The following is a 115,343-nucleotide window of genomic DNA, read 5'->3' on the forward strand; positions in this document are numbered from 1 at the left end:
AGAAGAGTTACATCGTTCACGTAACTTTGGTCCAGCAATGCATAAATTCGGTTTATGGATGGGTGGTGCATTTAACTTTATCGATCAAAATATCTTTAAAGTGCCATTTACCTTACATGACCTTGCACCTGACTTTAGTGCATTAAAAACTGTAGATGCTGCGACATTTAAACCTACTTATCCAAAGCCAGACGGTAAATTGACCTTTGACCGTTTATCTTCTGTATTTGTATCGAATACTGTACATGAAGAAAATCAGCCAGCTCACTTAAAGCTGACCGATGCTTCGATTCCAGTCAATGTCAACTTACCAAAATGGGATGAGCCTGCTCAACGCTACTGCCCTGCTGGTGTTTATGAAATTATGGAAAATGATGATGGTTCTAAGCGCTTCCAGATTAATGCTGCGAACTGTGTTCACTGTAAGACCTGTGATATCAAAGATCCATCTCAAAACATCACTTGGGTAACACCGGAAGGTGGTGGTGGGCCTAACTATCCAAATATGTAAGCTGGATACTTAGGACGATACTTTAATGCTGCTCACCACTAAACATGCGAGTGTTTAGATAATTTTGTGTAGTATTAACAGCGTCTTTTACCCCAATTTGTCGAGTGATATAAGCTCTTCATTTTCATTATTTAGGTAAGTTTAGTTCCCTAGGGAGCTAAACTTGAAAGAAAAATAGAATAAGTCTTGGCTCAAATTAAGTTGACTACAACTTAATTTTTCACTTTAATTTTACTGATTAAAAGACACAAATGATTGAAAAATGATAAAACTAAAAATTAAAAAACGGTTATACCCTCTGATTATAGTTATATTTTTCCCCACTACACTTGTATTTGCAGAAAGTTTTGAAAAGCTACTCGAAAAAGCCAACAATGGAGATGTAAAAGCACAATACCAAGTGGGTTAGCTTTATAGTAATGGCAATTAGGGTGTATCCTTCGATGAAGAAAAAGGTGTTTTTTGGTTTAAAAAGGCCGCAGAAGCGGGTGATTCAGAATCTCAACTCAGTTTGGCAATGAGTTATTTATGGGGATCAGGTATCCGCCAAAATACCCGTAAAGGTATTGAGTGGCTAACCAAATCTGCAAATCAGAACAATGCGATGGCGCAATACAATTTATCAGAAGAATATTCAGATGGGAAGAATATCAAATAGGATCAAAATCTTGCACATTATTAGTATCTTAAAGCGGCTAAAAATGGCGATGTATCAGCACAATTTAAATTGGGAACTCTATACTTAGATGGAAATTTAAGCCTGCCTCAAGATATCAATAAAGCGAAAGCATGGTTAAAAAAAGCCGCAGACCAAGGCTATGAATTGGCTCAACAGCAATTGGCTGTATTATAATAGAGCCAACTAAATATACGTTTCTTTAAGCAAATGATATAAATTATTTTTCTTAATATTATCTGTTTCAACTAATCTTTTTTTAAATAAGTGATTTTATAATATTAAACACCTCATGACTTTTAACACTTAAACAAATACATTGGTCAAAGGTTGCTTTTGAATTCTGTATAAACTCATCTTCCATAACATCTAAATGTAAATGGCTTTCTTTTTGAACTTTTTTGTATAAGTCAAACAAATCATGCTTGTAACTCGATTTACAATTTAGAATGAAATCATTAAGTTCTTGATCAAGCTCTAAACGCATATTTTCAATGAAATGCTGACGTGAAGCTTTATTATTTTCAGCATAAAATAAGCGTGTTTTTTCATAAGTTCCTTTATGAAATATCATTTCATAAATTTTCATCGTAGATAATTACCTATAGATTCATCTTATGATTCTTAAAAAGTAGAATTCATACATATGTACTATTTCTTAAAATTTATATGTGCTCATATTGAGATGAGCACTTTTCAGTCTTTTATAAACGTATTTATCTGTTGCTTTTAGCTAATCTTAAAAACCCCTATTTCCCTTGGGGAAGGGAAATAGGATCAAGGCATCAAGAATCTTAAAAAAGATCCCCCTCTAATTCTGTAGAATTTATCACATTAATATTCATTTAATCAATACACCATCAACAAAAAAACAGACAGTTCTGTATTCTTTTGATCAATTATTAAGCACCCACAATTCAAGCTATTTTCCCTCAAAATTGAGTCGACATGTGTAATAAACATCTAACACCAATACGAATAAGCAAGCGCAGTTAAGACATGTTTACAAGCCGTTGTCCTCCCATCCATAATATAAGTATTTTTAACGCCATGGTATAACGTGATAATTATCATCCTTTTAAATTTTTAAATTATTTTTTATTTTAATTATCCACTGACTAAATATCTTCTTTCAAATAATTTCCACATTCATTTGGGTGAATGTTTGAGGCTTTGCTTTTTTTAAGATTAACAATCAAATTTTAATTATTTTTAGCTTAAAAATTAACACTCTAAACTTAACCTAATTTTTTAGAAAACTCAGTCGACACGTATGTCTCATAAAAACCTTTTCACAACACTTTCTATTGCATTATTCAGTCTTTCAATTTCTGCATGTAATAATAATGATTCAGATCACTCAAATACGGTAGTTGAAACCAAAAAACAACCAAATATTTTATTTATTATGGCAGATGATTTAGGTTATTCAGACTTGGGAGCATTTGGTGGTGAAATTCGAACCCCAAATATTGATGCACTCACCAAAGAAGGTCGGATTTTAACGGACTACCATACTGCCCCGACCTGCTCACCAACGCGTTCACAATTAATTTCGGGGACAGACCATCACTTAGCGGGCATTGGGGCTATGGCTGAGCTCACCCCTGCTCACTTAAAAGGCCAGCCGGGTTATGAGGGCTACTTAAATGAGCGCTCACTCTCAATTGCAGAAGTGCTCAAAGATAATGGCTACCGAACCTATATCAGCGGAAAATGGCACCTCGGTTTAACCGCTGAAACCAACGCACATGTAAAAGGCTTCGATCATTCATTTACGCTATTACAAGGTCTAGATTTACACTTTAAAAAAGCGCCTAGTGCCTACAAACGGAATGCCACCTATACGGAGGATGGTCAAGTTGTTCCAATTTCAGCATTACCTGATGATTTCTTCTCAACCAATTATTTCACCGATAAATTAATTAGCTATTTAGAGTCAGGAAAAAATTCAGGCAAACCATTCTTTGCCTATGCTGCTTACACAGCTCCCCATTGGCCCTTACAAGCCCCAACTGAATATCGTGACCGTTATCGTGGCGTTTACGATGCTGGTTATGATGTGATCCGCAATGGTCGTATTGCCCGTCAAAAACAACTTGGTCTGATTCCAGCCAACTTTACTGCAGCCGAACCGATTGCAACACAAAATGCACCCCAAAAATATGGCAAATGGAATGAGCTATCCACTGAGCAAAAAGCCTTAGAAGCACGTAGAATGGAAATCTATGCAGGTATGGTCGAAAACCTTGATGCTAATATTGGACGGGTGATTGAGTATTTAAAACGCAATAATTTATACGAAAATACTTTAATTTTCTTTGTTTCAGATAATGGGGCTGAAGGCTTTATTCGCGGTAGTTATGGAGCTGAATCAGGTTTTGATAATCGGGTGAATAATGTCGGTACATCCAGTTCTTATCATTATGTCGGTCCGCGTTGGGCTGAAGTCAGTGCTGCGCCTTTCCACTTATGGAAAGATACTGCAGGTGAAGGTGCAACCACAGCACCAGCCATTGTTAAACTTCCTCATCAAAACAAAGCGCAAGCAACCTATCATGGTTTTGCTTCAGTGCTCGATGTTTTTCCAACTGTTTTAGATTATGCCAATATTGCCGTCCCACAAGGTCAATATAAAGGCCGTCAGATTAATACTCCAAGTGGTTACTCTTGGAGATCAGTGCTTGAAAATAAAGCGCAGACGATTCGCCCTGTAAACTTTAGTTTTGCTGATGAATTGCATGGCAGTAAATATGCGCGTCAAGGCGATTGGAAAATTGCTTTGCAAGGTAAAGCAGAGCTTGGAACGGGAACTTGGGAATTATATAACTTAAAAAATGACCGTGGTGAAACCCAAAACATTGCAGAAAATAACCCAGCAAAACTACAAGAACTGCTTGATGTGTATAACAAATATACCCAAAAAAATGGAGTCAAGGAATACAACATTCAATGAAGTTTAACCCCCTTTTAATTTCACTGTGCAGCCTGTTCCTTGTAACAGGCTGCAATAAGGTTACGCCCGACTCGCATCATTCTCCCAAACAAACCAGCAAAGTTTCTGCACAGCTTGGTTCATTGCAGCAATGCGAACACTATTCAGGTTTACCTAATGCATGGCAAAAAAAGCCAACAGCGGGGATGGTTTGGATTGCCAAAGGCTCATTTCAGCTCGGCTCCGATAAAGCCTATCCCGATGAACTTAATTTTGGGCAAAAACAACGCCAAGTTGAGGGTTTCTGGATCGATCAAACCGAAGTGACTGTAGCGCAGTTTAGTAGTTTTGTAAAAGCAACCGGCTATGTAACCGACGCAGAGCAACAGAAACAGGCAGCTGTATTTTCACCAGATGCCAATAAGCCTAATCAGTGGTGGCAACTCAAGTCTGATTACACTTGGAAAACGCCCAATGGCGCTTCGGGTCAAGCTCCACGCCCTGCTGAACCTGTTCGCTATGTGACCAAAAATGATGCTGAACATTACGCAGTTTGGTTAGGAAGAGATTTACCTACCGAACAAGAATGGGAATATGCTGCAAAGGCGGGCTCAAAAACCGATACGCCACTGCATCAAGCGCCTCAGGATGCCCATCAACATCCACAAGCCAATTATTGGCAAGGTGAATTTCCACTGCATAATTCTGTTGAAGACCATTTTGCAGGTGTGGCACCTGTCGGCTGCTATCCTGCCAATGCGTTCCAATTGTTCGATATGATTGGGAATGTCTGGGAGTGGACCTCTTCTGTATATCAAGGCGCGCATGATCAACATATGGGAAATTATACGGATCTGCGTCAGCAAAGCATCGCAGCAACCCAATATGTGATTAAAGGTGGTTCTTTCTTATGCGCTTCGAGTTATTGCTCTCGTTATCGAAATAGTAGTCGATATCCGCAAGAGTTTGATTTGGCTGCAACGCATGTGGGGTTTAGAACAGTATTACGAACTCACCCATGAGACAAGGATGGGTTAAAATCTAGAGATCTGTCGAATTTATACACTTAAATATGAATTCGCCTGCTTTAAAAAAGAAGGGTTGAATAGAACAAAGCAACACTTAACCACTTTCGCTACAAATCAGCACTTATACACGTTTACGTTTTTCAATCATCTTGCCAAATACCAATCCCAATTCAAACAACATCCACATTGGAATTGCCAACATGATCATCGAAATAGCATCTGGTGGTGTGACAAACATCGCAATAAAAAAACAGCCCACAATAATAAAGCGTCTTTTTTCCACCAATGTTTGAGTGCTGACCAAACCGATTAAAATCAGTACCAGTGTAATAATTGGAATTTCAAAAGTGACCCCAAACACCAAAAAGAGTTTTAAACAAAAACTTAAGTAACTGTTAATGTCCGTCATTGGCGCAACGGTATCAGGTGAAACACTGATAAAAAAATGCAGAATCGAAGGCAAGGCAATAAAATAGGCAAAGGCAATCCCTGAATAAAACAAGCAAATACTGCTCAATAACAATGGGAATGCCAGACTCTTTTCTTTTTCATACAACGCAGGTTTAATGAATGCCCAAATCTGATAAATAATAAAAGGCATCGCCAGCATCAGCGCAATAAAGAAATTCAGTTTAAAAGGTGCCATAAATGTTGCAGTTACATCTGTAGCAATCATAGTCGAACTGGCAGGTAATTGGGCACGTAGTGGTTCAGATAACATTGAATAAGTTCTGTTTGCAAATGGCAACAAACAGAAAAAAAGCACAATCAATACCCCGATAATTTTAAACAGATGCTGACGCAACACCATCAAATGTCGGGTGATCGGCATTGCTTCAAGCTGAGTCGCTTCTTCAGAAGCTTGCTCTTGTAGCTGCGGTATCATTGAGGTCATACGGCCACCTTCAATTGCGATATTGATTTGGAATGAACAGGAACAATGCTGAGTTTGTCATCATTAGATTTAGCTTGTTTTAGCCAAATACTTGGCAAATAGACAGTAGGAATAGCACGTGAGACAGGTTGATAAATCTGCTTCACTCTCAGCTGGGCTATTTGCTGTTCTTTTAATTGCGGTTGCACTAATTGCTGTTTCTCTAATCGTGCTGGCGCTTGCTCTTGCTGTATAGTATCTTCAGGCATAGCCGATAATTGCTGTAGCTCATGCATCTGCGCCTGCATTTTTTGCTCTAACTCTTGAATACGCTGCATCTCATTCTGCATCTGTTCGCGCAATTCAGATAAGCGTAATTCACGGTCAATATCGTTCTGAACATTGCTGATGAGACGTTTCAATTTACTGTACCATTTCGCAACAAAACGCGCAGCTTCAGGGAGTTTATCAGGTCCTAACACCAACAGCGCAATAATCCCAAAAACCAATAATTCAGAAAATCCGACATCAAGCATGTGTTAGTTCTCCAGTTTTAGTGCTTTACCGTAGAGTTCACATCAGCATTGCTATTTTGATGTTCCTGTGTTCTTGGTTCATTCAGTGCAGCAGTGGTTGTTTCATCATCTTGAATTGATTTTTTAAAATCCTTCACCGCACCACCGACATCTTTACCTAAATTTTTTAATTTAGATGTGCCAAAAAGTAAGATCACCACAATTGCAAAAATAAGTACGTGCCAAATCGATAATCCAGCCATGGTTTTTTACTCCTGATATTCTTGTGTTATTTCAATCATTATGTGTACAAAGACAGTTTAGCCATGTACTACTAAAGAAATGATGCGATAGCAATAGCATCAAAATCTTCTTCAGTAGTCAGGCGATATAAAATTAAATAGTCTTTTGTTAAGCAGTTTTCTTAATCGAGCGGGCATTGACCAATTGATTATTCAACACCACTTGATGCCCACGTTTTGTATCCACAGTATATTGCGGCTCTTTAATGGTATCGACATAGATCCAGTCCGCTTGAACCTGCGTTGCAGTAAAGCTGACATTCAGATAACCACGTTGATTTAGGTTGGTATAATCCAATTCATCAATCAGTGTGGTAAACGCCATTTCAAACTGCTGTAACTGTTCCACTGGAATATTGAGATACTTTTCAATTCCCGGCGATGACACTGAACTTGTCGCCAGCTCAACACCGACAAAATCACCCGCCTGACTATACAACTCTGATGACCATGCATTATGGGTATCACCTGCCAGCACTACGACCTTCTTGTTCAATGCTTTTAAGGTACCATACAGAATTTCACGTTCAGCATAATAACCATCCCAAGCATCTAAATTATAAGGTGCGACAGTGGTTAAACGTGCCTTTTCAATTGCTGTCAATGTTGGATCGCCCTGTAGCACACGCATTTTCAGTTGCACTAACTCCATGATCATCGTATTGATTTGATTTAAAACCTCTTGAGTTGCGTTTCCACTCAGAACTGCACTCAACGGTACCAGTAATTCAGCAGGGATTAATATCTTACCCATCAACACTTGCTGACCCAATACATTCCACGTTGCCTTGGATTGAGCCAACTTTTGCTGTAACCATTCACGTTGGGTATACCCCATCAAGGTTCGATTCTGATTGGTTAAGTCAGTCTGAAAACGTTGAAAATCCATACCAGAAGCGGTGATATAATCGGTATATTCCAGTTGCTTATCTCTGGCAAGGATACGGGTATCTAACATGGTCAATTGCACCAGTGAACCAAAGTCAAACTGGCGATAAATATTGAGATGATCATTTGCGGAAATAGGACGAATCGGCATCCATTCAAAGTATGCTTGTAATGCAGCAAGTTTACGATCGAAGAAAGCCCCTTCATTGGCTTGGTGATTTTCAGCGCCTTCTCGCCATGTATCATTTGCCAGCTCGTGATCATCCCAAATCACAATAAATGGATGACGGTGATGCAATGTTTGTAAATCTTTGTCTTTACGATATAACGCATAGCGTTTGCGATAATCATCTAACTTGATAATTTCTTGATTATTGTCCGCAGCCAAAGTACGTCCCAACTTCACTGCATCTTCTGTTGCATAACCACCTTGACCATATTCATAAATATAGTCACCCAAATGAATTACCACATCAACATCTTGCTTGGCCATTTCACGATAAACATAGAAATACCCTGCTGGATAGTTCGCGCAAGAACATACCGCAAAACTGACTTTGCTGGGGTTGATTGGTAGCGTTTTGGTTTGTCCAACTGGTGAAACTTTATTGCCAAAGCTAAAACGATAGAAATAGCGTTGATCTGGTTTTAAGTTTGTGGCATCAACTTTCACCGTGAAGTCTTGTGCTTTTGCTGTGGTGACTTTGTCTGTTTTAATGATTTGCTTGAATTGATCATCTAAAGCAATTTCCCAAGTCACTTGCAAACGTGCGCTGCTATCATTGGGCGTCAAGCGTGTCCATAAAATCACGCGATCTTGTAAAGGGTCTCCACTGGCAACCCCATGTTCAAAATTGACTTGTAGTGTTGTTGATTCTCGATCTGAACTGTCATTACATCCCGTAAAACCCGCAGATAAAGACAGTGCACCAAAACCGAATAGGCTTTTTTGAATAAGTTCTCGTCGTGTAATTTTGGCTGTCATACTTTACTCCTTAAACTATGGCTAGATTACAAAAAATTATTTATCTAAATATTGGATAAAACTTAAAATTATTTATTATCAATGATCCCATTAGTTAGATTAATTCACTGAATGAATACAGATTAATTGAGGATTGTATTTCTAGTTTTTTCTAAAAAAATATTTATCTTTGTATTCCTCTCCTTTTCAATCTCATCTATCAATTTCTATAGATTCTTTAGTTTTTAGATCAGTTAATTCTATTCATTTCAATAGATTGTAAAAAATTTTCCATTTTTTAACTAACAAATATTCCTAACTTTTCCTAAAATATAGAATCTAAAAATTTGAGTATTGACATTTCCCCGATAATTCATTGACATATTACGACAGTTCTATAAATTTATGTTTTCAAATTATTTGATTTTCCTCAACGAAGATATTTCAGAGGTGTAATTTATTTTTATTTTAAAAATTAATGCTAATAAATTTTTTAAACTAATTAATCTCGCTTTAAATATGTAATATAAAACAATTTGATGCACTAGATAAAAAGAGCTATAGATTAATGTGCAATAAAACTCTCTTTAAATTTACAGGTATGGTTCATACAGACCGTTTCAATCATGTGATCTCTAAATCTTTTTTAACTGCTGTTTTGAATACGTTTATTCGATAATCAAATTTAATAGTAAAGCTTAATTAGTCATTATTGCTTTCAAAATTCAGCAAAATGGCATGCTCATCAATGAGCATGCCATGCAACATTATGCAATTTTAATAATCGGTTTGAGTGTAATACCCTTATGACTATCTATCGCAGCTTGATTGATTTCATCAAATGCATAGAATTTTACAAGTTGGTCAAATGGAAATTTCCCTTGTTGATATAGACGGACTAACTCAGGGATAAATTTCTTGGGCGAACCACTCCCCTCAACGACACCTAAAATAGTTTTCCCACCCAATAACAGATCATTTACATCAAATTGTGCAGTCGTGCCTAATTGAGGTGCACCTACTACGGCGATTTTACCTAAAATCCCCAGCGCATCAACACCTTGTTTTAATATCTCAGGTCGCCCAGTAGATTCCAATGCAAAGTTGGCTCCACCATCGGTAATCTCTTTAATCACCGCCACAGGATCTTGAGTTTTACTATTGATCACATGGGTTGCACCCAATTTTTTTGCCAGCTCCAAACGAGATTCAACAATATCAACAGCGATAATGATCGAAGCGCCACACACTTTTGCCGCAAGTAAAGCACTCAGACCAACAGCGCCAGCACCCCAAGTCACAAAACTACTGGCGGGTGTCACTTTTAAAGCATTTATACATGCACCCGCACCTGTTTGAATGCCACAACCTAATGGTCCTAATAGTTCGATTGGTACATCTTTGGTCACTTTAACCGTGTTATTTTCACGGCTTAAAGCATAGGTTGCAAAGGAGGATTGGGCAAAAAAATGATCATTAACCACGCCATGATCATGGGTACAAAGTGCATGATTCCCTTCTGAATCTGCCCCACTAAAATTTCGTCCAAAAACTCTGAACAATAGGCAGGATTTCCAGTATTACATTGGCTACATTTTCCACAATACCCGTAACTTAAAACCACATGATCGCCCACTTGAAGCTCGGTTACATTAGGACCGATCGCCTCGATAATTCCTGACCCTTCATGTCCAAGAACAGCAGGCAGCGGAACCGGGTAATATTGATCACGTACAATCAAATCGGTGTGACACATTCCTGTAGCAACTACTTTTACCAATACTTCATCATCTTGAGGCTGACGTATTTTTAAAGTTTGCAGCTCAAAGTCAGCACCTTTACATGGGGTCACTGCGGCAATAATATCTTTTAATTCACTCATGGTTTAACGTCCTGTAATAATTTATTTAATTGTTTAAAAAGGATAATGTGGCGCTTGAGCCTGTACAGTAATCCATTGCCACTGGGTAAATTCATCGGCATTGGCAGGGCCGCCAATACGCGTACCATTACCTGATGAACCAAAACCACCAAATGGATTGACCGTTTCATCATTTACGGTTTGATCGTTGATATGTAGCAAGCCCACTTTAAGCTTCGCTCCGAGTTGCATACCACGTCCTACATTGGAGGTAATAATGCCTGCTGAAAGCCCATAATCGCCATCATTGGCTAATTCAATGACCTGTTCATCTGAGCTAAACGGGATCAACACCGCAACAGGACCAAAAATCTCCTCACTAAAAATCGGATTATTTGCAGTCACATCGGTCAGTACAGTCGGTTGAAAAAATACCCCATCGGCATGTCCACCGATTTCCAATGTTGCGCCTTCATTAACCGCAGCACTGACCAATTGTTCTACACGTTGTGCTTGTTTGGCATTGATCAATGGCCCAATGGTGACATTCTTGTCACAAGGATTCCCCACCACAAAATTCTGCACTTTTTCAATTACACGCTGTTTGACCTGTTGATAAATTTTTTGGTGAATCAAAATCTTACCTGAGGTCATACAAATTTGCCCCGAATGTAAAAATGCACCCCATGCAATATTTTCTGCAGCCAACTCAATATCCGCATCATCCAAAATAATCAATGAGTTCTTGCCACCCAGTTCTAGGGAAACTTTCTTTAAGGTCTTTGCCGCATTCGCCCCTACAATCCGTCCAACTTGAGTTGATCCTGTAAATTGAATACTGGCAATATTTTTATCCAAAGTCAGTGCTTCACCAACTTCTGCCCCACCTGGCAATACATGTAGTAGTCCCTTGGGCAATCCTGCAAGTTCAAAAATCCGTGCAATCACATAGCCACTGCACACTGCTGTACGCTCATCAGGTTTTAACACCACCGCATTACCAAAGGCCAAAGCAGGAGCCACAGCACGTAAAGCTAAGTACAGTGGAAAGTTAAATGGAGAAATGACCCCAACAACACCTAAGGGCAAGCGTTTCGCTATACTTAATTTGCCATTTTGCGTAGGTAATAATGTGCCCTGTTCAGTTGCAGGTGACGCGATACAATGCTTAAGCACTTGAATCGCTATGCTTACTTCAAAGCCCGCTTTCAGTTGTAACGAGCCACTTTCCTTAACCAGCCACTCAATCACTTCCGCTTGATTTTCTGTCAGTAAAACAGTAGCTCGCTCAAACACTGCCTGACGCTCTTGATAGTTTAAAGCCCACCATTGTTGTTGGGCGGCTTTGGCTTGTTGTGCAGCACTCACCACATCAGCGGCAGTCGCATAACCGATTTCACCAAGCACTTGACCTGTTGCAACCTCAATCACACTGTAGCTATCTTGGGCAGACTGCCATGAACCGTTAAATAATTTTTTATCCCAAAGCTGTTTTGTGAATATAGACATGATGACCTCTTCAAAATTTATTTAGACAATTGCTTTACTGTTCTAACTGCATCCTTGTAAAAATGACGCAATCAATGTTTTACACCTGCTTTAAATTAAAAAATGTAAAAAACACGAAAATTCAGACCGTAATCCTTCCTAAATCCGCTTTCCGTTCGTGTGTCTGAAAGCAACTGCGCACTTAATTGAGTTTTTGCATTCAGCATTTGCTGAAACTCCAATCGCACTTGTTGCTTTTCCATGTTCTGATCCAGTTTGATTCCATCCAATTGTTGTTCACCCCCATAATTTGCGGCATAACCGAGGGCGATTCTCTGTTTAGAATTCAAGTCATAACGTAAGTTAAATTGAGTTTGATAGCTGGTCGCTTGTGAAAGTGTTTGATCGCCCTTTCCCGCTTCATCGTTGTCTCCATACCAAATCACATCTTGATAAAGTTCAAAAGCAAGCTTGCCATATAGTGGCTGTACCCATGCCAGTTGAAGATCATACTTAAATCGATTTTCGCCTAAATTCACCGCATCATTTCGATCATATTGCCCAACTGGCAGATAAATAAATGGGGTAAATGCCAGATAACGACCCGATGAACCTTGTTCAGGTTGATTAATTAGCCAAAATGCAGAAGCAATTACTGGATCTGCAAAACCTGAGGCATTGTTTAAATCAGTATCGCCAATTTGCGTATGCCGTACTGTTCCAAACGGTAAAATTATTTGAGGCGTTGCACGTAAACCAGCGATGTCGGTGTAATGAATTAAGCGCGCGATACCGATATCCGATTTAGATTCAGCTCTGGTTTTTTCACCATTTTGGTAATAACCCTCCATTTGACTATGTTGATAATAGAACACACCTGCATTGGTGCCTTTTGGCAACGCGGTATAATCCCCCACGTTTACGTCAATCGCATGGCTATACTGTACAAACATGCCACTCAACATAAGAAGCAGGCTATTTTTATTGCTAAAACACATCATCTGTTCCCTTTAGTTTCAAGCATCCTTTTCACTACTCATTGCACTTGTTTAAATTTTGAATCAAAAATCAATCGATTTATCCATGACGAATCGACCATCTACTACACTTAATAAATCGATTGATAGATTTGTTTTAATCAAATATGAGCCATAGAATATTTGCAGTTAGCGTGCCAATATTTTTATAATTAATAATCATATACTTAAAATAATGTTACCTTTCCAATGTCCAATAAATGGACAGCATTGAGAATACACTGTCCAATCAATGGACAATCACTGGAAGCCTAAAACAAGGATGAGGGTTAGCGATGTTGACGAGTAGATGAAATATTCTCTAAACAATTAAATATGGCGTTTGTTGAACTGGCCGTGAACGATAAAGCGAAATTATGTTAATAAGACAAAAATTAAAATATAAGTTATTAAAAACATAATATATGACTAATCCTTAAATTTACTATTTTAATAAATCGTAAGATCAGAACATGAAAGCTATAACGAAGACTGCCATGAATTTGAGTAAATATATCCAAATTATTAAATATAATTAAAAATTCAATTAAGTTTATATTAATATAAGGTTTTATGTTTTAATCTCTATGTTCTTCATTCAATAACAATAATTGGACTCAGTATGACGAAACCTAAATTTTTACATGAATTACCAATTGAACAGTTAAAACAGATGTCTCAACAAGACATAAAGCAAACAATAAAAGCAGAACAGCATTATTTTCGGCATAGGCCTAAAAAGATCTATTACCTTGCGGTAAATGGAGCTAAAAGCAAAAATGGTGGATTAGTTAAAGCGAGTGCATTGGTAGGAAGCTACTTAGAGAATGGTGATGAGATTATCGATGGCCCTAACAACTCTGTAGTTATAAATATCTTTATCGGTGATAAGGCTCCTGAAGGCTTTTTGTGCCAAGAAGGTGTTAATCATGGCTAAAGGTTTTGCAATCCATAACTCTATGACAAATCATGGAGGAATCATTCAAGCAACTCAACAGCGAACATCTCAAATGGGAAATCTATTTCTACGTGCAGGGGATGGTCACTTTTGTCCTAAGTGTAAATGTTGGTCGACAATACAACCGAGTCATAACCATATTATTATGGACGGAAAACCAGTCGCTTACGTTGACGATCTATTAAGTTGTGGAGCTAAAATTTTACCTAAACAAGATCATGTTGTTGGAACAAGTCAAGGGGAAAACTATAGTAAGAATACAAACTCATCAAGCTTTTTAGCTCAAGGCTTAACTCTATATTCAGGTCAATATCAGTTAGTAAATAATTCAAATAATCAACCCTATAGCAATGTAAAATACATTGTTACCTATGCTGATGGTCGTACTATTGAAGGTGTCACTGATGAAAATGGCATGACAGAAAAACTAGAATTTACAGAAAAAGCAGAAGATATTGAAATTAAACTTTTTGAGGCTGATTCATGGTAGATCAACATCAGACTACAACAACTAAAATTGCAAAAGTAGAAATTGTAAAATTAAAATCACCTACCCGCCTTATTATTTATGGTGGATCAAGGAAATCAAGTGATAATTCAGCATTTTTACATGCATCTAAAAACGTAATTAAAGATTATAAAAATGATTTACCTGTCAAAAGCTTTTTTATAAATAATGGTTCTAGGTCGGTGATTAGTGCATTAGAAACTCAAGAAAATAATACTGTTCAATCTCTTGATCTGTTTTGTCATGGCGATTCTGATGGACTTTACTATATTCTAGGCGCATCTTTAGATAAGACGATAACTCGCGAAGGGGTATTCAAGGGGAAGTTAGCGGCCAATATTTATAAAACTGTAATGATGGCTATTTGGCGAGGCTATGACTTTGGTGGTAATCGAATTAAAAATCAAGCTGCTATTTCGAGCCTAAAACTTAACGTATTTACAGAGCAGTCTAAAATTGAAATTCATGGCTGTAATACAGGTCGTGGCGACGATTGCTTTGCTTCTGAGCTATCATCCCAGCTATATAAGGCTGGGAAAAAACAAGGTGTTGTTATAGCACATGCTACATCGGCTAATCCAAATATTGATGGCACAACTACAGCCTCAAAGCAAGATTATCGACATGGTTCTCGAATTATCTATTACAGAGGTAAAGCAGTTAAAACTGTAACAAATTCGGGGCGTATCACTGCAAATACTATAAAGGAAGCATTAGGTGGATAAATGTTAGGTTTAGAACTATCAGAAGTTCAATATTGGATTAATGTTTATGGCATTATTTTTTCTATATTAGTTATATCTCTGTCAATTAATTTTACCTTTTTTATTAAAGATAAAATCAATAGATTTCTCTCAATCTTGATCTGTACTGCAATTATCACTCGTATCATAAATAGAGTCTTTGCTATTTCCTATATAGGTTTGATGGAACAAGAGCCATTATTGACTTTTATTTTTAAAGGAACAGATAAAAATATTTTTTCTGGAATGATTCCATTTGGTATCTCTTTAATTGCCTTAATCATCTTAATTGGACGATTAATCTATAACAGAAGAAAGAATATTTAACCTAACAAAAAACAATAGGGAGGCTAAATGGAAAGTTACGATTATTATATTACTGTTTATTCTGTAATTCTCACATTATTCATCGCTTCATTAAGTCTTAACTCTATTTTCTTTATAAAAGATAAAATTAATAAAGTACTCTCTTTTTTTGTCTTTACAGGTGTATATTCTTTAATTTTAAGTTACTTTTTTGAAAAATCTTCAATTGGTTATACACAACAAGAACTTTTACCAACGTTTATTTATAAAGGATATAATTCTCATATATTCCAAGGGAATACATATTTATTAATAACTTTAGTCCTTTTCATTCTATTAATTATAAGACTATTAATTAATAGAAAAACCCACATGGACAAGTAAAGGATTGATCATCTTGAATTTTTCAGGCTCTCTTTCAACTGAATTTATAAAAAAAGCTTTAGTATGGTGAAGTCGTGGAAAATTATGAATACTGGATTAACGTTTATTCTGCTGTTTTTTCAATATTAATTATATCTTTAAGCTTAAATTCTATTTTTTTATAAAAGATAAAATTAATAAAGTTCTCTCTTTTTTTGTCTTTACAGGTCTATATTCTTTAATTTTAAGTTACTTTTTTGAAAAATCTTCAATTGGTTATACACAACAAGAGCTTTTACCAACGTTTATTTATATAAGGATATAATTCTCATATATTCCAAGGGAATACATATTTATTAATAACTTTAGTCCTTTTCATTCTATTAATTATAAGACTATTAATTAATAGAAAAAACTTACATCGACAAGTAAAGGATAGAGCGTCTTGAATTTTTCAGGCTGTATTTCAGCTGAATCTATAAAAAATGCATTAGAGGGCTGAATAAAAAATTACAATTAATTACCAATATATTTATATATCGTTGTTCTTGAAATGTTTAGGCGTTTCGCTGTCCTTGCGATATTGCCATTTTCTTCTTGTAACACCTGCACAATCATTTGCTTGGTCAAGCTATTTAAGTTTTTATTTTCATCTAATATCAGTTGCTTACTTTGCTCCTGAATCGCCAAATCAGCTTCAGGTAAATATAAATGATTTAAAATTTCACTGTCTTTAAATGCTGCGGATAGCTTCACCACATGAATTAATTCACGAATATTTCCTTCCCATGTGTGCCTATTGAATTGTTGTTCTACATGGCTCGACCATTGTGCTATACCAAATTGATCCAGAACGTGATGTAAAATGAACTGTTTATCTTGACGTAAGCGTAAGGGTTGTAAATGTACCTGAAAACCGCAAATACGATAATATAAATCACGGCGGAATAACTGCTGTTGTATTTTACTTTTTAAATCCTGATGTGTTGCACATAACAGTTTAAATGCTGACTTGATCGGTTTACGTCCTCCAACCCGATAGAACTGCTGATCTTGTAACACTCTTAAAATTTTCACTTGTAAATGTAAAGGCAAATCACCAATCTCATCGAGAAAGAGTATGCCTTGATCTGCCAGTTCAATTAAACCTTGTTCACCTTGCCGTTTAGCACCTGTAAAAGCGCCGCCTTCATAACCAAATAATTCTGCTTCAAGCAAATGATCTGGTATTGCACCGCAATTAATCGAAATAAAAGGTAAATCTACATCGAGCTTCTGATGTAACTGCTGAGCAAAATGATCCTTACCTGTGCCGGTTTCTCCGGTAATCAATACAGGAATATCGGCTTTTAATGCTTTCAGCGCCTGATCAAGCAAATGCTGTGTCGTGATTTTGCTTGTTTTATTCTGCAACTGCCCATTCACACTACGTAGCTGGGCATAAAAAAATGCATGGTCAAAACTCTGAATTAAAAAACAATCACTCGAATTTAATGGATTCAAATGCTCAGTGAGTAAAAAATGATCCATTGGTTGCTGCAACAATTGCTCAATAGAACAATTCAGCAGTTTCAACGCCATTTGGTTGGCTTTGAGGATTTTTCCTGATTGATCCAGTACGATCATGCCCGTATAGGCATTGTCCAACAAATCTTTAGAATGTTGAAAATAAAGGACCCGTTGATCAGGTTGTAGTGCTGCCTGAATAATCTTATTTTCCAAAATATAACTTTGGTAAAGTAAGTGACGCAACCAATTGCTCGCCAAAAGCCCTTGTGGTGAAGTGATATCTAAAGCACCGAGTACATCACCACAGCCATTGAATATCGGAACCGATGCACAAGAATAATTTGAAAACTCATCTAGATAATGTTGATGCCCTGTCATGATCATAGGCTGTTTAGACATCACACTACATGTCGGTGCAATCGCACCAAACACAGAGGGCTCAATAATACGACCCGTGCATAAATAATGATATTGGTCATCTAAATCAGGATTGTGACGTTCAGCAATAATTTTAAGCTGATGATTAATTAAGAAAACGATAACATCCTGTTGCCCAAATAAGCGCCAGACATCATTTAATACACCTTCAGCCAATGCAGCTAATTTTATATCACCCTGTGAAAGGTCAGCGACAGGAAACTCGTCTAAGTCAGTGATTTTGGAGAAAGGACTTAAGCCTGAATTTTTCGCACTTTCCCAAAGCTGTAAGATGGGTGAATCTCGTTGCACAATCTCTGGCAGTTCTCCAGTATTGTAAAAGTTATATTTAATATTTTGCCAAGAAAATTCAGATAACCCATCCATAAGCCTATTCCAAATCCAGCAGTTGCTTTCGATCATCCCTTTGATGATCCTAATATAAAATCACCCTCTCTAGAATATGACAAGGGCTAAATACAATTAAATATGTAGCGCAAAATCTGCACCATCACAAAATCCCACACTGAGGTTTAAAATAAATATTGATGTAAATCACTTACGTTACACATTGCATACTGTCTTTAAATGCAGTCTAGACTTCATTCTTAAATGTTATTTTTCAATCTAAATAAAATGAAATCAAACAATATGTTTAATCAATGAAATCATAAATGGCGCAAATAACACCATGATAACCCCGGAAATAATCATGGATAGACTGGCAATCACCCCTTCCAACTCATGACGTTGTCTTGCTCGCGCAATCCCCATCGCATGAGCAGCATTTCCTAAAGCAGCGCCTTGTGCAATACGATTTTTATAACGCATCCATAACAGTAAAAAATCACCAAATAACATCCCCACTAAGCCTGTTATGACCGTAAACAAGGGAATTAAACTGATTGAGCCGCCAATCTTTTCAGTCAACTCCAAAGCAAATGGAATAGAAATCGAACGTGCCAAAAGACTATTTTTCAAAATTTCGTCAAAATTGAATATACTTGCCAATAGCCAGCTACTTAAGATCCCCACCAGCATAGACACACTAGAACTGAAGATTAAAACGAAAAAATACTGTTTGACGATCGCTCTATAACGAAATACAGGAATCGCAAATGCCACTGTAATTGGTCCTAACATGGCAACCAAATATTGGGTGTATAGGTAATAGTCTTGAAAGCGATGCTGAAATATAAAGATCAAAATAATACTGAGACTCGGTACCACAATAATCGGAGAAAAATATATTTTCTGGGTAAAAACAAATAAGTGCTTTGCCACGAAGTAACACAGTACCGTCCACAGCAAGTAAAAAATCCCCCATAACTCCGTCATTCCACATCATCCTGTTGCAAGAATATTTTCACCATCAACACAGAGCTTGCCATCACCAAAGCGGTACTGAGTAAAATCACCAGAAATATTTTCCAACCACTGATCAAAAGCAATTGCTGATACTGAATCACACCGACCACTGGCGGAATAAAAAACAGTAACAGCTCACCTAACAGAATATCTGCACCTAGACTCACCTTTTCCAAATTGAGCCATTGCATTTGCAATAAAATTAGCAATATAAAAAAACCTAAAACACCTGACGCAATGGGTAAATTCAACAGTTTTTGCAACATATATGCAAAACCCCAAATCGCTATAATCAAGCTGATTTGGTAGCTCGCGCGCTTGATGGTGGTTAACTCAGATATTGTATAAAACACTGTTATTTACATCCGTATATTCATCATGACTCAAGGTAAATTTAACGGTACATACCTTTTTCAACTTAAAATTGAGTGATATATCCGTAGTTTGCAGTGCATTAAAGAAAAAAAATAGCTACAAAAGCAGCCGATAAAAATATAACAGTTTAGCCATTTTTTAAAAATCTGTTATATTTTTTCTCCTCATTTTCTGTACCTACAGCCAATCTAAATTATGGTGCAAGATCATAGGGTCTGTTGAAAGGTCGGCGATAATTGCGACAACGCATGCCATTTATGAAATATCAACAAACCCTAACCATTATTTCTAAGTAGGTAGTTTTTATGGAACGATCTATTGTTTTTTCCAAACTTAATCATGACGGTCATGGGTCTATAGCGATCCAATGCCTCAAGCAACGATGGGGCATGCAATGAGTCTCGGATTAACTGCACTAGAACTGGCAAGAATTCAGTTTGCTTTCACTGTGTCTTTTCACATTATTTTCCCTGCAACCTCTATTGGTTTAGCCTGTTTCCTTGCACTGCTGGAATGGAAATGGTTGCGTACACAAAACCCTGTTTACAAAGACCTATTCAAATACTGGATTAAGATTTTTGCTGTTGCATTTGCTATGGGTGTTGTTTCAGGCATTGTCATGGCCTACCAGTTTGGTACCAACTGGAGTGAGTTCTCGCGTATCTCAGGGAGTGTGACGGGGCCATTACTCACCTATGAGGTTTTAAGCGCATTTTTCTTAGAAGCTGGCTTCTTAGGAATTATGCTTTTTGGTTGGGGCCGAGTCACCGCAAAAGCACATTTTTTTGCCACACTCATGGTCGCTATTGGAACCTGTATTTCAATGTTCTGGATTTTATCCTCCAACAGTTGGATGCAAACACCACAAGGTTTTGCAATTGAAAATGGCATCATTGTCCCGACGGACTGGTGGGCAATTGTATTTAACCCATCATTCCCCTATCGCTTTGCACATATGGCAACTGCTGCATTTTTAGTTTCCTCATTATTGGTTGTAGGCACAGCTGGCTGGCATCTGCTTAAAGGACGCCGTGATGAATTAATTAAAAAATCATTTTCTATGGGTTTATGGATGGTGTTGGTAACCTCTTGTTTACAAGTGGTTATTGGCGACAACCATGGTTTAAACACCTTGAAACACCAACCTGCGAAATTGGCAGCAATTGAAGGACACTGGGAAACCAACCGTGATCACGCGATGCCACTTTTGCTGTTTGCAACACCAGACATGCAACAAGAAAAAAATACGACTGAATTCGGTATTCCCTATTTAGGTAGTTTGATTCTAACCCACTCATTAGATGGCGAAGTTACTGGATTAAAGGATTTTTCAGCTGAAGATCGCCCAAATGTAGCTATCGTATTTTGGAGTTTCCGTGTCATGGTAGGTCTTGGCATGTTAATGGTATTGCTATCCTTAACAGCCTTATGGCTACGCAAAAAGAATCGGCTATACGAGTCTACATGGTTTCATAAATTCGCCATTGTGATGGGTCCAACGGGTTATATCGCTTTACTCGCAGGTTGGGTTACTACGGAAGTGGGAAGACAGCCTTGGGTGGTTTATGGCGTGTTGCGTACCAAAGATGCGTTATCACATACAGTAACAGCAGACCAAGTGGGACTCAGTCTGATCATTTTTGTACTGGTGTATACCGTTGTATTTGGTGCTGGGATTTATTATATGTTCAGACTCATGAAATCTGGACCTGAGTTTTTAACGCGTTTAGATCATGAAATAACCGGTTTAGGGCATTTTAAAACCCCATTACGACCACTCAGTGCTGTGGATGATCCAATCGATGGACAACAAGCGCCGCTAGATCAAAATAAGGAGAAACATCATGATTGATCTCGCTTTAATATGGGTCGGCATTATCGGTTTAGGTGTACTGATTTATGTGGTGATGGATGGCTTTGATTTAGGTATTGGAATTCTCTTTCCATTTATTCCAGAACGGCAAGAGCGTGATGTCATGATGAATACGGTCGCCCCTGTCTGGGATGGTAACGAAACATGGATGGTGCTTGGCGGTGCGGGATTATTTGCAGCCTTTCCGCTGGTCTATTCTACGGTACTCTCTGCTTTATACCTTCCCATTATCTTTATGGTGGTCGCATTGATTTTCCGTGGTGTTGCCTTCGAGTTCCGCTTTAAAGCAACTCGAACCAAATACTTATGGGATCAAGCCTTTATTTGGGGATCAATCTTATCTAGCTTTTTCCAAGGGGTTATCCTTGGTGCATATATCCAAGGTATTCAAACCACTGCGGGTATTTATAGTGGCGGTGTATGGGATTGGTTTACCCCTTTTTCACTTTTCACTGGTTTAGGTGTTGTGGTCATGTATGCCACTTTAGGTTGTGGCTGGTTGATTTTAAAAACGGAAGCGCGTTTACAAGACATCATGTATACGCTAATGCCAAAGCTGTTAATCACGTTAATGATTATTTTTGCTGCCGTCAGTATCTATACCCCGATCACACATCCTGAAATTGCCCAGCGCTGGTTTGCATCACCAAACCTTATCTATTTCAGCCCTGTGCCTATTTTAGTTGTACTCTTTTCTGGTTTAATTTTACATGCCTGTAAGCAACGACATGAGATCAAACCTTTTGTTTATACGCTGGCATTGGTGTTTCTGGCATTTACTGGATTTGTAATTAGTTTATGGCCAAACATCATTCCACCTTCAGTTTCAATTTGGCAAGCCGCTGCACCAGAATCAAGTCTTAAATTTACCTTGGTCGGTGCGGCAATTCTGATCCCAATTATTATCGCTTATACCTTCTTGTCTTATTGGGTTTTCCGAGACAAAGTCCGTATTGGTGATGAAGGCTATCATTGATCAAGGAGTTTTAGATGAACAAATACATCAAACAACTCAACCCTGCAACATGGTTTATTTTGTTGTGGTGTTTCGGTTTTGCAGCATTGGCTTTAATTGCGGGTTTGTTTAGATTAATGCTTAGTTTTGCCTATTAGGCATATACCTATTGATGATCTGACTAGCGAAGAAAGGATAAGCATTTAACTATGCTTATCCTTATTTATAGCCAAACCACCTAAATATTTATACAATTGATTTGCATCAAGTCATTGATCAGAAATGAAACTTAAGTATTTGTATAAACTTTTAGAAACTGCTGGTTATCAATTCACTTTCTGTGCTTTTGAAGCATAGATACTTATCCTACCGTGGGGCGACAAGGATGTCGCCGTTGAGCGGGGGTATATGAGCAAAAATAAAGCACTGCTTTGTTTGCAGCGCAAGAGCCCTGTTAAACGGAAGATTTTTGTCCCTTTTTATCTCTAAAAAGGGAGGCATCGCCTACGCAAAGATATTTAAACTTTGAATGTAAGGTGTGGCATTGCAAGCTTTTTAGAATCAAACAACTTATTTTCTCCATATAATTGATTTAATTAAAAATATTAATTAAGAGAAATTATATTCTTGTGTCTCAGTTTTTACAGGTTAACTATACTTGGACTCTTAAATATCCTGACTGCTAAAGATGATGCCCCTTATTTTTAATAGGGGCATCACTCGATTTATCGGATTAAGCAAAAATTAGAATTTAAAGGTATAGGTTGTGATAAAACGATTTTCCACAAAATCCTTGCCTGGCATATTTCCAACACCATATTTAATATCAGCATCAATATAGCGCCACTCTACCCCAAGACCTTTTAACCATCCTTCTGGAACAGTATAGTTTACAATCAAATTTTTCTCGGTTTCTTTATTATCCTTAAAACCAGCCCGATAAATGTCACTACCATTTAAATAACGCAAGGTCAGTTTCAATCCCGGTACGCCATGATCTTTAAAGTCATAACTATATAAGGCATGCCAAGTAAACTCTTTCGCTTTATAAAAAGCAATTGCAGACCAAGTCTGTAAATATCCTTGCGGAACATAACCATTTAAAAGTGGAATATTGTCCTCACCGAAATGCTTTTGCACGCCCGCTAAAAAGGTATTTGGGCCATGTTGTGCACTCGCTTGTAACCCTAGAGATTGAACATCGATGTTTCCAAAATAAGCATCGCCATCCTCTTTATAATTAAAATAGCGCGCATCTACTTTTAGCTTGGTCTCATTGACTTTTTCTGTATAAACCGCATTGAAATAGTGTTGTTGATAAATATCTTCCAACTGACCAAACCAGTATGAACCTGTGAAGTTAGGGGTAAGCTTATAGTCTAAGCCTATAAAATTTAAACCATCACTTCTTTTATTGGGATCTGTTGAGTTACCTAAAGTGAACTTTCTATATTCATCATCATCTCGGGCATTCACATGGGTAAAACGGCCTGCGGAAAGTTTTAAATTTTGAATGTCTTGACTTTCTAACATTGCTCCTGCATAAGTCGTCACCAATTGCCGAGAATCATCAATAAATAAAACCGGTGTTTTTGGGAAAAGCTCACCGACTTTAAGTTCTGTATTTTGGTATTTAACTTTTAAGGTTGCACCTAATTTTAAATAATCTCGTGCTTGTTGAGCTTCGTCTTGATCATATTTAAAAACGGTATCTAAGCGCTGATCATAACGGTCATTTAAACGTAATGCATATTGGAAACCAAAATCTAAACCCACTTGCAAGGGTGTGTCGCTATAACCCGACTCAAAACGTCCAGATGCAGCCTGCGACCAACTCCCCAGATCATTCGTGGTATCTTCGAAGTCGCGCTCAATATAGAAATTACGTAAATAAATACTGGTTTTACTCTCTTCTAAAAACTCAGCATAAGCAGTTTCTATACTCAAACATCCAAACAATGTATAAAGTGCAACTCGTTGAGTTCTATAAAGCAAATCTGGCTTTAACATGGGAAATCCTTTCCTGAATATTTGAAATTCTTGTTGTGTAAGTTCTAAGGTGATCTTTGTCTTATCCTCAAGACAAAGACTTTTGTACTCCCTTAAAATACAAATAAATTCAAACCAATATGGTTAAGGGAATTCATCACCACGATCAATTATCGGAATTATTAATGTAATTTTCCATGTACAAAGCGGTATATATTTATACCTTTTACATCATAGCAATGATATTTTAAAATAGATTAATGATTTCCACGTAGTAAACATCTATTAAGAAATTGAATTATAATAATTTATTAATTAATCAACTGCGTATTGAGATTACCATTATCAACAGGTAATTTCATCATAACAATTTTCCCCTTTGCTGAGATAAATATACCTTTTAAGTATTTAAAGATACCGAATTCAGTCTAGATAAGGCTATAACATTCAATTAAGGTATATAGAAGGATTCATCAACGAAGCAATATCAGGAGTGATGCTGGCTCAACTCATAACATCTCTTAAAAGTGATAACGTGATCCAGCATTATGGCAAGATTAAGGAGATAGCCATGACAGCCAATAATATTAGAATTTTCGAGACGGAAGAAGTACAGAATTTCATTAATCTACTCAGCGGACTTGAGCAAGAAGGTGGAAATCCTCGCACTAAGCAAATCGTTCATCGGGTGGTTTCTGACTTATTTAAGACCATTGAAGATTTAGAAATTTCTTCTGATGAATATTGGGCTGCAGTTGCATATTTAAACCAATTAGGCACCAGCCATGAAGCAGGCTTACTTTCTCCTGGTTTAGGCTTTGACCACTTCCTTGATATGCGTATGGATGCAATTGATGCTGCTTTGGGTATTGAGAACCCAACCCCGCGTACCATTGAAGGCCCACTTTATGTCGCAGGTGCCCCTGTTGCACAAGGTTTTGCCCGTATGGATGATGGCAGTGATCCAAATGGTCATACCCTGATTTTACACGGCACGATTTACGCGGCAGATGGCCAACCACTGCCAAATGCACAAGTAGAGATCTGGCATGCCAATACCAAAGGTTTCTATTCCCACTTTGATCCAACTGGCGAACAACAGCCTTTTAACATGCGTCGCACCATTATGACAGATGCTCAAGGTCAATATCGTGTACAAACCATTCTGCCTGCAGGTTATGGCTGTCCACCAGATGGCCCAACTCAACAATTATTGAATCAGTTAGGCCGCCATGGTAATCGCCCTGCACATATTCATTTCTTTGTAACAGCAGAAGGCCATCGCAAATTAACTACGCAAATTAACGTAGCTGGTGACCCATACACTTATGATGACTTCGCCTATGCAACACGTGAAGGTCTTGTGATTGACGCAATCGAACATACTGATGCAGCAACGATTCAAGCCAACGGTGTTGAAGGCCCATTTGCTGAAATGGTATTTGACCTCAAACTCAGTCACCTCGTAGATGGTGTTGATAACAATGTGGTTGACCGCCCTCGCCTACAAGCTTAATACAGCTAAAAGTCATATTGTGAATCTTGAAATCAGGCTAGCTGTAACGGTTTAGCCTGTTTTACTTTATGGAAAAGATATTTAAATGGATATTCATACTTTTGATGCAGCGACTAATCATGTTTTAGCCGCACTTCCTGAATACACGATACCATTGGCTCGGCTACGAGCCATTCTACAGGCAGGCCAATTTCCGACAGTGACAGTGATTGGTAAATATAATCATGGTAAAAGCCGACTGTTAAATGAGCTTATTGGTCAAGATATTTTCTCAGTAGCGGATAAACGAGAAACGGTAGCTCTCTCCGAACATCTGCAACATCATATCCGTTGGTTAGATGCACCAGGTTTAGATGCTGATGTGGCTACAATCGATGATCAACTTGCTCAAGATGCAATGTGGAATAAAGCCGATATTCGCCTAATGGTCCATTCAGTACGTGAGGGTGAGTTTGATCCTTATGAATTACATTTATTCCAGCAATTCGAGCAAGATGCAAAGCAAACTCAACGTCAAAGCTTACTGTTGCTTACCCAAATTGACCAAATTCCAGATCAAACCGTTTTAGCGCAGATTATCGATAGCATTCAAAATCAAGCACCAACTGCAACTGTACTACCTGTATCAGCTACACGGCACCGTCAAGGGATCGAAAATTCCAAACCTATACTGGTACAACGCAGTGGTATCCCCGAACTACAACACATACTTCATCAGATGCTTGAGCAAGTCCCCGCAATACGTCAATTTGAAAAAAAGCAGATCATTGTTGATCTAAAAATGCGCTTATCCCAGCAGCTAGAAAACATTCAAAGTAACATTCAGCAACTGACAGCAAGCTTACAGCAACAACGCCAAAATTTTGAGCGTGATCTCAATCAAATATTAGATAAAGTGCGTCAAGATTTACAGCCGGTCTTACAGATCTCTGGGCAGGATAATTCGCTAGAACCAGATTCTTTTGCCAATATGTATAAAGTGACCGCAGGCAAACGTGATCGTAACCGTATTCAAGTGGCTTATTCTCGTGCCTGTATCGAGATCAATAGCCATTTGGTGCGCTATGGTGTGATTGGTTTACCAGATACGCAAAAAAGTAATGTCCGTAGTCTAGATACGGTCATGGTTGCGGTGATGGGGGTCTCGGTCAAACTGCGTAAAGATCTCAATCTTATTTTTGTCGAAGAATCAGGTCGTGAACGTTTACGTAGTGAATTTGCCCATTATTTTGAATTGTCTTCTGATCGAATGGAGTTGCAACAACAATTACTTAACTTTCAGCAGCAACAGCAGCTTATCATACAAGCCCAGCAGGCATCAACCACTTTGGAGCTGGTATAATGACCGTCCATGATTCCCATGATTCGATTCAGACACTGATTGCGAGCACCCAAGCTTTTGATCAGCAGGAATCCGACATCATGCTACATTTAAATAAGATGCACACTTGGCATCAGCAACTGGCAATCAATCTCAATAAACAACGTATCAATCCGATTGGACTGACATCACATAGTCAGATTGCCCAAGACATTGCAACACTCAATTCGCAGCTTGAAAGTTATCTCAGCCATTGGGAAACACAATTAGAGACACTACATGCCGCCCAATCCATCGCAGATCATTTTGACGACAAGATTATTTTGCTGATTTTCGGAAAATTCAATGCTGGTAAAAGTTCATTCTGTAACGTATTGGCAGAGTGTTTTCATAGGCGTCAGGAAAGCATTGAATATTTTTATTTCGACTCAGGTGAAATTATTAAAAGTCAGGAGCGTTTTAAAGAAGGTGCCACAGAAACCACCACACGCTTACAAGGTGTTTGCTTAGCGGACAATCTCATTTTGCTGGATACTCCAGGACTCCATTCAGTTACGCCTGAAAATGCCGCATTAACTCAACGCTTTATGGATAGTGCAGATGGTGTCCTTTGGCTCAGTAGTTCCTCCTCACCCGGTCAGGTCAAAGAGTTAGCGGCTTTGGGGCAGGAATTACGTAGACATAAACCGTTATTGCCAGTGCTTACACGCAGTGATTATTTTGAAGAAGATGAAGTCGATGGTAATATTTGCCAGATTCTATGCAATAAAACGTCTGACCAACGTTATCTGCAAGAAACCGATGTTTATACTCGTGCTATTGACCAACTGATCGCAATGCAAGTTGATCCTGTACTGTTACAATCACCAATTTCAACCTCCTCTCAGATGTTGAAAAATGCGGATTTCAATGATCAGGCCATGCAAAATGCAGGTTTTAATCGTTTATTTGACGCACTTCTACATTTAATCCAACCTGCTCTGGCTTATAAACAGCGTAAACCAGCGGAAGCCTTGTTACATCATTTACAAGAGCAAATTCTAGCCCCCTTACAACTTGAGGTTGTGCCACAACTACATCAATTACAACAGCAGCTAAGCAATGCCGTGAGCGCTTTAGCACAACATAAACAACAAATCATTACGCAAACATGGCGCAGTATGATTGCATCTCTGCCAAGCTTATTAGAGCAACATTCCGAACAGCAAGCATTGGATGAATTGTATAGTGAACTGACCCAACAGGCTCAACAGCTTCTATCACAACATATTGCTAATACTTTATCGGATTATCAACTGCAATATCCCCCTCTCAGTCCGTTACAGTTTGCTGAGCATCTGGCTTATGAAGTGATTTATGCCGATGATGCAACCGAGATCTTAGCCATTGGCCATGACCGTTTATATAGCGAGATCTCACATAGTTTGTGGCAAAAGCTTGATCTATATAGCGATGAAGTTATCGCACAATGCCAAGAACTGCTAAGCAATCTTCAAGAGCAAATTGCCACCATCCAGCAAGGCTTAATCAATGACGAACAGGAACTGCAATACATTGCGAATTCATTAAGAATGCAAGGATAAACACCGAAAATGTCATTTTAAAATCATTAACTCAATAGATCTCATTCATAAATCAAAAAAATGATCATGTTGAGTGAATTATATTGATATTGAAAGTCCCTTCTCCCGTTGGGAGAAGGCGAGGATGAAGGGATTTTATATTGATCTCAGTTCAAACATATACTCGATTAATCCCCATCCAGTTGAAGTGGAATCCCTTCTTCTTCAAAGACCTGTCGAATACACTCTAAAATCTTGGGTAAATAAGGGCTTTGATCCATATTTCTCACAGCTAATGAAATAGGACTATAGGCCTCTATATCCAAAATCGGAATATAGACCAGATTTTTCATGCCTATTTCACTGGCGCTTTCAGGAATAATGCATATCCCCTCCCCAGATGAAACCAAGCCCAAAGCCATATGGATTTCTCGAACTTCAACCATATCTTTCGGTACCAAGCCTAATTCGGTAAAAATGGATTGAATCAAGGTTGAAAAATTAGGTTTTTGTGTGGCTGGATAAGAAAAAATAGGTTCATTGATAATTTGCGATAAATAAATACCCTTATCAATATAACTGGTTAAATGATGATTTTTATGCGCGGCTAATTTTAATTTCTCTTTGTATAATAAAATGCGCTTAATCGATGGATCACTAATTCTTAAACGACCAAAGCCTAAATCTATTTTACCGAGTTTGAGTGCTTCGATTTGATCCTTGGTACTGTATTCAATCAGCTCAACCTGAATATCAGGGTTATTTTGACGAAATAAATAAATTACCTGAGGCAATAACGCATACAGCAATGAACTGACATAACCAATACGGACAATTGTATTCATTGAACTAATACGCTTCGCCATAGAGGTAGCTTGCGCAGTATGAGTCAAAATTTGTACCGCATGTTGGTAAAAGAATTGCCCTGCTTCTGTTGTTCTTACTGGACGTGTGCCACGCTCAAATAAAAGAATACCGAGTTCTTCTTCTAACTTTTGAATCTGACGGCTCAATGGCGGTTGAGCAATACATAGTTTCTCTGCAGCTTTGGTAATACTCTGCTCTTCGACCACCGTAACGAAATAACGAAGATATCTTAATTCCATCTCTATAAATCCCTTTTATATACCTTTTAAGTATCTAAAAATACCAAAATCGGCCTAGTTAAAGATATTACATTAAATTAGGGTATATAAATAGATTGATACTTAAGAAATAACTACGATGTACAAGTCCATAGAAACGCTGTTAATCGAAATTCCAACGATACGTCCTCACAAGATGGCCGTTGCGACAATGCAAACCCAAACCTTGGTCCTGATTAAAATCACGACTGAAGATGGTTTAATTGGCTGGGGTGAAGCGACCACAATTGGCGGTTTAGGTTATGGCGAAGAAAGCCCTGAAAGTGTAAAAACCAATATTGAAACCTATTTTACGCCATTGTTAAAAACACTGTCTGGTGCCAATATTGCCCAAACAATGCAAGTGATCCATCGTAATATCAACGGTAATCGTTTTGCGAAATGTGCTGTTCAAACTGCATTATTAGATATTCAAGCGCAACGTTTAGGTCAACCTCTGAGTGAGATTCTAGGCGGTCGCTTACGTGACAGTATTCCTGTGCTTTGGGTTTTGGCGTCGGGCAATACCGAAAAAGACATTGCCGAAGCAGAAAAAATGATTGCGTTAAAACGCCACAATGTCTTTAAGTTAAAAATCGGTTCACGTCCTGTTGAACAAGATGTTGAGCATGTATTGGCAATCAAAAAAGCCTTGGGTGCAGACATCTCAATTCGTGTAGACGTTAACCGTGCTTGGTCTGAACTGAATGCAATTAAAGGGATTCAAATGCTTCAAGATGGTGGTGTTGACCTGATTGAACAGCCTTGCGCAATTCATAATATTGATGCTATGCAACGTCTTAGCCGTAAGTTTGATATCGCGATCATGGCAGATGAGTCGTTAACTGGTCCACAAAGTGCTTATAACTTGGCAAAAACCAATACAGCCTCTGTTTTTGCGGTAAAAGTTGCGCAATCTGGTGGTCTGATTGAAGCATGCGAAGTCGGTAAAATCGCCAATCTGGCAGGTATTGATCTTTATGGTGGCACTATGCTTGAAGGTCCTGTTGGAACAATTGCCTCAGCACATGCCTTCTCTACATTTAGCAATCTCGCAGCAGGAACTGAATTATTTGGCCCACTGCTACTGACTGAAGAAATTTTAAAAACACCGCTTCAATATGGCAATTTTGAGCTCAAAATTCCAACTGGTCCGGGCCTCGGCATTGAACTAGATGAAGACAAAATCGACAACCTGCGTCGTCAATAATTCAAGGAGCTGACATGCTTTTCCAAGTACGAATGGATGTACACATCCCCCTCGATATGCCCGTCGAAAAAGCCAATGAAATTAAAGCAATTGAAAAGGCTTATTCACAAGATTTACAACGTCAAGGGAAATGGCGTCATATCTGGCGTATTACAGGCCAATACTCAAACACCAGTATTTTTGATGTAGAGAGTAATGAAGAACTCCACAATATTTTACAGGGATTGCCTTTATATCCTTATATGAATATCGAAGTGACTGCTTTAAACCGTCATCCGTCTTCAATTCGAGAAGATGACCATTAAGCAGCAGGTGTAAATTCATTGACCAAACAACTGTGAGATAAGTTCTTTCTCACAGTTTTTTAAGTTTCTATACATGTCTATCTTTGCTAATACGGCATGTATAGAAATTTAAAAACATGGATAAAAGGTTCGTCTTATGATTGATAAAAGTAAGCTCTCGTTGACTGAGGTTCTATCCCAAATCAAAGATGGTGCAACCATTATGATTGGTGGCTTTGGAACAGCAGGACAACCCGCAGAGCTGATCGATGGGCTGATTGAACTTGGTGTTAAAGATCTGGTGATTGTCAATAACAATGCAGGCAATGGCGATTACGGTCTGGCGAAACTACTTAAATCAGGTGCAGTCCGTAAAATCATCTGTTCTTTCCCCCGTCAGTCTGATTCTTGGGTATTCGATGAACTCTATCATGCGGGCAAGATCGAACTGGAACTGGTTCCTCAAGGTAATCTCGCCTGTCGTATTCAAGCCGCAGGGATGGGTTTAGGTGCAGTCTTTACCCCAACAGGCTTTGGTACATTATTGGCAGATGGCAAGGAAACACGTCATATCGATGGCAAAGACTACGTACTTGAATATCCGATTAAAGCAGACTTTGCATTGATTAAAGCACATCAAGGCGACCGTTGGGGCAACTTGGTTTATAACAAATCAGCACGTAACTTTGGTCCAATTATGGCGATGGCTGCAGATGTCACCATTGCACAGGTTTCAGAGGTGGTTGAACTGGGTCAGCTCGATCCTGAGCATATTATTACCCCAGGAATTTTTGTTCAGCATGTGGTTGCAGTTGATGCAGCCAATGGTAATGGAGAATAACAATGAGCTACCAAAAACTAAGCCGTGACCAAATTGCTGAACGTGTTGCCCAAGATATTCCCGATGGTGCATATGTCAATTTAGGTATTGGTTTACCGACCAAGATTTCAAAATATTTGCCAACAGATAAGGATGTATTCCTGCATTCTGAAAATGGTTTATTGGCTTTTGGTCCTCCACCCGCCAAAGGTGAAGAAGATCCTGAGCTGATTAACGCAGGCAAAGAATATGTCACCATGCTAACGGGTGGCTCGTTTTTCCATCACGGTGATTCTTTTGCCATGATGCGTGGTGGACATTTGGATATTGCTGTATTGGGTGCATTCCAAGTAGCGGCCAATGGCGACCTTGCCAATTGGCATACCGGTGCGGCGGATGCGATTCCTGCGGTGGGTGGTGCAATGGATTTGGCTGTAGGGGCCAAGAAAGTCTTTATCACCACAGACCATGTAACCAAGCAAGGTGAACCTAAGATTGTTGAAGAACTGAGCTATCCTGTGACAGGTAAGCATTGTGTTGATCGTATCTATACTGACTTATGCGTGATTGACGTGACCCCAGAGGGTTTAAAAGTGCTTGAAAAAGTTGCAGGTCTGAGCTTTGAAGAATTACAGGCTTTGACGGGTGCTCAATTGATTGATGCGACATAGGGATAATAAATCCCTCCCTTGCGGAATGATTAAATCTCCCCTAACCCCTCTTTATGAAAGAGGGGAACTTCTTCTTTTACAAAGAGGTGAGCTGCGGTAGTAGCAGCGCAAGGGAGATTATTTAAGGATATAAACAACATGAAAAACGCTTACATCATAGATGCCATCCGTACCCCATTTGGTCGTTATGCCGGTGGTCTTGCGCCAGTCCGTGCAGATGATCTTGGTGCTATTCCAATTCAAGCATTGATACAACGTAATCCAACAGTAGATTGGCAACAAGTCGATGATGTGATTTATGGCTGTGCCAATCAGGCCGGTGAAGACAACCGTAATGTCGGGCGTATGTCAGCATTATTGGCAGGCTTACCTTATCAAGTGCCAGCCACTACAGTGAACCGTTTATGTGGTTCATCACTGGATGCGATTGCCATGGCAGCTCGCGCCATCAAAGCCAACGAAGCTGATTTAATCATTGCCGGTGGTGTAGAAAGTATGAGCCGTGCGCCCTATGTGATGGGTAAGTCGGACAGTGCTTTTGGACGTAGTCAAAAGATTGAAGACACCACTATGGGCTGGCGCTTTATCAATCCAAAACTCAAAGAATTGTATGGTGTGGACAGCATGCCACAAACCGCTGAAAACGTGGCAGAACAATTCAATATTAACCGTGCGGATCAAGATCAGTTTGCGCTAAACAGCCAACAACGTACTGCGGCAGCACAAGCTCAAGGTTTTTTCAAAAATGAGATTGTGCCCGTCACTATTCCACAGCGTAAAGGTGATGCTGTGCTTGTGGATACCGATGAACATCCACGTGCATCAACCACTTTAGCTGCGCTGACAAAACTTAAAGGTGTGGTCAAAGCTGATGGTACGGTCACGGCGGGTAATGCATCAGGGATTAATGATGGTGCAGCGGCATTATTGATTGCCTCAGATGAAGCTGTAGAAAAATACCAATTAAAACCACGTGGCAAAATTATTGCAGCAACCACGGTGGGTGTTGAACCAAGAATTATGGGCTTTGCGCCCGCGCCTGCAATCAAGAAACTGCTTAAACAAGCCGATCTTAGTTTAGCGCAAATGGATGTGATTGAGCTAAATGAAGCTTTTGCCGCCCAAGCTTTGGCTGTCACCCGTGATTTAGGTTTGGCAGATGATGATGCGCGTGTCAATCCCAATGGTGGTGCAATTGCTTTAGGTCATCCTTTGGGTGCATCGGGTGCCAGACTGGTGACCACTGCCCTAAATCAGCTTGAACAGATCAAGGGTGAATATGCCCTATGTTCAATGTGTATCGGTGTCGGGCAAGGGATTGCACTCATTATTCAACGTGTTGATCAAAATTAAGGAACGAGCAATGCCAACTTTTCAATCAGCGGATGCACAGATTAATTATCAAAGTTTTGGAAACCCTAATTCCCCTGCACTGGTCTTTTCAAATTCCTTAGGGACCAACTATGGTATGTGGCAAAAGCAGTTCAATTATTTTAAAGAACGTTTTTTTGTCATTTGCTATGACACCCGTGGACATGGTTCTTCATCTGCGCCACAAGGTCCTTATACCTTGCCCCAATTGGCTGAAGATGTGATTCGATTACTGGATCATTTAAATATTGAAAAAGCCAGTTTCTGTGGCATTTCTATGGGGGGATTAACAGGTCAATGGTTAGCCATCCATTATCCACAACGATTTAATGCTGTTGTTATCAGTAATACCGCAGCAAAAATTGGACAAGAACAAGCATGGCTAGATCGTGCTCAACTAGTCCGAGAACAAGGTTTAACCAGCATCGCAGCAACGGCTGCATCACGTTGGTTTACAGATCCCTTTATCCAAAGTCATCCTGCAATTGTTAATAATCTGTGTAACGACTTAAGTGCTGGCAGCGCAATAGGTTATGCCAATTGTTGTGAGGCTTTGGCTAAAGCGGATGTCCGCAATCAACTCAAAGATATCACGATTCCAGTTTTGGTTATTGCAGGAACGCAAGACCCTGTAACTACAGTTGCAGATGGGCAATTTATGCAACAGCACATTCCGCAATCCCAACTTGTGGAAATTCAAGCATCGCATATTTCAAATATTGAATGTCCTGAAGCATTCAATGCTGCACTTGAAAAATTTCTCTCTGAAATTCTTACGACTGAGCTTTGACACTTAATTTTTGACGCAGCATAAAGGGATAGAACATATCCCTTTATTTTTTGGCATTTCATCAAGACTTGAGAAAGCATATTTAAAATAAAATGATGAGATAAAATTAAGTCTATTTATTTAAAAGTATAAATATATACCCATAAAGTAATAGAAAATTACATATAAAAATAACAATCATTTTATTTATTCAGGACCTGTATATCGATAAATCTACTGTTTTTAGAAAACATCTAAAAGCATTTATTTCCCAACACTCTATTTCTCAACAATAATGAAAAGGATATTTCAATTGAAAAAAAACCCCTCAAATAATCAACTGAGCGATAAACACCACTTAATCAAATTAGGTGTTTTAAGTTGTTTATTGCTTGCAGGATGTAGTTCATCCTCTCGTTTAGAATCAAACCCAGTGCAAAAACAGGTCACGATTCAACGTGACAATTTTGGCACACCGCATGTCTATGCCAAGGATACTTATGGTCTTTTTTATGGCTATGCTTATGCAGTCGCAACTGATCGTTTATTTCAAATGGAAATGTCAAAACGTACAGGTTTAGGCACTGTTGCTGAAGTTCTCGGCCCTGATTATCTACAATATGATATTGCAACCCATAGTCGTTTTAATCCTGAACAGATTAAACAACAAATTGCCCGACTTTCTCCTGAAGATCGTGCCATTTTCGATGGCTATGCCGCTGGTTTTAATAAGCGTGTCCAAGAGGTCTTAGCCAATCCGGAGCTGTTGCCTAAAGAATTTATTGATTATGACTTTAAACCATCGACATGGCAGCAAGAAGATATCGCAATGGTCTGGGTGGGCTTAATTCTCAATCGCTTTTTTTCAGCCAGTTCAGAAGTCTCAAATTTAGATTTACTGACTCAACTACAAAAAGAAAAAGGTCCAGAAACAGGATTAAAAGTTTATCAGCAATTACGTTGGTTAGATGATCCGAGTGCTCCTACAATTATTCAATCTAAAGCAAAACCACAAGTTTTAGCACGTCAACAACACATGTTAAAAGGTATAGCCCCTATCTCAGACCAAGCAGCCAAAAACTATTTAGCTCAAGCGCGTATTACATTGGGTAAAAGTGTGGTTGATGGCGTCCCTACAGCCAGTAATGCTTGGGTGGTCAAAGGAGATAAAACGGTAGAAGGCCAAACGGTTTTATATAATGGCCCTCAACAAGGCTGGTACACGCCTGCCATTACTTATGCGGTTGGGTTACATGGTGCGGGCTATAATCTCACAGGGATTACCCCTGTCGGTCTACCTGCAATTCTATTTGGAACCAATGGAAAAATTGCTTGGGGTTCAACTGTCGGTTCGCTTGATACCAATGACGTCTATCAACTCAGCTTAAATCCGAGTAATTCAAAACAGTACCGCTATCAAGGCAGTTATATTCCCTTTGAACATCAACAGATCAAAATTAAAGTCCGTAATCAACCAGACCATGTTTTAGATGTGTATCAAAGTAAACAAGGCTTTGTCAGCACATGGGATGAAAAAAATCATACCGCCTATGCACAAAAACGTAGCTGGGAAGGTGTAGAGATCGAAACATTACTGGGCTGGGCCAATGCAGCAAAAGCGAGCAACTGGCAAGAATTCCTAGATCAAGCCAAACGTGTCGCGGCTTCGATTACGTGGTTTTATGCCGATACCCAAAATAATATTGGTGTCGCTGCATTGGGTCGTTTACCGATCCGCCCTGAAAACCAGCATATTCAACTGCCTGCTCAAGGTGATGGCTCAATGGAATGGCAGGGTTTCTATGATTTCTCACATAATCCCAAAGCCTATAACCCTGAAAAAGGCTATATTAGCAGTTGGAACAATAAAGCTTATGCGGATTTACGTTCCGATTCCTCCAACTTCTCTCATGTTGACCGTGTCAATGAACTGATTGAACCCCTAGAAAGTAAAGCAAAATTAAGCCAACAAGACATTTGGGATATCAATAAAATGGGCGCTTGGTCGGATCTGAATGCGCGTTATTTTATTCCCTATATGGTCAAAGCTGCGCAAAGCCCGAACGCATCACCTTTAGCAAAGAAAATCGCACCGATATTGGCGAGTTGGGACTTCAAACTTCGTCCTGACAGTGAGGCTAAATTCTATCAAGGCGCAGCACCTGTCATTATGCGTACATGGCTCAATCAAATGATTGAATTGGTGCTTAAACCAAATTTATCTGAAAATATTTATGCGCGTTACACAGATACCCTTTACCCAGTAAATAATGACCCACGGAGTACACAACCTGCGAATGCATCTAAACTGATCTGGAATGCGCTGCAAGGCAAACAAGCCAGTGTTGCTCAAACCGTTGATTTCTTAAAAGGACAATCAGCAGATGATGTGGTGTTAACTGCCTTGGAAAACACCTTAATTCAGCTTTCAACACAATATCATTCAGATCAACCCAATGATTGGAAAATTCCTGTTGCCACAATGGGATTCTCCAACAAAAACTCAGTGGGTATTCCATGGGCTGATCAGGCGCATCAACAACAGCTGAGCACCTATGGGAATACAGGGAGTGCAACCTTTAGAGTGGTACTCAATCCCAATCAAGTCAGCATGTGTTCAATTCTTGCACCTGGTCAAAGTGGATTTATTCATCGCAATGGAAAGACCGATACACACTTTGCCGATCAGCTCCCATTATTTGAAAACTATCAATGTAAGGATGATGCAGTAAGCCAAAAGCAAATTGATCAAGCAACACAACAAAGTATGACTTTAACCTATTAATTTTTAATCGAAACAGCCCAATATATAGATATATTGGGCTGTTTCGATTTTAAAGCTTATCAAATCCATCATTTTTGAAAATGATGTACATACCGAAAAATCATACTGGTCCCTTGTGGTCGATTTTCTGCATCTTGTTCAAAATAAGCATTTGCAACAAGATGGTCATGGGGAGAAAAACTATACATCGCCCCTGGACCGATCGCCCATACCTGTTCACGTCGTCCTTTGACATTTTCACCATCCAACTGTGTATCTGTGATTTGATTGAGCCAATATCCATTTATTCCTAACCGAAGCTGTGGTGTGACTGCATAACTACTTTCAAAGTTGGCATGTAACGCTTGCCCAGCCTGTATGTCTTCAGCATTCCCAAAACTATAATTTGGATCATTATTCTTAAAGTTATAAAGATAGTGTAAGCGTGTCGAAAGTGTCCATTTGGGATTCAGCCAATAGGTTGCAGCCCAGTATGGATCAAGTGACACTGCATTGGCACCAGGGTTTATATCCTTATTATGATCATATTCACCTGTAGGTAAATTGATTTGAAATTCAAAACGATGGGAAAACTTAGGCCCGTCTTGCCCCATCACTGGATCAAATTGGATAAAAGGGCCGATAATAATGTCGCCCAGTCCCCTATTTGCTTTAATAGCTTGATTATTGAGGCCATCATCCACATCTACATGTGCCAGCACAGGAATCACCATATTTAAGCCAAGATTACCACTGCCCAATTTGATATCTGACATATAACTGATTTGCTGAACAATCGATTGATAATCAATCTCTGACTGAGGGAGTGCGATTTTGTTGCCATGTGTATCGCGAATACTATCTGCGCGATAATTCTGAAAATAGGTTTGTGCATACCAACCACTACCTGCTGGAACTGCACCGTCTACAAAACTCGATAGACCTAAATTCACAGTTGGCAGATCACTGGCAAAACTTGTATGCGTAATAAAAATCAGACCCAGTATTTTCTTATTCATCTTCAATATCCTTATTGTTGAGGCAAAATCCTCCTACAGGTAGCAATTGATGCTGCTACCTTTTTCTAACTGGATTTGCCAGTTTAAATAATATTGTGCATTTTTAATAACGGATCATCACTGACTTTAATTCAGTGTAATCCTCAATAAATGCGTCTGAAAATTCACGACCCAGACCAGACGCTTTGACACCACCAAAAGGAACGGCAGGATCAAGGAATGTGTGCATATTCACCCAGACTGAGCCTGCTTCAATTTGCGGAATGAGTCGCAAAGCTTTCGCCAAATCATTGGTCCATATACTTGCAGTTAAACCAAAACGAGAATGATTCATCATTGAAATTAACTCTTCATCACTTTCAAAAGCAATCACATCCACCACAGGTCCAAATGTTTCCTCAATAAATAATGGATCGTCAATACCCCGCACTGTTAATAAAGTTGGCTCTACAAAATAGCCTGTTCCTGCAATGACTTTACCACCACAAATGATTTGATTATTTTGATAAGCAAGATCCAGATAATGTTTAACCTTCTCAAAATGTGGCTTATTTGAAAGTGGACCAAACATAGAGGATTCATCCAGTGGTGAACCTATTTTAAATTGTTGAAGAGCTCCGGCTGCTTTTTGAATAAACTCTTCATATTTAGAGCAATGCACAAAAAAACGTTCTGGTGCTGCACACACTTGACCTTGATGGACAAAACTGGCTTGTAACAGTGTTGGTAAAATTTCATCGATTTGAGTATCCGCTAAAATCGCAGCTGCATTTTTTCCGCCTAGTTCTAAGCTGACACGGGTTAAATCGTTATGCATCGCTTGTTTACCAATCGCAATTCCTGTGGGTACAGAACCTGTAAACGAGACTTTTTTAATCTTTTTAGAGTCAATTAAATATTGGCCAGTTTCTCCTGTGCCTGTGACAATATTAATCACACCTGCGGGGATGCCTGCTTCTATTGCAAGCTCGGCTAAACGTAATAATGAAAGTGTTGTGAACTCACTAGGTTTAAGCACGATTGTACAACCCGTTGTCAATGCCGAACCAATCTTCCAACATCCGATCATCAAGGAAAAATTCCACGGCACTATTCCTGCCACAACCCCAACAGGTTGACGCACTGTATAAGCTGTATATTTTTCACCATTGGCTGAGGGAATAGAAGGTTGCATGGTTTGACCATGAATCTTGGTGGCCCAACCAGCAAAATATCTTAAAAACACGACAGTCTGAGCAACTTCTAAGTGTCGAGAAAGATTAATCAACTTGCCTGTAGTCAAAGTTTCTAGTTGTGCTAATTCCTCCGCATGCTGTTCAACCAGATCAGCAAGCTTATTCAGCTTTTGCCCACGCTCATAAGGTGATGTATTGGCCCAAGCATGTAGAAAAGCATCTTGCGCACTGTTTACAGCGGCCTCAACATCTAGTTTAGTCCCAATCGCAATACTTGAAACAGGCTGTTCCGTTGCTGGGTTAACCAGCTCAATTCGAGTACGCGTATCATCGACTTCAATATGTTGTCCATGAATAAAATGACCGTGTTGACGTTGCAAAAAAGTTTGGACACTCGCTAAAATTTGTACTTGGTTCATCTTGTTATCCTGTGTTCTATATAGAAATCTTGGCAATTTAGGTTCAGCAATCTCTATGAGATTCAATTATGCATTTAGAATAAAGTCAGCACCGCGCTCACCAATCATGATGGCAATGGCGTTGGTATTTCCACTTGGTACTTGTGGGCAAATGGAACAGTCAATCACGCGTAAATTTTGAAAACCATACACTTTAAGGGTTTGGTCAGTAACGGAGTCTTGTGAAGAATTGCCCATTTTACAGCTGCCTGCTGGATGGTAGACCGTTTTAATATTTTGACGCATCCACAGATCAATCGCAGCAATGTCATCGGGATCGATATTTGCTGGTTCAATAATATCTTTGACTATAGATTTTAATGCAGGCTGTTGTAGTAAACGCAGCCCTGCCTGAACCGCGCGAATATTGGCATCAATATCTTCTTGATGACCTAAATAGTTTGGATCAATGATCGGCAAAGCATTTGGGTCTTTACTGCTTAAACGTAAACTGCCTCGTGCTTTGGGTTGTACATGTCCAACCTTAATGGTGAGACCATGTTCTTGTGCCACTGCTTTTTCACCTGGCGTATTATCAAAATTATCCAGTACTGGCAAGAAATGGAACTGTACATCAGGTCGGCCATGGTTATTGGTATCAATAAAGCCACCGCCTTCTAAAATATTAGACGTTAATAAACCAGAACGGGTAAAGCGCCATTGTAAAAAGTGCCGTAGTGCTTTTAAACCTTGATCTTCCCCAAGCAAGCTATTCTTGGTTTTAACAGTTGCATTCACTGACATATGTAAATGATCATGAAAATTCTCACCCACAGGTAAGTCTTGAATACATTCAATGCCCAGTTCATTTAAATGCTGTTTTGGACCAATACCTGAGAGTAATAAAACTTTTGGACTACCAATTGCACCAGCACTGACAATAATTTCTTTGCTTGCGTGCACAGTAACAGTGGGTTTTCCAGCAATGCTATAGGTTACACCTGTCGCCCGACCAGCATGTGTTTCGATTTTATGAACCAGTGCATCGGTCACCACAGTAATATCTGCAAGATGTTCAACCGCTTTTAAATAGGTCTTTGCAGTGCTGGCTCTTTCACCATGCAGGGTTGTTGTTTGATAAAAGCCGACACCCGCTTGATCCCATCCATTGAGATCATTGACATATTTCATCCCCATTTGCTGACCTGCTTGAATACAGGCAAGTGTTAAAGGATGACGATAACGATTTTCACTGACAGGCAAAATACCCTCTTGTCCGTGATACTCATCCGCAAGGCTTTCATTTTTTTCAGCTTTTTTAAAAAATGGAAGCACATTTTGATAAGACCACTTGTTGCAGCCCCATTCAGATGCCCATAGATCATAATCCTGACGTTGTCCACGACAGTACACCATGCCATTGACAGAGCTCCCTCCGCCAAGGACTTTTCCTTGTGCAAGAATCATTTCACGATGATTACAATGTTTTTGTGGAACCGTCATATACGGCCATGATTTTTGTTGAAATACTTTGATCACTGTTGCTGGGATCGTATGGAACATACTATTGTCCTTCGTCCCCGCCTCTAAAACCAGCACTCGTCCTGCGTTTGCTTGTAATAATCGTGCTGCGACCACACAGCCTGCCGACCCTGCCCCAATAATAATATAGTCATATTCTGCTTGCATCATGCTTGCCTACTCATCCAATTCCTTGAATAAGATTTCACCATGATTACAGCGGATGTTCTTGTTTAAACGTGACTCACTTTATGCAAAATTGTGACATTGACAGCAGATCTAAAAATTCATCGACTACACTTTTAAGCGATATTGTTTCGGTGAAAGCCCGATCATCTTACGGAACAATTTTGAGAAATGAGCACTGTCACCAAATCCCCACTTCAAAGCAATTTCAGTAATCGACAGACTTTTATTTTTGCCATCTTTTAATTCATACTGAATTTTTTCGATACGATGCATTTGAATAAACTTGTGTACAGATTGCTGTTGATGTTCAAATAATCGGTGTAAATGCCGAAGTGAAATCCCTAAGTGATTTGCGATCATTTGTGCATTTAAACTTTGCTGATTGAGATGCTCAAAAATAAATCGCTCTGCTTTTATTTTGAGATGACTGGAAATTTCAATATTTTTATAATTAATTGTCGGTTTGATTAAAGCAATCAAGGCATCTTCAAAAGCATTACCATCCTCTTTTGCATACCAAAGTTCAATATTTTCAGGTGATAGGTTTTGCAACATACCTTTCAGCAAATGCCCACTCATATTAGAAGTATTTAATTTGCCAAAATGATCAACCGTAATGCCTTGCCTGAATAATTTCTCGCGCGATAAATGCACTGAAACATGACTAAATAAACCTTGTGGATACATATCAATCGTTTCATCAGGATCAAGTAAGGTAATCTCACCTTCATTTAAATCAATATTTTGATCTTTATAAACAATCCGCATCTTGCCTGTGTACTGAATCACCAAAAAGCAGAAACGATCTTTCACTCGATCAGGCATACCACTTTTTCTGCAAATATGACTGGCATTACTTTTTATAAAAGCAACCTCTGTCTCTCCCAGTAAAAAGAACTTTACTTCACCAATAAATAAATTATTCTGTTTATCAAAGGTCGTCTCAAAGTTACCACAAACCTTTTGAATAGATTGCTTCCACTGTACAATTTCATTTTCTTTAGCTTGATTCATATCCATTCCTCTTGGACAGATCGATTCAATAACTTGAATAGCTTTGCTTTGTCTTTTCCAACACCATTAAAAATTCTATCTCAATCAATCCAAATAACCGACAAATTCATCTAGATGTTTGTCGGTCAGTTGATGATTATACAATCCCCGCAATATCTTTTAAAATTTTAATAAAAATTTCCTTTTCATTTTCAGGATATTTTTCAAAAACTTCATTTTGATGGCTATCAGCAATATCAAACAGATAATGTGCGGTTTTCTTGCCCTTTTCCGTTAACTTAAAAAATCCATCCGTTTCAATCAATAAACCATCTTTTTTTAAGATAAGCGCAGCTTGTTCGATCTCACGCATCGGCATGGCAATATCACGTGGTAAATCTGCTTTATTGGATGCGGTACCACTGCCTAACACCAATAATAATCTTGCTTCACTGGTGCGAAATCCAGTGATTAACTGCTTCGGAATATAATCGGTCTGATAAAATTTAAACGCCCGACTCATTAAATAACAGACATTACTATATAAATGCCCTTGGTGTAATTCGCCTAAGTCTTCTGCTTCTACAGTATCTTTAAGCTGTAATAATGGATGAGGAATCACACCTGAATACGCACCTTGGTGATACACCAACGGACTACGCCCTTGATCATGAAACTTAACGACTTTGCCAATAATAATCCAGTGATCACCACCTTCAATAATTTCATGTCGTTCACATTCAAACACTGCTGAACAATGGTCTAGAACTGGTGATTGACCTGCACCAACCTGATAACTTGTACCTTCATACTTATCGATATTGCGACGGGAAAATTTATTGGATAACTCAATTTGAGAACCCGATAAAATATTTACCGCAAAATGCGTAGCTTGCTCAAATACAGAAAAACTCGATGATTTTTTATCGATACTCCATAAAATGAGTGGTGGGTCTAAAGACACTGAATTAAAACTATTTGCAGTGACTCCAACCTTCTCACCTTGCTCATTTTGTGCCGTCACAATGGTCACACCTGTAGCAAAATTACCCAATGCCCGTCTAAATTGCATTGGATCTATTTTGATTTCATCCATTGATTTTAATGAATTCATTATTCTCTCCTGAATCTTTTATCCTATTTAGCTCGGTATCTGAAATTGCTTAGTCCTGTTAAAAGCAATTAAATATCCAGTACCAATCGTGCTGACTTTGCACGGGAACAACACACCAGTATTTGTTCATTACTGGCTTTTTCTTCATCAGTAAAATACACATCGCGATGATCAGGCTCACCTTCGATCACATCGCACATACAGGTTCCGCAGACGCCCTGTTCGCAAGACATTTCAATCTCAATCCCTTCACGTGCCAGTGCTTGCAGAATGGTTTCTTCGGTATTGACCATGATGATCTTGCCGCTACGCTCAGCAACAACTTCAAATGCATCACCGTTGGTTTCAACCTCAACCTGAAAATATTCCTTATGAATCTGTTGCTCAGGAAAATTTTGTGTCAAAGCCAAATTAATCACCCAATCCATAAATCCATTGGGACCACAGGTATAGATATGGCTTGCTTTGTCTATGTCCTGAATGGCAGATTGAAAAAACTCACGATGGCTGGCCCCTTCCGATTTAAAATGAAAGGTGGTAAATGGCGCCAATACACTATTTCTAATTTCATCAACAAAGGCACATTGCTCTGGGCTTGCCCCGCAATAATGCAGTTCAAAAGATGCGTTTTCTTGTACCAATTGATAGGCCATGGTGATCAAAGGGGTAATTCCAATCCCCCCACCCACCAGTACAGCATGTTTGGCTTTTACTAATGGAAACAGGTTTTTGGGTTCACTGACCTGTATTTGCATACCATCTTTTAAATCATCAAAAGCCGATACTGAACCACCACGCGATTCTGGATCACGTAAAATCCCCAGTCTGAATATGCCAACATCCTTTGGGTTTTGGCATAGTGAGTACTGACGCACCATACCATTGGGTAAGTGCACATCAATATGCGCACCTGCTTCAATTTTTGGTAATGTGGCAGAATTTGCAGATTCAAACTCCATGACTGCAACATTCCCACCTTCTACATGCCGGTTTCTGACAACCACGTTATAGAGTGTAGCCATGATTTATCTCCCTTTTATGCATCTCGCTCAAGGCTTAACGCATAAATAATCCACCGTTAATATCCCACGTCGCCCCAGTGACAAATGCAGCGCTTGGGCTTGCCAACAAGGCACAGGTTTCAGCAATAAATTCCATGCTACCTAATGCTTTGACTGGGATATTTTGAATAAATTGCGCCATTTTCTCGTCAGATACCACACTGTGTACAATCGGTGATTCCATTGGCCCAGGTGCTATGGCGTTTACAGTCACGCCTTTAGCAGCAAACTCTTTGGCAAAGATTTTGGTCAAAGTCACAATTGCACCTTTAGTTGCAGCATAGTGTGCTCCTGTCGCAGTACCTCCATTTTGCCCTGCCAATGAAGCCATATTGACGATACGACCATAGCCTTGATCCGCCATATACTTGCCAATAATTTGACACGCTTGAAAGGTTCCTCGCTGATTCACTTGGGTGATCCAATCAAAGTCAGCTGCAGTAATCTCTAAAACAGGAGTTGCCTTAGTGACCGTCGCATTATTAATCAACACATCCAATTTACTGAATTTTTGTTGAATCCACTGCACTGCGGCATGAAAATCTTGCTCAACTGAAATATCCAGTTTTAACGCAAACATATTCTCCGCATTAGGACTACGTGCTTTGGCATTTTCAGCCTTTTCTAAGCTGCTGGCAGAGACAATCACTTGATGCCCCTGTGCTGCAAAATATTCGGCGATCACATTCCCTAAACCAGATGCTGCGCCCGTGACTAAAACAACCTGTTTCATTTTTGCGCTCCTAGAGGATGTAACTGATACCCGCCAAAGTATCGGTCGAGTTGACTAAGTTGATAATTTTACGATTGATCTTAAAGCCTTGTTCTGGATCACGAACCAAATGAAAAATCACATCTGCGGTGTAATGTTTCAAGCTTTCCTTACGGAATTCACGAAGGTTTTGTGCACAGCGTAAAATGATTTCACCATCCTCATCTTTTACGACACGGATACGTGACACGCTACGGACGGTATTGGCTTTGGGTGCAGTCGAAATCGCCTCACCATTTTCCAAACGTTCGACCCGTAATGTACGCATATGATTGTTGTCATAGGCATAGTTCAAATTATTTTCATAATCCTTGAGTGTCGGATCAATCGGAATGATATACACACCTTTTTCATTCCAGAGATTGAGCCATTCACGGTATTCACTGTGGTCTAACATGTCAGCTTCAGCCCAAACAAAAGCAGTCACTTCATTTAATAATTGCAAATTCATGTTCATGCTACTCTCCTTAAGCCGTCATCATCTTTTTCCACTGCTGATAAGCAGCGCGCATTCCAGTTTCTGCACTGACATCGCTCTTTAAGCCATCTTCAGTTTTTACTTCGCCGGGTAAACCACGGTTCAACATGATCCATAAATCATGACCAGCATTGGCACCATGTTGCACACGTTCCCACGCTTCTGAGTCATCAGGTGTACCAAAACCAAATGGACCTTGGAAATGTTCATGTAGACGTAAGCGATATTGATTGGCAATCTGTGGACCACCATCCATCGTGATCACGGAATGATGAATTTCAGTTTCATTGACTGAAATCGGTTGCATAACACGGAAGAAGGCCATTGAACAGGCAATGTTCGGGAACAGGTTTAAGTTAAAACCAGAGCCACCCACAGCACGTACAATACGGCGTACTTCAAGTTCTTCATGCCCTTCATCACGTAACGCCTGTGCAAGCTCTTCAAAACGTTCCTGAATTGGGCGTTCCATCAACTCTTCATCTAAATCCACCAGCTCAGGAATCATCACCATGACACTGTGCCCATTACCTAAATCTTCAACATAGCCAGGTTGATTTTCAAAATTAAATAACTCTTCAGTCTTCTCATCGACTGAACTTAAGAATGACTTATGTACCAACGGAAAATGATAGGCATCGGTGGTGTTTTCCAGTTGAATTTTCCAGTTGCCTGGGAAACGGAAACGATGTTCACCCAATACTTTAATTGGATAACCTGCGCCTTGTTTCATAAACAAATCAATCCATTTTTTCGCTGCACCTAAGAAATCCTCTAAAGGTTCAATATCATCTTTAAAGGTGGCGAAAATCATACCGTTGTATTCTTCAACACGTAGGCTAATCAATGGAAACTCTGATTTATCCAGACATTCACCATAACTTTCAGGTGAAGGTACACCACGTAATGAACCATCCAGTGCATAGCTCCATCCGTGATATGGGCAAACAAAACTGTTGGTTTTGCCTTTTTTATGTTCACATACCGTTGCTGCACGATGGCGACAACGATTGAGCAATACATGGACTTTTTTCTTACGGTCACGTACAACGACCACAGGTTGCTTACCAATATTAATAGTTTTATAGCTACCACCATCTGGAATTTCGCTGGCATGTGCCACCCAAACCCAAGTGCTGTAATAAATCTTTTCCATTTCATCGTCAAAGACACGCGCATCTTTATATAAAGAGGTATGCGCACGATCACTTTGAACTAACTCGCTGTAATCAATATTAATATTCTGCATTGGAATAATACTGTTCATATCCATTATCCTTTTCAATTTATCCATAACTTATTGCTGAGACGGTACTGGCAATATCGCTGTACTGTTCCAGTGAGACACAGGGCGACTAAAAATATTTTCAGTCTGAAAATGTTTGATCTTCCATAGACCATCGGTTTGCTGTTTAAATTTCACGCTGAGTTTTGCGGCATTTAAATGGCTATCTCCATTGAGAAAGGTCGAGGTTTGCAACATCAACCAGCTTGCATTGGCCTGATCGCCTGCAATATAAATTTGTTCTGAGCTGACAAAATGCGCATTCATCAAAAAATGTGATTCGGTTTGGGTATAGCTTTTAAACATGTCAAAAATGGCTTGCCATGAAGCATGGCGACCAAAAGATTGCGCATATTTCTCACCAATTCCTTCCCAAATACTGTCCTGATCAAATAAATCCATTAATTCATTGAGGTCAGTCTTGGCATTTAATCCATCACAAATTTCCATGTAACGATGAATACAATTACGAATCACGTTTTGCGCTTCGAGCTGTTCTAAGCGTTGTAAGATAAGGGTCAAATCCATCTGGCTATTCATGTCATATTCATCCTGGGACATCTCGTGATTATTCAAATTCGACTTATAAATAACCGGGTGCTGGTTGCATGCCAAAGCTCACCAAAGCGGCATTTTGTAAAGTGGCATCGCCCATAAAGGCATGCTGAGTCACCACATTGGTATCATTCACAAATCGGCTAAATGGGTTATGGGTATAAATTGCAGTCATGCCCGCCAGCATTTGAATTTTGCGTGTTACACGTGCGCAAACTCGAGCAACATGGGTACAAGACAAACGCATCTCACTGATCTGTTCTGGCGTTGGCGTACCACCTGCAATAATTTCATTCCAAACGATTTGCATAGTGTCGTAGAACCAAACACGCGCTGCTTTAAACTCAGCTTCGACTTGGGCAAATTCATATTGGGTGACTGGACGACTGGCAATTTCAGCACCACCTGTAATGGATGATTTGCCAGGTGCTAACTTTTGGAATTCTTCCAACGCTGCTGCTGCAACACCGATCCCGACCACAGTTAACACCTGTGTTGCCAATGACAGTGATGGATATTTAAAAAATGGTTCCGAAAGTTTGGAAGGTTCGCCACGGATAAAGGTCCAATCATTATTTACAAAGACATTATCTACCAGCAGATCATGACTGCCTGTTCCCTTTAAGCCGACCGTATCCCAAGTCATTTCGATTTGTGCTTGTTTTGCAGGGATAATTGCTAAACGTGGAAGACCTTGTGTGGTGTTATTGACCTGTGGGCTAATCCCCACCCCAATAATATCGGCCCCCATACAACCACTTGAAAATTTCCATCGACCTTTTACCACCACGCCATCAGCTCTTAAATCTGCGGGTTGCGGTGGAAAAATACCTGCTGCAAATACAATATCTGGGCTTTCTTTATATAATTCTTCAAGTGTCGCTTCAGGCAGGCTACCCAAATAAGCAGGGCTCATCCCAAAACTCGCAACCCATCCCACAGACCCATCCGCTTTAGACAGACGTTCAATCAACTCACAAAACTGTTGAGGTGACCATTCATTGCCGCCAAAACGTTTTGGTACCAATGCACGATAGACACCAATCTGTTTCAACTTATCGATGATGTCTTGACTCACATACGCTTGGTTATCAAACTCGCCTGTACAAGCACGTTCTCGAATCTCCTGACAGAGTGCTTCTAATTCCGTTATTGTTGTGTCCATTACAAATTCCTTTGTCGATAAATTATTCATTACCCAACTCCTTGTCATTTATTGCGCTGCATCCACGATATATTTCGCAATTGCACAGACCAGCTCATCCGAATTTCGTTTCGCCACGATTTGTAAACCCACTGGTTGCCCTTCGCTGGTTTTGAGCGGTATTGAAATTGCCGGATGTCCAGATAAATTGAATGGACGCACCAATGAAGTTAAGTTCAACAGTGCGATCATATGTTCTGCATCGATTAATTTGGGTGGGATTTGCGGAAGGGTTGGCAGTAACACAGCATCATATTTTTCCAATAAGTCATCAATTTCATTGATAAATTGTGCTTTGACCGCTTCCGCCTCTTTTACTTGTTGCGCCGTGGTTTGCGCAGATTTGAGCAAGCGAGCATGGATATCGTCACCCAATAAACCGGTTTTGGTTAACTCACCATACGCCTGCCAATTTTCATAATTAATGATCTGCATCCCTGCATCATAAGCAGCCTCAAACCATTCAGATTTCACTGGTGTAGCTGACAGATTCGCCTGAGCAAGAAAAAGCTGAATACAGTTCAATACCGTTGGATTTGCATTTACCTCAAGCCAAGCCAGTTTCGGCGTATGCGCTAATTTTTCCAAAGCATGAAAGCTTGGATCAATTATCTGCATTGCGGTTTCAATCATTGCAACCGAAGCGGCAAATGGTCCCACGCAATCCAACGAACTCATGGCTGGATGTATCCCTTGACGACTGACGCGATTGAATGTCGGCTTAAAACCATACACCCCACAACATGCCGCTGGCATACGAATTGAACCACCAGTATCGGTCCCTAAAGTAAAATCAGCCAGCCCTGCGGCTACGGCAGCAGCAGACCCACTCGATGAACCACCTGGAATTAGATCAGGATATTGAGGATTGATTGCAGTGCCAAAAACAGGATTGATCCCGGTAATTCCAAAAGCCAACTCATGTAGATTGGTTTTTGCGGTAATTTGGCAATCCGCTGCCAAAATACGCTCTACCACTTCTGCATTTTTTGTTGCAGAAGGCTTATCCATCAAGGCTTTGCTCCCGATCATGGTCTTTAGACCTTGAATATCAATGGAATCTTTCACCATGACTTTTAAAGCACCGCGTCCTATTTGTACGTCTTGTACAACAATATTCATTCACTTTTCCATGTATTTTTGTACTTAATACCAATATCGGAAAAAGTAATGTAATTGTCAAGATGTTTTTATCAGAAAGAGCAAAGATTTTTTCTTTAATTTTTGTATAATGATGAATATTCATCTTTATAAAGTTATCACTTTGCTATGCTTACTCATTTAGAACAATTTCTACCTAATAATGAACCTAGCAGCTTACAAAGCTATCCTTTCTTTTGGATTTCTCAAGTGAATGGTAAATACACACAACTTATTGAAAAATCAATAAAAAAATTAGGTATCGACAATACACGTCGTAAAATCATTTTAAGTACCAATGCTTTGCAACAAGCCAGTATTACCGAAATTGCCAACCTCTCTACCCTTAAATTGACCACAGCAACTAAAGCCATTTATCGCTTGGTTGAAGATGATATTGTGCAGGTTTTTTCGTCAGAGTCTGATGAACGTATTTCGATGGTCAAGCTCACAGACAAAGGCAAAGAACTGGTAGAGCAGATCAATCAAATCAGCCAAGTGACTTTATCTGGGATTTTAAATGCCTTTGAAGATGAAGAATTGCATCAGTTAAATGCACAGTTGAAAAAGCTATTCAATTTGATGCCATCAAGCTAAAAGCTGTAAATAAACGCCCATTAGCTCAATGCAATGGGCGAATTGTTCGGTTCATCACATTGCGGACTGTAAAATATTGAACGATGGTTTTAAATTACTTTTTTCAATTCGATCTGAAAAGGTGCGTAAGACATCTTGTTTATATTGATGAATATCCACATCCGCATAATTATAAAAGCCCTGCTTTTCACGAAGGCCATTACGCTGCTGCCGCATATTTTCCGCAATAATTTCAGGTGTACAAAAACGCTCACCCAGCTCTTTTTGCAAATATTGCGAGGCATAATATAAAATATCGCCACCGCCCCAATCAATAAACTCCAATAAGCCTAAAACAGAAAAACGCAAACCAAAACCAGTACGAATAGCAATATCAATATCTTCTGCCGAAGCGACTCCATCTTCAACCATACGTGCCGCTTCATTCATTGCCAAGGCCTGAATCCTTGGCACGATATAGCCCGCCTTGGCATTACAAACCACAGGTACCTTACCAATCGCCTGTAGAAATTGCTTAAGCTGAGTCAACACCTCATTTGAGGTCTGGTCAGAACGGCTTAACTCCACCAAAGGCATGAGATAAGCAGGATTTAGCCAATGTGCATTGACTACTCGCTCAGGATGCGAAATCATTTGCGCAATATCCGTCACTAAAAATGTGGAGGTGGTCGAAGCCACAATACACTGCTGTGAAAGATATTGATCCAGCCAAGCAAAAATTTCTTGTTTGGCTTGTTTTACTTCTGGTACAGCCTCAAGGATCAACGCACAGCTTGGCAATATGCCTGTAGCAGCTTGTTTAGATAAAATCGCAATCTTATCCAAAACAAAAACTTGCTGCTCCGCTTGAATAAACTGAATTTTCTCAAGCAACTGTAACTCTTGCTGTAAATCAGCACGAATTTGAGTTTGATATTGTTCAAATTCAGCTTCACTACGTTGTTTTGCATCAATCAAATCAACGTTTAGTCCTGCATAAGCAAAAGCAATCGCAATGGCTTTGCCCATACGCCCAGCACCGAGCACCGCAATTTTTTCGATCATCTGCATTTTAGACTCCTTGTTGCAAAATCGCTTGCAGTTCTGCTGGGTTTTTATCCGCAAGACCTAAACGCTCAAAAGTACGTCCTTGTTGATATAAATCCTTACCCGTGACCGCTGACGCGATATTCAACAATCCTTCAGCAACAGGGGTTGCAACACCTGCCCAACGTCCCACAGAAACTAAAAAAGATAATCCTAAACGAGTGTCTTCTAACATATAGCGATGTGAATCTAAGTCAATATCCTCACGCCAGTCACCGCTGTCGGTTAATTTTCCATGTGCCCCACGTCCATACATCCATTCATCACCCTCACCTTCATGATTATAATGATCCGCCAAAGGAAAATGTGGTGCGGCATATCCCAATGCTTCACGCAGTTGCATTCGTTCCGCATCGAGTTGATTGGTGACACGACGAATTGAGGGTTGAGTACCTTCGTTATGAATATCCCACGCTTCAAAATGTTCAAGTGGACCCGCATTCATCAAAATTAAAGGTGGATGAATAATAGGTCCAGCATTCATCAATGCACCACTTAAGCTGTCCTCAACGGGTTCAACGCTAGGATAAGCCTGCTTAAGCACTTGAAATGCCTGTTGTGACAATACGCTTGGAAATACGCCTGTGGGTAACCGGGTCGCATAACCACTAATCACAATTTGATTCACCCCATGTTTACGCACCAAATAAGGCAAAGTCCCCGTTTCTGCAAATGCCACTTGCGCAGTGTTGCCTGCTTGTTGCATCGCCTTGGCAAAGATAAAACTACCAAATGTCGCTGGTGGCAAGTACACCACTTGCCCTGCTTTAAAAAATGGCGCTGCTTGACGAGCTAAATCATCATGTGTGGTCGCAGGTAATGGAATAATAATCAACTCAGCATGTTCCATGGCGCTTTGCAAATCATCAGACAAATTAATCTGACTCTTTTCAAAACCCACCGTCACAGTTCGATCGCCCTGATAATCCTTAATCTTTAATTGCCCAGTGGCAGCAAGTTGTTGTAAAGCATCTGAATCACGGCGCCATAACAGCACCTCATGCCCTTTTTCAGCCATTTCTGCCGCAGCTGCATAACATCCATGGCCGCCACCTAAAACTGTAATTTTCATCATTGCTCTTCCTGATTTATTTCAATTCATCATAGAAGCGCAATAACCTGCTGGCTTATCCAAACACGCAACACCTGTTCGGGTTACGAAAGCATTGTACTCATTTGAACAGGACTCATTTTTAAAGTTTTAGAGGGCAAACACCCATAGCGTTTTTTATACAGCGTAGAAAAATGCCCTAAACTTTGAAAGCCATGACGCAACACAATATCCGTCACTGTTTCATTGGTTTGAGCATGCTGTAAAGCCAAATGTACCCGTTCAAGTCGCTGATCACGGATATACTCGACTGGGGTTTGTTGTAAATACTGACTAAAGCCTTTTTGCAATGTGCGGATCGACACCTCACAACACTGACTTAAATCCGCTAATGAAATCGGTTGTTCTAAATGATTCTGAATATATTTTTGTGCTTTTTTTAAATAGCCAGGCAAAATATACTGTCTTTGTAAATTAAGCTGGTCACTATAGTTATTTGGAATCTTTAATAAAATCAGTTCAATTAAATACTGGGTAAAACTTGCTGAGATAAAGCTCCAATTTTGAATATGATAATAGGCATGGCACAAATAATTGAGGGTTTCAATAATCGAGTCTATGCCTTCCTCGGTACAGGACAGACTCATATCAAAGATAACCGGTTCATGACTGGTATGCCCCAACATTTTAAACAATTGGGTTTCTACATCATGTTGAGCAAGTTTTAAAATAATATTTCGGCAATGCTGATTGGTCTGGATTTGCTGTTGAGTATGTGGATGCGTAATTGACATAATCCCGACTGACTGTAGCACCTGTTGGTCTTCTATACCGACTTTACATTGGCCTTCCAGTGTCAATCGAAATAAATAAAAATCAGAAACCTCATCAATGGTGATTATCACAGGAGCACTATATTTAAGATCATACAAGGCACAATTTCCAAAGCGAAAACCATTTAAACGGGTATTTAGCGGTTCACGCACTTCCACCTCAAAACGATGAGGGCTTAAATAATAACTGACCTGATCTTTAATGGTTTGATAATCATCCGATTTAAACAATAGCAGTTCATCCAGATAATCCAATTTGAAAAACTGTTCCATTCTTTCACTTCCTGATTATGGATTGACCAAACAAGTCACGAAGCCCATTACAAAGAATGGGCGTTGTGACTGATTGAGAACACCATTGAATTAAGAGGCATGTTCCTGCTGCATACTGGCACTAAATGCCTTACAGCCCTTTTTCAATAAGATAAATGCCAACACACATGAAATCGTACCCACGATAGACAAAGACATCCCCACCATCAGTGGATTTTCAAAGATTTTATCTGTAATCAATGCCACCAACGTGGTACCGATTCCAACTGCAACCAAATTACTGATCAGCAAAAATACAGCTGAGATTTGTGCACGCAACTGATTCGGTGCCAGCATTTGCATTGCTGTAGTTGAAATTGGCATTGGGAAAGAGGCAAAAAACATGGCAGGGACCAGAAATACCACAGAAAGCCACAGCTCATTGACTTGGGTAAAGACCATAATTGGTAAAATTAATCCCACAATTCCAATCACACCGGTAATCATTGGTGCGTCCTTACGTCCTTTTTGAATAAACCAGTCATTGAGCCAGCCTGCACAGAATACGCCAAGAATATTTGCCACCAATAACACCGTGCCTAGCATATAGCCTGCTTCTGTTGGTGTAAGGCCAAACTTACGCATGTAAAATGCTGGTGACCAACTAATCAAGCAATACAGCGCCATTGCATAGAAAGTAAAACCTAAATAATGGCAAGTAAAAGTACGACTATGTTTTTTGATAAACTTAAACGCATCTTTCATATTGGTCTTTTCAACTTGACCTTGTGCATTTAAACGCTGACCTTTGCGTTGCGGTTCTCTCACCGTAAGCAACACCAGTAAGCCAATAAACACCCCAGGTAAGCCTACGATAATAAATGCAGCTTGCCATGCTCTTAATGCACCAAATAAAGGAACCTGAATGGTGTCCATATTTTTAAGCAAGCCAATCACATAACCACCGACCAGAAAAGCAATCCCTCCACCGACAAATGAACCAATTGAATATACTGCAACAGCACGGCCTAATTTGTCTTTACTGAACATATCACTAAACATTGAATACGCTGCTGGAGATAAAGCAGCTTCGCCCACTCCAACCCCCATACGGCTTAAAAACAGTTGAATAAAGTTTTTACTTAAGCCACAAAATGCAGTTGCAATGCTCCAAAACACTACCCCGACTGCAATAATTTTTGGTCGAGAAAATCGGTCTGCCAAATAGGCCAGTGGCAACCCCATAAAGGCGTAAAACAGTGAAAAGGCGAGACCATGCAATAGACTAAACTGGGTGTCTGACAATCCTAGATCAGCCTTAATTGGTTCAATCATCAATGCCAGTATTTGCCGATCTATAAATGAAAATATATAAGCCAACATGCAAAGTGAAACAACATACCATGCATATGTATTTGAATGAGAGCCTGTTGACTCTGGTGAATGAGTATCCATTTTTCTTCCTTGTCCATGCATTTTTATGATTGGTATCTTTAAGAAGATGTCGCGTATTTAAAGAAATATCCATTTCCTATCCACCTTCTTGATAAAAGCTTAACCCACTATAGTTATTTTTACATGGAATTTTCCATGTTATTTTAAGTATATAGTTATACCTTTTACTTCACAATGCTCAACTTGAACAAATTTATTTTATTTAAATTATTATATATCAATAAGATAATATATTTTACAAATTGGAAATTATTTTTTGGAAGGTTCTTGAAACATACGTTAAAAATTTAATTTTAAAATAATATTGAATTTTACATTTATTTTTACATAATATAGAAAATACACCTCTCATAGGAAATGGATATGCCGCTGTCAAAACAAGATGCAATTGAAAGTATACATAGCATGCACGTACTGATTGAACGTATTTTTAACGGGAAACATACAGAACAAGATCTTCCCCTACTTATTGAATATTTTTCCGATCATTTTGAGATGGTCGGTGCAGCTGGAAAGCGCTTGTCCTTAGCCGATGTCAAAGGTCTGTTTAGCAATAATCAGGGCAAGATGCCAGATCTACAGATCGAAATTTATGATGAACAAATTTTGATGCAAACTGAACAAAGCATTGTTCTCACCTATACTGAAAAACATACCAAGGAATCAGGAGTTCTAGTTCGACGTTCATGTGCGCTTATTGAAGAAATTAAAGGAAAAATGCAGTGGAGCTATTTACAGGAAACTTTTTTACCTTAAATAATTGTCAGTCATAATAACTTCATTTTTCAATGCAACGCTTTAAGTTCAATAAGATATCAATTTAGAATATAAATGATCGAGTTGCGACTTAAAGCTTAGACACTGCTTTTAGCAAATACTTTGTCTGTTTTCATCCCCATCATTAAAAATTTTACTTAAAAACAAAATTACGGTGAAGTCCAATTCAAAATAGTCGCAAACATAGACGAATTGTCAACAGACCCTATTTATTTCAAAAGTATGCATCTTGTTATGTATAAAACAGATTGAAAAATCCTGTCGCAATCTCCTCCACAAAAATGTATCCAAACATTTAATCTGCATAAAGTGGATAAACACATGGAAAATCTGGATAGAGCCCTTCTTTAAATCGCGGTTCAATCAAACAAAGGACTGATTGAATAGAGGAAGAGCCCATGACTGCACGTAACCTCGCCGAATGGCAAAATTTTGTACACAGCTGTATCGATTTTCGACCAAATGATGGTGTTTATCGAATAGCTCGCGATATGTTTACCGAACCAGAACTATTTGATCTCGAAATGGAACTCATTTTTGAAAAGGTCTGGATTTATGCTTGCCATGAAAGTGAAATTGCCAATAACAATGATTTCATTACAGTACAGATTGGCCGACAACCAATCATTATCAGCCGTGATGGTAAAGGCGAACTACATGCCATGGTCAATGCCTGTGAGCATCGTGGTGCAACCTTGACCCGTGTGGCCAAAGGCAATCAGTCTGTATTCACCTGCCCGTTTCATGCTTGGTGTTATAAGTCGGATGGGCGTTTGGTTAAGGTCAAAGCGCCAAATGAATATTGTGAAGATTTTGATAAATCCAGCCGTGGTTTAAAACAAGGCCGTATTGCCAGCTATCGTGGATTTGTTTTTGTCAGTCTGGATACTCAGGCCACAGATTCACTGGAAGACTTTTTAGGTGATACTAAAGTGTTCCTTGACTTGATGGTTGATCAATCACCAACAGGTGAGCTTGAAGTATTACAAGGTAAATCTGCTTATACTTTTGCAGGTAACTGGAAACTACAAAATGAAAATGGTCTGGATGGCTATCATGTTAGTACCGTGCATTATAACTATGTTTCCACCGTTCAACATCGCCAGCAAGTTAACGCAGCCAATGGCAGTGAACTTGACACACTTGATTATAGTAAATTAGGTGCGGGTGATGCCGAAACGGATGATGGTTGGTTTAGCTTTAAAAATGGACATAGTGTGCTGTTTAGTGATATGCCAAATCCAGCGGTACGTCCTGGTTATGATGTGGTGATGCCTTATCTGCTGGAAAGGTTTGGGGAAAAGCGCGCTAAATGGGCCATGCACCGTTTACGTAACCTCAACCTTTATCCAAGCCTGTTCTTTATGGATCAGATCAGTTCACAACTGCGTATTGTCCGTCCTGTGGCATGGAATAAAACCGAAGTCATCAGCCAATGTATTGGTGTCAAAGGTGAATCAGCGGAGGCACGTCGAAACCGTATTCGTCAGTTTGAAGACTTTTTCAATGTATCAGGACTGGGTACGCCAGATGATCTAGTGGAATTCCGCGAACAACAAAGAGGCTTTCAGGGTCGTTTAGAACGCTGGAGTGATATCTCACGCGGTTATCACCAATGGAATTATGGCCCATCACAAAATTCACAAGATCTTGGTATTGAACCCGTGATCACAGGGCGTGAATTTACTCATGAAGGGCTATATGTCAACCAGCATGGTCACTGGCAACGCCTGCTCCTCAATGGGCTCAATAAAAAAGCACTTAAGATGCAAGAAGTCACTTTTTTAAATCAATCTGTTATGGATGAGGTGTAACCATGTCTCTAGAACTTCATTTTGCAGTGTCTCAATTCCTGTATAAAAAGGCAGAACTGTGTGATCGCTATGATTGGGATGCTTACCTCGAACTCTATGATGAAGACAGCGAATATCATATCCCACAATGGATTGATGACCATCACTACGTTCAAGATCCCAATCAAGGCTTGTCCTATATTTATTACCCCGATCGTTCAGGACTTGAAGATCGTGTGTTCCGTATCCGCACTGGAAAAGCAGCTTCTGCAATGCCTTTACCGCGCACTCAACATAATATTCACAATGTACAAGTAAAGACTCAGGAAGATGGTTTGGTTGAGGCAAAGGTAAGTTGGCGCACGCTTTATAATCGTCAGGGCCTTGAAGGATGCTTTTATGGTCATGCCACTTATTTGCTCCGTCCAACTGAAGATAGCTTCCGTATTCGTCGTCAACACAGCGTATTGCTTAATGACAAGATAGATTCGGTTCTCGATTTCTATCACGTCTAAGGAGAAATACAATGAGTCATTCTGTTGCACTCAACTTTGCCGATGGTAGAACATTTTTTATCGCGGTACAGGAAGACGAATTACTGTTGGATGCAGCGGTTCGTCAAGGAATCCACCTCCCGCTCGACTGCCGCGAAGGTGTTTGTGGAACCTGTCAGGGAAAATGTGAAACGGGTATTTATGAACAAGAATATGTCGATGAGGATGCATTAAGCGAACGTGATTTGGCTGAACGTAAAATGCTAGCTTGCCAAACACGGGTTAAGTCTAATGCCGCTTTTTATTTCGATCATAGTTCTGAAATCTGTAATGCGGGTGAAACTTTAAAAATTACCACGGTGGTTACTGCTGTTGAATTGGTTTCAGAAACCACCGCGATCTTGCATCTGGATGCCAGTAGTTTTGACAAAGAACTGAATTTCTTACCGGGTCAATACGCACATTTACAAATTCCAGAGACTGACGATTGGCGTTCTTATTCATTTGCCAATCGTCCCAATGCCAACAATCAACTTCAGTTTTTAATTCGTCTGCTGCCAGATGGTGTAATGAGTAATTATCTCAGAGAACGTTGTCAGATCGGACAAAGTCTGATGATGGAAGCACCTTTAGGTAGTTTTTACCTACGTGAAGCTGAACGCCCTCTGATCTTTATTGCAGGTGGTACAGGCTTATCGGCTTTTTTAGGTATGCTCGATAATATTGCCGATCAACCAAATCAACCCTCAGTGCAACTCTATTATGGCGTCAATGCAGAAGCCGATCTATGTGAACAAAAGCGTTTGATCGCCTATGCAGAAAAGATCAAAGACTTTAGTTATCATCCGATCATTTCAAGCGCCTCAGAACGATGGCAAGGAAAATCAGGCTATATCCATCAACATCTGGATAAACAACAACTTCAACAACAACGCTTCGACATGTACTTATGTGGCCCGCCACCGATGATCGAAGCCGTTAAATCTTGGCTAGATGAGCAATCTATCGAAGATTGTTCGATTTACAGTGAGAAATTCTTACAGAGCAATACGGTTAGAACTTAGTTTTAACAACAAAATGCGTGTCATATCTTAAGATATGACACCAACTCACAGCAGGGTTAAGCTCAAGATGATTCTAATCTTAATTGGGCAAAAAAACTTATTAAATAGCGAGATCATAGAATGATTTATTGATGGAATTTGGATATTTTTTCTACGTGGCCTGAATATTTCAGTTTGGTGATATCCTGATATTTAAAATAATATGAGGATTTTTAATATAATTATATTATTCAATGAGTTAAATCAATAAAAACAACCAAAAACAAATTGATCATTTTAGTCAGATTTGCTATACATAGAGATAGATCTTAAGGAATAGGATCATATAAAGAGTACAAAGCATGATCAATGCTATCCTTTATTTTTTTAAAAATACTATGACGTTTTTATTGATTTGATCACGCCAAACTAGACTAAAAATATGTTGTATCGAGGTATTTTACTTGGTCTATTTTTTGCTTAACTCTTTATATCACTGCCAGCCACTTAAAGTTTTAAGTATTGTTTAGTGCATTTTTAATCAGGTCATCATGTGACATAAAGATTAGCTGTAATAAACAAGCCAGCCAAAAGGAATATTTATGAGTCAGGTCGATCCTACTATGGAATTCAATGGACGTCATTTACAGCAATGCCCCATTTTTTCATCACAAAACTTAGTCTTTCACCATCAAGACTTGGGCGAAACCTGCAAAAGTGTTGGGCAAATCTTCAAACCACATCTATTAAAAATCGTACAACAGCAACATGATTTTCACTCATCCATGCACCATCTTAAAGCAGGACGATTATCCATCAGTCGTCTTGAATACAGTGCCGATGTCTATATTGAACCTGACCATTTAGAAAAATTTTATCTGATTCAAATCCCAACACAGGGATATGCAGAAATTGAAATGAATCAACAAAAATTTATTTCTTATCCGCAAGTTGCCTCTCTAATTTCACCCGAACAATCGCTAAAAATGCGCTGGCATGCCAACTCCCCACAGCTGATTCTCAAAATTGATAAAGATGACCTTTTACAGCACTGCCGCCAGCATCTTCCAGACGCACAGCAGCACCCTCCTATTTTTGAACCCAAGCTTGATCTTTCTACCCAAGGCGGTGCTTATTTTTTCCAATTGATGCGTACATTGATGGATGCACTTGCTTGTGAACAACATCCCTTACATCACCCAATGGCATTTAAGCAGTTTGAATCCAGTCTATTCAATGCCCTGATTTACGGCCAAGCAAACAGCTTATTGCATCAAATCGATCAGTACAGAGAAAAAGCCATTTCACCTTATTTTGTCAAACGTACTGAAGCCTATATGCGTGAAAATCTACACGCAAATTTAACCATTGAACAATTGGCTGAACAGGCAGGCGTAAGCGTACGTACATTATTTGCAGGATTTAAAAGCTTTTTAAACACCACTCCAATGTCATACTTAAAAGAATTGCGTTTTGAACAAGCGCATATGGAACTCCTACAAAATGAGCATGTCTCAGTCACAGATGTCGCGTTTAAATGGGGCTTTAGTCATCTTGGGCGTTTTTCTCAGGAATATAAACGTCGTTATGGTGAATTACCCTCTTGTACACGCCGTAGCACCCTTGAACAGCAAGATCTCAGGTTTAAGCCATATTCTTAAGCAACCGATGAGATTTAGTTAAAGAGATTTTATTGAATATAAAAAGTTAAAAACCTATTTAGACATATCTAAATAGGTCAAGTATATCTGTCAGGATATTGCCATAGCGTTTCACATCAGAAGTGATGAATATAACGTAATTGCAAACGAGTTCCTTCAGGACGATTTTTTGCATCCTGTTCAAAATAGGCATTTGTCACGATATGATCATGTTTAGAAAAGCTATACATCGCCCCCGGTCCAATCGCCCACACTTGTTCACGTGTGCCTGTTAATTTTTCACCCTCTACTTCCGTGTCAGTAATTTGCTTGAGCCAGTAACCATTGATCCCTAAGCGTAATTGTGGTGTAAGCGCATAGTCTGTTGCAAAATTGGCATGGATTGCTTGCCCTGCCTGAATATCATCTGCAAGACCGAAGCTATAATTTGGATCATCATTTTTAAAATTGTACAAATAGTGCAGACGTGTAGAAACCGTCCACTTTGGATTAAACCAATAAGTTGCTGCCCAGTATGGATCAAATGAGACAGCATTATTGCCCGGATTAATATTTTTATTCTGATCATATTTCCCTGTCGGTAAATTGACCTGAAATTCAAAACGTTGTACAAATTTAGGACCATCTTTGCCCATGACTGGGTCAAACTGGATAAATGGCCCAATCATCAGATCACCAAAACCCCCTTGGGCTTTAATCGCAGCATTATTTAAACCATCCTCCATATCCATTTTGCTGACAAATGGAATCAGTAAATTCAATCCTAACGATGCGTGTTCACCTACACGCACATCGGACAGATAACTAACTTGTTCAACAATGACTTGAAAATTTAAGTCGGTCTTGGGTAAAGCTAACCGATGAGCTTGATTGTCTTTTAACTTGTTCGAATCATAATTTTGCAGATAAGTTTGAGAATACCATCCCGGCCCAGCAGGCAGTCCACCATCCAGAAAACTGGTCATGCCCAGATTCACCGTCGGCAAGTCATATGCCTGTGCTGCAACCGCTGTTAAGACCACTGTTCCAGCAAGAAAACCTCTTTTGATCACATTATTTTTCATTTTCGATCCCCGAAAAAAATCACGATCAAAATTGATCGTGATTGTTGCTGTTAAATACTCAGTTCTGGATGTGCTGCAACAATACGATACTTGCCCGCATGAAACACCAAAGGCTCAGCAATACGATGTTGATAATGTTCAATCTGACCAATAAAAATCAGATGATCCCCCCCTTCATATTGATTTACGTTTTTACATACCAATGTTGCCAATACATCTTCTAGTAACGGTAAACCGCGCTCACACTCACGATGTGCAATGTTGGCAAACTTATCCTCTGAACCACGGGCAAAATGCCCTGAAAGTGAGTGATGTTCTTGTGCCAGCATATGAATTGCAAAATATTCGGCCTCAGTAAAATCTAATAAACTTGGTGCAGTCTTTGACAAACTCCATAAAATCAGCGGAGGATCGAGTGATAGTGAAGAAAACGAGTTGGCTGTCATCCCAACTTTTCGTCCATCTCGTCCACGGGTTGTAATCACCGTAACCCCTGTAGCGAACTGCCCTAACAGGTTGCGGATTTCTCTTGGATTTTCCGTATCAATCGGTTTTAAATCCAGTTCCTGCGATGTGTTGATATTCATAACATTCACCTTTGACTTTGCTTCCCTGTTAAGCCACTTTTTGACAGCTTTTCGATTCGATAAAACGCTGCGCCTGTTCTGGATCAAACCACCATGGGGCAAAATTGCGTGGATTATCAAAATTATTGGCAATACTCGAAGCAATGGCATGGTTCTGCTCAGCCGCCACCAAAAGCTCAATCATGTGCGGTTGTGGTGGCAACAATAAACTGTTGGTCCAAGCCACGACTTTTTCGGCATATGCCCAATAACGTTCAAATGTCTGTTGCATCCATTCATCTGTAAATGTTTGATTGTCATGCGCTAAAATGGCATCGAAATAAATTTTGCTACACTTGGCGGCATTGTTTGAACCTTGCCCAGTGATTGGGTCGTTCACCACTAACGCATCGGCCATACCAAAAACTTTACGACCAGATGGCAGGGTTAATATCGGTTTACGCACTCCCGGTGGAAAACGTCCAGACAGATAGCCACCAGCGTCGGTTAATTCAATATTTTCACAACGTGCTGCTTCCCAAGGCACATATTTGTTTAAAATATCTTTACTCATTTGCAAATGCTGTTCTGGTGTTTTTGCATCTTGCCAGCAATCCATCGGCCCACCGGGAATGCCTTCAAACACCATAATTTCACAAGCACCTGTAACTGTAAGCGCAGGAAAACAGAAATATTCACCCACTTCTGGAATTACGTTAAAAGTCACACGTGAATACGGCGACATTTGCTTCATACCTGTCACATAGGTCAAGGCAAGCGCGCGTTGTGGCTTATCAAAACAACTACGCGCTTCATCACGCTCGAACTGTTTAACTACTTCCCCCTTACCTGCGGCCAGTAAGACCAGCTCATATTCAGCAGTGAGCTGTTCCAGTTCCTCTATCCCAACATCTTGAATAATCAACTGACCACCACGATGCTCAAACATTTCCATCCAGTACGGCATCTTGACGCGCTGATCTACCGATTGTGCATAACGCTCCAATCGCGCACTCCATGCAAAGGCAGGCTGTTTTGTTTCTGGGTTGACCAGTGTAAATCCAATCCCTTCCACCGCTGGACATTGCTCTTCCCAAAAATTAAGTCCAACATCACGCTCTGTTTGCAAGGCTGTGTGAAACATACACTGACTTGACATGACTTTGCCCTGACGAATTTCATCACCAGTACGGTTGGTGACAATCGTCACCTCATAACCTGTGTCTAATAATCCTAAACCGAGCTGCAATCCAGATTGACCAGCTCCTACTATAGCGATACGACGCATCATGGTTCTCCCATATTTTTTAATTCATTGAGTGTTTTAAATGTTTGATTTGCTATCACGCGTCATCGGCTAAACGTGGAATAGCAGGTTGATTCCCTTCAGGCCCCATAACGGAGTAACCACCATCGACGGAATAATCTGCGCCTGTCACAAAACTTGCGGCTGGCGAGAGTAAAAACAGCACCACATTGGCCACTTCTTCGGGATGACCTAGACGTCCCAGCAAGTGGTAGTCAGCTGCTACGGCATCAGCTTTGCTTCGGTTATTGCCACTGACTTCAGCAATCACCCGTGACCATGTCCAACCAGGTGATACCGAATTAACCCGAACCCCATCTGCTGCAAAATCCATCGCCATGGACTGGGTAAGTTGTCGCATCGCTGCTTTTGAAACGGGATAAAGCCAGCGCCCTGTTTGCGCAAATTTGGCGGAGATCGAGGTGAAATTGACAATCGCACCATGCTTGGTTTTTAAATCTTGATAAAACGCACGGGTCAGTTCGACTGCTGAAAGCAGATTAATATTCAATGCTTGTAGCCAGTCTTCACGTGAGGATTTAAAGCCATCATCCAGATAGGTACAGGCCAGATTGACCAAATAATCAACTTTGCCAAAGCTGTCGTGAATTGTTTTTACTGCGTTTACAATCGCCACATCACTGCTTAAATCAGTTTGAATAAATTGCGCCTGCCCATGCATGGCATCCGCCACTTGCTGCCCTTGTTGGTCAATATCCAGAATAATGACTTTTGCGCCTGCATCGACCAATGCTTGAACCACGGCCTGACCAATCAGGGTGGCGCCACCACTGACCACAGCGATTTTCTGATTCAATTGAATATCCATATTCCACTCCTAGATAGTTAAAACGATTTGCCTTCGCTGCTTGACCAAGATGGCATGAGGGTATTGGATGGCAAATCTTCATCCAGTAGTTTTTGAGCAGTTTCTACACCAGCAACAGGTAGCCCTTTAGGATTGAGTAATCCAATTTGAACCAGAACGGATGCCTGATCCCAGTAGATATGTTCATGGCATAGTTTTGGGCCACGGAACTGGATCACACCCAGCATAGGAATCTCAACATACTTTTCTGTTGGCGCGACACCCGGCAGTAACCAGTCAATTTCACTGTCATGGGTAAAACTCATAATGAATTCATCCACCACCTGTGTTGAACCAACAGTGCGTGAGATCGACGTGATCTTCATATCTTTAGGATTTTGATGAACGAAGTGATATTGATAGAAGCGGGCAAGTTGGCTATATCCCACACCACCTGTCAATGTTGGAATATGATTGACATAGGGTTGCGCCACCATGGTTGCCATAGTGGCAGGTACATCGCGTGTATCAAATTCATAACGGATATGCGCTTCCCAAAGTGCAACCAAATCATAAACTGGTCCGATACTTTGATGCAGTGCGGTAATACTGCGTTCATGAGCAAAACGTGCGGAGGGTTTGTGATAATGTTCGCTATTTGGTCGGGCAAAGGCATGATCTACACCCTCATAGACATAAGCCTGAACATTGCTATATTGGGCGGTAGCATCCAGAATCTTTTGGCGTGCCTCTGGCGGTGTAAACTTGTCTAATGCAGCAATATGTAAAACTACTCGCCCTTTGGCATTTTCAAGTTCATCGAGTGTCTTCTCGATTCCTACCCCGTAATAACCCACAGCACAGGCCACTTCAGGAATACGACAACCTGCCAGATACGCCAGTTTTCCACCCAGACAATATCCCACGACACCTAAGCCTGCACTGGCATCGCAACTCTCTAAAGTTTTGAGAAAATTCAAGCTATCTTGAATATCTTCGACACCTTGATCTTCATCATAGTGTTGATAAAGCTCGAAGGCTTTTTGAAAATCTTGCTCGGTATAACCCAGTTCAATGCGGGGTGCAGTACGCCAGAATAAATCTGGAACCAATACGGTATAGCCTTCCTCAGCCAAAAAATCAGCCTTGATACGCATTGCTGCATTCACACCAAAAATTTCCTGACACAGTACAATTCCAGGCCCTTTTCCGCCTTCTGCACTTGCCAAATACCCAGCAAATGACTTCCCTGTTTGTGTTTTTACTTCAATATATTGACCTGACATTTCATCCATTCCAGACCTAACCGTTAGCGTTATCATGTCTGTGAAAGGTATTTAACGTCTGTCCAAAATCTGCGAGGATTATCCAATCAGTGCGGAATACTATGAAAGATGCAAATTCATTGCATAAAATTTATTTTAGAAATCATTAGATCTTTTTCATAAATCAAAAAATGAGCATATTGAGCGAATCGTTTTGATATTGAAATTACCTTTGGGCTGAGACGAGGATGAGAGGGCTTTTATGTTGAATTATGGTTTTAATAAGGACTTATGATAGAAGCTGATTGTCACTTTTTATAAATATCTTGTCATCTACTATTCTGAACAACATTATCTTAAACAAGATTTTGCTCACCAGATCAGAAAGCCATAGTTAAATAAATAAATCTGCAATTTTGCAAAACTTCTCAATAGAACTCATTATTAAAACCATCTCACTTAGCAATACATTGCAACAATACCCTGTTGTTCAGTAAGCTATGTCTAACGCTACATGTAATGCACGCTTCTGTGTGATTCGTCCCAACTTCTATAAAGCTGATTCTACCAAGCTGAGTGAATATATTAGACATGGTTTCTGATTTATTAAATTCTAATATGCAGCCTGCATTTTCTGACAACAATCAAGTTCGTGTAGTAACGACTTTTTCAGAACTTATAAATACGACATTTCAAGGCGAGATAAATGCTATTTGTTGGAACAGAGATTTGCTGGGTAATTTTAAAGAAATTGTGTCTAAACTTGAATTAAAAGAAAATATTACCGAAGTTTCTACTGAAGATCTTTTAGCATTACAACTTTCAGAAAAAGGCATTCTAGCAAGAGATATCATCTTAAGGGATATACAGCTTCTAACTGATTTCGGCGCATCGCCTTCACTGAATTTACTTAAACATTATGAACAGGACCAAGATCTGGATTTCATTTCTACAGATGTGTATTCGTTTCATGTTGATCGTTCGCCCATTGAAACAGATACTTTTTTATGTACCTATCATGGCACTGCCAGTGACATCATCTCCAATGATCAAGTAGAACAAAAGATTTTAATTCCAGAAATCAGGGAAAAGCTTAAAGCATTACATGACGGTCCTGAAGCAGAATTTGAAACCTTTCTGCAAGAGTATTTTTTTGATCTGCATTACCAGCCAAAACCCGACTCAGAACCTGTAAACTTAGGATCAGGACATCTTTGGCGCTTAGCAGTAGATCATCCAACACAACAGGTTTTACCTTGCGTTCATCGAGCGCCCATTGAAAAGGATGGCGAGTATAGGTTGTTGTTAATTTGTTAGATCAGCATCTGATCTATAGAGAAAAATTGCTTCTCGATATGACAAGTTTAAAAAGAATGATTAAAGCACCAGTTTGTAAAGAATGCTGATTAATTCCATTTTAAAATAATCAACGACTCGTACTTTAAGTAAGAGATTAAAGTAGTTTATTAGCGCTTTTAAATTTTGGATAAAATCAGTTTAAAAGCACGAATATATTAACAAATTATATTTTTACTCGATTCTTAGTTTCACTTGGATTCTCTCCAAATTCTTCACGATATTCATGTGAAAAACGGCCCAAGTGATTAAATCCCCAATCAAAAGCTAATTTTGAAATGGAGATATGTTTATCCATAGAGGTACTTAAAGTCTTATAAACTTGTTGTAAACGATATCTACGTAAAAAAGTCAAAGGACTTGTTCCATAATACTGTTGAAATTCAGCATATAATTTAGACTTTGATACGCCAGCTAATCTTAGCAGATCTTCTGCACGAATCTCTTCATGGGCATACTTCTGAATATAGTCGCACACCTTACGTAAGTATTCTGGCGCTTGTTGATCAGATAAGGATCTTAACAAGCTCGAATAATTATTTTCTTGCGAGAGTAATAAAGCTTTAATCAGGAAATTTTCATAATCCTCTGACCAAAGTTGTAAGCCCTGCATACTTTTGTATTGAGATCGAAGCAACAAAAAATGATCAATATTTTGCCACCACATCCCGATCCCCTGATCAATATTCAAACTCATTTCAGGATTGAAAACCACGGGCTCTTCAACAGACTGTCGTAGTAATTCGCCTAACACCTTCTGCATACTATTCTCAGGAATAACCACTTGATATTTTTTACAATCTTTATCAATCGCTAAATCTTGTAAATCTGCATTAGATAAAATTAGCCCTTTATCGGTACTAGAAATATAATTGGTACCATTTATGGCTAAAGTCTGCTTACCTTGGATCGGTAAACTAATACTATATGCTCTTAAATTAGACGTGTTAATGAGTACATTTGCGCCATAACTGACCTTACCGATTGCCATACGCTTGTGGGGTAATCGAATCCCTTCATAATGAAAATCTAAGACATTTCGACCACATGTATCTAAATGGTGCTCCCCACATATTGAGGACATTAAACTGTGTGCAAATTCTGCCTGACGGGAATAGTGATTTAGATCCATCTCTTGGCTTAGTGATAACATATTCTTTTCACCTAGCTAACACTCAATATTTGTTTTAATTAGCAAATTATGCGCCAATCTCTTTTATTTAAAATATTGAGTAGTATCCATTTATAAACAATGTACAAAATCAATTTTGTATCATTCTTTATAACAAATTTAATTGAGAACTTATATACTATTTGGGTATGTAATTTTCACGTAAAAGTACCCTTTGAATAGACTCCAAAATTCTAGACATATACAACTAAAAGGTGTCTAAAAAATCAGTGGGTATTCAGTGTTGTGGTTCCATCAGCATATAAATTTTTGTATTTTTGTCATAACCAAACACATCATTGACAATCAATTTTATCTATAATATTCAATAAAAAATGGATTTGTGAAATGAAAATTGATGAAGAGTTAACCTTAAAAAAAATCCAGATATTTCTCGCTTTTATGCGTTGTGGTAGTTTATCTAAGACCGCTGCTGAAATGGACCTCAGTAATGTCAGTGTACACAAAGCCTTACATTCCTTAGAAAGTGCATTGCATTGCCCTCTGTTTAAAAATGAAGGGCGTCTACTTATTCCATTAAAAAGTGCCTATGTTTTACAAGAACACGCACAAAAAATTGTGCAAGATATTGTCATCACAGTAAATAAAACTCGTGAAGCAGCAGGCTTTGCTGCTAAAGTACTCAATCTAGGCTCGCTCTACTCGTTAACAGTCAATACTTTACCAAGTGTGATCAGTGGTTTAAAACTACGTCGCGGTGAACTGGATATTCAACTGTTATTAAGTTCTAATCGTGACTTGGTTAAAAAACTTAAGGCGACCGAACTGGATGCGATTATTGTTGCACTCAATGAGACGACGCAAGATCAAGTTTTTGAACATTTATCTATGTTTGAAGATGAAATTTTTTTAGCAGTCAATAAAAATTCAACTTATGCCCAATATCCAGAAATTGATTTAAGTCTTCTTAAAAATGAAACTTTTTTGACCTTAGCAAAAGGGTTTGCTACTCGCAGTGATAGTGATGTTATTTTTGAGAAAGCAGGAATTGACCCAAAAGTTTTCTTAGAAGTCAGTGATATATTCACCTTGATTAGTATGGTCAGCTCGGGGGTTGGGTTTGCTTTATTGCCAGGACGTATTTCTACCATTTATGAAAGTTCCGTCAAACTTATCCCACTACACACTTCTTATAAAATTAAGCAAGAGATTGGCTTGGTATTTTTAAAAAGTAAAGAACGTGATCCAAATTTACTGGCTCTGATCGCTGAATGCCGAATGTTTACCAAAAAGCTGCGACACTAAAAAATAAAGGCAGTTCACCTTGTCAGGAGAATTGCCTTTTTTAATTTTACACGGTGGATTTTAGCCGACCAGTAGTTTGACACATAAGTATAGAATTGTAGGTCCCATCAAACAACCTAATCCTGTATGAAAAGTTGCAGTTAATGCACCATATGGAACTAAACGGCGATCTGTTGCTGCCAAACCTGCGGATACACCACTCACAGTTCCTGCAAGGCCACCAAAAATCATAGCAGAACGAGGATTATCTAAGCCCATAAATTTGGCAGTCATTGGAGTAGACACCATCACACAAATTGCTTTAACCAAGCCTGTCGCAATAGATAAAGCCATCACTTCTGAACTTGCACCAATTGCAGCCCCCGTAACAGGACCAACAATATAAGTCACTGCACCTGCACCAATGGTAGTGATACTGACTGCATCACGATAACCAAATAACCATGCAAAAATACACCCTACGATAAATGGTAAAATCGTGCCTAAAAATAGTGCGAGGACACCAATAAAGCCTGCTTTCTTTGCTTCTGATGCTTGCACTTCAAATGCAGTCGCAACAATTGCAAAATCACGCAGCATTGCCCCCCCCATCAAACCAACACCTGCAAATAATGCAATATCGGTGATACCCTTTTGACCGCCTGTGACACTACCACCGACATAAGCCAGAATTAAACCAATCACAATTGCGATTGCAGATGCATGTACTCGCCCTTTGGTCAAATATTTAGAAAGCTTTGTAGAGAGCCACATAATCAATGCGACTAGAGCAAATGCAGTGACTAATCCAAGATGAGTTAAACCGCTTAAAATCGTTTCAGCCATGAGCTTTGCCTCCTAACTCTGCCAAATTAAACTCTTCTTCTTTTGGAAGAGGCTCACCTTTTTTATAATGACTCAGACCTGCAATTGTGAGGGTGCAAACGATAACAGTGGCGACGGCAGCAAAAATTGCCATATGCCCACTTGAAACTGCTGAAATCACATTTTGTTGTGCTGCCATTGCAACCACAATCGGGATATACATGGTTCCCCAAAATACCACCCCTTTTTCAGTTTCTATGGTCATTAGACCACGCTTATCCATCCATATACGAATAAAAATAAGTAAAATCATGGCAATACCAACACCACCAACATTAGATTTTACGCCAAATAATACGCCCAACATATCACCTACAACGACACCAACCAGTGTACAGAGTGCAAGCAAACCAACTCCATATATAATCATGATAAATTCCTTGTTTCCTTTGACATTTTTGTCCGTTCACTGCTTTAAATTTTGACTAAAACGTGTGAGCGCGTTCCTTTTGCATTTCAACGATTAACGTATCTAAACGTGTTCCTTGAAAAGACATGACGGTTCCATCTGTAAATATTTTTTTTGCCAAACCTGTCAGCACAGTTCCTGGCCATGCTTCGATTTGTAAGCGTACTCCTCTTTCCCATGCAGATTGAACGGTACTTTCCCAATCAATCATTCTGCTCATGTTAAATGTGATGTCATCGATAATTTGGTCCTGATGCACCAGTAGCCGTGCAGTCGTCCCACTTAAATAACGAATTTTTGGTGAACCTGTGCTGATTTTTTTAACCTCAGCATCAAGAGCTTCAGCTTGGTTCTTTAATAGCTCACAATGCGATGGGACTGCTACGTTCAGCTTTTTGCTCAACACACCCTTTTGGCGTGCGATGTCAGCGACATGTTGCATCGCAATGTCTACTCCTGAAATCACGATCTGGTTTACAGAGTTGATATTGGCAACAAATACATCTTGTTGATCTTGCTGCACCTCCTTTACCCACTCGCTTACACTGGCTTTATCCGCCCCAATCAATGCCATCATTCCATATCCTGTCGGATATGCGTCTTGCATTAGGGTTGCCCGGCGAGCAACCAGCTTTAGACCATCTTCAAAACTGAGTACTTCCGCAACTGTAGCTGCGGCCCATGCACCAATTGAGAGTCCAGCAACATAATCAGGTTTGAGTTGCTGTTCAGACAATAAATGTCCACTGACCACACCCGCGATATAAAGACAAAGTTGTACTGCATAAGTCGACTGTAAAGCTGCTTGCTGATCTAGAAGCAACACATCCTGACCCAAAATATCTGATGCACGCTCAAGATATTGATGCACCGACTTTATCTGAGGTAGGTCATGTAACATGTTAGGCTTTTGCGCACCTTGCCCCGGAAACACCCAAATCGAACTCATTGACTTGCCTTATCCTTGCCAAGGGTTATTGACTAAAACAGCACCTTGGTTGCGTTTGAGTAGGACCTTCCCTGTTGCTCTCACCCAATCTTTTAATGCCACACCACCCAAAGGCGTTTGTAACTGAACATCCAAGGGCAAACCCGTCAGTTGCAATTGTTGCCATATTTTCAAAGCTCGCGCTTTAGTCAAATCTTTAGGCGTACGAATCAGTACATCGAGATCGCTCTGTGCAGTCACAGTTTTACGCCCCGTGGCTAACTCGAACCCCATACTGCCCGTGTAGCCCCATGGCAACAAAAGCACGTTCATCTGCATTTGTAAGTGCAGAATTTGCATTGCCCAATGCGGAAATTGCGAAACTCCCAACTTACAAAGTTGTTCAGGCTTTATGCATTTTTCAATTTGCTGCTCAGGCATCATCAAAGCATAACGTTGGGATTTTTGCCGCCCCCGAACCCCAACAGGAATCATCCCTGATACACAAACTGCACGACGAACTACTACAGGATCGCCACTTTGAATCACATGACTCACCCAATCTGGCACATCCAAAGGAAGATATTGCTCTGTCAGTCCCCAGAGGAGATCATGTGCCTGTGGCTGCATTAGATCGACCACTGTGCACGCATTAACTCACGTACACGCTTTGACATTTGTCTATTTTCACCATTCAAACGTTGCTCTAGCCCAGTCGAGTTTTGCTGTTGAATGTCAGTGATTGCTTGTGTGATCACCTGTTTTACATGGGTCAGATCATTTGCTGTAGGCTGATCCGCATTTTCAACATCAAGACATGCTGTCAACAATCCTAGCGTGGCATAGCTTTGAATGTCATACGCCATTGGTGGAATACTGGCTGCCAATTTTTCTAACTCTTCTACAGTCCGAAGTGTGACACGAGCTGCCGACTCTTTACCCATGGCATGAACCATGACACCATCATCATGGAGTGCAAAAATACGATTGGCTTGATAACCATGAGCTAAAAATGCCCCTGACATGGATTTGCCCACTAACAAGCTGATCACAGGATGTCGTGCTAGCCGAGCACGCGCATAACTATCTACTGCACCGGCAAGGGCTTGATGTATGCCGAATAACTCTTCACGTCGTCCATAGGCCTGACTTGGTACATCAACAATTGCAACAATCGCGCGTTTCTGAGTGGTATGCTGATCTACTTGTATCACCTCATCTACCGCTTTTGCCAAAGTCCAACCTTCCAATAAACCGACTTCGCCTGCACGTGCGCGAGGGAATTGGTTCTCCGTATTTGCAACTACTACAATCAAACGAGTAGGCTGATCACCCAATAGACCATCAGCCACCCAAACAGATTTGCTATATTGTGTTTGTTGCTGAAAACCTTCACTCAGTGCAATAAACCAGTGTTCACCTCGAAGAGAGGCTTTCACTGAACGAACATCCATATTCATACCTGTTCTCCTCGATATGTATCCAGTACATTTTGTGGGGTTGCTTGTTGTTCCGTTGCAAGCTGCTGAAGTTTTGGCAAATAGAACGCATAGTTTGAACTACGATGAAGTTGCGGAATGCCTTGTTCCAAATAGTCGATAATGTGTTGCTTAATCTGCTCACGATCATCTTCGAGGAAAGCATCAGCTAAACCTGTTTCTACTCGCTGTTCGCCACCAGTAATACTCCAAATAAATGGGCGATCTTTTGAATCGTACTCGTTCACACCAGCTTCTTGCTCAATGACTTGTGGACCATTCAATCCCAAGCGACCTTCTTGAGTCATGATCAAATAACTACACAATGCAGCGGCAATTGACATTCCGCCAAAGCATCCAACACTCCCAGCTATGATGGCAACAACAGGTTGATACTGTCTTAACGCAACAATAGCGGCTTGAATTTCGGCGATTGCAGCAAGCCCAAGATTGGCTTCTTGCAAACGAACACCACCTGTTTCCAATAACAAAATAGCTGCAGTTGGAATACCCTTTTGATTGTCTTCAACAGCAAGTTCAAGCGCACTCGCAATTTTTGCTCCACCGACTTCACCTAAGCTTCCCCCCTGAAAACCACCTTCAATTGCCACAACAACCACAGGACGATTTTCTAAATAGCCTTTCGCAACCACTACACCATCATCTGCTTGCGGTACAATATTTTGTTGGATCAGCCACGGTGACATCACTCTTGAAAAGGGATCAAGTAACTCTCGAAAGGTTCCCTGATCAAGTAAAGCTTTAGCACGTTCTCGTGCACCTAGTTCGATAAAGCTTTGCTTGTTCAGTAAGATTTCTAAATTAGCCACAGTTCACCTCCTCAAAAGCTTGCTCTAAACGTAAACGTACAACCCCTGGTGTTGCGCCAAAATCATGGATCTCAATATGTACTGCTGGCGGAGTTTGCTCTGTAAACATACGTTCAAATACATTTTTCCAGCGTTGTTCACTGCCATCGACTGAAGTTGTCACTGCGATTGAAAGTTTTCCTGCCAGATTAGGTTCCATTAAAATTTCAAGGTCTCCTGAACCCACACAGCCCACCAATACCTGCTTATCTGGTGCTGAGCCAGCAACAAATTCAAATTTGAGTATTTTCATTACGTTCCTTCCTCATTAAGATTATGCTCAACCCAATCCAAAAATAAGGTTGCTGCAAGTAAATCTGCTGCTCCACCTGGCGAAGCACGAAGTCGCATTAAATCCATTTCTAAAAAATTCAGCGCAGATTGCCCTGCAACAGTTGCATATCCGCCACAACGAAGTACATAACGTGCACCTTTTTGCATACGGTTTAGCCCAATTCGCCCTGCACGGTACAGTACACAGGTATCGTCCAAAATGCTCATCAAAGCCAATAAGGCATCAACTCGAGCAGCAAGCTCGTTACCAGAAATCTTTCGACTGTAGTGAAGTTGAGGTAATGCATGCTCGACAATCGCAGGAAAACCCTCTTGTGCTTGAGCTTTAGCTCCTTTTATACCGAGTTTTTGCTGTACCTGTTGCCCATGGCTTGACTGTTGTAGAGGAATCAACCTATCTTCTAATTTTGCAATTTTTCCAGCAACCTGACATAAATCATAAGCATAAAGAGAATACTGATTATGTATTGCTAGCGCTGTCGCCGTGACCAAAAGCCCCAAAGCCCAAATTGCACCACGATGCGTATTTACACCGTATGTGGTTTCGAGCATTGCTACTTCACCAGCGCGTCCTATTGCACCAATCACTTCTCGTAAAGTCTGCAAACAGTCAGCATGTAGAAATGCAGCTTGTGCCATTTGTAAAAACATAGGTCTTAAGCTATACGCAGATTGCTCCATCAACACTAGGCTTAAGTCATCATGTGCTCCGCTACCACGTCGATCAACCAACGCAGGCTTCGGCGTTAAATTAACTTCGGCAATCAATGCATTTACAGCTAAATCTGCCAACAATGCACATTGTTGTTGTGAGTATGATTGAACATAGGCATTCATTACCAACTCCTGAATTTTGCAGGCGGTTGATATAAACCATCTGACCAAGTGACTAAATCAGCAATATTTTTAGCGGCCAATAACTCACGTGTGGCATCAGTACGACGAATACCTAAATCTTCTGGAAATGCAACCAGTCCTTCTCGTCTTAAGCGTTCCGTAGTTTTTGGATTATGATTGAGGCCAATATCAGTCACTCCTGCAACGGCGGCAATCATGTCTTGACGTTCTTGTAAACTGCTGGCTTTGTATAGGTACGCAATACCATCTTCAGTCAACAAATGGGTAACGTCATCTCCATAAATCATAATTGGAGCGAGTGGCATTCCTGCTTTTTTCGCAACATCCACAGCATCAAGCGTATTTACAAAAGTAGGTTTGCCACCTTCTTGAAAGGTTTCCACCATTTGTACCACCAACTTTTTACCACGTGCCAAAAAGGTATCAGTCTCATTTACCTGAGTAGGACGCATATCCATCCATGCGGGTGTGGCATGTCGACGACCCCGCGGATCATGTCCCATATTCGGTGCACCACCAAAACCAGCTAAGCGTCCTTTGGTAACTGTAGAAGAATGTCCAGAACCATCAACTTGTAAAGTTGCACCAATAAATAAATCTACTGCATATTGTCCCGCAAGCTGGCACATCATCCTGTTGGACCTTAATGAGCCATCACGACCTGTAAAAAATATATCTGGACGAGCAGCAACATATTTTTCCATCCCTAACTCAGTACCAAAGCAATGCACACTTTCCACCCAACCTGTTTCGATAGCAGGAATGAGTGTAGGATGCGGATTGAGTGTCCAATTTCGACAGATTTTGCCTTTTAGTCCCAATGACTCACCATAAGTTGGTAGAATCAATTCAATCGCAGCCGTGTTAAACCCGATACCATGATTGAGTGATTGCACATTGTGGCGTTCGTAAATTCCCCGAATCGCCATCATTGCCATTAATATATGCACAGGCTTAATATGTTTGGGATCACGTGTAAACAAGGGTTCAATATAAAATGGCTTATCCGCAACCACGACAAAGTCAACCCACGATGCTGGAATATCTACCCGTGGTAAATCCTGTACGTCATCAACCAATTCATTGACTTGAACAATAACAATGCCATCACTAAATGCAGCAGGTTCGATTAAAGCAGGTGAATCCTCAGTACTTGGGCCTGTATAAATATTGCCATGGCGATCAGCCATAAAGCCTGCTGACAATACAACATTGGGAATTAAATCAACCAATAACCGCGAATAGAGTTCGATATAAGTATGAATGGCGCCGACTTCTAATAAACCATCTTCGATTAACTGGCTGATGCGTAAACTCTGTGTCCCAGCAAATGAAAAATCCAGTTTTCGGGCAATCCTTTTTTCAAATAAATCTAGATGCTCTGGACGCCCAACACTGGGCATGATCATATGTAAGTCATACAAAACCGAAGCATTGGTTTGTGCCAGTGAACGTGATAAAAAATCAGCTTGTTTTTGATTGTTCCCTTCAAGAACGACACGATCGCCTGGCGTAATCAAAGTTTCCAAGACCTTGATAATGTCCTGTGTAGGTATAACCACCCCATCGGTATATTTACGTGCCATATCAACTTTGAGTTGTTTTGCGTGTCGACGTGTATTCCAGACACGTTCTTTGTTTTGAACTGATCCTTCCATGTGACTTATCCTGATGTTGTATTTTGCTTTGAATCTATAAAAGCTTTTTCTTAGATTTTGATCAATCAACCTCAATAAGAGTTCATTAACTTTAAGTTAATATAAAAACATCAAAAATAGACTCAATACTCATGACTTAATTTCGAAGTTTGAAACAGCCCATTTATTTTATTTTTTATAAAAGTATTTTAATTCAACCTATTTATTCAGAATAAAGTTTTTATTTAAGTATTTATTTTTCAAGTATTTTTTAATAATTTTAGCCACATACTTTTTTTATTTTTAATTTCAAGGGGCTTTGTTGCACAAACCTATCTCTAAAGGCTGATTCCACACTATAATTTTCAAATGAATAAGCCTCGCCCTAAAGTTTACCGTACTCTTAATTGGTCTTCATACAACCGAGCTCTCATTAATCGTGGAAATATTGCCATTTGGTTTGATCCAAATACTCAGTGGTATGAACAACCGCATGGCAAACAAGGTCGAAATCAAACCTATTCAGATACAGCAATCCAATGTTGTTTAATGATTAAATCATTATTCCGTCTGTCTTTACGTATGGTCACTGGCTTTGTTCAAAGTCTCATTCAACTTTTTGGCTTGGATTGGGCTGCACCAGATTACTCCACCCTTTGTAGAAGACAAAAGCATATTGATATTTCGATTTTCTATCAAAGAAGTAGTGGTGGACTCCATCTACTCATTGACTCTACTGGTTTGAAATTTTTAGGTGAAGGTGAGTGGAAACGTAAGAAACATCAGCCTGAATATCGTCGACAATGGCGTAAATTACATATTGGTATCGATGCTGAAACCCTGCAAATACGTGCAGTTCAGCTCACTACAAACAACGTCAGTGATTCCCAGGTACTCGGTGATTTACTTAATCAGATTCCACCAGCTGAACCAATTGATTCCGTTTATACTGATGGAGCTTATGATACGAAACAATGTCGAGAAGTGATTTCCGATCGGCAAGCTCATGCAGTAGTCCCACCCAGAAAAAATGCTAAACCTTGGAAAGATACAAAGATTAGCTCGTTAGAACGCAATAAACTGCTTCGAACAGTTAAACATTTGGGTAGGACACTATGGAAAAACTGGTCTGGCTATCATCGCCGAAGTTTGGTTGAAACCAAGATGCATTGCGTCAAATTATTAGGGGATAAACTGACTGCAAGACATTTTCAAAGTCAGGTCAATGAGATTCATGCACGTGTAGCAGTATTAAATAAATTCACGGATTTAGGAAGACCTCATACCCGAGTTGTATCTTAAATTTAGATAACTTAGGGGAACTTTAATTTTAAATCTTTGTGCAACAAAGCCTCAAAGAATCAATAAGTTCCATAACAAGTACGATCCTGTATAAATGTATCACTACTTAAGCTTTTTATTTATCTAAAACGAGTGTACTCATCACAAAATTTTCGATAGTCCTTAGAAATAAAATATCATTCGAAGGACTACCTGTTAATAAACGATAGTAAATAGGTCCATACAAAGCATCTAATATAAGCTCGAAATCAATATCTGCTTTAAATTCACCATTATTTACACCTTTCTGCAAAATCTGTTTTGCAGCTAAACGTCGTGGTGTAAGAAAACCGTCCTGAAACAAAGATAAGGTTTCCTTATCAAATTGTGCAGTTGCTAATATTTCTTTAATAATCACACCTTCTTTACTCTCGAATACATTTGCTAGCTTACTCATTTGCAGGCTGATATCCTTTCGTGCAGAAGTTGATTCCTCAAAATGAATAGAGGGTTCAATCGTTTTTAAGAATGATTCAACTGCTAATGCCCCCTTACTGTTCCACCAACGATAAATTGTTGTTTTTCCAACTTTGGCTCTAGCTGCCACACCTTCTATTGTCAGGTTTTGAAATCCAATTTCTTTCAACAGTTCATAAGTTGCTTTCAGGATAGCTTCATGTGATTGAGTTCTTCGTCGCATTCCTAAGCTATTGTCGGACATTTATACACCTTCACCTTTCATATGTTCGTTCACATCACTTAAATGTTGAGCCCTTAACCGAGCTATACTTAACAGTAGAATACTCAAAAATAATAAGACTATGGGGACGAGAAGCAAATTATGGGCACTTAATTTAACAAGTTGTACATAAATTGGCGCTAAACTAGCTCCAAGAAAAATAACAAATGAGTAAATTGAAATCGCCATTCCCCGACTGAAACTATTTGCTTGTATTGATATGATTGAAATAATACTGGGCAAAGTAATTGCTGTTCCACTAGAGAGCATAATAATTGCAAATCCAAATAAAGGTTTGAAATAACATATAATTAGCAAGGCTGAAGCAGAAAAAAACATCCCTAAACATGCCATAAATATTCCGCCAAATTTCTGTATACCTGAACCAGCGATAAAACTTGCAAACATTCCAACTACAGTGAGGATAGTAACAGTTGTTCCATTCCATCCATATAATTTCATTGAATGATGTAATAGAGTTTGGAAAACGACAAAGCTAAATAGAATCGTGATTGATATTACCCAAGTTGTAATGATCATTGGATTAGAAATTAAGGTCTTAAAATTATTCTTTAAAGAATATGTCTGACGTATATGTTTAGCAAAATGATTCGATCCTATAAACATCAAGCTCAAAAGACATATCACAAATGAGCCCGCCCCTAAAAGCATGAGCATAGAAAAATTTAATCCCACCACTTTTGCATAAAGCTGAGACATGGGTGCTGCGACAATAAAGGAGAAACTCATTAAAGCTAAGCCGATAGAACGCATATTTATTGGTAAGGTTTCACTTAGTAGAGCTAACCCTATTGGAGGAATACTTGCTGCACTCAGCCCTTGTAAAATCCTAAATGTAATTTCTAAGGAAAAATTCCCAGCCAGAGCTGTTCCAATTGTTGCTAAACATGTTAATGCAACACCAATTAATAGAGATAAATAGCGCCCATAATGGTCTGATACTGGTCCCCATATCAAGAAGCCTAAAGCATAAGACAAGCCGAACGAAGTACCTATCAGTGGTGCCAAATTTGGGCTAATAGAATAGTGTTTGGCAATATCATCAATTATAGGCAGGCTAATATACAATTGACCAGATGCTAACATCCCGCCACACATTAAAGTTAATAGAAGAATTACTGACCGTAGACTCATAGAATCAAACCACTTAAATACGAAACGTATCGTATCATTAAACCCTAAAAAGGATTTATTTGCTATTCAATATTTTAAGATGTAATTAGCAGACAGATATCTTTACATTATTCTGTTTTAAAAGCATCAATCACAATGATTTATCTATTTTTTTTAAATATTAATATAGCTCTCTGTGCGATTAACTCTATATCCTCATCTGAAACAGAATCACCAATGATTACAACTCTATAAAATAGTGGAGAAGCAGCCCATTCAAAAAACTCCCTTACTTGAGTTGTTTCAGCGAGTTCGCCTCTTTGAATCGCTCGATCAATTAATGGTGTTGCAAGCAAGAAACGTTCATCCCAGAACTGTTTTCTAGCATTTATAATATTTTCATCCCTTTGATTTAAAAGTGCACGTAAAATATTCAATGTAAACGGTGTACTTATAGTTGAGGCAATCATTTTTAGAAATATATTCAAATCATCAATTAGGCATCCTGTATCAGGTAAAGCCATGTCTACTTTCAAGCGTGTCAAAACAACGTCTAAAATAAGATCCACTTTAGTGGGCCATCTACGATAAATTGTTGTTTTATTTACATTTGCTAATTTTGCAATATCTGGAATTTCGATTTCTTCAAAGTTAGTTTGTTGAAGAAGAATATAAGTTGCGTCATGTATAGCCAAAACCAGCCTTTCAGCCCGACCACCTGGTCGACTTTGTTTAATTACTTTTGATTCCGAACTAGAAGCATGACCATCCATCTAAAATTTCTCCAAATATATTTACCCCAAACCATAAAGCAACTATAGTTGCTTTATGGTTTATTAAAGGGAATCTTCTTATGCATTCTAACATTCATGTCTATATTAACGACCAAAAAGTAGCGAATGAAGACATCATAAAATGGGAAACGAAAAGAGCTAATATCGTTTTAAAAAAATTAGGATCTAAGCCTTTAAGTCAGAATATTATGTCTTTAAGACATCAATTACTTGAACGAAAGGTTGAGCTTGGTCAAAAGAGAATCAAAAAAATTCTGAAGAATGAACTTATGCTTTCTGATCAATTTGCAAAATTGACAGCTTGGCTGTCTTTTGGTCTAAGACGTTATAGCATTACAGAAATATTTGTTGAAAATGCACAAGCAGAACAATTTGTTGAATGGTTTGAACAATGCGGTAAAACAAATAATGAAACTACTATGCTTGCAGGTACCCCAGATCATTACGTCATCGCAACAAATAAAGACCTTCAGGAAGTTATAGAAACTAATGGTGGTTCACCTTTAGTAGCAAAGTTCTATATTGATTATGAAGATTTATCGAGCCTACGTTCTGAAATTGATCCATCATTTCCCTTACAAATTGCAGGTGTCGCTAGATCATCGGATGGTCTTGCAATAGGCGGTGTTAGACATCAATTCCGTAATGAAAAAAATGGATTTAGAGCAAGATTAACTGTTGAGTATCCATTACTTATTCTTCCATCAATCATTTCCGGTCATCAAATGCATTTAGCAGATGAATTTTCTAATTGGATTTGTGCTGCATTTAGTTGGGACTTTCAATAGCAAATAAAAGTGTTTTCTTGCCTATTAAAAAATAAATGTACGACGATATATGTTACTTCTAAGTTTAGGTATCTTATCTAATACCAGATTCAGAAAATTCAAATGAATATATTAATGCCATTGTTGTTGATCCAGAGACAGGCAAGGCTTACCAAGGTAAAGCTCAGTTCAGATGGCAACAAGTTGACATTTATAGGTTATATTGGAATTTCGCTACTTGAACGAGAATAAACGTGGATTAGGCTTAAAGACTGAAAAAAGAGCATTACCTACTTTTTTCTTAGTTTTTAAATATTCAATCTGATGTTTTTAGGATAATAATGGATTGATAAAGCACTCCAAAATGACATTGATTGCCGGTATTTAAAAAGGCCTTTAACTCTACTTAGCTTCACTGAAAGCTCAAGCCCTGCTCCTCTCCCCGTCAATTTCTTATCCAAGTAAATTTAACTTGGTGTGTTGAAAGAAATAAATCGTAATAAAAATATAGATCGAGGCTAATTACCTCCATCTATATTTATGTTTAATTTAAAACCTGAACTGATTGCTGCAACTCTTTCTGGATTTTCTGAAAATGGTTAAGGGCATACTTCTACTGCTGTTATTTAAACATCAATCCGTAACCCTTGAAATATGATATTCAATCTCAAGGGTCTATTGCTTAAGCTTTATTTTTTGTATAAACGTCAATCAGTACTGCACCGAGCAATACCAATCCTTTAATAACTTGTTGATAGTCAACGCCAATTCCCAAGATCGACATACCATTGTTCATAACACCCATAATAAATGCGCCAATGACTACTGCAAAGACCTTACCAACACCACCAGAAGCTGACGCACCACCAATGAAACAGGCTGCGATAACGTCTAATTCAAAACCATAACCACCCGATGGCGTTGCACTATTCAAACGAGCTGCAAAAAGAAGTCCTGCAAATGCAGCCAATATACCCATATTTACAAAGGAAAAGAAAATGACACGTTCTGCATTAATCCCAGAAAGTTTCGCAGCTTTTGCATTACCACCAACCGCATAAATACGACGACCTATTGTCGTTCTATTCATAATAAAAGTGTATAACGCAACCAGAATGCCCATAATAATCAAAACGGTTGGCATACCACGAGAAGATGCTAACAAATAAGAAAAAACTATAATGACTGCACTTAATACCAAGTTCTTCACTACAAACATGCCCATCGAACCATTATCAATACCATGCTGTACAGCTTGTTTACGCTGATGTAATTCGATCACAAAAAAAGCCACACTCACGACAACACCCAAAAGTAGAGATGTCACATGCAGACTTTCAAGACCAAAGAAATCAGGAATAAACCCCGTACTAATGATGGTAAAGCTATCTTCAAATGGTCCAACAGATTGCCCATCAAGCGAAATCAGAGTTAAACCCCTAAAAACTAACATGCCTGCTAATGTCACAATAAATGAGGGAACTGCCCAATATGCAACCCAATAGCCTTGAATTGCTCCAATGACAGCACCAGCAAGAATACATAAGATCATTGCAGGGATAAAAGACATTTCATGTGTGACCATTAAACTGGCAGCCATCGCTCCAGTAAATCCAACCACAGAGCCAACAGAAAGATCAATTTGTCCACACACAATCACCATGAGCATACCTAATGCCATGATGACAATATAACCATTTTGCAAAATCAAATTTGTTAAGTTTAACGGTTGTAATAAAACGTTATTTGTTGCGATCTGGAAAAATACTACAATAATCAGCAAGGCACATAATAAACCGTACTCGCGTAAACCCTGTGCCAATATATTCGTATTATTTTTTTTACTTCCAGAACTAATAGTAGGATTAGAAATGTCCGTATTGCTCATGTTAGTTTTCTCCATTCTTCATAATAGATCGCATAATGGCTTCCTGGCTTGCATCTTTTGCCAGAAACTCCCCAACAATTTTCCCGTCATTCATGACATAGATCCGATCACACATCCCCAATAGCTCTGGCATCTCGGATGAGATCATCACGATACATTTACCCTCTTGGGCAACCTGATCAATAATCGTATAAATCTCATACTTTGCACCCACATCCACACCACGTGTAGGTTCATCAAGAATAAGTACGTCAGGTGCAGTAAATAACCATTTACTGATCACTACTTTTTGCTGATTCCCCCCCGACAAATTGCCAGTATGTTGTTCCACATCTGCACTTCGAATCCTAAGCTTGTTTCGAAACTCTTTTGCAATTTTGGTTTCTTGATGCTCATTCGTCACTAGATGGTTAGAAATACCTGACAGATTAGCTAAAGGGGTATTTTTTCTAATACTTTCATCAAGCAACAAACCATACCCTTTCCGATCTTCCGTGACATAAGCCAGACCATTATCAATAGCCTTTCGAACCGTTGATACATCTATAGCCTTGCCATGAATTGAAACCGTACCACGAATATTTTTGCCATAAGATTTGCCGAATATACTCATTGCTAATTCAGTACGACCTGAACCCATCAGTCCCGCAATCCCAACAATTTCACCTTTACGTGCATTAAGACTAATTCCTTTTATCACTTCACGTGCAGCGTGGTTTGGATGATCAACACACCAGTCTTTGACTTCAAATAAAACTTCGCCAATTTGAGAACTTCGTTTTGGATAACGGTCTTCCATGTCACGACCAACCATCGCTTTAATAATTCGATCTTCACTGACTTCTTCAGTACGACAATTCAGATAATCAACAGATGCTCCATCCCGTATAATGGTAATACTGTCAGCAACTCTAGATATTTCATTTAATTTATGTGAAATAATAATTGAGGTGACACCTTGCGACTTCAGCTCTAATAACAGAGTTAATAACCGATCACTGTCATTATCATTTAAACTGGCTGTTGGTTCGTCCAAAATCAATAGTTTCACTTGTTTTGATAATGCCTTAGCAATTTCAACTAATTGTTGTTTACCAATGCCAAGATCGCTAACAAGTGTATCAGGTGAATCCAACAAACCAACTTTAGCAAGCACCTGTTTGGTTTTGTTATAAGAGCTATTCCAGTCAATCACACCAAATTTGGACTGTTCATTACCTAAAAAAATGTTCTCGGTGATAGATAGCATCGGCACTAATGCCAACTCTTGGTGAATAATGATAATCCCTCGTTGTTCACTGTCATGAATATTAGAAAATTTTTGCACTTCACCTTGATATAAAATTTGACCATCAAATGAGCCATGAGGGTAAACACCACTCAAAACTTTCATTAAGGTCGATTTACCAGCACCATTTTCACCACAAATTGCATGAATCTCCCCAGTCTTAACTACCATATCAACGTGACTTAGTGCCTGAACATGTCCAAAACTCTTTTTAATGCCACGCATTTCAAGTATTGTTTCCATACAGCAACCCTCTGCTGATCAGCAACCTGACCAGCATTTATCCAAATTAATAGCCTTATTTTCTTTCTGAAAAGCTTGCAGAAAGTGATGACTGAATAACTTATTTCAGTTGAGTTGCTTTGTAGTAACCTGATGTTACAAGTGCCGCATTCCAATTACTCTTCTCAACTAGAACAGGCTTCGCTAAATAAGTCGGCACGACTTTGACACCGTTGTTATAAGATTTTGTATCATTAACCGGAACAGATTTACGTGTGACAATTGCATCAACCATATCAGCTGCTGCTTTGGCTAATAAACGAGTATCTTTAAATACGGTTGATGTTTGATCGCCGCGGATAATGGCTTTGATATTTGCAATCTGAGCATCTTGACCGGTAATAACAGGCATAGGCTGATTAGGACGACCATAACCAACCCCTTTGAGCGAAGAGATAATACCTGTTGCAATATTATCATTGGGTGCTAAAACAGCATCTACATGGGTACCACCGTAAAAAGCACTGAGCAGGTTATCCATTCGAGCTTGGGCTTTTGCACCATCAAATTGTAGAATTGCAACTTTGTTAATATCAGTTTGTTTACTGCGTACCACCAACTTGCCTTTGGCGATATATGGATTCAATACAGACATTGCACCTGCATAATATTTATGAGCATTATTGTCATCAAGAGAACCAGCAAAAAGCTCAATATTAAATGGCCCTTTACCTTTATCTAATCCAAGTTTTTTAACAATCGAAATACCTTGAAGTGCACCTACCTGAAAATTATCAAAAGTTGCATAATAATCAACATCCTTGGTTTTCAATATCAATTTATCATATGAAATTACAGTAATACCTTTTTGTTTTGCTTTACGTACTACATTCGAAACGGTTGTCCCATCTACTGGAGCAATAATCAGGACTTTAACACCTGCCGTAATCATATTTTCAATCTGAGAAATCTGAGTTGGCACATCATAAGTTGAATACTGTAAATCCGTCTTGTAGCCTTTAGCTTTAAGATTATTGACGATATTATTTCCATCCATAATCCAGCGGGCTTCTGTTTTGTTTGGCATAGCAATACCAATTAACTCACCTGCGGCATAAGTACAATTAGCAAATGTTGCTAAAGCTATCGCAGCTATAGAAGTAGAAAGAGTCTTATACATTTTCATTTTCCTTTAACTTAATTAAGCACAATTTTTATCTGCAGATATCTTTAATTCCATTCAAAATCTGCATGATCGCTTGAAAAAAGATAGCCTGAAAGCATCAAATTAGATGCCTTAAGACACTTGGTTAACAACTATAAATTTATTTGTCTTTTGAGTAAGTTATCAAACTCACTTCTCCCTTATATTTACGACGTTCCTGTCGCACTTACTCACTAATCAATTTTTCCAACATTCATTTGTTGGGGGATGGTTCTTATCAATTGTTTTGAAGTATAGGAGCGCAAAAACTGGAAAAAAATGTCAAATTAGAAAATGTCTTTTGCATAATCTGGAAAAATAAAGGGTTTTAATCTGCCTATAAAAATGCTAATGGAATGCAATCTGGTAATTTCAAAAATGAAAAAGTGTTTTTAGAAATAGCTATTCTTTTTCAAAAACGGCTTGTATACCCTAATTATCAACAGGGTATTTTTCATGATTACCTATTTTCTAAAAGGAAGTAAGAAATGTTGAGAGTTGCTATTTTAGGCGCAGGACGTATTGCTCAAATTCATTCTAAAAGCGCTTTTCTTAATTCGCAATGTGAATTGAAACTCATTGCAGACCCATGGAAAGAGGGTGTGGAAAAGCTTGCCAATGAACTTAATTGTGAAGCATGTTATGACTATTACGAAGCAATTGATAGAGATGACGTTGATGCTGTTGTAATTGCAACGGCAACAGATTTACATGTTGACTTAATGTTACATGCAGTAAAACGTAAAAAACCTGTTCTCTGTGAAAAGCCAATTGATCTTGATTTTGAACGTTCTATTGCAGCAGTTCAAGAAATTCAAAGTCATAATGGTAAAGTAATGCTCGCTTTTAATCGCCGTTTTGATGAAGATACAATCGCAATTAAAGATGCTATTTTGAACAACGAAATTGGTGAGATTCGCCAAGTTATTATTACAAGTCGTGATCCTGGTATGCAACCCGTCGAATATATGAAGACCTCAGGTGGTATCTTCAAAGATATGACAATTCATGATTTTGATACGGCCCGACATATTCTCGGTGAAGAGCCAGTTGAAATCTTTGCTACAGCAAGCCGTCTAGTAGATGAAGAACTAGCGAGTATTAATGACTACGATACTTGCAGCATTACATTGAAAACCAAATCAGGTAAACAGTGCATCATCAATAACTGTCGTGAGGCTGTCTATGGTTATGATCAACGTATTGAGGTACTTGGTTCTCAAGGTTTATTAAAAACTCAGAACCACCGCCCTTCTACCCTGAAAAAATACACTCACGATTTCACTAGCTCACAAAAGCCTCTATTAAATTTCTTCTTAGAACGTTACACGAGCTCATATAGAAATGAATTTAATATCTTTGTATCCAGCCTAGTGGAAGGACAAGAGTTCCCTACCAATTTATTCGATGGACTCCAAGCGCTTTATTTAGCAGTTTGTGCAATGGAATCAGTAGAAAGTAATAAAGCTATTACCGTAAATGCAGAAGGTCCAACAAAGTCACTTGCTGCATAAGTTATTTCTTATTTAAGAGTAAGGTTCTTAACGACTTAATTAAATAGCTCAAGAAATATGCTCTAAGCGTATTTCTTCGAGGGGCTATATATCATTTGCAAGGAAACTAGCAATGGATGCGAGTTTTAGTAAAATTACAGTTGCGCCAGTAAACAAGAAAGCAATTACGTTAAAAGCGACAATGATCATTGTTACAGCTTTTAACTTCATGTGGGCATTTTCACACACATTACTAGATGTATTGAATAAACATTTTCAGGATGTTTTCCATATATCACATGGCCAATCTGCATTTGTTCAAACAGCATATTTAGGCGCTTATTTTTTATCTGCAATTCCTGTGGGATTGCTTATGAAAAAATATGGCTATAAAAACTCAATTATTGTGGGATTAATGCTGTTCGCCATAGGTTGTATGGGCTTTGTTCCTGCTGCTCAAATTGGAACTTTTTCAGCCTTTCTAACCGCAATCTTTATTTTAGCGACTGGCTTGGCCTGCTTAGAAATTGTTTGTAATTTATATGCTACTAAATTAGGTGACCCTAAAGATGCAACTCGCCGTTTAACTATGGCGCAGGCATTTGGCGGTATGGGGGGAATGTGTGGTCCTTTAGTAGGTGGAGCCGTATTTTTTATTCCGGCGGGAACTGTGGGAGGCTTTTATGTTGAGCCTGCAACAATGACTTACGCTGTGCTTTCTATTCTAGTGTTGTGTGTCATCGGATATATTATTTCGATTAAGTTACCAGAAACAAATAATGAAGATGAAAATAGTATTGCTCCTCGCCCAGAAGATACTGTTTATGAAAATATTCCTTTATTAAAAATTAAGAATGTGCGTAAAGCTATGCTTTCCCAATTTTGCTATAACGGCGCACATTTTGGTATCGGTGCTTTTTTCATTAACTATGTGATTGAGCATTGGCATGGAATTACTCCAAGTAAAGCTGCTTATTTCTTATCAATGGCAATGTTCTGTTATATGACTGGCCGCTTCTTAGGCATCTTTATCATGAAGCGTATTGATCCTCGAAAACTCCAAATCTTTAACAGTTCTGTCTGCGTGATTGGTTGCCTATTTGTAATGCTAGGTTATGACTATATTTCTGTTGTCGTACTTATCTGTATCTTCTTGTTCAAATCAACTTTATATCCAACTATCTTTTCAATGGGCGTTCGTGGTCTAGGTAAAAAATCTCAAATGGCAGCATCTCTTATGGTGACGATGTTTGTTGGTGGTGCAATTTTACCGCTTGTCATGGGTTACTTATCAGATATCACAAGTATTTCAACAGCATTTATTGTTCCTGCTATCTGTTACGCACTTATCTGCTGGTGTGCAGTTACTCAAGACCTTACTGGTTATAAACACGTTCGTTTTAAATAAACACTTTCAGACATGAATTAAAGGAAAATCTCATGAATAAACCAGATTTACTAGCTGCATATTGGACATTAGCTGGAAACGTATATCCTGGTGCACCGACAGAAATTAGCCCATTTTCATTACAACAACGTGTAGAATCTGCATCTAAAGCAGGTTGGAAAGGAATCGGATTAGTTTTAAGTGATCTGCAAGCAAATCTCGAAAAAACGAGTACAGCAACTCTTCGTCAAATATTAAAAGACAATGATATAAAATACTTTGAACTTGAAATTTTACTCGATTGGTATTTGGATGGTGAAGCTAGAAAGGTATCTGACTATGAACGTTCTAAAATGATTGAGCTTGGTGCTGAATTGGGTATGTGTAACCTTAAAATTGGAGCACGACCATTTGAAAATTCACCAAACTCTTTAGAGAAAATGTCTGACGAATTTTCAAAATTATGTAAAGAAGTTGCTCAAGTTAATGCAAATGTAGCTTTAGAAATTATGCCATTCTCTCGCTTAGCAACTCTCGAGGATGGTTTAAAGATCGTAGATACTGGCGATACTAATGGCGGTTTATGCTTAGACATTTGGCATTTAGCACGTGGCAATATTGATTTCGAAAAAATTAGCACTGTTCCTGCTCATCTTATTAAATCTGTTGAATTAAACGATGCAGCAGAGGAAATTGAGATTGACTTATTTAATGATTCTACACACCATCGGATGCTATGTGGCCAAGGTTCGTATGATATTCCTCTATTCTTGAATGAAATTAAAAAAGCGGGTTTCAATCAACCTTATTATGGCGTTGAACTAATTTCGCGAGATCATCGTACTTTACCCCTTGATGAAATGGCAAAAAATGCTTATGAAACTACAATAAATGCATTTAACTCTGTAACTGTATAATATTAATTATCCACCCAATAGTTCTTTTATAACTATTGGGTTTTTATTTATAAGATATTAAATTTCCTATTCTATAAAATACCATTTACAAGATATTTAATCGTATGTTTTCATTTTTAGAAAAACTGTTTTTAATTAATATTCTTTTAAAATAAAGAATTCAATTTAAAATAAAACTTAGGAAATTAAAGAAAACTTTTCTAATCTAAAATTAATCTAAAATGGAGTTTTATAAATGAGTCTATCCCAACAAATTACATTTGACATGCCTGAAGCAGTAATTCTTACTGGCACATCTTCAGGTCTTGGTGAAGCTATGGCAATTGCATTAACTCAAGCAAATGTAAAAGTTTTTGGTCTAGATATTGCTGGAAAAACAGCAACTTTAGATGCATTAGATCATTATCAACATTTCCAAGGCGATATTACAAATCCTGAATCATGGGTTACCCTGACTGGTGCAGTAAAAGCAGGTAATTTTAAGCACGTAGGATTAGTACCTTGTGCGGCAGTGACAGATATCGACCGTATTCTTGATGTGACACCAGATCGTATTAAGAAAGTATTTGACGTAAATATTTTAGGCACAATTCAAGCGCTTCAAGCTGCCTTACCATTAATGCTACCAAACAAACAAGGTAGTATTGTTTTGATCGGCAGTATATGTGCAACGTTTGGTGAACAAGGCTTACCAATTTATTCTGCTTCAAAAGCAGCTGTCCGTGAACTTGCTCGTACCACTTCACTAGACTATGCTCGTGATGGCATTAAAGTCAACATTGTGAGCCCAGGGCCAATGATGGCAGGCTTGTTCAAACGTCATGTTGAATCGGTAAACGATCCAAGCTTCCATCCTAAACGTGCAAATCGTCAGCCATACGGCCAGATTCTTGAAGTAGAAGATGTTGCAAAAACGATTCTATTCTTATTATCTTCAGGTTCAAGTGCACTATTAGGTGCCGATCTAATGGCAGATGCCGGTTTAACAACTGGTTTTGACTTCTATAGTTAATCATTCAAATGTACACAAAAAAGATCTAAGACCAAGTCTTAGATCTTTTTTTATTTACTTCACTAACTTCAATTTTATTATTGGCTTTCCTACTTATGAATACTCATCCAGCTTCGTCATATTCTCTCTTATGGGTTATATTCGCCATTGCAATGGGTGGATTCTGTATCGGTACAACTGAATTTGTTGCTATGGGACTTATTCAGGAAATTGCAAAAGATCTACAGGTTTCTATCCCTGATGCTGGGCATTTTATCAGTGCTTATGCTTTAGGGGTGGTCATTGGAGCACCTATCATAGCAATCTCATGTGCTAAACTTCCTCGCAAAATGCTCTTACTTATACTTATGTTATTTTATGGTGTAGCAAATGCTTTTACAGCTTTAGCGCATGCACCTGAAACAGTATTATTATCCCGATTTATTGCAGGGCTTCCTCATGGAGCCTACTTTGGGGTGGGCGCCTTGGTAACTGCTCAACTTGCAAATCCTAAACAACAATCCACAGCAGTTGCTTTAATGATGATGGGATTAACCAGTTCAACGGTGGTTGGGGTTCCCTTGGCAACCTGGATGGGGCAACAATTTGGCTGGCGTGCTGGATTTGAATTTTCAGCGACTATCGCTGTTATAACCTTAATTGCAATTATATTTTTTGTCCCTAATATCTCTGTCCATAAGACGGCAAGTGTCAAAAATGAATTGGCAGGACTTAAAAATATCAATATGTGGTTAACGCTTGCTGTTGCTGCTATTGGCTTTGGGGGGATGTTTTCAACTTATAGTTATATTTCTCCAATTTTGACTGAATATACACTAGCTGATATTACCGTTGTGCCTATGGCACTTGCAATTTGGGGAGTTGGTATGGTCATTGGTGGACTTTTATCAGGTCATTTTGCTGATAAGAATCTTAATAAAACCATTGTTGGTATTTTAATCAGTTCAGCATTAACATTTATTTGTGTGTGCTTTCTAATGAAAAATCTTTATACAGCCATTATCGGCTTATTTTTTATTGGTCTGGTTATTATTGGATTGAGTAATACCTTACAAATGCGACTTATGCATGTGGCAGGTGATGCACAAGGCTTAGCAGCTTCACTCAATCACTCTGCATTTAATTTAGCCAATGCACTCGGAGCATTTTTAGGTGGATGGGCGATCAACCACCATTTGGGATGGCTTTCACCAATTTGGATAGGTTCAATATTCAGCTTAGGTGGATTGCTGATCTTAGCAATAGCCTTTATGATAGAAAAGTCCACTCAAAACTCTATAAAATAATTTTTAATGAGACTGCTCTTTATGAGAAGAGTCTCTCATTTAACTATTAAGGATTTTTATGGGAAGAGAACAAAAAAACACCATAAAACTAAGTTCTTTTTAGCCAACGCTCCCCAAACATAAATAAAAATAAAACAAGAAACATGCCCTCCATCCCAACAAACTTCTACCAATATACAGTTCGTATTGGCATTTGGACTAACCCTTGGCTATCAATCACTATCCCTGTCACGAATTTTCCACTAATGAAAAGAAATATCGTATTTATTATTCCTTGTTTTGAAGCAAGAAAACAGACGTAAAGATAAGACTTGCACCTAGCTCTTCCCCTATCCAACTCCACTAAGGCTGTAAACTAATATTCTGATTCAGACTATGCCAATCAGCCTGTAATGCCAGAACAAATAGGCAGACGCCCCCAACTGCAAAAGAAATAAGTGCAGAAATAATCAGTTGATCGCCAATATCTACACTTAATCTACTATTAATTGCAGCTTGGATAGATAGTGCAATACCACCTAATAATGACAATAGGATATAAATTAAATTCATTACGTAAACTTCTGACAATATTAAAAATATGAGTACTTTCTCTTATCTATCTATCCATTCATACGAAATAAAAATAAACGCTAAATTTGGTTATTAATTTTTTTCGATAATATGAGTATCATTGCGCTCAACCATACTGCCTAATTTTTAAAACAGGAAATAAAAAAAAATTTTCAAATATTTATCTAGATCATCCTTCGTTCTCTACTTCTCAAAAAATATCAATGTGGCAGGGTCATGTATTTCTTGGTGTAATTCATATTTTAAACAACCGATTTCTTTTCACTTCTGATTCACAAGTTCTTTAAATTCTTCAATAAATTTATGAATCTGATTTCTTTGAACGACCAATTTAGCAACAACTCTAATCTCTTTATTCATCATCATATCTCACTGTAATATAATCACTTACCTATACATGCTTATAAATTTAAATCATTCAATTCAAAATTAGTTTAATAGTTTCCCCCTAGGTCTTTGAGCGGTTTTCCATCCAGTAAGTTTTTCTCAATATGCTCTAGCGGTATATTTTTGTGTCTGCAACAAAATAGTAAAAAATACTAAAAATTAAAGGTTCAATATCGCTAAAAAAGTAAAAGTTTCACCTGCACCAAACTGTGCTGCTACAACCAAAAAAATATCTTAAAATCAACAAATTAATATCGAATAATCAATCCTAAAATCATGATCTTACAAAGGCTGAATTTCAGAACTTAATATTCAAACGACAGGCCCACCTGAAAATGAAAAGCCAATCATAAATAGAACTAAGCTCAATAGCACAAATATTGGAATATTATTAAAAAGACCATATGCGACAAAACCTAGACTCACTTCAATGGCACTAAAACCACCATATAGCATTGGTTTACGGCCACATTTATCAATAATCATAGATGCAAAAGCATTGGAATCAACTTTTACATCAGCCAATAGAACAGTTGATAGCAACTGATTTTGAAGTCAAACACAACCTGCTAATTCAAATAATATAGGGGCAAAAAACAAGTACAATACTAATGCCCGTAAATTGCCCAATCGCATACAAGCTCCCCCCTAATCCGATTGAACGTCTAAAATTTTTATTAGAAAGAAATAATTAAAAACCTTTACTCTCACTTGTTTTAGCAATAGTTTCATATATTTTTTTGAGTTCCATTACTGCTTCTTGACCAGTAGCCCTAATCCTCTTTAAGACGGTTAAAGCTTCTTGATTTCGCTCTTTTAATGCTAAGCATCTTGGGCTTCTCAGCACTGTAAAAGTTCCAACAAATAATATGATAGCGGGCACAAAAAGAACGACAAACATTTCCCTTCAACTTTCAAGAAACTAAACATTCAATTACGGAAGAATGTGGCTAAAATGTCAAAAGTGATCATGAAATTAAAGATAGAAATTGCTTTACCCCCAACTGTTCTAGGAGCGACTTCGGACACATATAGCGATGCTGCAAAAGAAGAGATACCAATTCCCCCATTAATTAATACTGTAATTGATTGAGTGAATACAATAAGATAAACAAGTACCCAAAAAATAATCGAAGAAATCAGGGTTGCAGCTCTTCTACCCTATTTTTTGAAAATTTGTCCTGCAATTAATTCGTCTAATACAGCCCCAGCCATCAATGTTCTGGCAATCCATCCTTTCAATAGTGGATTCAAATTAAATTCTTTATTTAATAAAGGTAAAGCACCCGAAATTACACCTATATCTGTACTAGATAATAATGCCTCTATTGCGGATAATCCTCCAGATTGCTATTTTGTGGCGTTTTTTTTCCATATAATTATCTCATCCATGATACATATATTTATAAATATAAAAAAATCTTTATAGGGTTTATATCATTGTTTGAGCAAATGACTTTTTCACAGTAGAAATAAAAAAAGACAGCCATGGCTGTCTTTTTTTATACTAATTAATTATAAAAAAACCTCAGTTCCATTATTTCCTGCTGATTCAAATAATTTTGCTAATAGAATAGAAATATTATGCGCTTGCACTGCAGGAACCTGAGAAGGTTTTTTATTTAAATATGAATCAAGAAATGCATTTAATTCACGATCAAAATAAATTGGATTACCAATTTCTGCAATTTCTGGTGAATATTCTGTCTTCTTTGTTGCCCAAATTTCAGGGAAACTTGTTTCATGCCACTCTGTCCAACCTTGTATTGTTCCTTCCACTTTACCTGTTTGGTAAAGCTTATAAGATGAAGGTAATGAACGAGATGACATAATACCTTCTGTTCCGTAAGCAGTCATATCCCAGCTTTCAGTCCAAGGTAATACATCCCAAGACATAAAATCAACGACTACAATTTTATCATCGTAATTTAAAATTGCTCCAGCAGCATCTTCTCGTGCTTCTTCACCTTTGAACCCATCAAATTTGGTAATTCGAGCATTCACAGATTTAGGCATACCAAAATGATGAATAACTCGATCAAATAAGTGGCAACCAATGACAAAAAAAGCACCACCTAAATCACCTGGTTGACGCATATGAGCTGTTTCTGCTTCATTATGTGAACATCCAGCATGCGCACGAACTTGTAAGACTCTACCAATCTTACCTTGCTTTAAACAGTCTTGCATTACATTGATAGAGGGAGCAAAACGCCAACAATACCCAACCTGAACAAAGCCATTATATTTTTCTACAGTATCGACAATGCGTTGAGTATCTTGTACCCCTCGTCCCGCAGGTTTTTCAACTAGAACAGCTTTACCTTTTTCTAAAGCAGCAATAGTCAAATCTGCCATTTCATAGCTTTTAGAATGTACTAAAATAATGTCAATTTCAGGATTGTTCAAAATTTCTTCTTTAGTACGCTCTACTAAATTTAAAGCATCACAGAAAGAACCCAATAACTCACTATCATCTGCGGCACCATATATTTCAACATCATCCCGGCGTTGTAATGCTTTTACACGCCCGGAGGTATGAGGGTGAGTAATCCCTAATAAAGCAACTTTTAATTTCTCTTTCTGCACGATTTAACTCCTGTAAAATCTCGTTAATACTCCTAATGAATGCAAATTAGCTTTTTCTTTTATGTGTATAAAGAGCTTTTAAGGAAAAGATTATTTCATCATTGAAATAATCTCTATTTCAATAGTCCATAATTTAAATAGTATAATTAAAATCAATATATTACTGAATGCTATTCCAATATCTTTCATATTCTTTGTTTTTAAAGTCTTCTATTAAAAAGTCAATAAACAATCGATTTTTGATAGGCATGAATTGACGACTTTGAAATGCGATATTTACAGTAAGTTCAGGTAGCTTCCAGTCTGTTAAGATTGGAATTAATCTCCCCTCTACAATATCTTGATAAATAATATATAAAGGTTGAATCAAAATTCCAGAACCACCTAAAGCAGCAGCCCTCACAATTTGTCCATCATTTGTTTCAAGAATAGGATTTATTGCAAAGTTTTTGATTTCATCTCCTTTTTGAAAACTCAAATTCCTCGGATTATTTGCATGGCTGTATAGTAAAATATCATGACTTTCGAGTTCTTCAATTGATTTTGGTTTACCTCTTTTCTTTATATAATCATAAGATGCTGCAAGAATTCGATGGGTAGTAGCAAGTTTTCTAATTGTTAAATTAGAATCTGGCTCAAACTCTCTAGTACGAATGGCGATATCAATATTACTATCTATAATGTCATAGTAACGATTAGCACCGACTATATTTATTTTTATTTTAGGATATAGCTTATTAAATTTTGGTATTAAAGGCGTAATATGCATAATAGCAAAAGAAATTGATGAGGTAATTGTTACCGTACCTTCAGGTTCAACCGCTGAAGAGGTTATTTCTGCTTCACTTTGATCTAGCTCTGCTAGAAATGACTTACACTTTTTATAATATTCAATTCCAATATTTGTTAAAGCTAATCGTCTTGTACTTCGTTCAATTAATCTTACATTTAAACGGGTTTCTAGTGCAGTAATATGACGCGTTGCTGCGGCATTTGAAATATCCAGTTTCTCTGCAGCTTTATTCAGAGTTCCTAACTCAGCAACTGCCACAAATAATTCCATGCTCGTAAGTCTGTCCATCTACTTCCCTTCTATCATTATTTCCAAAATGAAATAAAGATTTTCCTTTGTACTGTTTTATTACATTTTACGTCAGATTAGCATGAGGTAAATGGAGAAAAGTTACTTTTTTATGGAAAAGCCAATGAAAAATTTAGATGAAAGAACAATCACACAAGCAGTTATAGAACGCAACTCCTTCTCATCCAATGACCGCCTAAAAGATATAATGCATTCCCTTGTAAAACATTTACATTCTTTTGCTCGTGAAGTTGAACTGACCGAAGAAGAATGGGAGATTGGTATTAAATTTTTGACTGATGTCGGGCAAATTTGTAGCCCTACACGTCAAGAATTTATCCTTCTTTCAGATACTTTAGGCCTATCAACCCTAGTGATTGCTCAGAACCATAAAAAACCACAGGGATGTACAGAAGCTACCGTATTCGGCCCCTTTCATGTTCAAAATGCTCCAATTTTAGAATTAGGCTCGAATATAAGTGAAGGTGTTAAGGGTACTCCTTGGTTTGTGAATGGAAAAATTAAAGGTATAAATGGAGAACCTATACCCAACGCAATTATAGAAGTTTGGCAAGCAGATGATGATGGTTATTACGATGTTCAAAAAGAAAATCTAAATACATACCAAGGACGAGCCGTTTTAAAAGCTGATCATGATGGCCATTATCATTTTCAAACAATTGTACCTGAAGCCTATCCAATTCCACATGATGGACCAGTAGGCAAAATGCTTAAAGCTTTAAATCGACATCCATGGAGACCAGCCCATCTTCATTTTATGATTACATCTCCTGGTTACCAACGCTTAGTTACTCATGTTTTTAAAGAAAATGGAGAATATTTAGATTCTGACGCAGTATTCGGTGTTCGCTCCTCTTTAATTGCTCAATGGATTCGTCATGAAGAAGGATTAGATCCTAATGGACAGTTGCAAAACTCTCCTTTTTACACTTTGGAATTTGATTTTGTTTTAAATAAACAAAAGGTTATTGGATAGAATGATTAACAAGATTAGTGCATCTGTAAAAAATACCTTATCTCAAATCAAAGATGGTGCAACCATTATGATTGGTGGCTTTGGAACAGCAGGACAGCCCGCAGAGCTGATCGATGGGCTGATTGAACTTGGCGTTAAAGATCTGGTGATTGTCAATAACAATGCAGGCAATGGCGATTACGGTCTAGCGAAACTGCTTAAATCAGGTGCAGTCCGTAAAATCATCTGTTCTTTCCCACGTCAGTCTGATTCTTGGGTATTTGATGAACTCTACCATGCAGGCAAGATCGAACTGGAACTGGTTCCTCAAGGCAATCTCGCCTGTCGTATTCAAGCCGCAGGGATGGGTTTAGGTGCAGTCTTTACCCCAACAGGCTTTGGTACATTATTGGCAGATGGTAAAGAAACCCGACATATCGATGGCAAAGACTACGTACTTGAATATCCAATTAAAGCAGACTTTGCACTGATTAAAGCACATCAAGGCGACCGTTGGGGCAACTTGGTTTATAACAAATCAGCACGTAACTTTGGTCCAATTATGGCGATGGCTGCAGATGTCACCATTGCACAGGTTTCAGAGGTGGTTGAACTGGGTCAGCTCGATCCTGAGCATATTATTACCCCAGGAATTTTTGTTCAGCATGTGGTTGCAGTTGATGCAGCCAATGGTAATGGAGAATAACAATGAGCTACCAAAAACTAAGCCGTGACCAAATTGCTGAACGTGTTGCCCAAGATATTCCCGATGGTGCATATGTCAATTTAGGTATTGGTTTACCAACCAAGATTTCAAAATATTTGCCAACAGATAAGGATGTATTCCTGCATTCTGAAAATGGTTTATTGGCTTTTGGTCCTCCACCCGCCAAAGGTGAAGAAGATCCTGAGCTGATTAACGCAGGCAAAGAATATGTCACCATGCTAACGGGTGGCTCGTTTTTCCATCACGGTGATTCTTTTGCCATGATGCGTGGTGGACATTTGGATATTGCTGTATTGGGTGCATTCCAAGTAGCGGCCAATGGCGACCTTGCCAATTGGCATACCGGTGCGGCGGATGCGATTCCTGCGGTGGGTGGTGCAATGGATTTGGCTGTAGGGGCCAAGAAAGTCTTTATCACCACAGACCATGTAACCAAGCAAGGTGAACCTAAGATTGTTGAAGAACTGAGCTATCCTGTGACAGGTAAGCATTGTGTTGATCGTATCTATACTGACTTATGCGTGATTGATGTGACCCCAGAGGGTTTAAAAGTGCTTGAAAAAGTTGCAGGTCTGAGCTTTGAAGAATTACAGGCTTTGACGGGTGCTCCATTGATTGACGCGATACCGGCTTAAGGATATAGACAACATGAAAAACGCTTACATCATAGATGCCATCCGTACCCCATTTGGTCGTTATGCCGGTGGTCTTGCGCCAATACGTGCAGATGATCTCGGTGCTATTCCAATTCAAGCATTGATACAACGTAATCCAACAGTAGATTGGCAACAAGTCGATGATGTAATTTATGGCTGTGCCAATCAGGCCGGTGAAGACAACCGTAATGTCGGGCGTATGTCAGCATTATTGGCAGGCTTACCTTATCAAGTGCCAGCCACTACAGTGAACCGTTTATGTGGTTCATCACTGGATGCGATTGCCATGGCAGCTCGCGCCATCAAAGCCAACGAAGCTGATTTAATCATTGCCGGTGGTGTAGAAAGTATGAGCCGTGCGCCCTATGTGATGGGTAAGTCGGACAGTGCTTTTGGACGCAGTCAAAAGATTGAAGACACCACTATGGGCTGGCGCTTTATCAATCCAAAGCTCAAAGAATTGTATGGTGTGGACAGCATGCCACAAACTGCTGAAAACGTGGCAGAGCAATTCAATATTAACCGTGCGGATCAAGATCAGTTTGCGCTGAATAGCCAACAACGTACTGCGGCAGCACAAGCTCAAGGTTTTTTCCAAAATGAGATTGTGCCTGTCACTATTCCCCAGCGTAAAGGCGATGCTGTGCTTGTGGATACCGATGAACATCCACGTGCATCAACGACTTTAGCAGCACTGACAAAACTTAAAGGTGTGGTCAAAGCTGATGGCACGGTCACGGCGGGTAATGCATCGGGAATTAATGATGGTGCAGCGGCCTTATTGATTGCTTCAGATGAAGCTGTAGAAAAATACCAATTAAAACCACGAGGCAAAATTATTGCAGCAACCACTGTGGGGGTTGAACCAAGAATTATGGGCTTTGCACCCGCGCCTGCGATTAAGAAACTACTTAAACAAGCCGATCTTAGTTTAGCGCAAATGGATGTGATTGAGCTAAATGAAGCCTTTGCTGCCCAAGCTTTGGCTGTCACCCGTGATTTAGGTTTGGCAGATGATGATGCACGTGTCAATCCTAATGGTGGGGCGATTGCCTTAGGTCATCCTTTGGGCGCATCAGGTGCCAGACTGGTGACCACTGCCCTAAATCAGCTTGAACAGATCAAGGGGCAATATGCCTTATGTTCAATGTGTATCGGTGTCGGGCAAGGGATTGCGTTAGTTATTGAAAAAATTAATTAATTGTAAATAAAAAGTCATATCCTGCTTTATGTAGGATATGACTTTTTATTTAAAAATTTTACAAAGAACAATTCATTATTATCCTACTTGCTAAAATAGAGATTTTTTATTTTTATTCTTCCAATAATGAAAATATATTTTTCTAAATCAGTGTTTTTAAAATAAAAAAAATCGTTAGGATAAAATTATGTTTGATAACGAAATGTAATTAATATGGAAGATATTTTGATTAAACTTCTGGAAGATGAGAGATTTAAATCTATCGTTGAGAAACGATATGAAGATTTTTCGAAATTAGCTCACCCAGATATGATTTATACACATACAAGTGGTGTAACGGATACCAAAGAATCATATTTAAATAAGTTATTTGGAGGGGTTTACGATTACAAATGGATTACCCATCCAATTAATAAAATTAAAGTTTTTGGTGATCTTGCCTTAGTTTTTGGAGAAATGCATTCTGAACTTGTTGCAGGTAGCATTGAGAAAAAACTTCATAATAAATCCTTAGCTGTTTGGAAAAAAGAAAATAACAAATGGTTATTTTATGCTTACCAGCCGACCCCACTACCTTAAGAGAGAAAACTATGAATACTGATTTTATTTATGATATTCCTCAAAGCAGAGTCATTTTTGGTGCTGGTTCTATCCAATTTCTTCAAAGAGAGATTGAGCTATTAGGTGCAAAAAAAACTTTAGTCTTGTGCACACCAGAGCAAATTGAATTAGCCGAAAAAATTTCTTCAATTTTAGGGGATGTTTCAGTAGGCATCTATTCGAAAGCTGTAATGCACGTACCCATTGAATCAGCTAAAGAAGCTCGAGAAGTAGCTAAAGAATTGGGCGCCGATTGCGCTATTGCTGTTGGTGGTGGCTCCACAACGGGTTTAGGTAAAGCTATTGCTTTAGAATATGATTTACCTATTTTAGCAATTCCTACTACATATGCTGGTTCCGAAATGACTCCAGTCTATGGAATTACTGAAAATGGTATCAAGAAAACAGGGAAAGATCCTCGCGTCCTTCCTAAAACAGTTATCTATGACCCCGAATTGACACTAACTCTTCCACTAGAAATGTCAATTACTAGTGGAATTAATGCGATTGCACATGCTGCTGAAGGTTTATATGCACAGAATGGTAATCCAATTATGTCACTATTGGCTGAAGAAGGAATACGTGCTTTAGCCGATGGCCTACGTAAATTAAAAAATAATGCTCAGGATGTTGAGGCAAGAAGTTTATGTCTTTATGGAGCATGGTTATGTGGGTATGTCTTAGGTAATGTCGGTATGGCAATTCACCATAAGCTTTGCCATACATTAGGTGGAAGTTTTAACTTACCGCATGCTCCTACACATACTGTTGTACTACCTCACGCTATTTCATATAACGAGAAAGCTGCGCCAGAAGCAATGCAACGTATTAAAAGAGCACTAAATGCCCCTACCGAAAGTACAGCAGCAAAAGCTTTATTTAATCTAATAAAAGACCTTGACGGTCCCCTCTCACTCGCATCATTAGGTTTAACAGAACCAGATTTGGATAAAGCAACGGATATCGCTTTAGCAAATCCATACTGGAACCCAGAACCTATCGAGAAGAATGCGATCCGTCATTTGCTACAAAATGCTTATAACGGAACTAATCCGAATTAAGTAAATCCCCGTGTCATCCCTCTATCCAACCCTACTTAATTTATAAGTGGGGTTAGATAAACTCATGCTTAAAAAAAGGAATTTAAAATGAAAAGAACCCCATGGATTGTTGGAACAACAGTTTTTTTATTATCTCAGATTGCTTCTGCTGCGGATTTTAGCGGCTATTTCCGTACCGGAATGGGGGTAACTGACAATGGAAAGACACAAGAGTGTTTTCAACTCACTGGAGCACCTTCCAAGTATCGTCTTGGTAATGAATGTGAACAATATGGAGAGCTTGCTGCTTCTCAAAATTTATTGACCCTTTCAGACAACTCCAAAATTAATATTAATGCTATGGCAGCATTTTATAACCAATATGGTCAAGCATTAACATTTAATGGTGAAAATGGTTTTACTCGCTTGCCCCAAATTTATTTAGATTGGACTAATGTTTCCTTTCTAAATGGGGGTAATTTCTGGGCAGGGCGACGTTATTACAATCGTAACGATATCAATATGTCAGATTACTTCTATTGGAACCAAAGTGGTACAGGATTTGGTATTGATGACTATAAAGTGAAAGACTTGTCTTTAAGTTATGTGTTTTCCAGAAAGGATAATTTATTCCAGAAGGAATACATAAACCGACATGATTTTACCGTTAAAGGTATCGAGCTTAATAGTACCAACAAGCTCAATACGGGTTTATCGGTTGTCGACGGAGATCATACAGGTTGGGCATTAACCCTTCAGAATATCACCACTAATGTTCTCAACGGTAAGAATACAGTTGCGCTGCAGTATGGTGAAGGTTCTGGAATGGGGTTAAGTTATACAGGTAATCCTGAGCTTAAACGAGATAACTCCTCACTAAGATTTATCGAAGTTCTGGATTGGGAAACTGACAATAAGAAGTTTAATGGGCAGGCCCAGTTCCTATACCAAAAGGATCAATTCAAAAATCAGGATGATAGCGAATGGTTCTCGATAGGTTCTCGTGTCGCATATGTCATCCAAGATCACTTTAAGATTTCAACAGAAATTGGATTTGATCAGATGGATAATAATAACCGAAACCGTAATTTAACCAAATTGACCTTTGCCCCAACTTGGTCAATGAAAGGAACCGGTTTTTATGACCGACCTGAGTTACGTTTATACTATACCTATGCATTTTGGAATGATAATGAGCAGAAGCTGAGAGATTCACTTTATGTTGATAGCAGTTTTAATAATCTCAGCAATGGTTCTAATTTTGGTATTCAATTAGAGTCATCTTGGTAAATATTAGAACTGAAACTATTCTAAATTTTGTGTAAGTGCTTAATTTTCATTTATCCTTCAGAGGATAATTACATAAGGTACTTCACATGGCTGAAGCAACAATCAAAAGTATGGCTGCTGAATTGGCTAAAGGTCTAAAAACTCCAAAAGACTTAAACCAAATAACAGCAGCTTTTAAAAAATTCATGATTGAAACTGCAGTCAATACAGAACTTTCAGATCTTGGACTGCTCACTGCATCCTTCCATTCAGTTGAACAAATCTCACCTCTACTTGCACCAGTCTAAAGAGCTATATGTCATATACTTTTATGATGTTTAGAAAACCCAAATATAGGTAACCAAGCAAGCACCTGTTTAAGTTCAAAATCAGATAATACTCTTGTGCGTTTACTAGAGTTTTATTCCCGTTTGCTTTAAACTAGATTTGGCTAGCAAAGCTGGATTAGCAAAACTCTCAGAAAAACAACCTAAACCGATTGCATAATCATAGGCAATGATTAACTCTGATAACCGACGCCCTGCTTGTACCTGAGCTCCACGATCAATAGTTTTTTAATAAAATCGACAATGTCCTTTCTCATTACACGGTCAGCTTGTTTATGACCTAAAACCGTAACTACATCAGCATATAAAGTACGTCTTGTTTCAATTTGTTCTTTGAGTTTTCGTGCCCCAACAAATGATAGGATAGTTACCCAGTGTAATTTTTTTCAATGAATTATCTATTGGGCTCCTATCGCGGTAGACGAAACTTTTCAATCTAGTCTTTCCGCAAATCACTATCAAATCATAATATTCACCAATATCACTCTTTACGGCATTCTCCTCTTCATTTTATCAATAGTACGAGCAGATAATGCCACTTTCTTTTTATTGCTAATTTCCGCACTCATCTTCTGATTCCTTTTTGTGAATCAGCCTCAATTTGTTAAGATGGCGATCGAGAGAGAAATCAATTTGTTTCCTCACACATTGTTGACTCAATTTTGGCACTAATAAAAGTAAACTAAAGCTATGCTTTTTCCTTTACTTAGGTCAGATTTGCACAGAAGTTGTTAGAATTGGTTAGATAGCCAAACTTTCAAAATAAACTTATTTATTATTTAAATTTAGAGATTTAATATACATGAATAGCATGGAAACAATGGCTGACTTATCCTCCCACACTCCAATGATGCAGCAATATCTAAAAGTCAAAATGCAGCATCCACACTCTTTAATGTTCTATCGCATGGGCGATTTTTACGAACTGTTTTTTGACGATGCAAAAAAAGCCGCAAAACTTTTGGGGATTACCCTCACTCATCGTGGTAAAGCCAATGGTGAACCTATTCCAATGGCGGGTGTTCCATACCATGCGGCGGAAGGTTACTTAGCTCGTTTGGTTAAAAAAGGCGAAGCTGTCGTTATCTGTGAGCAGATTGGTGAAGTGACTGGTAAGGGTCCTGTCGAACGCGGTGTGGTACGAATCATTACCCCTGGAACATTGACCGATGATGCCCTCTTAACCGCAACCCAAGCATCTAATCTTGTTGCAATATGCTTTCAACAAAATCAAATTGGGATGGCACTGCTGGATTTAAGTGCGGGTATTTTTAAAGTTCAACAGCAAGATTTCAAGTCTGAGAGCTTGGCAATTGAATTGGCACGTTTAATGCCAAGTGAAATATTGGTGGATGAAGATATTGTTGACCCCAATATTATTGAAGACATTAAAAGACAAATTGAATGTCCAATTACCAAACGGCCAAATGTCGATTTTAATTTAAATAATGCACAAAAAACCTTATGTGACCAATTCTCAGTTTCTACACTTTCTGGTTTTGGTATTGACCACTTACCACTGGCTAAGGCAGCTGCTGCTGCATTGATTCATTATGCCAAAGAAACTCAAAAAACGGCATTACCGCATATCCGCTCAATTAAATTAGAACAAAGCTCGGATTTTATTGCACTTGACCCAGTTACACGCCGCAATTTAGAAATTATTGATCCTTTGTTTGAGCATGGTACGTCACTGTTTAGCTTGATCAATGACTGCCAGACTGCAATGGGTGGACGATTGCTAGCACGTACATTGATGCAACCGATCCGTGATACTCAAATTTTAGATTCACGTTTAGATGCGACAGATACTTTACTCAAAGGCTATCATGAAAGTCCTGTTCGCTTAGTTTTAAAAGAAATTGGGGATATTGAACGTGTTTTGAGTCGCATTGCGCTTGGCAGTGCGCGTCCTCGTGATTTGGTACAGCTTCGTCAAGCTTGTGCACAAATCCCGTTCCTAAGACATGCTATTCGACCTATTCTTGAGAAGCAACAATCTAAATTGATCATTCAATTAAATGAAGAATTAGGCGATTTTAATGGGTTACATCAACGATTGCTGTCCGCAATTGTTGAACACCCGCCTGTATTATTACGCGACGGCAATGTAATTGCAGAAGGCTTTGACGCTGAGCTTGATGAATTGCGTAAAATCCGTGATCACGCAGGTCAATTCCTGATTGATTTAGAAATCCAAGAACGAGAAAACACGGGCATCAATACCCTGAAGATTGGTTATAACCGTGTCAGTGGGTACTATATCGAACTTACCCGTGCTCAAGCTGAACAAGCACCTGATCATTACATCCGCCGTCAGACGCTGAAAAATGCCGAACGTTATATCACGCCTGAGTTAAAATCCTTTGAAGATAAAGTTCTTTCAAGTGAATCGCGTGCGCTTGCTCGAGAAAAACTACTCTTTGAAATGTTGTTAGACGAGTTAAGAGCTGATATTGGCAATTTACAAATGATGAGCGCATCAATTGCCCATATCGACTTATTGGCAAACTTTGCTTATCAAGCCCGTTTGAATAATTGGAATCGGCCAGAGTATAGCCCAGAAATCGGGATTAAAATTACAGCAGGTCGTCATCCTGTAGTCGAATCACTCAGTAAAACGCCATTTACCCCCAATGATACCCTACTCGATTTCAATCATCGAATGGCGATCATTACCGGGCCGAATATGGGCGGAAAATCAACCTTTATGCGTCAAACTGCACTCATTAGTTTACTAGCCTATTGTGGCAGTTTCATTCCTGCTAAAACGGCTAAGTTAGGACCGATTGACCGTATATTTACTCGAATTGGCTCTGCTGATGATTTATCTACAGGTAAATCTACCTTTATGGTGGAAATGACAGAAACTTCTCAAATTTTACATCATGCAACCAATCAATCTTTGGTACTTATGGATGAAGTTGGTCGTGGTACAAGTACTTATGATGGGCTATCTCTAGCTTGGGCATGTGTGCTTGATCTGACCAAACGAATCAAATGTCTATGCCTCTTTGCCACGCACTATTTTGAATTAACTGAGCTTTCAAAAGAAGTGGCTATTGATAACTACCATGTGACGGCCAAAGAGTTAAATGGTAATTTGATTCTATTGCATAAAGTGCAACAAGGTCCTGCCAGTCAAAGTCATGGCTTACAAGTTGCTAAACTTGCAGGAATTCCTGCAGGAGTGATTAAAGAAGCCCAAAAGCGGTTAAAGATTTTAGAGAAACAACAACAGCAACAGTTGCAATCCGTTGTGCAAAATGACTTATTTGCTGAAGTTGAAACCGTTGAACCTGAAAAGTTTGAACAAATCATTGAAATTGAAAAAGTCGTCGAAGTTGAAAAGTCATCACCTATACTCGATGCTTTAGCAAATATTGATGTCGATGATTTAACGCCTCGCCAAGCACTTGATCACCTCTATGCATTAAAAGCGGCACTAAATGCATAAGCAATAACAACTACCCAGTCTAAGCAGGTTTAAAATTCCTTTACTTAGACTGGAAATAACTTGAGTCTATTGATCTTTAAATACCAATCTAGACGATAATTAAAAGCACTTCATACTAGGTGATTGAGTGCTAAGTTTTAGGAGAATAATATCAATATTTCACTCAAGCCCCTGCAGCTTTCTGACATAGACTTCATTTGGAAGCACATTGATCGACGTGAATTAATCACTCAAATGTATCTACAACAAAAGCAAAAATTACATTTAGTCGATTGTTTTTATGATGTGCAAAGTTGGGATGAATATCATTTAGCAAATGATCCCCCTGTATTAAAGCAACATCTTATTCAAGGTGGGCTATGTGTGGGTGCATTCAATCAATTGAATAGATTAATTGGTGTCCAACTGGTATCTAATCAAGTCATCGCAGATTATCCAGAAGCAAAGCTATTACAGTATTTTTATGTTGATGCAAATCATCAAGGCCTTGGTCTTGGTACACAGCTGATGCATTCAGCGATAAAATCAGCCGATCAACTTGGTGCAAAACAATTATATATTTCAGCAACACCAACCCAGCGCACTGTCGACTTTTATCTTAAACAAGGCGCGCTTGTCTTAGAAAAACCTGATCAGCAGTTATTGGAATTAGAACCTGAAGATATTCATCTTATCTATACGTTGTGATGACATTACTGATCCTGAAAATACAGTTCCAAATAATTCTAAAAATGATAGCTGACTAAAAAAACAACACATAAAAGTAATTACCCCATTTCACTTATGTGATTTAGTCTCATATTTATGTTCTTTTTTGAATATGTTTAGCATTTTTTCACCTATGGCGACATCAAAATAATAGCGCCTATTTTTAAAAATGTATAATTCATCACAAGTTAGAAGAATTTTCTATAAAAAAAATTGATTTAGCAGGTTCTTCTATATTAAATATCAATAAAAGCAATTGTTAGTTTGCGACGTTTTCCCTAAAATACAGCATTATTAATTAGAACCATATTTTTAGGTAGCTGACGCCATGACCTTTGTTGTCACTGAAAATTGTATTAAGTGTAAATATCAAGACTGCGTAGAAGTATGTCCAGTAGACTGTTTTTATGAAGGTCCAAATTTCCTAGTCATTAGTCCAGACGAATGTATTGACTGTGCGCTATGTGAACCTGAGTGTCCTGCAAATGCAATTTTCTCTGAAGATGAACTCCCTGAAGGTCAAGAAGTATTTATTGAATTAAATGCTGAACTTGCTCAAAAATGGCCAAACATTACTCAAATCGGTGATCAACCTGAGGATCGTGAAGAGTGGAATGGTAAAGCCGATAAATTACAATACTTAGAAAAATAAGTATTGTATAAAAAAGATCAGCTTAGGCTGATCTTTTTGCATTTTAATATGTAAATTGTACATTTATTTGCAATTTATCCATATTACACGCACCAAACTAGACTAAAATAACCCGTTACTTGCTTTTAGCTAATATTGAGAATGAAATTTATTTTGAAAGGTTTACTTGCTGTCGGTGTTACTACAATGATTCTGGCTGGATGTACATCTTCCCCTCAAAAGAATCCAACAATTAGCACGTCGCATGGTCAGCGTATTTACATTCCCGAAGAAAAAATTACGATTGAGCGACCAATTCCTCCTAAAACGATGCCTTCATCTTATCGCCAATGGTTGATCTATGGAGACAATCAGTCACGTGCACGTGATTATGAACGTTTCCTTGAACAAAATAATGCTGGAAATATTATTCCTAGTTTCGAGTTATTTAAAACTGCGCGTGATTGGGACAAGTGTGGTAAGTCTGAATATATGATTCCAAGCCGTGAGCTTTGGAGTAATCAATTACCGACATTAAAAGTATTTAAATACTTGGTTGCATCTAAAGTTCTGACTGATTTTACCGTAACCTCGGTATATCGAGACTTACCTTTAAACCAATGTGCGGGTGGTGCTGGATCTTCACGTCACTTATTCAATTCAGCCATTGATTTCCGTATTGGGCCGGAAAATCCGCAACCTCAAGATTATGCGTATATTGAACATACAAAATTCAAATTATGTCAGTTCTGGTCGCAGTATGGCCAAAGTTTAAACATGGGCTTAGGCTTATATGCTTCAGGACAAATCCATATTGATACTCAAGGTTATCGTACTTGGGGACCTGATCTTACCCGTAATAGCTCAATGTGTAATTTTTAACGCCCCATACTCAATAAAAGAGATCGATGAGATCTCTTTTTTATGAACAAGCATTTGATCATAAATAAAGCTTATGTTTCTGTATGAACTTTAAAAACTAGGTTATCAATTCGTTTTTTGTTCTTTTGGATTCTAGATGGTTATCCTACCGTGGGGCGACATGGATGTCGCCGTTGGGTGGAGGTACAGGATGTACCTCTCACCCAACAAAAGATTTTTGTCATCTTTTCATCTCTGAAAAGTGAGGCATCGCCTACGCAAAGGTATTTAAACTTTGAATGTAAGGTGTAGCATTGCAAGCTTATTTATAAGCAAATAATTCATTCTTACAGGCAATTGATTTAATTAAAAGAGATTATATTCTTGCTTCTAAGTTTTTGACAGATTGACTATATTTTAGATCAAAACACCCTTAAATAAAAAACGCCCAATGAAATTCATTGGGCGTTTTTTTAAATAAAATCAATCAATTTCAAGCATCAAAATCAACTGGATATCAATCTAGTCAATTGCAGGCGTATAAGTACCATCAGCAATCGCATCTTTAATTCGGTCAGCTTCTTCTAACACCAAGGCAAGAAGATTCTTAACGTTTTCTAAAGTTGCAACTGGACTTAAAGTCGTCATTTTCAAAGATTGAAGCTGTCCAACTTTAGTTACACCGATATTGGCTTCACCGCGCGCAAATAATTCATCTGCAACGTTTTGGTTCAAAGTATCAAGCAATTCAACTGGATAATTATCAGGTATTACACGGAATAATACCGATGCAAATTGTGGATCAACCAGCATTTCCAAGCCAGCAGTAGCATTAATGTAATCTGCTACTTCACGAGTTAGCTTAACGCCATGGTCAATCATTGAACCATAAAGCTCTTCACCTAGATTTTCAATCGTCATCCACAATTTCAACGCATCAAAACGACGTGTAGTTTGTAGAGATTTAGACACTAGATTCGGTACACCATGTTCTTCATCATAAGCAGAATTTAAATATTCAGCTTCATAATGCATGAAACGATAGTTCGCTTCATCTTTCAACAAGAAAGCACCACATGAAATACTTTGGAAATAATGCTTATGGAAATCCAATGTAATCGAATCAGACAATTCAATACCTTCAAGCATTGAACGGTAGTCATTCGATAAGATCAGTGCACCACCCCATGCTGCATCGATATGCATCCACGCGCCGTATTTATTGGTGATTTCACGCACTTTCTTCAATGGATCAATCGCACCAGCGTCGGTTGTCCCAGCAGTCGCAACAACACAAGCAACAATTTTGCCTTCAGCCTGTAAATGCGCCATGGTTTTTTCTAGCGCATCAACATCCATCTGTGCATTTTCATTGACTGGAACAGTCACAACTGACTGGAAGCCCATGCCCATCATCGCCATGTTCTTTTGTACAGAAAAATGTGCATTTTCAGAACAGATCACTTTGACATTACGCATGGCGTCACTTGGAACACCATCACGTTGCACAGACCAAGGCAGACCATTTTCGTCTTTCCAGTTCTTGGCAATACACCAGTCACGTGCTAACAATACACCCATCAAGTTAGATTGGGTACCGCCAGAAGTGAATACACCTGCCTGACCTGCACCATAACCTACTTTTTGACGCAGCCAGTCGATCAATTGAACTTCCATCAAAGAACCTGCTGGGCTTTGATCCCATGAGTCCATTGATTGGTTAGTCGCATTGATCAATACTTCAGCAATTTGACTTGTCACCATAGTTGGGCAATGCAAATGTGCCAAAGAGTGCGGATGATGTACTTTTAGACTTTTGTTCAGGAAAAGCTCAACCATACGCTCAAGCGATTGGTGTAAACCTAGACCTTGTTTAGATGGTGCAAAAGAAATCGCTTCACGAAGTTCTTTAATGCTCCCACCTGTGTACATTTTGTCATTTTGCAACCATGCTGCGACCGCTTTAGTCGCCTCACCCATTGCTGACTCATAGTCAGCAATAGATTGAGCATCATTGCAGAGTAACGCTTTACGATGTTCTGCAAAATCTACCATGAATTAAGCGCCTCGAACTGCAATAAGAGCCTCTGCAACTGCTTTCTTAAAGCGCGCAATAGCTTCTTCACATTCTTCTTGGGTAATGATCAATGGGCAAAGTAAACGAATCACTGTACCGCTACGGCCGCCCTTTTCTAACAATAATTTATTGTTAAAACATGCTGTTTGAATTGCAGCAGCCAATTGTGAATCCGCAGGAAGAGAACCCATATGATCCGCTTGCTTACGTTCATCCACAATTTCGATACCGATCATTAAACCGCGACCACGAACATTACCAATACATGGGAATTCTTGCGCTAATTTTTTCAATTCAGCTTGTAAGAAATCACCACGTTGTTGCGCATTTTGTGCAAGGTTTTGCTCTTTAATGGTATTGATCGTTGCAAGACCAGTACCCATTGCAAGTTGGTTACCACGGAAAGTCCCTGTGTGACCTGCAGGTTGCCAAGCATCGAACTTCCGTTTAATACCCAAAACAGCCAATGGTAAGCTACCACCCACTGCTTTTGACATCACCACAACATCAGGTTCAATACCAGCATGTTCAAAAGCAAACATTTTGCCTGAACGTGCAAAGCCCGCTTGAACTTCATCCAAAATCAAAACAATGTTATGACGCTCAGTCACTTCACGGATTTTTTGCAACCATTTCGCTGGTGCAGTAACCACACCGCCTTCACCTTGAATTGCTTCAAGAATCACAGCTGCAGGTTTAGTTACTCCGCTTTCGACATCTTCAATGAAGTTTTCGAAATAATAAGTTAAGGCATCAACACCTGCTTCACCGCCAACACCCAATGGGCAACGGTATTCATGCGGGTATGGCATAAATTGTACGCCTGGCATTAAGCCATTTACCGCATTTTTAGCAGATAAATTACCTGTCATCGCTAACGCGCCATGAGTCATCCCGTGGTAACCGCCAGAGAAACTGATAACTGTATTGCGACCTGTATAGGTTTTCGCCAATTTAATCGCTGCTTCTGTACCATCTGCACCAGATGGGCCACAGAACTGTAAGCAATACTCTTCTTGCCCACCCGGAAGTTGTGCAAGCAGTGCTTCAGTGAAAGCATCTTTTAAAGGCGTTGTTAAATCTAAAGTATGTAAAGGGAGACCACTCGCTAAAGTGTCTTGAATACTTTTAATCACCGCAGGATGGTTATGGCCTAATGCCAATGTTCCTGCCCCAGCTAAACAATCGAGGTACTTTGTACCTTCAACATCGGTAACCCAACAACCATGTGCTTCCGCTATCGCTAACGGTAATTTACGTGGATAACTACGAACATTCGATTCCATCTGACTTTGGCGAGTCAAGTAGTATTCGTTTGTGGAAGTGGCAGCAGGATTTACAGAAGTAACGCTCATATCGAATTACCATCTCTGATATGGGTTGAAAGAAATAAGTCGGGTGACTTGTGGTCCTTTGACTCGGTGCTTTATAGAAATCTAGTTAGAGTGCTTTTAATCTTCATAACTAGGAGCGCGATAATACAGTTTTTTACAAGAAAATAAATATCTTTTATGTACTTATCCACACTCCATTTATCGAAAAAAACATTTAGCTAAATCTAATTGGTTATTATCATCATACTATGTGACAAAGCAAAGAAAAGCCGATAATTAAAATCACTTTATAAATCTCAACCACTCTGATCATTTTTTACCACAATCAAACTTGATAAGCTTTTAATTTTTAAAAAATTTTACTAAAAATAAAATTGCAATTCATATGCAAATTATTACAAATGCACCACAAAATCTGCCATAGTTTTCCGCAAACCAGATTTATGATTAAAAACAGATTCAATTTATACAATATATCTTTCGGTCATAAAATTTAGTCAAACAATTTTAAGGATTCATTATGCGTTATTTAGCTTTAACTACTTTACTCTTGGGAACCACACTGAGCACAATGACGATGGCAGCAGAAAATGACCCGTTAAACTACAATATTGTCAACGTTCAAGCAGATGCGACACGTCAGGTGTCTAATGATGAAATGCATGCTGTACTTTTTATTGAGAAAAACAACAAGCAACCTGCTGAGTTATCTTCTCAAATCACCCAGTTAATGAATCAAGCCATTAGCATTTCCAAAAAGTATCCACAAGTTAAAGTCGAAACAGGCTCACAAACCACTTACCCTGTTTATGACAATGACAACCAAAAATTGAAAGAATGGCGTGGTCGTGCAGAAATTCAAATTGAAAGTAAAGATTTTAAAGCGGCAAGCCAATTAATCAACGAATTGCAAACTAGCTTCCAAACACAATCGATTAATTTCACAGTGTCTGATGAACAACGTAAAAAAGTTGAAAATGAGTTGATGGTTGAAGCTTCAAAGAACTTTCAGCAACGTGCGCAAATTTTAACGCAAGCGTGGAATAAATCGTCTTATAACTTGGTCAATATCAACATCAACACCAGTAACTCTTATCCGCAACCAGTATATGCAGCGCGTGCATCTATGGCTAAGTTCGAAGCTGCCGATGCCGTTGGTGGTCAAAATATGGCAGCGGGAGAATCAAAAATCACAGTCAATGCCAATGGTTCGATCCAGTTTAAATAAGTTTTTGATTATTATATAAACCGTGCTTATGCACGGTTTTTTGCTATTGCGCTATATAAATTTGCGATTGCAATATAAAAAAGTGAATCTTTGATTAAAAAATCTATTAATTTGAATTAAACAATAGTTTTAAATGATAATCATCCTGATTTAAAAATATGTTTGAAGAGATTAAGATACGCACAATTCCAAATGCCTATTTTTTTTATGAAAATTTCAAGCCAAAGAACACCTGACTTCACTCTGTTTAAACCCTCACATCTCAGCCTT

At 38.9% G+C, this 115,343-nt stretch carries 104 protein-coding genes and 6 pseudogenes (1 of these 110 running past the window's edge); 51 read left to right on the forward strand and 59 right to left on the reverse strand.

The window, feature by feature from the left end; all coding sequences use genetic code 11:
- From WFN33_RS16375 to WFN33_RS16385, 3 genes and pseudogenes are all read left to right on the forward strand, one after another.
- Nucleotides 1-511: 4Fe-4S dicluster domain-containing protein (locus WFN33_RS16375; protein WP_336954071.1), on the forward strand; the 511-nt coding region annotated here is incomplete at its 5' end.
- A 442-nt stretch (nucleotides 512-953) separates the two neighbouring features.
- Nucleotides 954-1,169: pseudogene (locus tag WFN33_RS16380) on the forward strand (tetratricopeptide repeat protein); the annotation flags it as partial.
- 66 nt (nucleotides 1,170-1,235) lie between these two features.
- Nucleotides 1,236-1,364, forward strand: a pseudogene (locus WFN33_RS16385) (tetratricopeptide repeat protein); the annotation flags it as partial.
- Nucleotides 1,365-1,446: 82 nt separating this feature from the next.
- On the opposite strand, the gene WFN33_RS16390 reads toward WFN33_RS16385, so the two are convergent.
- On the reverse strand, nucleotides 1,447-1,776 hold the full coding sequence (locus WFN33_RS16390; protein ID WP_336954072.1) for a hypothetical protein: 330 nt from the start codon (nucleotides 1,774-1,776) through the stop codon (nucleotides 1,447-1,449).
- Nucleotides 1,777-2,460: 684 nt separating this feature from the next.
- Between WFN33_RS16390 and WFN33_RS16395 the strand changes: the two genes are divergently transcribed.
- Nucleotides 2,461-4,143 (forward strand): arylsulfatase, encoded by a 1,683-nt coding sequence (locus WFN33_RS16395; protein ID WP_336954073.1) that lies wholly within the window; start codon nucleotides 2,461-2,463, stop codon nucleotides 4,141-4,143.
- On the forward strand, nucleotides 4,140-5,144 hold the full coding sequence (locus WFN33_RS16400; RefSeq protein ID WP_336954074.1) for an SUMF1/EgtB/PvdO family nonheme iron enzyme: 1,005 nt from the start codon (nucleotides 4,140-4,142) through the stop codon (nucleotides 5,142-5,144). The genes WFN33_RS16395 and WFN33_RS16400 overlap by 4 nt, the downstream gene beginning before the upstream one ends.
- A gap of 127 nt (nucleotides 5,145-5,271) precedes the next feature.
- Here the strand turns inward: WFN33_RS16400 and tatC are convergent, their stop codons facing one another.
- The 7 genes and pseudogenes from tatC to WFN33_RS16435 all read right to left on the reverse strand — a co-directional run bounded on the left by tatC (nucleotide 5,272) and on the right by WFN33_RS16435 (nucleotide 13,040).
- The gene (gene tatC, locus WFN33_RS16405) at nucleotides 5,272-6,045 is read right to left on the reverse strand and encodes a twin-arginine translocase subunit TatC (protein WP_336954075.1); all 774 of its coding nucleotides are present in this window, start codon (nucleotides 6,043-6,045) and stop codon (nucleotides 5,272-5,274) included.
- A 265-nt stretch (nucleotides 6,046-6,310) separates the two neighbouring features.
- Nucleotides 6,311-6,560: pseudogene (gene tatB, locus WFN33_RS20470) on the reverse strand (Sec-independent protein translocase protein TatB); the annotation flags it as partial.
- 17 nt (nucleotides 6,561-6,577) lie between these two features.
- Nucleotides 6,578-6,802: a Sec-independent protein translocase subunit TatA gene (gene tatA, locus WFN33_RS16415; RefSeq protein ID WP_056512930.1), complete on the reverse strand. Its 225-nt coding sequence runs from the start codon at nucleotides 6,800-6,802 to the stop codon at nucleotides 6,578-6,580.
- A gap of 148 nt (nucleotides 6,803-6,950) precedes the next feature.
- Nucleotides 6,951-8,714: an alkaline phosphatase D family protein gene (locus WFN33_RS16420; protein ID WP_336954077.1), complete on the reverse strand. Its 1,764-nt coding sequence runs from the start codon at nucleotides 8,712-8,714 to the stop codon at nucleotides 6,951-6,953.
- 746 nt (nucleotides 8,715-9,460) lie between these two features.
- Nucleotides 9,461-10,575, reverse strand: a pseudogene (locus WFN33_RS16425) (NAD(P)-dependent alcohol dehydrogenase).
- A 33-nt stretch (nucleotides 10,576-10,608) separates the two neighbouring features.
- Complete coding sequence (locus WFN33_RS16430; RefSeq protein WP_336954078.1) at nucleotides 10,609-12,063, reverse strand: benzaldehyde dehydrogenase; 1,455 nt, start codon at nucleotides 12,061-12,063, stop codon at nucleotides 10,609-10,611.
- A 95-nt stretch (nucleotides 12,064-12,158) separates the two neighbouring features.
- Entirely contained in the window at nucleotides 12,159-13,040 is an 882-nt protein-coding gene (locus WFN33_RS16435; protein WP_336954167.1) for a transporter, read from the reverse strand.
- 640 nt (nucleotides 13,041-13,680) lie between these two features.
- Between WFN33_RS16435 and WFN33_RS16440 the strand changes: the two genes are divergently transcribed.
- Genes WFN33_RS16440 through WFN33_RS16455 form a run of 4 tightly spaced genes read left to right on the forward strand, consistent with a single transcriptional unit; the run spans nucleotide 13,681 to nucleotide 15,594 of the window.
- Nucleotides 13,681-13,995, forward strand: coding sequence for a hypothetical protein (locus WFN33_RS16440; protein ID WP_336954079.1), 315 nt, complete (start codon nucleotides 13,681-13,683; stop codon nucleotides 13,993-13,995).
- On the forward strand, nucleotides 13,988-14,506 hold the full coding sequence (locus tag WFN33_RS16445) for a PAAR domain-containing protein (protein WP_004721541.1): 519 nt from the start codon (nucleotides 13,988-13,990) through the stop codon (nucleotides 14,504-14,506). Before WFN33_RS16440 ends, WFN33_RS16445 begins: the two co-directional genes overlap by 8 nt.
- Complete coding sequence (locus WFN33_RS16450) at nucleotides 14,500-15,249, forward strand: hypothetical protein (RefSeq protein ID WP_336954080.1); 750 nt, start codon at nucleotides 14,500-14,502, stop codon at nucleotides 15,247-15,249. The genes WFN33_RS16445 and WFN33_RS16450 overlap by 7 nt, the downstream gene beginning before the upstream one ends.
- On the forward strand, nucleotides 15,250-15,594 hold the full coding sequence (locus WFN33_RS16455) for a hypothetical protein (protein WP_336954081.1): 345 nt from the start codon (nucleotides 15,250-15,252) through the stop codon (nucleotides 15,592-15,594).
- A gap of 858 nt (nucleotides 15,595-16,452) precedes the next feature.
- Here the strand turns inward: WFN33_RS16455 and WFN33_RS16460 are convergent.
- From WFN33_RS16460 to WFN33_RS16470, 3 genes are all read right to left on the reverse strand, one after another.
- Complete coding sequence (locus WFN33_RS16460) at nucleotides 16,453-18,249, reverse strand: sigma-54-dependent Fis family transcriptional regulator (RefSeq protein WP_336954082.1); 1,797 nt, start codon at nucleotides 18,247-18,249, stop codon at nucleotides 16,453-16,455.
- 255 nt (nucleotides 18,250-18,504) lie between these two features.
- Entirely contained in the window at nucleotides 18,505-19,200 is a 696-nt protein-coding gene (locus tag WFN33_RS16465) for an LrgB family protein (protein WP_336954083.1), read from the reverse strand.
- On the reverse strand, nucleotides 19,197-19,589 hold the full coding sequence (locus WFN33_RS16470; protein WP_209826421.1) for a CidA/LrgA family protein: 393 nt from the start codon (nucleotides 19,587-19,589) through the stop codon (nucleotides 19,197-19,199). The genes WFN33_RS16465 and WFN33_RS16470 overlap by 4 nt, the downstream gene beginning before the upstream one ends.
- 410 nt (nucleotides 19,590-19,999) lie before the next feature.
- Here WFN33_RS16470 and WFN33_RS16475 point away from each other — a divergent pair, with 410 nt between their 5' ends.
- From WFN33_RS16475 to WFN33_RS16485, 3 genes are read left to right on the forward strand one after another with little or no spacing between them, the layout of a single operon-like run.
- Nucleotides 20,000-21,457 (forward strand): cytochrome ubiquinol oxidase subunit I, encoded by a 1,458-nt coding sequence (locus WFN33_RS16475; RefSeq protein ID WP_336954085.1) that lies wholly within the window; start codon nucleotides 20,000-20,002, stop codon nucleotides 21,455-21,457.
- A complete protein-coding gene (cydB, locus tag WFN33_RS16480) occupies nucleotides 21,450-22,454 on the forward strand; it encodes a cytochrome d ubiquinol oxidase subunit II (protein ID WP_336954086.1) in 1,005 nt (334 codons plus the stop codon). Before WFN33_RS16475 ends, cydB begins: the two co-directional genes overlap by 8 nt.
- A gap of 14 nt (nucleotides 22,455-22,468) precedes the next feature.
- A complete protein-coding gene (locus WFN33_RS16485) occupies nucleotides 22,469-22,591 on the forward strand; it encodes a DUF2474 family protein (protein WP_004721553.1) in 123 nt (40 codons plus the stop codon).
- Between the two features lie 586 nt (nucleotides 22,592-23,177).
- On the opposite strand, the gene WFN33_RS16490 is transcribed toward WFN33_RS16485, so the two are convergent.
- Nucleotides 23,178-24,443: an OprD family outer membrane porin gene (locus WFN33_RS16490; protein WP_336954087.1), complete on the reverse strand. Its 1,266-nt coding sequence runs from the start codon at nucleotides 24,441-24,443 to the stop codon at nucleotides 23,178-23,180.
- Between the two features lie 550 nt (nucleotides 24,444-24,993).
- On the opposite strand from WFN33_RS16490, the gene catA reads away from it, so the two are divergent.
- The 3 genes from catA to WFN33_RS16505 all read left to right on the forward strand — a co-directional run bounded on the left by catA (nucleotide 24,994) and on the right by WFN33_RS16505 (nucleotide 28,842).
- Nucleotides 24,994-25,938 carry a catechol 1,2-dioxygenase gene (gene catA, locus WFN33_RS16495; protein WP_336954088.1) on the forward strand — a complete coding sequence of 315 codons (945 nt, stop codon included), beginning with the start codon at nucleotides 24,994-24,996 and terminating at the stop codon, nucleotides 25,936-25,938.
- A gap of 85 nt (nucleotides 25,939-26,023) precedes the next feature.
- Nucleotides 26,024-27,280 (forward strand): GTPase, encoded by a 1,257-nt coding sequence (locus WFN33_RS16500; RefSeq protein WP_336954089.1) that lies wholly within the window; start codon nucleotides 26,024-26,026, stop codon nucleotides 27,278-27,280.
- On the forward strand, nucleotides 27,280-28,842 hold the full coding sequence (locus WFN33_RS16505; protein ID WP_336954090.1) for a dynamin family protein: 1,563 nt from the start codon (nucleotides 27,280-27,282) through the stop codon (nucleotides 28,840-28,842). Before WFN33_RS16500 ends, WFN33_RS16505 begins: the two co-directional genes overlap by 1 nt.
- Before the next feature lie 167 nt (nucleotides 28,843-29,009).
- Here the strand turns inward: WFN33_RS16505 and catM are convergent, their stop codons facing one another.
- The gene (catM, locus tag WFN33_RS16510) at nucleotides 29,010-29,927 is read right to left on the reverse strand and encodes a cis,cis-muconate-binding transcription regulator CatM (RefSeq protein ID WP_034617960.1); all 918 of its coding nucleotides are present in this window, start codon (nucleotides 29,925-29,927) and stop codon (nucleotides 29,010-29,012) included.
- Between the two features lie 118 nt (nucleotides 29,928-30,045).
- On the opposite strand from catM, the gene WFN33_RS16515 reads away from it, so the two are divergent.
- The 7 genes from WFN33_RS16515 (at nucleotide 30,046) to WFN33_RS16545 (ending at nucleotide 37,855) form a co-directional block, all read left to right on the forward strand.
- The gene (locus tag WFN33_RS16515; protein WP_336954093.1) at nucleotides 30,046-31,155 is read left to right on the forward strand and encodes a muconate/chloromuconate family cycloisomerase; all 1,110 of its coding nucleotides are present in this window, start codon (nucleotides 30,046-30,048) and stop codon (nucleotides 31,153-31,155) included.
- 14 nt (nucleotides 31,156-31,169) lie between these two features.
- On the forward strand, nucleotides 31,170-31,460 hold the full coding sequence (gene catC, locus WFN33_RS16520) for a muconolactone Delta-isomerase (RefSeq protein WP_004820442.1): 291 nt from the start codon (nucleotides 31,170-31,172) through the stop codon (nucleotides 31,458-31,460).
- 136 nt (nucleotides 31,461-31,596) lie between these two features.
- Entirely contained in the window at nucleotides 31,597-32,280 is a 684-nt protein-coding gene (locus tag WFN33_RS16525) for a 3-oxoacid CoA-transferase subunit A (protein ID WP_244015616.1), read from the forward strand.
- A 2-nt stretch (nucleotides 32,281-32,282) separates the two neighbouring features.
- The gene (locus WFN33_RS16530; RefSeq protein WP_336954095.1) at nucleotides 32,283-32,930 is read left to right on the forward strand and encodes a 3-oxoacid CoA-transferase subunit B; all 648 of its coding nucleotides are present in this window, start codon (nucleotides 32,283-32,285) and stop codon (nucleotides 32,928-32,930) included.
- Nucleotides 32,931-33,068: 138 nt separating this feature from the next.
- A complete protein-coding gene (gene pcaF / locus WFN33_RS16535; RefSeq protein WP_336954096.1) occupies nucleotides 33,069-34,283 on the forward strand; it encodes a 3-oxoadipyl-CoA thiolase in 1,215 nt (404 codons plus the stop codon).
- Nucleotides 34,284-34,293: 10 nt separating this feature from the next.
- A complete protein-coding gene (gene pcaD, locus WFN33_RS16540) occupies nucleotides 34,294-35,091 on the forward strand; it encodes a 3-oxoadipate enol-lactonase (RefSeq protein ID WP_096733775.1) in 798 nt (265 codons plus the stop codon).
- A gap of 274 nt (nucleotides 35,092-35,365) precedes the next feature.
- Nucleotides 35,366-37,855, forward strand: a complete 2,490-nt coding sequence (locus WFN33_RS16545; RefSeq protein WP_336954097.1) for a penicillin acylase family protein — start codon at nucleotides 35,366-35,368, stop codon at nucleotides 37,853-37,855.
- A gap of 68 nt (nucleotides 37,856-37,923) precedes the next feature.
- On the opposite strand, the gene WFN33_RS16550 is transcribed toward WFN33_RS16545, so the two are convergent.
- The 12 genes from WFN33_RS16550 to WFN33_RS16605 all read right to left on the reverse strand — a co-directional run bounded on the left by WFN33_RS16550 (nucleotide 37,924) and on the right by WFN33_RS16605 (nucleotide 50,720).
- Nucleotides 37,924-38,853, reverse strand: a complete 930-nt coding sequence (locus WFN33_RS16550) for a SphA family protein (protein ID WP_336954098.1) — start codon at nucleotides 38,851-38,853, stop codon at nucleotides 37,924-37,926.
- 103 nt (nucleotides 38,854-38,956) lie between these two features.
- On the reverse strand, nucleotides 38,957-40,447 hold the full coding sequence (locus WFN33_RS16555) for an aldehyde dehydrogenase family protein (RefSeq protein ID WP_224965224.1): 1,491 nt from the start codon (nucleotides 40,445-40,447) through the stop codon (nucleotides 38,957-38,959).
- A 66-nt stretch (nucleotides 40,448-40,513) separates the two neighbouring features.
- Entirely contained in the window at nucleotides 40,514-42,115 is a 1,602-nt protein-coding gene (locus WFN33_RS16560) for a GMC family oxidoreductase (protein WP_336954168.1), read from the reverse strand.
- 126 nt (nucleotides 42,116-42,241) lie between these two features.
- Nucleotides 42,242-43,150, reverse strand: a complete 909-nt coding sequence (gene feaR, locus WFN33_RS16565; protein ID WP_336954099.1) for a transcriptional regulator FeaR — start codon at nucleotides 43,148-43,150, stop codon at nucleotides 42,242-42,244.
- Between the two features lie 136 nt (nucleotides 43,151-43,286).
- Nucleotides 43,287-44,246: a p-hydroxyphenylacetate 3-hydroxylase reductase component gene (locus tag WFN33_RS16570; RefSeq protein ID WP_171287945.1), complete on the reverse strand. Its 960-nt coding sequence runs from the start codon at nucleotides 44,244-44,246 to the stop codon at nucleotides 43,287-43,289.
- A 65-nt stretch (nucleotides 44,247-44,311) separates the two neighbouring features.
- On the reverse strand, nucleotides 44,312-45,265 hold the full coding sequence (locus WFN33_RS16575) for a PDR/VanB family oxidoreductase (RefSeq protein ID WP_336954100.1): 954 nt from the start codon (nucleotides 45,263-45,265) through the stop codon (nucleotides 44,312-44,314).
- Between the two features lie 34 nt (nucleotides 45,266-45,299).
- Complete coding sequence (locus tag WFN33_RS16580) at nucleotides 45,300-46,037, reverse strand: SDR family NAD(P)-dependent oxidoreductase (RefSeq protein ID WP_004820415.1); 738 nt, start codon at nucleotides 46,035-46,037, stop codon at nucleotides 45,300-45,302.
- 10 nt (nucleotides 46,038-46,047) lie between these two features.
- Nucleotides 46,048-46,533 carry an aromatic-ring-hydroxylating dioxygenase subunit beta gene (locus WFN33_RS16585; protein ID WP_004721595.1) on the reverse strand — a complete coding sequence of 162 codons (486 nt, stop codon included), beginning with the start codon at nucleotides 46,531-46,533 and terminating at the stop codon, nucleotides 46,048-46,050.
- A gap of 10 nt (nucleotides 46,534-46,543) precedes the next feature.
- Nucleotides 46,544-47,821, reverse strand: coding sequence for an aromatic ring-hydroxylating oxygenase subunit alpha (locus tag WFN33_RS16590; RefSeq protein ID WP_166783557.1), 1,278 nt, complete (start codon nucleotides 47,819-47,821; stop codon nucleotides 46,544-46,546).
- 30 nt (nucleotides 47,822-47,851) lie between these two features.
- Nucleotides 47,852-48,379: a nuclear transport factor 2 family protein gene (locus WFN33_RS16595; protein WP_336954101.1), complete on the reverse strand. Its 528-nt coding sequence runs from the start codon at nucleotides 48,377-48,379 to the stop codon at nucleotides 47,852-47,854.
- 43 nt (nucleotides 48,380-48,422) lie between these two features.
- On the reverse strand, nucleotides 48,423-49,589 hold the full coding sequence (locus WFN33_RS16600) for an acyl-CoA dehydrogenase family protein (protein WP_105714294.1): 1,167 nt from the start codon (nucleotides 49,587-49,589) through the stop codon (nucleotides 48,423-48,425).
- A gap of 18 nt (nucleotides 49,590-49,607) precedes the next feature.
- Nucleotides 49,608-50,720 (reverse strand): amidase, encoded by a 1,113-nt coding sequence (locus WFN33_RS16605; protein WP_336954102.1) that lies wholly within the window; start codon nucleotides 50,718-50,720, stop codon nucleotides 49,608-49,610.
- A gap of 147 nt (nucleotides 50,721-50,867) precedes the next feature.
- On the opposite strand from WFN33_RS16605, the gene WFN33_RS16610 reads away from it, so the two are divergent.
- A complete protein-coding gene (locus WFN33_RS16610; protein ID WP_004721604.1) occupies nucleotides 50,868-51,335 on the forward strand; it encodes a MarR family winged helix-turn-helix transcriptional regulator in 468 nt (155 codons plus the stop codon).
- Nucleotides 51,336-51,389: 54 nt separating this feature from the next.
- Here the strand turns inward: WFN33_RS16610 and WFN33_RS16615 are convergent, their stop codons facing one another.
- From WFN33_RS16615 to WFN33_RS16630, 4 genes are all read right to left on the reverse strand, one after another.
- A complete protein-coding gene (locus WFN33_RS16615) occupies nucleotides 51,390-52,385 on the reverse strand; it encodes a 3-hydroxybutyryl-CoA dehydrogenase (protein ID WP_336954103.1) in 996 nt (331 codons plus the stop codon).
- Between the two features lies 1 nt (nucleotide 52,386).
- Nucleotides 52,387-53,493: an NAD/NADP-dependent octopine/nopaline dehydrogenase family protein gene (locus WFN33_RS16620; protein ID WP_336954170.1), complete on the reverse strand. Its 1,107-nt coding sequence runs from the start codon at nucleotides 53,491-53,493 to the stop codon at nucleotides 52,387-52,389.
- A gap of 83 nt (nucleotides 53,494-53,576) precedes the next feature.
- Nucleotides 53,577-54,578 carry an AraC family transcriptional regulator gene (locus WFN33_RS16625; protein ID WP_336954104.1) on the reverse strand — a complete coding sequence of 334 codons (1,002 nt, stop codon included), beginning with the start codon at nucleotides 54,576-54,578 and terminating at the stop codon, nucleotides 53,577-53,579.
- A 90-nt stretch (nucleotides 54,579-54,668) separates the two neighbouring features.
- A complete protein-coding gene (locus tag WFN33_RS16630) occupies nucleotides 54,669-56,012 on the reverse strand; it encodes a spinster family MFS transporter (protein ID WP_004721612.1) in 1,344 nt (447 codons plus the stop codon).
- Nucleotides 56,013-56,375: 363 nt separating this feature from the next.
- Between WFN33_RS16630 and WFN33_RS16635 the strand changes: the two genes are divergently transcribed.
- The 5 genes from WFN33_RS16635 (at nucleotide 56,376) to WFN33_RS16655 (ending at nucleotide 61,780) form a co-directional block, all read left to right on the forward strand.
- Nucleotides 56,376-56,768 carry a DUF4440 domain-containing protein gene (locus WFN33_RS16635; protein ID WP_336954105.1) on the forward strand — a complete coding sequence of 131 codons (393 nt, stop codon included), beginning with the start codon at nucleotides 56,376-56,378 and terminating at the stop codon, nucleotides 56,766-56,768.
- Nucleotides 56,769-57,187: 419 nt separating this feature from the next.
- Nucleotides 57,188-58,603, forward strand: a complete 1,416-nt coding sequence (gene antA, locus WFN33_RS16640) for an anthranilate 1,2-dioxygenase large subunit (protein ID WP_336954106.1) — start codon at nucleotides 57,188-57,190, stop codon at nucleotides 58,601-58,603.
- A 2-nt stretch (nucleotides 58,604-58,605) separates the two neighbouring features.
- Nucleotides 58,606-59,097 (forward strand): anthranilate 1,2-dioxygenase small subunit, encoded by a 492-nt coding sequence (gene antB, locus WFN33_RS16645; RefSeq protein WP_336954107.1) that lies wholly within the window; start codon nucleotides 58,606-58,608, stop codon nucleotides 59,095-59,097.
- Nucleotides 59,098-59,108: 11 nt separating this feature from the next.
- Nucleotides 59,109-60,140, forward strand: coding sequence for an anthranilate 1,2-dioxygenase electron transfer component AntC (gene antC, locus WFN33_RS16650; RefSeq protein WP_336954109.1), 1,032 nt, complete (start codon nucleotides 59,109-59,111; stop codon nucleotides 60,138-60,140).
- 581 nt (nucleotides 60,141-60,721) lie between these two features.
- Nucleotides 60,722-61,780 carry an AraC family transcriptional regulator gene (locus WFN33_RS16655; RefSeq protein WP_336954110.1) on the forward strand — a complete coding sequence of 353 codons (1,059 nt, stop codon included), beginning with the start codon at nucleotides 60,722-60,724 and terminating at the stop codon, nucleotides 61,778-61,780.
- A 116-nt stretch (nucleotides 61,781-61,896) separates the two neighbouring features.
- Here the strand turns inward: WFN33_RS16655 and WFN33_RS16660 are convergent, their stop codons facing one another.
- Genes WFN33_RS16660 through WFN33_RS16680 form a run of 5 tightly spaced genes read right to left on the reverse strand, consistent with a single transcriptional unit; the run spans nucleotide 61,897 to nucleotide 66,810 of the window.
- The gene (locus WFN33_RS16660; protein WP_336954111.1) at nucleotides 61,897-62,844 is read right to left on the reverse strand and encodes a SphA family protein; all 948 of its coding nucleotides are present in this window, start codon (nucleotides 62,842-62,844) and stop codon (nucleotides 61,897-61,899) included.
- A 50-nt stretch (nucleotides 62,845-62,894) separates the two neighbouring features.
- Nucleotides 62,895-63,431, reverse strand: coding sequence for a flavin reductase family protein (locus tag WFN33_RS16665; RefSeq protein ID WP_442892811.1), 537 nt, complete (start codon nucleotides 63,429-63,431; stop codon nucleotides 62,895-62,897).
- Nucleotides 63,432-63,459: 28 nt separating this feature from the next.
- Nucleotides 63,460-64,698 (reverse strand): styrene monooxygenase/indole monooxygenase family protein, encoded by a 1,239-nt coding sequence (locus tag WFN33_RS16670; protein ID WP_336954112.1) that lies wholly within the window; start codon nucleotides 64,696-64,698, stop codon nucleotides 63,460-63,462.
- Nucleotides 64,699-64,753: 55 nt separating this feature from the next.
- Nucleotides 64,754-65,545, reverse strand: coding sequence for an SDR family oxidoreductase (locus WFN33_RS16675; RefSeq protein ID WP_336954113.1), 792 nt, complete (start codon nucleotides 65,543-65,545; stop codon nucleotides 64,754-64,756).
- Nucleotides 65,546-65,562: 17 nt separating this feature from the next.
- Nucleotides 65,563-66,810: a dienelactone hydrolase family protein gene (locus tag WFN33_RS16680; protein WP_336954115.1), complete on the reverse strand. Its 1,248-nt coding sequence runs from the start codon at nucleotides 66,808-66,810 to the stop codon at nucleotides 65,563-65,565.
- 597 nt (nucleotides 66,811-67,407) lie between these two features.
- Between WFN33_RS16680 and WFN33_RS16685 the strand changes: the two genes are divergently transcribed.
- A complete protein-coding gene (locus WFN33_RS16685) occupies nucleotides 67,408-68,106 on the forward strand; it encodes a DUF1826 domain-containing protein (RefSeq protein WP_336954173.1) in 699 nt (232 codons plus the stop codon).
- A gap of 205 nt (nucleotides 68,107-68,311) precedes the next feature.
- Here WFN33_RS16685 and WFN33_RS16690 read toward each other — a convergent pair whose 3' ends face one another.
- Complete coding sequence (locus WFN33_RS16690; RefSeq protein WP_336954116.1) at nucleotides 68,312-69,298, reverse strand: AraC family transcriptional regulator; 987 nt, start codon at nucleotides 69,296-69,298, stop codon at nucleotides 68,312-68,314.
- Between the two features lie 366 nt (nucleotides 69,299-69,664).
- Here WFN33_RS16690 and WFN33_RS16695 point away from each other — a divergent pair, with 366 nt between their 5' ends.
- Nucleotides 69,665-70,582: a LysR family transcriptional regulator gene (locus WFN33_RS16695; RefSeq protein ID WP_336954118.1), complete on the forward strand. Its 918-nt coding sequence runs from the start codon at nucleotides 69,665-69,667 to the stop codon at nucleotides 70,580-70,582.
- A 60-nt stretch (nucleotides 70,583-70,642) separates the two neighbouring features.
- Here the strand turns inward: WFN33_RS16695 and madM are convergent, their stop codons facing one another.
- From madM to mdcA, 9 genes are read right to left on the reverse strand one after another with little or no spacing between them, the layout of a single operon-like run.
- Complete coding sequence (gene madM / locus WFN33_RS16700; protein ID WP_336954119.1) at nucleotides 70,643-71,407, reverse strand: malonate transporter subunit MadM; 765 nt, start codon at nucleotides 71,405-71,407, stop codon at nucleotides 70,643-70,645.
- Nucleotides 71,400-71,816: a malonate transporter subunit MadL gene (gene madL / locus WFN33_RS16705; RefSeq protein ID WP_336954121.1), complete on the reverse strand. Its 417-nt coding sequence runs from the start codon at nucleotides 71,814-71,816 to the stop codon at nucleotides 71,400-71,402. The genes madM and madL overlap by 8 nt, the downstream gene beginning before the upstream one ends.
- Nucleotides 71,817-71,871: 55 nt before the next feature.
- The gene (mdcH, locus tag WFN33_RS16710) at nucleotides 71,872-72,804 is read right to left on the reverse strand and encodes a malonate decarboxylase subunit epsilon (RefSeq protein ID WP_336954123.1); all 933 of its coding nucleotides are present in this window, start codon (nucleotides 72,802-72,804) and stop codon (nucleotides 71,872-71,874) included.
- 9 nt (nucleotides 72,805-72,813) lie between these two features.
- Nucleotides 72,814-73,413, reverse strand: coding sequence for a malonate decarboxylase holo-ACP synthase (locus WFN33_RS16715; RefSeq protein WP_336954124.1), 600 nt, complete (start codon nucleotides 73,411-73,413; stop codon nucleotides 72,814-72,816).
- Entirely contained in the window at nucleotides 73,413-74,243 is an 831-nt protein-coding gene (gene mdcE, locus WFN33_RS16720) for a biotin-independent malonate decarboxylase subunit gamma (protein ID WP_336954125.1), read from the reverse strand. Before mdcE ends, WFN33_RS16715 begins: the two co-directional genes overlap by 1 nt.
- Nucleotides 74,240-75,091, reverse strand: a complete 852-nt coding sequence (locus WFN33_RS16725) for a biotin-independent malonate decarboxylase subunit beta (protein ID WP_336954127.1) — start codon at nucleotides 75,089-75,091, stop codon at nucleotides 74,240-74,242. The genes mdcE and WFN33_RS16725 overlap by 4 nt, the downstream gene beginning before the upstream one ends.
- A complete protein-coding gene (locus WFN33_RS16730; protein WP_336954128.1) occupies nucleotides 75,084-75,383 on the reverse strand; it encodes a malonate decarboxylase subunit delta in 300 nt (99 codons plus the stop codon). Before WFN33_RS16730 ends, WFN33_RS16725 begins: the two co-directional genes overlap by 8 nt.
- Nucleotides 75,383-76,261 carry a triphosphoribosyl-dephospho-CoA synthase gene (locus WFN33_RS16735; RefSeq protein WP_336954129.1) on the reverse strand — a complete coding sequence of 293 codons (879 nt, stop codon included), beginning with the start codon at nucleotides 76,259-76,261 and terminating at the stop codon, nucleotides 75,383-75,385. Before WFN33_RS16735 ends, WFN33_RS16730 begins: the two co-directional genes overlap by 1 nt.
- Nucleotides 76,261-77,940 carry a malonate decarboxylase subunit alpha gene (gene mdcA / locus WFN33_RS16740; RefSeq protein WP_336954130.1) on the reverse strand — a complete coding sequence of 560 codons (1,680 nt, stop codon included), beginning with the start codon at nucleotides 77,938-77,940 and terminating at the stop codon, nucleotides 76,261-76,263. Before mdcA ends, WFN33_RS16735 begins: the two co-directional genes overlap by 1 nt.
- 348 nt (nucleotides 77,941-78,288) lie before the next feature.
- Between mdcA and WFN33_RS16745 the strand changes: the two genes are divergently transcribed.
- Nucleotides 78,289-79,221: an IS5 family transposase gene (locus WFN33_RS16745; RefSeq protein WP_336954131.1), complete on the forward strand. Its 933-nt coding sequence runs from the start codon at nucleotides 78,289-78,291 to the stop codon at nucleotides 79,219-79,221.
- Between the two features lie 115 nt (nucleotides 79,222-79,336).
- Here WFN33_RS16745 and WFN33_RS16750 read toward each other — a convergent pair whose 3' ends face one another.
- The 3 genes from WFN33_RS16750 to WFN33_RS16760 form a co-directional block, all read right to left on the reverse strand.
- Nucleotides 79,337-79,921, reverse strand: a complete 585-nt coding sequence (locus WFN33_RS16750; protein WP_336954132.1) for a TetR/AcrR family transcriptional regulator — start codon at nucleotides 79,919-79,921, stop codon at nucleotides 79,337-79,339.
- Nucleotides 79,922-81,094, reverse strand: a complete 1,173-nt coding sequence (locus WFN33_RS16755) for an MFS transporter (protein WP_336954134.1) — start codon at nucleotides 81,092-81,094, stop codon at nucleotides 79,922-79,924. It lies immediately after the preceding gene.
- A 140-nt stretch (nucleotides 81,095-81,234) separates the two neighbouring features.
- Nucleotides 81,235-81,846 (reverse strand): TetR/AcrR family transcriptional regulator, encoded by a 612-nt coding sequence (locus WFN33_RS16760; protein WP_336954135.1) that lies wholly within the window; start codon nucleotides 81,844-81,846, stop codon nucleotides 81,235-81,237.
- Nucleotides 81,847-81,926: 80 nt separating this feature from the next.
- Between WFN33_RS16760 and WFN33_RS16765 the strand changes: the two genes are divergently transcribed.
- On the forward strand, nucleotides 81,927-82,655 hold the full coding sequence (locus WFN33_RS16765) for a hypothetical protein (protein ID WP_336954136.1): 729 nt from the start codon (nucleotides 81,927-81,929) through the stop codon (nucleotides 82,653-82,655).
- 661 nt (nucleotides 82,656-83,316) lie between these two features.
- Here WFN33_RS16765 and mmsB read toward each other — a convergent pair.
- From mmsB to chvE, 3 genes are all read right to left on the reverse strand, one after another.
- Nucleotides 83,317-84,522, reverse strand: coding sequence for a multiple monosaccharide ABC transporter permease (mmsB, locus tag WFN33_RS16770; protein ID WP_336954138.1), 1,206 nt, complete (start codon nucleotides 84,520-84,522; stop codon nucleotides 83,317-83,319).
- 1 nt (nucleotide 84,523) lies between these two features.
- Nucleotides 84,524-86,053: a multiple monosaccharide ABC transporter ATP-binding protein gene (gene mmsA / locus WFN33_RS16775; RefSeq protein ID WP_336954139.1), complete on the reverse strand. Its 1,530-nt coding sequence runs from the start codon at nucleotides 86,051-86,053 to the stop codon at nucleotides 84,524-84,526.
- Nucleotides 86,054-86,153: 100 nt separating this feature from the next.
- On the reverse strand, nucleotides 86,154-87,212 hold the full coding sequence (chvE, locus tag WFN33_RS16780) for a multiple monosaccharide ABC transporter substrate-binding protein (RefSeq protein WP_336954141.1): 1,059 nt from the start codon (nucleotides 87,210-87,212) through the stop codon (nucleotides 86,154-86,156).
- A 512-nt stretch (nucleotides 87,213-87,724) separates the two neighbouring features.
- Here chvE and iolG point away from each other — a divergent pair.
- From iolG to WFN33_RS16805, 5 genes are all read left to right on the forward strand, one after another.
- Nucleotides 87,725-88,750, forward strand: a complete 1,026-nt coding sequence (gene iolG, locus WFN33_RS16785) for an inositol 2-dehydrogenase (protein WP_336954142.1) — start codon at nucleotides 87,725-87,727, stop codon at nucleotides 88,748-88,750.
- A gap of 112 nt (nucleotides 88,751-88,862) precedes the next feature.
- A complete protein-coding gene (locus tag WFN33_RS16790) occupies nucleotides 88,863-90,137 on the forward strand; it encodes a sugar MFS transporter (RefSeq protein ID WP_336954144.1) in 1,275 nt (424 codons plus the stop codon).
- 32 nt (nucleotides 90,138-90,169) lie between these two features.
- Nucleotides 90,170-91,033: a sugar phosphate isomerase/epimerase family protein gene (locus WFN33_RS16795; RefSeq protein ID WP_336954145.1), complete on the forward strand. Its 864-nt coding sequence runs from the start codon at nucleotides 90,170-90,172 to the stop codon at nucleotides 91,031-91,033.
- A gap of 235 nt (nucleotides 91,034-91,268) precedes the next feature.
- A complete protein-coding gene (locus tag WFN33_RS16800) occupies nucleotides 91,269-92,045 on the forward strand; it encodes an SDR family NAD(P)-dependent oxidoreductase (protein WP_336954146.1) in 777 nt (258 codons plus the stop codon).
- Between the two features lie 95 nt (nucleotides 92,046-92,140).
- Nucleotides 92,141-93,331: an MFS transporter gene (locus WFN33_RS16805; RefSeq protein ID WP_336954147.1), complete on the forward strand. Its 1,191-nt coding sequence runs from the start codon at nucleotides 92,141-92,143 to the stop codon at nucleotides 93,329-93,331.
- Between the two features lie 166 nt (nucleotides 93,332-93,497).
- On the opposite strand, the gene WFN33_RS20475 is transcribed toward WFN33_RS16805, so the two are convergent.
- From WFN33_RS20475 to WFN33_RS16830, 7 genes and pseudogenes are all read right to left on the reverse strand, one after another.
- A complete protein-coding gene (locus WFN33_RS20475; RefSeq protein ID WP_419328798.1) occupies nucleotides 93,498-93,674 on the reverse strand; it encodes a DMT family transporter in 177 nt (58 codons plus the stop codon).
- The gene (locus WFN33_RS16810) at nucleotides 93,674-93,883 is read right to left on the reverse strand and encodes a DMT family transporter (RefSeq protein ID WP_336954148.1); all 210 of its coding nucleotides are present in this window, start codon (nucleotides 93,881-93,883) and stop codon (nucleotides 93,674-93,676) included. The genes WFN33_RS20475 and WFN33_RS16810 overlap by 1 nt, the downstream gene beginning before the upstream one ends.
- 720 nt (nucleotides 93,884-94,603) lie before the next feature.
- Complete coding sequence (locus tag WFN33_RS16815) at nucleotides 94,604-94,834, reverse strand: MFS transporter (RefSeq protein ID WP_336954149.1); 231 nt, start codon at nucleotides 94,832-94,834, stop codon at nucleotides 94,604-94,606.
- A 148-nt stretch (nucleotides 94,835-94,982) separates the two neighbouring features.
- Nucleotides 94,983-95,192: an MFS transporter gene (locus tag WFN33_RS16820; protein ID WP_336954150.1), complete on the reverse strand. Its 210-nt coding sequence runs from the start codon at nucleotides 95,190-95,192 to the stop codon at nucleotides 94,983-94,985.
- 29 nt (nucleotides 95,193-95,221) lie between these two features.
- Nucleotides 95,222-95,440 (reverse strand): annotated as a pseudogene (locus WFN33_RS20480) (MFS transporter); the annotation flags it as partial.
- Between the two features lie 366 nt (nucleotides 95,441-95,806).
- On the reverse strand, nucleotides 95,807-96,880 hold the full coding sequence (locus WFN33_RS16825) for a Gfo/Idh/MocA family protein (protein ID WP_336954152.1): 1,074 nt from the start codon (nucleotides 96,878-96,880) through the stop codon (nucleotides 95,807-95,809).
- 160 nt (nucleotides 96,881-97,040) lie between these two features.
- The gene (locus tag WFN33_RS16830) at nucleotides 97,041-97,961 is read right to left on the reverse strand and encodes a LysR family transcriptional regulator (RefSeq protein WP_336954153.1); all 921 of its coding nucleotides are present in this window, start codon (nucleotides 97,959-97,961) and stop codon (nucleotides 97,041-97,043) included.
- 124 nt (nucleotides 97,962-98,085) lie between these two features.
- Here WFN33_RS16830 and WFN33_RS16835 point away from each other — a divergent pair, with 124 nt between their 5' ends.
- The 12 genes and pseudogenes from WFN33_RS16835 (at nucleotide 98,086) to WFN33_RS16890 (ending at nucleotide 110,455) form a co-directional block, all read left to right on the forward strand.
- Nucleotides 98,086-98,958 (forward strand): intradiol ring-cleavage dioxygenase, encoded by an 873-nt coding sequence (locus WFN33_RS16835; protein ID WP_336954154.1) that lies wholly within the window; start codon nucleotides 98,086-98,088, stop codon nucleotides 98,956-98,958.
- Nucleotide 98,959: 1 nt separating this feature from the next.
- Nucleotides 98,960-99,643 (forward strand): 3-oxoacid CoA-transferase subunit A, encoded by a 684-nt coding sequence (locus WFN33_RS16840; RefSeq protein ID WP_336954156.1) that lies wholly within the window; start codon nucleotides 98,960-98,962, stop codon nucleotides 99,641-99,643.
- Between the two features lie 2 nt (nucleotides 99,644-99,645).
- Nucleotides 99,646-100,299, forward strand: coding sequence for a 3-oxoacid CoA-transferase subunit B (locus WFN33_RS16845; protein WP_336954157.1), 654 nt, complete (start codon nucleotides 99,646-99,648; stop codon nucleotides 100,297-100,299).
- A 13-nt stretch (nucleotides 100,300-100,312) separates the two neighbouring features.
- On the forward strand, nucleotides 100,313-101,521 hold the full coding sequence (gene pcaF / locus WFN33_RS16850; protein ID WP_336954158.1) for a 3-oxoadipyl-CoA thiolase: 1,209 nt from the start codon (nucleotides 100,313-100,315) through the stop codon (nucleotides 101,519-101,521).
- Nucleotides 101,522-101,734: 213 nt separating this feature from the next.
- A complete protein-coding gene (locus tag WFN33_RS16855; protein ID WP_336954159.1) occupies nucleotides 101,735-102,100 on the forward strand; it encodes a nuclear transport factor 2 family protein in 366 nt (121 codons plus the stop codon).
- An 11-nt stretch (nucleotides 102,101-102,111) separates the two neighbouring features.
- Nucleotides 102,112-103,182: a maleylacetate reductase gene (locus WFN33_RS16860; RefSeq protein ID WP_336954160.1), complete on the forward strand. Its 1,071-nt coding sequence runs from the start codon at nucleotides 102,112-102,114 to the stop codon at nucleotides 103,180-103,182.
- Nucleotides 103,183-103,269: 87 nt separating this feature from the next.
- On the forward strand, nucleotides 103,270-104,451 hold the full coding sequence (locus WFN33_RS16865) for a maltoporin (protein ID WP_336954161.1): 1,182 nt from the start codon (nucleotides 103,270-103,272) through the stop codon (nucleotides 104,449-104,451).
- Nucleotides 104,452-104,537: 86 nt separating this feature from the next.
- Nucleotides 104,538-104,672 (forward strand): annotated as a pseudogene (locus WFN33_RS16870) (IS256 family transposase); the annotation flags it as partial.
- A gap of 907 nt (nucleotides 104,673-105,579) precedes the next feature.
- Entirely contained in the window at nucleotides 105,580-108,234 is a 2,655-nt protein-coding gene (gene mutS, locus WFN33_RS16875; protein WP_336954162.1) for a DNA mismatch repair protein MutS, read from the forward strand.
- A 156-nt stretch (nucleotides 108,235-108,390) separates the two neighbouring features.
- Nucleotides 108,391-108,921 (forward strand): GNAT family N-acetyltransferase, encoded by a 531-nt coding sequence (locus WFN33_RS16880; protein WP_419328971.1) that lies wholly within the window; start codon nucleotides 108,391-108,393, stop codon nucleotides 108,919-108,921.
- A 349-nt stretch (nucleotides 108,922-109,270) separates the two neighbouring features.
- Nucleotides 109,271-109,594 (forward strand): ferredoxin FdxA, encoded by a 324-nt coding sequence (fdxA, locus tag WFN33_RS16885; protein WP_004721686.1) that lies wholly within the window; start codon nucleotides 109,271-109,273, stop codon nucleotides 109,592-109,594.
- A gap of 141 nt (nucleotides 109,595-109,735) precedes the next feature.
- Nucleotides 109,736-110,455, forward strand: a complete 720-nt coding sequence (locus tag WFN33_RS16890; protein ID WP_004721687.1) for a D-Ala-D-Ala carboxypeptidase family metallohydrolase — start codon at nucleotides 109,736-109,738, stop codon at nucleotides 110,453-110,455.
- A gap of 501 nt (nucleotides 110,456-110,956) precedes the next feature.
- On the opposite strand, the gene WFN33_RS16895 is transcribed toward WFN33_RS16890, so the two are convergent.
- The gene (locus tag WFN33_RS16895) at nucleotides 110,957-112,489 is read right to left on the reverse strand and encodes a pyridoxal phosphate-dependent decarboxylase family protein (RefSeq protein WP_336954164.1); all 1,533 of its coding nucleotides are present in this window, start codon (nucleotides 112,487-112,489) and stop codon (nucleotides 110,957-110,959) included.
- A 3-nt stretch (nucleotides 112,490-112,492) separates the two neighbouring features.
- Nucleotides 112,493-113,866 (reverse strand): diaminobutyrate--2-oxoglutarate transaminase, encoded by a 1,374-nt coding sequence (locus tag WFN33_RS16900; RefSeq protein ID WP_004721690.1) that lies wholly within the window; start codon nucleotides 113,864-113,866, stop codon nucleotides 112,493-112,495.
- Between the two features lie 499 nt (nucleotides 113,867-114,365).
- Between WFN33_RS16900 and WFN33_RS16905 the strand changes: the two genes are divergently transcribed.
- On the forward strand, nucleotides 114,366-115,073 hold the full coding sequence (locus WFN33_RS16905; RefSeq protein WP_004721692.1) for an SIMPL domain-containing protein: 708 nt from the start codon (nucleotides 114,366-114,368) through the stop codon (nucleotides 115,071-115,073).
- A gap of 207 nt (nucleotides 115,074-115,280) precedes the next feature.
- A protein-coding gene (locus tag WFN33_RS16910; RefSeq protein ID WP_336954165.1) for a TonB-dependent receptor family protein crosses the window boundary here: on the forward strand, nucleotides 115,281-115,343 show its 5' end (the start). Its footprint extends 2,142 nt past the window's final position; only the first 63 of its 2,205 coding nucleotides appear in the window; it begins with the start codon at nucleotides 115,281-115,283; the stop codon falls past the right edge of the window.

The sequence above is a fragment of the Acinetobacter sp. AS167 genome, from assembly GCF_037152175.1.
Lineage (GTDB): Bacteria > Pseudomonadota > Gammaproteobacteria > Pseudomonadales > Moraxellaceae > Acinetobacter.

Coding starts and splice junctions, on each gene's coding strand:
- WFN33_RS16390 (WP_336954072.1), bottom strand. CDS start 1,776: ATGAAAATTTATGAAATGATATTTCATAAAGGAACTTATGAAAAAACA.
- WFN33_RS16395 (WP_336954073.1), top strand. CDS start 2,461: ATGTCTCATAAAAACCTTTTCACAACACTTTCTATTGCATTATTCAGT.
- WFN33_RS16400 (WP_336954074.1), top strand. CDS start 4,140: ATGAAGTTTAACCCCCTTTTAATTTCACTGTGCAGCCTGTTCCTTGTA.
- tatC (WP_336954075.1), bottom strand. CDS start 6,045: ATGACCTCAATGATACCGCAGCTACAAGAGCAAGCTTCTGAAGAAGCG.
- tatA (WP_056512930.1), bottom strand. CDS start 6,802: ATGGCTGGATTATCGATTTGGCACGTACTTATTTTTGCAATTGTGGTG.
- WFN33_RS16420 (WP_336954077.1), bottom strand. CDS start 8,714: ATGACAGCCAAAATTACACGACGAGAACTTATTCAAAAAAGCCTATTC.
- WFN33_RS16430 (WP_336954078.1), bottom strand. CDS start 12,063: ATGTCTATATTCACAAAACAGCTTTGGGATAAAAAATTATTTAACGGT.
- WFN33_RS16435 (WP_336954167.1), bottom strand. CDS start 13,040: ATGTGTTTTAGCAATAAAAATAGCCTGCTTCTTATGTTGAGTGGCATG.
- WFN33_RS16440 (WP_336954079.1), top strand. CDS start 13,681: ATGACGAAACCTAAATTTTTACATGAATTACCAATTGAACAGTTAAAA.
- WFN33_RS16445 (WP_004721541.1), top strand. CDS start 13,988: ATGGCTAAAGGTTTTGCAATCCATAACTCTATGACAAATCATGGAGGA.
- WFN33_RS16450 (WP_336954080.1), top strand. CDS start 14,500: ATGGTAGATCAACATCAGACTACAACAACTAAAATTGCAAAAGTAGAA.
- WFN33_RS16455 (WP_336954081.1), top strand. CDS start 15,250: ATGTTAGGTTTAGAACTATCAGAAGTTCAATATTGGATTAATGTTTAT.
- WFN33_RS16460 (WP_336954082.1), bottom strand. CDS start 18,249: ATGGATGGGTTATCTGAATTTTCTTGGCAAAATATTAAATATAACTTT.
- WFN33_RS16465 (WP_336954083.1), bottom strand. CDS start 19,200: ATGACGGAGTTATGGGGGATTTTTTACTTGCTGTGGACGGTACTGTGT.
- WFN33_RS16475 (WP_336954085.1), top strand. CDS start 20,000: ATGAGTCTCGGATTAACTGCACTAGAACTGGCAAGAATTCAGTTTGCT.
- cydB (WP_336954086.1), top strand. CDS start 21,450: ATGATTGATCTCGCTTTAATATGGGTCGGCATTATCGGTTTAGGTGTA.
- WFN33_RS16485 (WP_004721553.1), top strand. CDS start 22,469: ATGAACAAATACATCAAACAACTCAACCCTGCAACATGGTTTATTTTG.
- WFN33_RS16490 (WP_336954087.1), bottom strand. CDS start 24,443: ATGTTAAAGCCAGATTTGCTTTATAGAACTCAACGAGTTGCACTTTAT.
- catA (WP_336954088.1), top strand. CDS start 24,994: ATGACAGCCAATAATATTAGAATTTTCGAGACGGAAGAAGTACAGAAT.
- WFN33_RS16500 (WP_336954089.1), top strand. CDS start 26,024: ATGGATATTCATACTTTTGATGCAGCGACTAATCATGTTTTAGCCGCA.
- WFN33_RS16505 (WP_336954090.1), top strand. CDS start 27,280: ATGACCGTCCATGATTCCCATGATTCGATTCAGACACTGATTGCGAGC.
- catM (WP_034617960.1), bottom strand. CDS start 29,927: ATGGAATTAAGATATCTTCGTTATTTCGTTACGGTGGTCGAAGAGCAG.
- WFN33_RS16515 (WP_336954093.1), top strand. CDS start 30,046: ATGTACAAGTCCATAGAAACGCTGTTAATCGAAATTCCAACGATACGT.
- catC (WP_004820442.1), top strand. CDS start 31,170: ATGCTTTTCCAAGTACGAATGGATGTACACATCCCCCTCGATATGCCC.
- WFN33_RS16525 (WP_244015616.1), top strand. CDS start 31,597: ATGATTGATAAAAGTAAGCTCTCGTTGACTGAGGTTCTATCCCAAATC.
- WFN33_RS16530 (WP_336954095.1), top strand. CDS start 32,283: ATGAGCTACCAAAAACTAAGCCGTGACCAAATTGCTGAACGTGTTGCC.
- pcaF (WP_336954096.1), top strand. CDS start 33,069: ATGAAAAACGCTTACATCATAGATGCCATCCGTACCCCATTTGGTCGT.
- pcaD (WP_096733775.1), top strand. CDS start 34,294: ATGCCAACTTTTCAATCAGCGGATGCACAGATTAATTATCAAAGTTTT.
- WFN33_RS16545 (WP_336954097.1), top strand. CDS start 35,366: ATGAAAAGGATATTTCAATTGAAAAAAAACCCCTCAAATAATCAACTG.
- WFN33_RS16550 (WP_336954098.1), bottom strand. CDS start 38,853: ATGAATAAGAAAATACTGGGTCTGATTTTTATTACGCATACAAGTTTT.
- WFN33_RS16555 (WP_224965224.1), bottom strand. CDS start 40,447: ATGAACCAAGTACAAATTTTAGCGAGTGTCCAAACTTTTTTGCAACGT.
- WFN33_RS16560 (WP_336954168.1), bottom strand. CDS start 42,115: ATGCAAGCAGAATATGACTATATTATTATTGGGGCAGGGTCGGCAGGC.
- feaR (WP_336954099.1), bottom strand. CDS start 43,150: ATGAATCAAGCTAAAGAAAATGAAATTGTACAGTGGAAGCAATCTATT.
- WFN33_RS16575 (WP_336954100.1), bottom strand. CDS start 45,265: ATGGCTACACTCTATAACGTGGTTGTCAGAAACCGGCATGTAGAAGGT.
- WFN33_RS16580 (WP_004820415.1), bottom strand. CDS start 46,037: ATGAAACAGGTTGTTTTAGTCACGGGCGCAGCATCTGGTTTAGGGAAT.
- WFN33_RS16585 (WP_004721595.1), bottom strand. CDS start 46,533: ATGAACATGAATTTGCAATTATTAAATGAAGTGACTGCTTTTGTTTGG.
- WFN33_RS16590 (WP_166783557.1), bottom strand. CDS start 47,821: ATGAACAGTATTATTCCAATGCAGAATATTAATATTGATTACAGCGAG.
- WFN33_RS16595 (WP_336954101.1), bottom strand. CDS start 48,379: ATGAATAGCCAGATGGATTTGACCCTTATCTTACAACGCTTAGAACAG.
- WFN33_RS16600 (WP_105714294.1), bottom strand. CDS start 49,589: ATGAATAATTTATCGACAAAGGAATTTGTAATGGACACAACAATAACG.
- WFN33_RS16605 (WP_336954102.1), bottom strand. CDS start 50,720: ATGAATATTGTTGTACAAGACGTACAAATAGGACGCGGTGCTTTAAAA.
- WFN33_RS16610 (WP_004721604.1), top strand. CDS start 50,868: ATGCTTACTCATTTAGAACAATTTCTACCTAATAATGAACCTAGCAGC.
- WFN33_RS16615 (WP_336954103.1), bottom strand. CDS start 52,385: ATGCAGATGATCGAAAAAATTGCGGTGCTCGGTGCTGGGCGTATGGGC.
- WFN33_RS16620 (WP_336954170.1), bottom strand. CDS start 53,493: ATGAAAATTACAGTTTTAGGTGGCGGCCATGGATGTTATGCAGCTGCG.
- WFN33_RS16625 (WP_336954104.1), bottom strand. CDS start 54,578: ATGGAACAGTTTTTCAAATTGGATTATCTGGATGAACTGCTATTGTTT.
- WFN33_RS16630 (WP_004721612.1), bottom strand. CDS start 56,012: ATGGATACTCATTCACCAGAGTCAACAGGCTCTCATTCAAATACATAT.
- WFN33_RS16635 (WP_336954105.1), top strand. CDS start 56,376: ATGCCGCTGTCAAAACAAGATGCAATTGAAAGTATACATAGCATGCAC.
- antA (WP_336954106.1), top strand. CDS start 57,188: ATGACTGCACGTAACCTCGCCGAATGGCAAAATTTTGTACACAGCTGT.
- antB (WP_336954107.1), top strand. CDS start 58,606: ATGTCTCTAGAACTTCATTTTGCAGTGTCTCAATTCCTGTATAAAAAG.
- antC (WP_336954109.1), top strand. CDS start 59,109: ATGAGTCATTCTGTTGCACTCAACTTTGCCGATGGTAGAACATTTTTT.
- WFN33_RS16655 (WP_336954110.1), top strand. CDS start 60,722: ATGAGTCAGGTCGATCCTACTATGGAATTCAATGGACGTCATTTACAG.
- WFN33_RS16660 (WP_336954111.1), bottom strand. CDS start 62,844: ATGAAAAATAATGTGATCAAAAGAGGTTTTCTTGCTGGAACAGTGGTC.
- WFN33_RS16665 (WP_442892811.1), bottom strand. CDS start 63,431: ATGAATATCAACACATCGCAGGAACTGGATTTAAAACCGATTGATACG.
- WFN33_RS16670 (WP_336954112.1), bottom strand. CDS start 64,698: ATGCGTCGTATCGCTATAGTAGGAGCTGGTCAATCTGGATTGCAGCTC.
- WFN33_RS16675 (WP_336954113.1), bottom strand. CDS start 65,545: ATGGATATTCAATTGAATCAGAAAATCGCTGTGGTCAGTGGTGGCGCC.
- WFN33_RS16680 (WP_336954115.1), bottom strand. CDS start 66,810: ATGTCAGGTCAATATATTGAAGTAAAAACACAAACAGGGAAGTCATTT.
- WFN33_RS16685 (WP_336954173.1), top strand. CDS start 67,408: ATGCAGCCTGCATTTTCTGACAACAATCAAGTTCGTGTAGTAACGACT.
- WFN33_RS16690 (WP_336954116.1), bottom strand. CDS start 69,298: ATGTTATCACTAAGCCAAGAGATGGATCTAAATCACTATTCCCGTCAG.
- WFN33_RS16695 (WP_336954118.1), top strand. CDS start 69,665: ATGAAAATTGATGAAGAGTTAACCTTAAAAAAAATCCAGATATTTCTC.
- madM (WP_336954119.1), bottom strand. CDS start 71,407: ATGGCTGAAACGATTTTAAGCGGTTTAACTCATCTTGGATTAGTCACT.
- madL (WP_336954121.1), bottom strand. CDS start 71,816: ATGATTATATATGGAGTTGGTTTGCTTGCACTCTGTACACTGGTTGGT.
- mdcH (WP_336954123.1), bottom strand. CDS start 72,804: ATGAGTTCGATTTGGGTGTTTCCGGGGCAAGGTGCGCAAAAGCCTAAC.
- WFN33_RS16715 (WP_336954124.1), bottom strand. CDS start 73,413: ATGCAGCCACAGGCACATGATCTCCTCTGGGGACTGACAGAGCAATAT.
- mdcE (WP_336954125.1), bottom strand. CDS start 74,243: ATGAATATGGATGTTCGTTCAGTGAAAGCCTCTCTTCGAGGTGAACAC.
- WFN33_RS16730 (WP_336954128.1), bottom strand. CDS start 75,383: ATGAAAATACTCAAATTTGAATTTGTTGCTGGCTCAGCACCAGATAAG.
- WFN33_RS16735 (WP_336954129.1), bottom strand. CDS start 76,261: ATGAATGCCTATGTTCAATCATACTCACAACAACAATGTGCATTGTTG.
- mdcA (WP_336954130.1), bottom strand. CDS start 77,940: ATGGAAGGATCAGTTCAAAACAAAGAACGTGTCTGGAATACACGTCGA.
- WFN33_RS16745 (WP_336954131.1), top strand. CDS start 78,289: ATGAATAAGCCTCGCCCTAAAGTTTACCGTACTCTTAATTGGTCTTCA.
- WFN33_RS16750 (WP_336954132.1), bottom strand. CDS start 79,921: ATGTCCGACAATAGCTTAGGAATGCGACGAAGAACTCAATCACATGAA.
- WFN33_RS16755 (WP_336954134.1), bottom strand. CDS start 81,094: ATGAGTCTACGGTCAGTAATTCTTCTATTAACTTTAATGTGTGGCGGG.
- WFN33_RS16760 (WP_336954135.1), bottom strand. CDS start 81,846: ATGGATGGTCATGCTTCTAGTTCGGAATCAAAAGTAATTAAACAAAGT.
- WFN33_RS16765 (WP_336954136.1), top strand. CDS start 81,927: ATGCATTCTAACATTCATGTCTATATTAACGACCAAAAAGTAGCGAAT.
- mmsB (WP_336954138.1), bottom strand. CDS start 84,522: ATGAGCAATACGGACATTTCTAATCCTACTATTAGTTCTGGAAGTAAA.
- mmsA (WP_336954139.1), bottom strand. CDS start 86,053: ATGGAAACAATACTTGAAATGCGTGGCATTAAAAAGAGTTTTGGACAT.
- chvE (WP_336954141.1), bottom strand. CDS start 87,212: ATGTATAAGACTCTTTCTACTTCTATAGCTGCGATAGCTTTAGCAACA.
- iolG (WP_336954142.1), top strand. CDS start 87,725: ATGTTGAGAGTTGCTATTTTAGGCGCAGGACGTATTGCTCAAATTCAT.
- WFN33_RS16790 (WP_336954144.1), top strand. CDS start 88,863: ATGGATGCGAGTTTTAGTAAAATTACAGTTGCGCCAGTAAACAAGAAA.
- WFN33_RS16795 (WP_336954145.1), top strand. CDS start 90,170: ATGAATAAACCAGATTTACTAGCTGCATATTGGACATTAGCTGGAAAC.
- WFN33_RS16800 (WP_336954146.1), top strand. CDS start 91,269: ATGAGTCTATCCCAACAAATTACATTTGACATGCCTGAAGCAGTAATT.
- WFN33_RS16805 (WP_336954147.1), top strand. CDS start 92,141: ATGAATACTCATCCAGCTTCGTCATATTCTCTCTTATGGGTTATATTC.
- WFN33_RS16810 (WP_336954148.1), bottom strand. CDS start 93,883: ATGAATTTAATTTATATCCTATTGTCATTATTAGGTGGTATTGCACTA.
- WFN33_RS16820 (WP_336954150.1), bottom strand. CDS start 95,192: ATGTTTGTCGTTCTTTTTGTGCCCGCTATCATATTATTTGTTGGAACT.
- WFN33_RS16830 (WP_336954153.1), bottom strand. CDS start 97,961: ATGGACAGACTTACGAGCATGGAATTATTTGTGGCAGTTGCTGAGTTA.
- WFN33_RS16835 (WP_336954154.1), top strand. CDS start 98,086: ATGAAAAATTTAGATGAAAGAACAATCACACAAGCAGTTATAGAACGC.
- WFN33_RS16840 (WP_336954156.1), top strand. CDS start 98,960: ATGATTAACAAGATTAGTGCATCTGTAAAAAATACCTTATCTCAAATC.
- WFN33_RS16845 (WP_336954157.1), top strand. CDS start 99,646: ATGAGCTACCAAAAACTAAGCCGTGACCAAATTGCTGAACGTGTTGCC.
- pcaF (WP_336954158.1), top strand. CDS start 100,313: ATGAAAAACGCTTACATCATAGATGCCATCCGTACCCCATTTGGTCGT.
- WFN33_RS16855 (WP_336954159.1), top strand. CDS start 101,735: ATGGAAGATATTTTGATTAAACTTCTGGAAGATGAGAGATTTAAATCT.
- WFN33_RS16860 (WP_336954160.1), top strand. CDS start 102,112: ATGAATACTGATTTTATTTATGATATTCCTCAAAGCAGAGTCATTTTT.
- WFN33_RS16865 (WP_336954161.1), top strand. CDS start 103,270: ATGAAAAGAACCCCATGGATTGTTGGAACAACAGTTTTTTTATTATCT.
- mutS (WP_336954162.1), top strand. CDS start 105,580: ATGAATAGCATGGAAACAATGGCTGACTTATCCTCCCACACTCCAATG.
- fdxA (WP_004721686.1), top strand. CDS start 109,271: ATGACCTTTGTTGTCACTGAAAATTGTATTAAGTGTAAATATCAAGAC.
- WFN33_RS16890 (WP_004721687.1), top strand. CDS start 109,736: ATGAAATTTATTTTGAAAGGTTTACTTGCTGTCGGTGTTACTACAATG.
- WFN33_RS16895 (WP_336954164.1), bottom strand. CDS start 112,489: ATGGTAGATTTTGCAGAACATCGTAAAGCGTTACTCTGCAATGATGCT.
- WFN33_RS16900 (WP_004721690.1), bottom strand. CDS start 113,866: ATGAGCGTTACTTCTGTAAATCCTGCTGCCACTTCCACAAACGAATAC.
- WFN33_RS16905 (WP_004721692.1), top strand. CDS start 114,366: ATGCGTTATTTAGCTTTAACTACTTTACTCTTGGGAACCACACTGAGC.